Annotated in this window: 110 protein-coding genes, 1 tRNA gene and 1 other RNA gene (1 of these 112 only partly in view); 46 read left to right on the top strand and 66 right to left on the bottom strand. The window is 53.3% G+C overall.

What is annotated here, in order from left to right:
- The 18 genes from BMY09_RS04315 to BMY09_RS04235 all read right to left on the bottom strand — a co-directional run.
- A protein-coding gene (locus BMY09_RS04315) for a Mor transcription activator family protein (protein ID WP_091354494.1) crosses the window boundary here: on the bottom strand, positions 1-253 show its 5' portion. Its footprint begins 170 nt before the window's first position; the window shows 253 of its 423 coding nt (coding positions 1-253); it begins with the start codon at positions 251-253; the stop codon falls past the left edge of the window.
- The gene (locus BMY09_RS04310; protein ID WP_091354491.1) at positions 246-677 is read right to left on the bottom strand and encodes a gp16 family protein; all 432 of its coding nucleotides are present in this window, start codon (positions 675-677) and stop codon (positions 246-248) included. Before BMY09_RS04310 ends, BMY09_RS04315 begins: the two co-directional genes overlap by 8 nt.
- 2 nt (positions 678-679) lie before the next feature.
- Positions 680-1,129, bottom strand: a complete 450-nt coding sequence (locus BMY09_RS04305) for a hypothetical protein (RefSeq protein ID WP_091354489.1) — start codon at positions 1,127-1,129, stop codon at positions 680-682.
- Positions 1,120-1,467, bottom strand: a complete 348-nt coding sequence (locus BMY09_RS04300) for a hypothetical protein (RefSeq protein ID WP_139203132.1) — start codon at positions 1,465-1,467, stop codon at positions 1,120-1,122. Before BMY09_RS04300 ends, BMY09_RS04305 begins: the two co-directional genes overlap by 10 nt.
- A gap of 175 nt (positions 1,468-1,642) precedes the next feature.
- On the bottom strand, positions 1,643-2,212 hold the full coding sequence (locus BMY09_RS22325) for a hypothetical protein (RefSeq protein ID WP_091354484.1): 570 nt from the start codon (positions 2,210-2,212) through the stop codon (positions 1,643-1,645).
- A gap of 160 nt (positions 2,213-2,372) precedes the next feature.
- Positions 2,373-2,645 (bottom strand): HU family DNA-binding protein, encoded by a 273-nt coding sequence (locus tag BMY09_RS04290; RefSeq protein ID WP_091354482.1) that lies wholly within the window; start codon positions 2,643-2,645, stop codon positions 2,373-2,375.
- A gap of 16 nt (positions 2,646-2,661) precedes the next feature.
- Positions 2,662-2,734: hammerhead ribozyme type II (locus BMY09_RS04285), an RNA gene on the bottom strand.
- Positions 2,735-2,956: 222 nt separating this feature from the next.
- The gene (locus BMY09_RS04280) at positions 2,957-3,196 is read right to left on the bottom strand and encodes an HU family DNA-binding protein (RefSeq protein ID WP_091354480.1); all 240 of its coding nucleotides are present in this window, start codon (positions 3,194-3,196) and stop codon (positions 2,957-2,959) included.
- Positions 3,197-3,205: 9 nt separating this feature from the next.
- Positions 3,206-3,358 (bottom strand): hypothetical protein, encoded by a 153-nt coding sequence (locus BMY09_RS22110; protein WP_175483439.1) that lies wholly within the window; start codon positions 3,356-3,358, stop codon positions 3,206-3,208.
- A gap of 9 nt (positions 3,359-3,367) precedes the next feature.
- Positions 3,368-3,994, bottom strand: a complete 627-nt coding sequence (locus tag BMY09_RS04275; protein WP_091354478.1) for a DUF3164 family protein — start codon at positions 3,992-3,994, stop codon at positions 3,368-3,370.
- On the bottom strand, positions 3,991-4,257 hold the full coding sequence (locus BMY09_RS04270; RefSeq protein ID WP_091354475.1) for a hypothetical protein: 267 nt from the start codon (positions 4,255-4,257) through the stop codon (positions 3,991-3,993). Before BMY09_RS04270 ends, BMY09_RS04275 begins: the two co-directional genes overlap by 4 nt.
- On the bottom strand, positions 4,254-4,526 hold the full coding sequence (locus tag BMY09_RS04265; protein WP_091354472.1) for a hypothetical protein: 273 nt from the start codon (positions 4,524-4,526) through the stop codon (positions 4,254-4,256). The genes BMY09_RS04270 and BMY09_RS04265 overlap by 4 nt, the downstream gene beginning before the upstream one ends.
- Complete coding sequence (locus BMY09_RS04260; protein WP_091354469.1) at positions 4,519-4,878, bottom strand: hypothetical protein; 360 nt, start codon at positions 4,876-4,878, stop codon at positions 4,519-4,521. The genes BMY09_RS04265 and BMY09_RS04260 overlap by 8 nt, the downstream gene beginning before the upstream one ends.
- Positions 4,875-5,504 carry a hypothetical protein gene (locus BMY09_RS04255; RefSeq protein ID WP_091354466.1) on the bottom strand — a complete coding sequence of 210 codons (630 nt, stop codon included), beginning with the start codon at positions 5,502-5,504 and terminating at the stop codon, positions 4,875-4,877. The genes BMY09_RS04260 and BMY09_RS04255 overlap by 4 nt, the downstream gene beginning before the upstream one ends.
- Before the next feature lie 15 nt (positions 5,505-5,519).
- Positions 5,520-6,257, bottom strand: coding sequence for an AAA family ATPase (locus BMY09_RS04250; protein ID WP_091354463.1), 738 nt, complete (start codon positions 6,255-6,257; stop codon positions 5,520-5,522).
- A 41-nt stretch (positions 6,258-6,298) separates the two neighbouring features.
- On the bottom strand, positions 6,299-8,371 hold the full coding sequence (locus tag BMY09_RS04245; protein ID WP_091354459.1) for a Mu transposase C-terminal domain-containing protein: 2,073 nt from the start codon (positions 8,369-8,371) through the stop codon (positions 6,299-6,301).
- 9 nt (positions 8,372-8,380) lie between these two features.
- Complete coding sequence (locus BMY09_RS04240) at positions 8,381-8,845, bottom strand: hypothetical protein (RefSeq protein ID WP_091354456.1); 465 nt, start codon at positions 8,843-8,845, stop codon at positions 8,381-8,383.
- Positions 8,846-8,961: 116 nt separating this feature from the next.
- On the bottom strand, positions 8,962-9,246 hold the full coding sequence (locus tag BMY09_RS04235; RefSeq protein WP_091354452.1) for a helix-turn-helix domain-containing protein: 285 nt from the start codon (positions 9,244-9,246) through the stop codon (positions 8,962-8,964).
- 234 nt (positions 9,247-9,480) lie between these two features.
- Here BMY09_RS04235 and BMY09_RS04230 point away from each other — a divergent pair, with 234 nt between their 5' ends.
- Positions 9,481-10,380, top strand: a complete 900-nt coding sequence (locus BMY09_RS04230) for an XRE family transcriptional regulator (RefSeq protein ID WP_245756498.1) — start codon at positions 9,481-9,483, stop codon at positions 10,378-10,380.
- A 947-nt stretch (positions 10,381-11,327) separates the two neighbouring features.
- Here BMY09_RS04230 and BMY09_RS04220 read toward each other — a convergent pair.
- The gene (locus BMY09_RS04220) at positions 11,328-12,320 is read right to left on the bottom strand and encodes a GlxA family transcriptional regulator (RefSeq protein WP_091354445.1); all 993 of its coding nucleotides are present in this window, start codon (positions 12,318-12,320) and stop codon (positions 11,328-11,330) included.
- A 109-nt stretch (positions 12,321-12,429) separates the two neighbouring features.
- Here BMY09_RS04220 and BMY09_RS04215 point away from each other — a divergent pair, with 109 nt between their 5' ends.
- Complete coding sequence (locus tag BMY09_RS04215) at positions 12,430-13,014, top strand: peroxidase-related enzyme (protein WP_091354441.1); 585 nt, start codon at positions 12,430-12,432, stop codon at positions 13,012-13,014.
- A gap of 445 nt (positions 13,015-13,459) precedes the next feature.
- On the opposite strand, the gene BMY09_RS04210 is transcribed toward BMY09_RS04215, so the two are convergent.
- Positions 13,460-14,290: a phytanoyl-CoA dioxygenase family protein gene (locus tag BMY09_RS04210; RefSeq protein WP_091354438.1), complete on the bottom strand. Its 831-nt coding sequence runs from the start codon at positions 14,288-14,290 to the stop codon at positions 13,460-13,462.
- 83 nt (positions 14,291-14,373) lie between these two features.
- Here BMY09_RS04210 and BMY09_RS04205 point away from each other — a divergent pair, with 83 nt between their 5' ends.
- Complete coding sequence (locus BMY09_RS04205; protein WP_091354436.1) at positions 14,374-15,285, top strand: LysR family transcriptional regulator; 912 nt, start codon at positions 14,374-14,376, stop codon at positions 15,283-15,285.
- Positions 15,286-15,362: 77 nt separating this feature from the next.
- Here the strand turns inward: BMY09_RS04205 and BMY09_RS04200 are convergent, their stop codons facing one another.
- The 7 genes from BMY09_RS04200 to BMY09_RS04170 all read right to left on the bottom strand — a co-directional run bounded on the left by BMY09_RS04200 (position 15,363) and on the right by BMY09_RS04170 (position 22,754).
- Complete coding sequence (locus BMY09_RS04200; protein ID WP_091354434.1) at positions 15,363-17,252, bottom strand: putative bifunctional diguanylate cyclase/phosphodiesterase; 1,890 nt, start codon at positions 17,250-17,252, stop codon at positions 15,363-15,365.
- Positions 17,253-17,516: 264 nt separating this feature from the next.
- Positions 17,517-19,355, bottom strand: coding sequence for an SLC13 family permease (locus BMY09_RS04195; protein WP_175483438.1), 1,839 nt, complete (start codon positions 19,353-19,355; stop codon positions 17,517-17,519).
- A 137-nt stretch (positions 19,356-19,492) separates the two neighbouring features.
- Complete coding sequence (locus BMY09_RS04190; RefSeq protein WP_217647392.1) at positions 19,493-20,155, bottom strand: hypothetical protein; 663 nt, start codon at positions 20,153-20,155, stop codon at positions 19,493-19,495.
- A gap of 17 nt (positions 20,156-20,172) precedes the next feature.
- The gene (locus tag BMY09_RS04185; protein WP_091354429.1) at positions 20,173-20,733 is read right to left on the bottom strand and encodes a cyclin-dependent kinase inhibitor 3 family protein; all 561 of its coding nucleotides are present in this window, start codon (positions 20,731-20,733) and stop codon (positions 20,173-20,175) included.
- A gap of 319 nt (positions 20,734-21,052) precedes the next feature.
- Complete coding sequence (locus tag BMY09_RS04180) at positions 21,053-21,631, bottom strand: dimethylsulfonioproprionate lyase family protein (RefSeq protein ID WP_091354427.1); 579 nt, start codon at positions 21,629-21,631, stop codon at positions 21,053-21,055.
- Between the two features lie 16 nt (positions 21,632-21,647).
- Entirely contained in the window at positions 21,648-21,857 is a 210-nt protein-coding gene (locus BMY09_RS04175; RefSeq protein WP_091354424.1) for a hypothetical protein, read from the bottom strand.
- Positions 21,858-21,971: 114 nt separating this feature from the next.
- The gene (locus BMY09_RS04170; protein ID WP_245756497.1) at positions 21,972-22,754 is read right to left on the bottom strand and encodes an AraC family transcriptional regulator; all 783 of its coding nucleotides are present in this window, start codon (positions 22,752-22,754) and stop codon (positions 21,972-21,974) included.
- A 117-nt stretch (positions 22,755-22,871) separates the two neighbouring features.
- Between BMY09_RS04170 and BMY09_RS04165 the strand changes: the two genes are divergently transcribed.
- The 3 genes from BMY09_RS04165 (at position 22,872) to BMY09_RS04155 (ending at position 27,571) form a co-directional block, all read left to right on the top strand.
- The gene (locus tag BMY09_RS04165) at positions 22,872-24,065 is read left to right on the top strand and encodes a YbfB/YjiJ family MFS transporter (protein ID WP_091354417.1); all 1,194 of its coding nucleotides are present in this window, start codon (positions 22,872-22,874) and stop codon (positions 24,063-24,065) included.
- Between the two features lie 114 nt (positions 24,066-24,179).
- Complete coding sequence (locus BMY09_RS04160) at positions 24,180-25,844, top strand: formate--tetrahydrofolate ligase (protein WP_091354414.1); 1,665 nt, start codon at positions 24,180-24,182, stop codon at positions 25,842-25,844.
- 119 nt (positions 25,845-25,963) lie between these two features.
- Positions 25,964-27,571: an NAD(P)/FAD-dependent oxidoreductase gene (locus BMY09_RS04155; protein WP_091354412.1), complete on the top strand. Its 1,608-nt coding sequence runs from the start codon at positions 25,964-25,966 to the stop codon at positions 27,569-27,571.
- A 19-nt stretch (positions 27,572-27,590) separates the two neighbouring features.
- Here BMY09_RS04155 and BMY09_RS04150 read toward each other — a convergent pair whose 3' ends face one another.
- The 5 genes from BMY09_RS04150 to BMY09_RS04130 all read right to left on the bottom strand — a co-directional run bounded on the left by BMY09_RS04150 (position 27,591) and on the right by BMY09_RS04130 (position 34,269).
- A complete protein-coding gene (locus BMY09_RS04150; RefSeq protein ID WP_091354410.1) occupies positions 27,591-28,808 on the bottom strand; it encodes an efflux RND transporter periplasmic adaptor subunit in 1,218 nt (405 codons plus the stop codon).
- 7 nt (positions 28,809-28,815) lie between these two features.
- Positions 28,816-31,197, bottom strand: coding sequence for an ABC transporter permease (locus BMY09_RS04145; RefSeq protein WP_175483437.1), 2,382 nt, complete (start codon positions 31,195-31,197; stop codon positions 28,816-28,818).
- Between the two features lie 10 nt (positions 31,198-31,207).
- Positions 31,208-31,927, bottom strand: coding sequence for an ABC transporter ATP-binding protein (locus BMY09_RS04140; protein WP_245756496.1), 720 nt, complete (start codon positions 31,925-31,927; stop codon positions 31,208-31,210).
- Positions 31,928-32,081: 154 nt separating this feature from the next.
- Positions 32,082-33,185, bottom strand: a complete 1,104-nt coding sequence (locus BMY09_RS04135) for a 2Fe-2S iron-sulfur cluster-binding protein (protein ID WP_245756495.1) — start codon at positions 33,183-33,185, stop codon at positions 32,082-32,084.
- A 58-nt stretch (positions 33,186-33,243) separates the two neighbouring features.
- Positions 33,244-34,269 carry a diiron oxygenase gene (locus BMY09_RS04130; protein WP_091354406.1) on the bottom strand — a complete coding sequence of 342 codons (1,026 nt, stop codon included), beginning with the start codon at positions 34,267-34,269 and terminating at the stop codon, positions 33,244-33,246.
- Between the two features lie 492 nt (positions 34,270-34,761).
- Here BMY09_RS04130 and BMY09_RS04125 point away from each other — a divergent pair, with 492 nt between their 5' ends.
- The 6 genes from BMY09_RS04125 to cydX all read left to right on the top strand — a co-directional run bounded on the left by BMY09_RS04125 (position 34,762) and on the right by cydX (position 42,677).
- A complete protein-coding gene (locus tag BMY09_RS04125) occupies positions 34,762-36,729 on the top strand; it encodes a TonB-dependent receptor plug domain-containing protein (RefSeq protein WP_091354404.1) in 1,968 nt (655 codons plus the stop codon).
- Positions 36,726-37,307, top strand: a complete 582-nt coding sequence (locus tag BMY09_RS04120; protein WP_091354401.1) for a YfiR family protein — start codon at positions 36,726-36,728, stop codon at positions 37,305-37,307. The genes BMY09_RS04125 and BMY09_RS04120 overlap by 4 nt, the downstream gene beginning before the upstream one ends.
- A 5-nt stretch (positions 37,308-37,312) precedes the next feature.
- Positions 37,313-39,391: a putative bifunctional diguanylate cyclase/phosphodiesterase gene (locus BMY09_RS04115; protein ID WP_091354400.1), complete on the top strand. Its 2,079-nt coding sequence runs from the start codon at positions 37,313-37,315 to the stop codon at positions 39,389-39,391.
- Positions 39,392-39,843: 452 nt separating this feature from the next.
- Positions 39,844-41,412 carry a cytochrome ubiquinol oxidase subunit I gene (locus BMY09_RS04110; protein WP_091354397.1) on the top strand — a complete coding sequence of 523 codons (1,569 nt, stop codon included), beginning with the start codon at positions 39,844-39,846 and terminating at the stop codon, positions 41,410-41,412.
- Positions 41,405-42,541, top strand: a complete 1,137-nt coding sequence (cydB, locus tag BMY09_RS04105; protein ID WP_091354396.1) for a cytochrome d ubiquinol oxidase subunit II — start codon at positions 41,405-41,407, stop codon at positions 42,539-42,541. Before BMY09_RS04110 ends, cydB begins: the two co-directional genes overlap by 8 nt.
- Before the next feature lie 37 nt (positions 42,542-42,578).
- Entirely contained in the window at positions 42,579-42,677 is a 99-nt protein-coding gene (gene cydX / locus BMY09_RS04100; RefSeq protein WP_091354393.1) for a cytochrome bd-I oxidase subunit CydX, read from the top strand.
- Positions 42,678-42,710: 33 nt separating this feature from the next.
- On the opposite strand, the gene BMY09_RS04095 is transcribed toward cydX, so the two are convergent.
- Complete coding sequence (locus tag BMY09_RS04095; RefSeq protein WP_091354390.1) at positions 42,711-44,027, bottom strand: sigma-54 interaction domain-containing protein; 1,317 nt, start codon at positions 44,025-44,027, stop codon at positions 42,711-42,713.
- 97 nt (positions 44,028-44,124) lie between these two features.
- Here BMY09_RS04095 and cydD point away from each other — a divergent pair, with 97 nt between their 5' ends.
- Together cydD and BMY09_RS04085 are read left to right on the top strand one after the other, a co-directional pair.
- The gene (gene cydD / locus BMY09_RS04090; RefSeq protein WP_175483436.1) at positions 44,125-45,861 is read left to right on the top strand and encodes a thiol reductant ABC exporter subunit CydD; all 1,737 of its coding nucleotides are present in this window, start codon (positions 44,125-44,127) and stop codon (positions 45,859-45,861) included.
- A complete protein-coding gene (locus tag BMY09_RS04085; RefSeq protein ID WP_091354386.1) occupies positions 45,854-47,473 on the top strand; it encodes an amino acid ABC transporter ATP-binding/permease protein in 1,620 nt (539 codons plus the stop codon). The genes cydD and BMY09_RS04085 overlap by 8 nt, the downstream gene beginning before the upstream one ends.
- Here BMY09_RS04085 and BMY09_RS04080 read toward each other — a convergent pair.
- Positions 47,470-49,146, bottom strand: a complete 1,677-nt coding sequence (locus BMY09_RS04080; RefSeq protein ID WP_091354384.1) for a sigma 54-interacting transcriptional regulator — start codon at positions 49,144-49,146, stop codon at positions 47,470-47,472. The genes BMY09_RS04085 and BMY09_RS04080 overlap by 4 nt on opposite strands.
- A 322-nt stretch (positions 49,147-49,468) precedes the next feature.
- Here BMY09_RS04080 and BMY09_RS04075 point away from each other — a divergent pair, with 322 nt between their 5' ends.
- Positions 49,469-50,533: an aromatic ring-hydroxylating oxygenase subunit alpha gene (locus tag BMY09_RS04075; RefSeq protein ID WP_091354381.1), complete on the top strand. Its 1,065-nt coding sequence runs from the start codon at positions 49,469-49,471 to the stop codon at positions 50,531-50,533.
- Between the two features lie 128 nt (positions 50,534-50,661).
- Complete coding sequence (locus tag BMY09_RS04070; RefSeq protein ID WP_091354379.1) at positions 50,662-51,639, top strand: PDR/VanB family oxidoreductase; 978 nt, start codon at positions 50,662-50,664, stop codon at positions 51,637-51,639.
- Positions 51,640-51,722: 83 nt separating this feature from the next.
- Here BMY09_RS04070 and fusA read toward each other — a convergent pair whose 3' ends face one another.
- The 6 genes from fusA to BMY09_RS04040 all read right to left on the bottom strand — a co-directional run bounded on the left by fusA (position 51,723) and on the right by BMY09_RS04040 (position 56,495).
- On the bottom strand, positions 51,723-53,807 hold the full coding sequence (fusA, locus tag BMY09_RS04065; RefSeq protein ID WP_091354376.1) for an elongation factor G: 2,085 nt from the start codon (positions 53,805-53,807) through the stop codon (positions 51,723-51,725).
- A gap of 155 nt (positions 53,808-53,962) precedes the next feature.
- Positions 53,963-54,526 carry a phosphoribosyltransferase gene (locus tag BMY09_RS04060; RefSeq protein ID WP_091354374.1) on the bottom strand — a complete coding sequence of 188 codons (564 nt, stop codon included), beginning with the start codon at positions 54,524-54,526 and terminating at the stop codon, positions 53,963-53,965.
- 252 nt (positions 54,527-54,778) lie between these two features.
- The gene (locus BMY09_RS04055) at positions 54,779-55,213 is read right to left on the bottom strand and encodes a c-type cytochrome (RefSeq protein ID WP_091354371.1); all 435 of its coding nucleotides are present in this window, start codon (positions 55,211-55,213) and stop codon (positions 54,779-54,781) included.
- Entirely contained in the window at positions 55,200-55,679 is a 480-nt protein-coding gene (locus BMY09_RS04050) for a DUF411 domain-containing protein (RefSeq protein ID WP_091354368.1), read from the bottom strand. The genes BMY09_RS04055 and BMY09_RS04050 overlap by 14 nt, the downstream gene beginning before the upstream one ends.
- 6 nt (positions 55,680-55,685) lie before the next feature.
- On the bottom strand, positions 55,686-56,099 hold the full coding sequence (gene cueR / locus BMY09_RS04045) for a Cu(I)-responsive transcriptional regulator (RefSeq protein WP_091354365.1): 414 nt from the start codon (positions 56,097-56,099) through the stop codon (positions 55,686-55,688).
- A 48-nt stretch (positions 56,100-56,147) separates the two neighbouring features.
- Positions 56,148-56,495: a hypothetical protein gene (locus BMY09_RS04040; protein ID WP_091354363.1), complete on the bottom strand. Its 348-nt coding sequence runs from the start codon at positions 56,493-56,495 to the stop codon at positions 56,148-56,150.
- 155 nt (positions 56,496-56,650) lie between these two features.
- Here BMY09_RS04040 and BMY09_RS04035 point away from each other — a divergent pair, with 155 nt between their 5' ends.
- Together BMY09_RS04035 and BMY09_RS04030 are read left to right on the top strand one after the other, a co-directional pair.
- Positions 56,651-58,873: a heavy metal translocating P-type ATPase gene (locus BMY09_RS04035; protein WP_091354360.1), complete on the top strand. Its 2,223-nt coding sequence runs from the start codon at positions 56,651-56,653 to the stop codon at positions 58,871-58,873.
- Between the two features lie 71 nt (positions 58,874-58,944).
- Entirely contained in the window at positions 58,945-59,229 is a 285-nt protein-coding gene (locus BMY09_RS04030; RefSeq protein ID WP_091354359.1) for a hypothetical protein, read from the top strand.
- Here the strand turns inward: BMY09_RS04030 and nhaB are convergent.
- Positions 59,180-60,688 carry a sodium/proton antiporter NhaB gene (nhaB, locus tag BMY09_RS04025; protein ID WP_091354356.1) on the bottom strand — a complete coding sequence of 503 codons (1,509 nt, stop codon included), beginning with the start codon at positions 60,686-60,688 and terminating at the stop codon, positions 59,180-59,182. The genes BMY09_RS04030 and nhaB overlap by 50 nt on opposite strands.
- A 259-nt stretch (positions 60,689-60,947) precedes the next feature.
- On the opposite strand from nhaB, the gene BMY09_RS04020 reads away from it, so the two are divergent.
- From BMY09_RS04020 to BMY09_RS04000, 5 genes are all read left to right on the top strand, one after another.
- Complete coding sequence (locus tag BMY09_RS04020; RefSeq protein ID WP_091354353.1) at positions 60,948-61,679, top strand: glutathione peroxidase; 732 nt, start codon at positions 60,948-60,950, stop codon at positions 61,677-61,679.
- 125 nt (positions 61,680-61,804) lie between these two features.
- Positions 61,805-63,082: an imelysin family protein gene (locus BMY09_RS04015; RefSeq protein ID WP_091354351.1), complete on the top strand. Its 1,278-nt coding sequence runs from the start codon at positions 61,805-61,807 to the stop codon at positions 63,080-63,082.
- Positions 63,083-63,085: 3 nt separating this feature from the next.
- Positions 63,086-64,543, top strand: a complete 1,458-nt coding sequence (locus BMY09_RS04010) for a di-heme oxidoreductase family protein (RefSeq protein WP_091354348.1) — start codon at positions 63,086-63,088, stop codon at positions 64,541-64,543.
- On the top strand, positions 64,540-65,631 hold the full coding sequence (locus BMY09_RS04005) for an imelysin family protein (protein WP_091354347.1): 1,092 nt from the start codon (positions 64,540-64,542) through the stop codon (positions 65,629-65,631). The genes BMY09_RS04010 and BMY09_RS04005 overlap by 4 nt, the downstream gene beginning before the upstream one ends.
- Entirely contained in the window at positions 65,621-66,733 is a 1,113-nt protein-coding gene (locus BMY09_RS04000; protein ID WP_091354344.1) for a DUF1513 domain-containing protein, read from the top strand. The genes BMY09_RS04005 and BMY09_RS04000 overlap by 11 nt, the downstream gene beginning before the upstream one ends.
- A gap of 36 nt (positions 66,734-66,769) precedes the next feature.
- On the opposite strand, the gene gcvA is transcribed toward BMY09_RS04000, so the two are convergent.
- Positions 66,770-67,690, bottom strand: a complete 921-nt coding sequence (gcvA, locus tag BMY09_RS03995) for a transcriptional regulator GcvA (RefSeq protein WP_261833016.1) — start codon at positions 67,688-67,690, stop codon at positions 66,770-66,772.
- Between the two features lie 216 nt (positions 67,691-67,906).
- On the opposite strand from gcvA, the gene BMY09_RS03990 reads away from it, so the two are divergent.
- On the top strand, positions 67,907-68,104 hold the full coding sequence (locus BMY09_RS03990; RefSeq protein WP_091354343.1) for an RSP_7527 family protein: 198 nt from the start codon (positions 67,907-67,909) through the stop codon (positions 68,102-68,104).
- Between the two features lie 259 nt (positions 68,105-68,363).
- Here the strand turns inward: BMY09_RS03990 and BMY09_RS03985 are convergent.
- Together BMY09_RS03985 and znuA are read right to left on the bottom strand one after the other, a co-directional pair.
- A tRNA-Leu gene (locus BMY09_RS03985) sits at positions 68,364-68,450 on the bottom strand.
- 230 nt (positions 68,451-68,680) lie between these two features.
- A complete protein-coding gene (gene znuA / locus BMY09_RS03980) occupies positions 68,681-69,547 on the bottom strand; it encodes a zinc ABC transporter substrate-binding protein ZnuA (RefSeq protein ID WP_175483435.1) in 867 nt (288 codons plus the stop codon).
- 126 nt (positions 69,548-69,673) lie between these two features.
- On the opposite strand from znuA, the gene BMY09_RS03975 reads away from it, so the two are divergent.
- Genes BMY09_RS03975 through znuB form a run of 3 tightly spaced genes read left to right on the top strand, consistent with a single transcriptional unit; the run spans position 69,674 to position 71,744 of the window.
- Positions 69,674-70,168, top strand: a complete 495-nt coding sequence (locus BMY09_RS03975; RefSeq protein ID WP_091354338.1) for a Fur family transcriptional regulator — start codon at positions 69,674-69,676, stop codon at positions 70,166-70,168.
- On the top strand, positions 70,165-70,953 hold the full coding sequence (znuC, locus tag BMY09_RS03970; RefSeq protein ID WP_091354336.1) for a zinc ABC transporter ATP-binding protein ZnuC: 789 nt from the start codon (positions 70,165-70,167) through the stop codon (positions 70,951-70,953). The genes BMY09_RS03975 and znuC overlap by 4 nt, the downstream gene beginning before the upstream one ends.
- The gene (gene znuB, locus BMY09_RS03965) at positions 70,953-71,744 is read left to right on the top strand and encodes a zinc ABC transporter permease subunit ZnuB (protein ID WP_091354333.1); all 792 of its coding nucleotides are present in this window, start codon (positions 70,953-70,955) and stop codon (positions 71,742-71,744) included. The genes znuC and znuB overlap by 1 nt, the downstream gene beginning before the upstream one ends.
- Before the next feature lies 1 nt (position 71,745).
- Here znuB and BMY09_RS03960 read toward each other — a convergent pair whose 3' ends face one another.
- Positions 71,746-72,618, bottom strand: coding sequence for a DMT family transporter (locus tag BMY09_RS03960; protein WP_091354330.1), 873 nt, complete (start codon positions 72,616-72,618; stop codon positions 71,746-71,748).
- Positions 72,619-72,817: 199 nt separating this feature from the next.
- Here BMY09_RS03960 and BMY09_RS03955 point away from each other — a divergent pair, with 199 nt between their 5' ends.
- A complete protein-coding gene (locus tag BMY09_RS03955; RefSeq protein ID WP_091354327.1) occupies positions 72,818-73,912 on the top strand; it encodes a PQQ-dependent sugar dehydrogenase in 1,095 nt (364 codons plus the stop codon).
- Between the two features lie 17 nt (positions 73,913-73,929).
- Here the strand turns inward: BMY09_RS03955 and BMY09_RS03950 are convergent, their stop codons facing one another.
- From BMY09_RS03950 to prlC, 3 genes are all read right to left on the bottom strand, one after another.
- Entirely contained in the window at positions 73,930-74,517 is a 588-nt protein-coding gene (locus BMY09_RS03950; protein WP_091354325.1) for a DNA-3-methyladenine glycosylase I, read from the bottom strand.
- Positions 74,518-74,541: 24 nt separating this feature from the next.
- Positions 74,542-74,799 (bottom strand): YheV family putative zinc ribbon protein, encoded by a 258-nt coding sequence (locus BMY09_RS03945; protein WP_091354323.1) that lies wholly within the window; start codon positions 74,797-74,799, stop codon positions 74,542-74,544.
- Positions 74,800-74,888: 89 nt separating this feature from the next.
- Positions 74,889-76,922 (bottom strand): oligopeptidase A, encoded by a 2,034-nt coding sequence (gene prlC / locus BMY09_RS03940; RefSeq protein ID WP_091354321.1) that lies wholly within the window; start codon positions 76,920-76,922, stop codon positions 74,889-74,891.
- Between the two features lie 126 nt (positions 76,923-77,048).
- On the opposite strand from prlC, the gene BMY09_RS03935 reads away from it, so the two are divergent.
- Complete coding sequence (locus BMY09_RS03935) at positions 77,049-77,591, top strand: gamma carbonic anhydrase family protein (protein ID WP_091354319.1); 543 nt, start codon at positions 77,049-77,051, stop codon at positions 77,589-77,591.
- Between the two features lie 248 nt (positions 77,592-77,839).
- Here BMY09_RS03935 and BMY09_RS03930 read toward each other — a convergent pair whose 3' ends face one another.
- The 9 genes from BMY09_RS03930 to BMY09_RS03890 all read right to left on the bottom strand — a co-directional run bounded on the left by BMY09_RS03930 (position 77,840) and on the right by BMY09_RS03890 (position 87,401).
- On the bottom strand, positions 77,840-78,274 hold the full coding sequence (locus tag BMY09_RS03930; RefSeq protein WP_139203130.1) for a hypothetical protein: 435 nt from the start codon (positions 78,272-78,274) through the stop codon (positions 77,840-77,842).
- Between the two features lie 149 nt (positions 78,275-78,423).
- Positions 78,424-79,437, bottom strand: coding sequence for a hypothetical protein (locus BMY09_RS03925; protein ID WP_091354315.1), 1,014 nt, complete (start codon positions 79,435-79,437; stop codon positions 78,424-78,426).
- Between the two features lie 297 nt (positions 79,438-79,734).
- Positions 79,735-82,110, bottom strand: coding sequence for a Lon protease family protein (locus BMY09_RS03920; RefSeq protein ID WP_091354312.1), 2,376 nt, complete (start codon positions 82,108-82,110; stop codon positions 79,735-79,737).
- Positions 82,111-82,194: 84 nt separating this feature from the next.
- Positions 82,195-83,031, bottom strand: a complete 837-nt coding sequence (aroE, locus tag BMY09_RS03915) for a shikimate dehydrogenase (protein ID WP_091354309.1) — start codon at positions 83,029-83,031, stop codon at positions 82,195-82,197.
- A 1-nt stretch (position 83,032) separates the two neighbouring features.
- Positions 83,033-83,947 (bottom strand): oxygen-dependent coproporphyrinogen oxidase, encoded by a 915-nt coding sequence (gene hemF, locus BMY09_RS03910; protein ID WP_091354307.1) that lies wholly within the window; start codon positions 83,945-83,947, stop codon positions 83,033-83,035.
- 53 nt (positions 83,948-84,000) lie between these two features.
- Positions 84,001-84,558, bottom strand: coding sequence for an L-threonylcarbamoyladenylate synthase type 1 TsaC (gene tsaC, locus BMY09_RS03905; RefSeq protein WP_091354305.1), 558 nt, complete (start codon positions 84,556-84,558; stop codon positions 84,001-84,003).
- A 5-nt stretch (positions 84,559-84,563) separates the two neighbouring features.
- Entirely contained in the window at positions 84,564-85,076 is a 513-nt protein-coding gene (gene purE / locus BMY09_RS03900; protein WP_091354302.1) for a 5-(carboxyamino)imidazole ribonucleotide mutase, read from the bottom strand.
- 127 nt (positions 85,077-85,203) lie between these two features.
- Positions 85,204-86,319 (bottom strand): DNA-processing protein DprA, encoded by a 1,116-nt coding sequence (gene dprA / locus BMY09_RS03895; RefSeq protein WP_091354299.1) that lies wholly within the window; start codon positions 86,317-86,319, stop codon positions 85,204-85,206.
- A 38-nt stretch (positions 86,320-86,357) separates the two neighbouring features.
- A complete protein-coding gene (locus BMY09_RS03890) occupies positions 86,358-87,401 on the bottom strand; it encodes a LysM peptidoglycan-binding domain-containing protein (protein ID WP_091354296.1) in 1,044 nt (347 codons plus the stop codon).
- A 141-nt stretch (positions 87,402-87,542) separates the two neighbouring features.
- On the opposite strand from BMY09_RS03890, the gene def reads away from it, so the two are divergent.
- The 5 genes from def to BMY09_RS03865 are packed head-to-tail and all read left to right on the top strand — an operon-like array spanning position 87,543 to position 93,191.
- Entirely contained in the window at positions 87,543-88,049 is a 507-nt protein-coding gene (gene def, locus BMY09_RS03885) for a peptide deformylase (RefSeq protein WP_091354294.1), read from the top strand.
- Between the two features lie 3 nt (positions 88,050-88,052).
- Positions 88,053-89,018 (top strand): methionyl-tRNA formyltransferase, encoded by a 966-nt coding sequence (gene fmt, locus BMY09_RS03880; protein WP_091354291.1) that lies wholly within the window; start codon positions 88,053-88,055, stop codon positions 89,016-89,018.
- Entirely contained in the window at positions 89,015-90,313 is a 1,299-nt protein-coding gene (rsmB, locus tag BMY09_RS03875) for a 16S rRNA (cytosine(967)-C(5))-methyltransferase RsmB (RefSeq protein ID WP_091354290.1), read from the top strand. The genes fmt and rsmB overlap by 4 nt, the downstream gene beginning before the upstream one ends.
- A 39-nt stretch (positions 90,314-90,352) precedes the next feature.
- Positions 90,353-91,729, top strand: coding sequence for a Trk system potassium transporter TrkA (trkA, locus tag BMY09_RS03870; RefSeq protein ID WP_091354287.1), 1,377 nt, complete (start codon positions 90,353-90,355; stop codon positions 91,727-91,729).
- Between the two features lie 13 nt (positions 91,730-91,742).
- Positions 91,743-93,191 (top strand): TrkH family potassium uptake protein, encoded by a 1,449-nt coding sequence (locus BMY09_RS03865; RefSeq protein WP_091354284.1) that lies wholly within the window; start codon positions 91,743-91,745, stop codon positions 93,189-93,191.
- 68 nt (positions 93,192-93,259) lie between these two features.
- On the opposite strand, the gene BMY09_RS03860 is transcribed toward BMY09_RS03865, so the two are convergent.
- A complete protein-coding gene (locus BMY09_RS03860; RefSeq protein WP_091354282.1) occupies positions 93,260-94,144 on the bottom strand; it encodes a lysophospholipid acyltransferase family protein in 885 nt (294 codons plus the stop codon).
- 101 nt (positions 94,145-94,245) lie between these two features.
- On the opposite strand from BMY09_RS03860, the gene BMY09_RS03855 reads away from it, so the two are divergent.
- From BMY09_RS03855 to BMY09_RS03835, 5 genes are all read left to right on the top strand, one after another.
- The gene (locus BMY09_RS03855; RefSeq protein WP_091354279.1) at positions 94,246-94,692 is read left to right on the top strand and encodes a YtoQ family protein; all 447 of its coding nucleotides are present in this window, start codon (positions 94,246-94,248) and stop codon (positions 94,690-94,692) included.
- Positions 94,693-94,799: 107 nt separating this feature from the next.
- Positions 94,800-95,774 carry a glycine--tRNA ligase subunit alpha gene (gene glyQ, locus BMY09_RS03850; protein WP_091354277.1) on the top strand — a complete coding sequence of 325 codons (975 nt, stop codon included), beginning with the start codon at positions 94,800-94,802 and terminating at the stop codon, positions 95,772-95,774.
- On the top strand, positions 95,774-97,876 hold the full coding sequence (glyS, locus tag BMY09_RS03845; RefSeq protein ID WP_217647390.1) for a glycine--tRNA ligase subunit beta: 2,103 nt from the start codon (positions 95,774-95,776) through the stop codon (positions 97,874-97,876). Before glyQ ends, glyS begins: the two co-directional genes overlap by 1 nt.
- Positions 97,877-97,975: 99 nt before the next feature.
- A complete protein-coding gene (gene gmhB / locus BMY09_RS03840) occupies positions 97,976-98,533 on the top strand; it encodes a D-glycero-beta-D-manno-heptose 1,7-bisphosphate 7-phosphatase (protein ID WP_217647389.1) in 558 nt (185 codons plus the stop codon).
- Positions 98,534-98,562: 29 nt separating this feature from the next.
- On the top strand, positions 98,563-98,841 hold the full coding sequence (locus BMY09_RS03835; RefSeq protein ID WP_091354275.1) for a hypothetical protein: 279 nt from the start codon (positions 98,563-98,565) through the stop codon (positions 98,839-98,841).
- An 80-nt stretch (positions 98,842-98,921) separates the two neighbouring features.
- Here the strand turns inward: BMY09_RS03835 and BMY09_RS03830 are convergent, their stop codons facing one another.
- Complete coding sequence (locus BMY09_RS03830; RefSeq protein WP_091354273.1) at positions 98,922-99,734, bottom strand: helix-turn-helix domain-containing protein; 813 nt, start codon at positions 99,732-99,734, stop codon at positions 98,922-98,924.
- A 220-nt stretch (positions 99,735-99,954) separates the two neighbouring features.
- On the opposite strand from BMY09_RS03830, the gene BMY09_RS03825 reads away from it, so the two are divergent.
- The 4 genes from BMY09_RS03825 to BMY09_RS03810 all read left to right on the top strand — a co-directional run bounded on the left by BMY09_RS03825 (position 99,955) and on the right by BMY09_RS03810 (position 105,063).
- On the top strand, positions 99,955-101,427 hold the full coding sequence (locus BMY09_RS03825) for an alanine/glycine:cation symporter family protein (RefSeq protein WP_091354271.1): 1,473 nt from the start codon (positions 99,955-99,957) through the stop codon (positions 101,425-101,427).
- A 94-nt stretch (positions 101,428-101,521) separates the two neighbouring features.
- Entirely contained in the window at positions 101,522-102,937 is a 1,416-nt protein-coding gene (locus tag BMY09_RS03820) for an aspartate ammonia-lyase (RefSeq protein WP_091354269.1), read from the top strand.
- Positions 102,937-103,977 (top strand): asparaginase, encoded by a 1,041-nt coding sequence (gene ansA, locus BMY09_RS03815; RefSeq protein ID WP_091354267.1) that lies wholly within the window; start codon positions 102,937-102,939, stop codon positions 103,975-103,977. The genes BMY09_RS03820 and ansA overlap by 1 nt, the downstream gene beginning before the upstream one ends.
- 114 nt (positions 103,978-104,091) lie before the next feature.
- Positions 104,092-105,063 carry a zinc transporter ZntB gene (locus tag BMY09_RS03810; protein ID WP_091354264.1) on the top strand — a complete coding sequence of 324 codons (972 nt, stop codon included), beginning with the start codon at positions 104,092-104,094 and terminating at the stop codon, positions 105,061-105,063.
- 47 nt (positions 105,064-105,110) lie between these two features.
- Here BMY09_RS03810 and BMY09_RS03805 read toward each other — a convergent pair whose 3' ends face one another.
- Positions 105,111-106,211: a response regulator gene (locus BMY09_RS03805; RefSeq protein ID WP_139203129.1), complete on the bottom strand. Its 1,101-nt coding sequence runs from the start codon at positions 106,209-106,211 to the stop codon at positions 105,111-105,113.
- A gap of 350 nt (positions 106,212-106,561) precedes the next feature.
- Between BMY09_RS03805 and BMY09_RS03800 the strand changes: the two genes are divergently transcribed.
- Complete coding sequence (locus BMY09_RS03800) at positions 106,562-106,969, top strand: DUF3135 domain-containing protein (protein WP_091354260.1); 408 nt, start codon at positions 106,562-106,564, stop codon at positions 106,967-106,969.
- 4 nt (positions 106,970-106,973) lie between these two features.
- Here BMY09_RS03800 and BMY09_RS03795 read toward each other — a convergent pair whose 3' ends face one another.
- From BMY09_RS03795 to BMY09_RS03770, 6 genes are all read right to left on the bottom strand, one after another.
- Positions 106,974-108,131 (bottom strand): DUF3095 family protein, encoded by a 1,158-nt coding sequence (locus tag BMY09_RS03795; protein WP_091354257.1) that lies wholly within the window; start codon positions 108,129-108,131, stop codon positions 106,974-106,976.
- Between the two features lie 119 nt (positions 108,132-108,250).
- On the bottom strand, positions 108,251-109,549 hold the full coding sequence (ilvA, locus tag BMY09_RS03790) for a threonine ammonia-lyase IlvA (protein WP_091354254.1): 1,299 nt from the start codon (positions 109,547-109,549) through the stop codon (positions 108,251-108,253).
- A 414-nt stretch (positions 109,550-109,963) separates the two neighbouring features.
- Positions 109,964-111,043, bottom strand: a complete 1,080-nt coding sequence (modC, locus tag BMY09_RS03785) for a molybdenum ABC transporter ATP-binding protein (RefSeq protein ID WP_091354251.1) — start codon at positions 111,041-111,043, stop codon at positions 109,964-109,966.
- Positions 111,043-111,717, bottom strand: coding sequence for a molybdate ABC transporter permease subunit (gene modB, locus BMY09_RS03780; protein WP_091354249.1), 675 nt, complete (start codon positions 111,715-111,717; stop codon positions 111,043-111,045). Before modB ends, modC begins: the two co-directional genes overlap by 1 nt.
- A 20-nt stretch (positions 111,718-111,737) precedes the next feature.
- Entirely contained in the window at positions 111,738-112,493 is a 756-nt protein-coding gene (gene modA / locus BMY09_RS03775; protein ID WP_245756494.1) for a molybdate ABC transporter substrate-binding protein, read from the bottom strand.
- A gap of 25 nt (positions 112,494-112,518) precedes the next feature.
- Entirely contained in the window at positions 112,519-113,313 is a 795-nt protein-coding gene (locus BMY09_RS03770) for a TOBE domain-containing protein (protein ID WP_091354244.1), read from the bottom strand.
- A 550-nt stretch (positions 113,314-113,863) separates the two neighbouring features.
- On the opposite strand from BMY09_RS03770, the gene BMY09_RS03765 reads away from it, so the two are divergent.
- Together BMY09_RS03765 and BMY09_RS03760 are read left to right on the top strand one after the other, a co-directional pair.
- Entirely contained in the window at positions 113,864-114,430 is a 567-nt protein-coding gene (locus BMY09_RS03765) for an acetate uptake transporter (protein WP_091354241.1), read from the top strand.
- Between the two features lie 12 nt (positions 114,431-114,442).
- On the top strand, positions 114,443-115,006 hold the full coding sequence (locus BMY09_RS03760) for a cache domain-containing protein (RefSeq protein ID WP_091354240.1): 564 nt from the start codon (positions 114,443-114,445) through the stop codon (positions 115,004-115,006).
- Positions 115,007-115,343 lie beyond the last annotated feature (337 nt).

The following is a 115,343-nucleotide window of genomic DNA, read 5'->3' as shown; positions in this document are numbered from 1 at the left end:
CATCCAGCTTAGGCAGATAGAAATAGCGGCCACCGCAATATACTGACTGTTCGGCGAGGAGAGTATGGCTGATTTTCTGAGCCTCTGAACCACTATAGCCCAGGCGCTTTAACGATGCGCTGTAGATATCGACAAGTGCAGACAGATCGCGCGGCCACTTCTTTTGCACCTCTTCAGGGATAGCATCCAGATGATCTAATAAATCTTTAGAGAATGAGTCGTCACCCAGGAGGTCTTTCTGCTCTTCACTCATCGCCTGATTCTCTCTGTTTTGCGGCCTGACGCCTGACGTTGATCTCCAGCGCTGCAACCAGCTTGTGCAACTGGTCGGGCGCTAACCATTCAACCTTTTCAACCTTAAACATATGGCGGGCCATGCTGTGGGCGTAGTTCCAGTGCAGGCCGTTATCCGCCAGCAGCGCCTCGACTTTGCTCATCAGTGGGCGACGGCCCGCACCTGGGTTGGGCCGCTGCCCGAATGTTTGCGTTTTATTCTGAAAACCGCATTTTTTCAGATGGCTGATAACACGCCTCAACTCACTGATGGTCATCTTTGCGCAGCTGTTTTTACCAGTCAGGGAAAACAACATCTGCCGATAGGTATCGTCATCCAGACCCAGCTGCTTTTTAGCGATGTGGATCTGGGCCATTGCTGCTTTTCGTGGGTCTTTTGACATGTTCACCAGTCTGTATCCTTTATATCCATGATTGCGCTGCTAACCACCGCCCTGGCACTCCGGCGATTTGTTGTTGCAAGCCCAGCAGGCAGCGCCGGTATATCCGCGCCCTGGCCACTTTCCAGCACCCGTCTCAGGTAGTTGTGATTTGATAACGGCTTAAAATGGCCCAGCTGCTGTTTGGCCCGCATTGATTCCACCGTATGCACCAGCGCGGCCGTCAGGACGTTAGGCTCAGCCAGCTCTAACGCTTCATTTGCCAGGCGCAGGGCACGATCATTGGCGAGATCCCGGCTGGGGGAACGAAACAGCCCGATGTAAGTGACCAGGGCGGTGCCTGTGTTTTTCTCAAGCCGTGCCAGCAAAGCCAGCAGATCGCGCCCCGCTTCATCCTGAACCAGCGATTCAAGACTGAGGCGGCTATGGCAGATGGGGCAGCGGGTTAGTTGCATGTTGCTGACTCGCTCTGAAAACCAACACTCTCTAAACTGAGCCCTTCAACTTTCTTGTACTGTCGAACGAGTGTTGCAGCTGTCGAAAATACAGGCTCATACCATTCCATATGCTCTTCAAGCTTTGGAAACAACCTTTTAGCGTTGCGTTTACCGAGGCTTTTGATTATTTCCGCTCTTTTCTTTGGGCTATACAGTGACTTGGTTCGCTTGTGCCAAAGTACCTCTGTGAGAGGGTCATAGTGGTCACTCGTTTTCCAGCCCCAACCGATGCTTAACGTGCGATCAAAGTAAACGATCAACTCAAATCGACCTTCTTTAACCAGCTCTCGACGCACCAGAATCTTCTTGCCCTGGTAAGAAAAAACCACCTGGCTAAATTAGTTTTTCAGCTCGGTTTGTATGGCCTGCCATTGTTCTTTTGTGATGCTCATATCAATCTCGCTTGCTTATTCACAATCAGAAACAGCCCACGGGCCGCTTTTGATTATGGCCGCCGTAGCGGCCAGTACTTCAGATCGCCTGCCCAGCGTTGCCGCTGACGATATGCTGCTGAAGCGTCAGAATGGCAGACAATGTTGCTGGCAGTTCTTCGACAGATGGTTCCAGCGTAAAGCCGCTCCAACTAACATTCAGACCATCACGACTGAGGCCGATGCGAACACCCTCCGGTAGCTCTTTCATCATCTCTGCAACCGGATCTGCGGTGCGTTCTTGCGTCATCTCTAACGCTTTTGACTGTGGGGCGAGGACGGGGATATCGCTTTCATGAAAAGACATTCTGGCCACAGGTATTTTGGCGGGTTTGCTTTCAACTTCTGAACCATGCACGGGTGCAGCAGGTGTCTGGGGCGTTGATAGCCAGTTATGCTCTCTGGCTTCTTTCAGCCAGGCTTTAATCACTGCATACTGACTGTTAGATTGCAGTTTTACCGCACCTTTAATCTCTAACTGTTCCAGAACATTTTTCAGCTGTGTTTTTGAATCCAGCGCCGGGCAACGTGGCAGCATCGGGGTCAAACCGCAGGGGCCAATCGCATCGAGCGCTAAAACAACCTGCCGTTGTACTGTTGTTAGTTCCATAATGATCTCCGTTAATTTAGGATTTTTTCCTATTCCGCTTTTCTGGTTGCAGCGTTAGGCTGCAGTGGATAGATAAAATAAAGCCGTACCGGCGGTGGCTGACTATGGATGGTCAACACCAATGCCAAGCCCCCTTTGCGATGCAGAGGGGGCTTTTTATTTAGTTCAGGGCATCTTTCAACGACTTCAGCGCTTTAAACTTCGCAACTTTTGCAGCAGGTATTTCGATTGCTGCACCCGTTTGCGGGTTGCGACCGGTGCGCGCTGCGCGCTCACCTGTTGTCAGCTTTCCCAGGGCTGGCAGGGTGACTTCACCACCCGCCTTCAGCTGTTGAGTGGTAATGTCTCCCAGAGCGTTCAGCATTTTTTCAGCCTGTGCTTTAGTGCTATCGGATGCGTTTGCAATGGCGTTGATCAGTTCTGCTTTGTTCATTGAGTTTCCCCTTAGTTGTTAGCTGCTCATCAGTACCCAGCCGCTACGCTGAGTAGACGCCCGAAAGGGCGATAACAGGGACGTCTGCTGCTTTCGTGTTTTTGACGTCTTCGATTAGCTCTGGATATCGACACTCTTTTTGCATCTGCTTAAGCAAGCTGGCTTTCTCCTCCTTAAACGATGTTGAACACACCTCCCAACCAAAACGGGCTTTTAATGAATCAGCGCCAAAGTGTTTCACCTCCCAGGCTTCAACATTGGCGGCTTCAATTTCGCCACGCTGGGGAGCATTACTGTCATAACCGAAAACCTTAGCCATTGATTGCCTCCCGCATTTTCTTAGCCTGACGAAACCTAACCCCCTTTGTGCCATCGTCTTTCAGTGCAACTTCAAACAGCCCAAACCCGTCAATAGCGACTGTATGGCCCTGCGCCAGGTGCTGCAGAATGACGCTGCCCACGGCTTCTATCGCACTTTTCGCCTGCACCGGTGAAAGCCGCGCGCAAAATGCCACGTGGCTGGCCATTTGCTCTGCTGTAACAATGCTCATAACCACCTCCTAGTATTCAGACCCCATCTCATCTTCGATTTCCGTCGCGACACGTTCACCTTCTTCTTCAAAGAAAAGACGGATGTCATCAGGCGACTTGCCTTCGTCCTTTAGTATCTGGCCAATCTCATCAAGCACTATTTGTGTAGAAAGCAGATCCATCACATCCTCCTATAACGCCGCGATATCGAGTGATATCGGTTGATATTGCTCTGACTCTCCGACCCGCTCATACAGTCGCACATAGGTTTTTGAACCCGCGATCTGAATGCTGTCTGCGATCGCGGCCATCGCCTTGCTCCACTCGCTGTCATCGATCTTGATACGGCGAAGCCCTAACACTCGGCCGGTGCTGATGTTGCCCTCTTTGTCGACCTGGAACGCGTGATCGACCAGCACTTTGATCTTGTTATCAGAGCCTTCGGCCCAACGGTGAATGCAGCCATCTATCAATTCTTTAGCTACTTGCAGACGCTCATCGAAGACGATGTATTCACTGATCGCCCGTTGAATCTTGTACTTGCCGTCATAGCTGAGCAGGCTGATGTTGCCTTTTTTACCGCCCATTTTTACGCTGTAACGTTCGGCACTGAGGTCAACGAACGCGCTGATATCGCCCAGAGTGTTTAGCTTGAAGGTAGCCATTGCCTGCTGCAGCTCACGCGCTTTGATGACAATCTCCTGGACCAGGTCGTTGCGGGTGAGATCGATCTCGTCGATCAACTCGATTGGCACCAGACGACCGGCCTGATCTTGCAGATAGCCTTCGGGGATATGTTGTTGCACTGCGTGGTTCATGCGACCTCTCCTTTTTTCATAAAATTGGGGTTTTCCCAGTTCAGCAGCTCACGCCAGTCGCCCTGGTGGAGCTCAACAGCCTCTTTCAGAATGACACTGGTGGTTGTGCCGTTGTCATAACGTTCAGGGTTGATGTTGATGTACTCCTCTTCGATCACCAGCGCGTCTTTATGGTCGGTGGTGTCAGACTTGCCCGGCTTACCCCAAAACGTTAATTGCTGCCGCTCATATGTGGCTGGCAGATTGATAATCAGATAGTTCATGCATATTCCTCCCAGCGGATCTGGCAGTCGGCTACAAACGCAACGCGTTCGGTGCGGCGACGGCCCCCATCGCTGTAATAACGTGTAATGGCGCTTTCGAGCTGTTCGCAAGCACGGCCGGTGCGCACTTTTATTTGCGGTGACGTGGCTTCGATATTGATAGAGCAGACTGTCAGCCCCAGCGCTGCCAGCGTATTGACCGCCAAGTTCACCTTGGCCAGCCGTTCTTTGATAAAAGCGTTTTGCAAATCAACCTGAACATTAGTCATGGCTGTTCTCCCGACTCTCTGGATTACGTGAGCAGCTACGGCAGGCACGATAGAGTGCAATACGCTGCGGGTTGCTACTGATAAACGGCATTTCGCGTTGTTTTTGGCATTCTGCGCTTTCGATCATGCCCAGCACTGGGCATTCGACGGTGGCGCAGTAGGCCATGATTTTCTGCTCCATCCGGGCAATATTGGCCGGATATTTGTTTGCTAGCAGCGTGCTGACAGAAGCCCGATCGATGCCGATGCGGGACGCTGCGGCTTTCTTGCTGCCGGTTTCTTTCACCAGCATGACCAGCACCTGGATAAACTCCGGTGGCTGTTGGCCCCAGCCAGACAGATCTATATTCATTGCAACTCCTCCGGATCTTCCGCGAACATCACCTTATTGAGATTCGGGTCGTACAGGGTTTTAACCCGCTGAACCTGTGGCGCTCGTGGGCCGGTGTTCATGCTTGGCTTAAGACGAATTAGCTCTAGCCGATGCGGCGTACTGGCCCGCACCACCTGCAGATAACCGGCTTTTTTCAGCAGCGACAGGTAGGTTTTCACGTAAGCCAACTTCACATCTAAGCCGCTGGCTGCTACATGGTTTTCAATCTGTCTGGCATCCAGCACATCGAGAATGCGCAGCGTTCGCCACATGGCCTCTGATACCAGGCCCTGTTTTACCGGCTCGCCTTTGCGGGTAAGCCGTGGGGCTTCCAGGCCATCATCCTTTGTCAGCCGATACACCGCTTTTTTCAGATGGCCACGCGTCACTACCTCGACATAACCTCCGGCCTGCAAACACTGAAGATAGGTTTTAACGGTTTCGATCTCGGCATTGGCATGCTGTGCAACCGGCAGAATCTGAAACGCTTCACGCCGAATGCGCAGTTGTTCCCAGATGCGTTGGCGGGCACATTTACCGCCGATCATTTCTAGCTGAGCGGGTTTGCGATGGCCCTGACGTTCAATTTTTGCGCTTGCTGTCATGATGTTCTCCTTAACTTACAAGCGACGCTTTGGGGCTTCACCGGTGTAAAGCGCAGCTTTGCCCCAGACATCACGGGTGACTGACTCCCAGCCGCTGGTCAGCGCGGTGTCTTGTATCATTTCGAGATTGACAACAACCCGGCGAACGCTGCCCCCGGACAACTCGACCAGGTGCGTGAGCATGTCGTCTGCTATGTCCACTTCACCGGCGTATAACGGTACAAGCTTGCGAGCATCGGCGAGGGTGACAGGCTGCGCAGGCACCCAGCTCAAAACTCGGCCGTGAAAGCGTTCCCACTTTTTCAGTTTGTTGGGCAACTCCTCTTCGCCGATCATCAGGATGGGCGACTGGCTGGCCTCGTATAGATCACGAATCAGCTCTACTGCATTCTTTTCAACCAGGTGATCCATCTCATCCACAATCAGCGGTCGGCCGCTCATAGCCAGTTCCTGCGCGGCCTGGTCGAGCATCTGCGGGATCGTTGAGGCTGGACGCATTCCCATCTCTGCCAGAATGGCGGTGAGGGTGTGCCTTTTAGTCCAGACGCTTTTCGCTTGCACGTAGTAAGCCCGGCGGCGGTTTGCCACATAGGTTGCTGCCACTGACTTACCAAAGCCGGATGGCCCGTAGAGGCACACCATGCCCGGCAGGCTACTGGTTCGTTCCATGGCTTTTTCCAGCGCAACATCGCACAGTCCGATGTTGGCAATATCGGCGATTCCGCCGTTGACGTATGCATTCATGCTTGTCATGCTTTTGTTGCTCCTTTTGCTAGTTCGAATGGGCACCGGGATCAGAGGGTGCGAGCCTCTGGTCCCATCTCTTCTTCACGCCGTGCCCAGGCGGTAAACTCTTTGCTGCTGCTATATTTCTTAAACCAGAACTGATGTGCATCCGGTACCGGGCGACCATTTTTGTATGTTTGATACAGTGCAATGCGTTCGTGTGTTGTCATCTCTGCCGGTGAGCGATCCGCTGCTGATACGGTGACGGGTTCCCGCTCTTCGAGTACAGGCTGCATCCGATTGCTGAGCAGATCCGGGGTGATAGCGCCGATGCCGGGTATATACATCGGTTCGTCTTGCTCCAGTGCCGGGCGTCCGCGCAGCTCTGCTTCAACTTCATTAAGCTTCACTTCTAAGCGGCGTTTACGGCCCATGGCTCGCTGCTCCCGGGCGTTATCGATAACACTTTTCGGCATGTAATCGACTTTGTTGGCGTTCCACTCGGCTTTGCAGATGAGCGTCCCGGTTTCGGGTTCATACACCCAAATTGCATCAGGATCATTAATGTCGTAAGCGATATGCACTTGTTCGCCGTGCCACTCAGTCAGTGAGTGGCTGAAGTAGATATTGTTGATAAACTTAATCTCGCAGCGGTTAACGGTGCGCGTTGTACGGGGGCGGAAGATCTGAGCCGCTTCATCACCGGTCAGAAGCATGGGTGACCAGCCGTTATCCTGGTGTTGCTGCCAAAGCTCATCCGGGGTTATGTGGCGACGCTTGCCGCTTGCATCCGTAATCTTTGGCAGACTGCTGTGAGGGCGGGCGTTGTACCAGTTGATGCGCTCATTAACGAGTTCCATAAATGCGCTCCAGCCCATCAGGTGCATTGCTCCGCCGTGTTTTACAGCGGCACGGCTTAGCTTAAATTGGCCCTGCTTGGCTTCCTGATCCATATCTTTACCGATGAATCCCTGTTCCCCTTTGGCAGCATCAACCCATAAGGTTTGGTGAACACGTTCAATCACCCCACGAGCCTGGGAGCTATACGGCAACGAGTGGGTCATTGTGCTGCCGAGCCTGGCCATTACGCCGGTGGCTTTGTCTTTCATCAGGGCGTTGGCATAGCCGCCCCCGTTGTCGACGTAAATCAGTGCCGGTACCGCCTGGGTGCAGGAACTAATCAGGGCATCTAACACAGCGATACTGCTTTCTGCCAGGTCAACTGAAACACCCACCACCCGGCGAGTGGCTATGTCGATAAAGGTGGTGATCTCCGGACGGAAAGGGCGACCATGCCATGGATGCTGCACTTCTCCGTCATGGGTGTGGCCATCGGCGCTGTAGATATCAGCCGGTAGCAGCTGGCTAAAATCACGCCTAACAAAGGGCAGGATGTTTTTCAGCTCACGGGCACCCATCCGGCCTTTCTGCTTCGATACGTTGCCCATTTTCTTAATAAAACGGCGAACTGCATGGATGCTGGGGGGCGTGCCTTCATAATTAGCTGAAAACTGACGATAAGCATGCTCTACGCTGGGTTTTTCAGGGCGCGACCAGCACATCAGGAAGGCGTTGGCCCAGACCGGTGCTTTTAATTCCCGCTTAGATTTTGGGGCAAGGTTTTTAACATCGGTAGCAAACCAGCGCTTAATACTCCGAGGGCTGGGGTATTGCTCAACAGAGCGGCCGCGAGGATCTTTCGCCAGACGCAAAGCCGCATCTAACACAGGATTTATACTCTCTAACTGCCCGGTGCTGGCTTGTGTCAATAAAGTCGTGATAGCGGCTTCTTTGGTGACACCACTCTCACACATGGCGCTAATGGCGTTGATGACTGTGCCCCGTGCATCAGCAGTGCTGCGCTGACGGTGCGTCAGACTGGTTTCTGTCTGCAGGGTCGAGGCCGGTTTAGTAATGACCGTTTTAGATTCATGCAGACGCGGCATCATGACTGCAATCTGCTGCGCTTCTAACGCGTTACGGGCTTCATGAGGCAGGTTGCTGATGTGGTATTCATAGCCGCCACCTTTTCCCATGCGCTGCTGCGCTTCCCAACCTTCACGCTCGGCACGGCGAACGATAGTCGAATGAACAACGTTTAACGCTGATGCTATCTCCTTAGCTGTAAACCATTGCTTCATAATCTTTCCCTATAGCAGCTCAGGCTGCTGATATTTCTCAACATTGCCACGCTGATGCGCCAGGTCTTCGATAAGCACCGCGATAGCATCTATAACGTCTTGCTGCTCGCTCCGGTCTTCGTAGAAATCAAGCAACATAGCTATAACCTTGTTGCTATATGACCCAAGCTCATTCAGTTGACGATGTTCTGCCTTACGGCCTGTTGGCATCTCAACAACGAGCTTATTGGCGCTGCAGGCGAGATACTGAGAAACAAAATCAATTCCACAGGCCATTTCAAACGCTCTGATTTTAATAGCGGGCATCCGACCGGTTCCAAGCCATTTATAGAGCGTGTTGTAACTTGATTCGCACATCAGCTCGGCGATCTGGTCAACGCTTCTGTTATGCTTTTCACGCGCATGATCGACACACAATTCCAGAGCATGTGTAATGCTTCGCGCTCTTAACCGTTTCCAATCTTTACGGGCCATTTGTACTCCCTCGACTAACTCGCCATCCAAACAAAAATACTTTCTGTGTATATCCCTGGCGCTTTTCTGTAACTAAGATGAAAGCGAATCAGGAAAAGCGGATAGGCTTCGCTATATCAGGCTACTTGTTGCTGCGTTGACACCGTGGTGGTGCTAAACTTTGAAACGCCCTTATTCACATAACGCGAAGGCCAGATTGCTTCAGGCTTAGTTCCAAGAAACTCAGCAATGATCTTCTCGACTTTCGGGTAAGGGGCTTTGAAAACGTTGTATAACGTAGTTGGATTTTCATAGCCGTGATGACGGCCAAGCTCTGCCAGGCTTACGCCTTTTTTGCGGATCTCGGCCAGAACATCCTGGCGATGCCAATCCTGATTTGAGTGGGCTTTTTGCTTGCTCATTTTTTTACGCCTTTATTAACCAGTTTTATTTAGCTGTGTGGCTCACTGCTATAAGTAAAACATAACACGCATAAACGTGCATTAGCAATACGTTTTTACGTGCAAAAGTATGTTATTCCGTTCTTTCTGATTGGTTTTTGTGTAACTAATTGATTTTTAAGTGCTATTCAATGTAACGTTTTAACGTCCCATTGTTTGGCTTAATGCAAAAGTTAGCTAGATATAAGGTTTGCAATGAGTACAGGTGAACGATTACAGGTCGCTCGGAACTATTTAAGCTTGTCTCAGGAGGCGATGGCAGAAGCTATAGGCTCGAAAAAACGTGGCTACCAGGATAACGAACGTGATCGCTCAGTTCCTGGAGGAAAGGTTATAGAAGGCTTTGTTAAGCTGGGCATCAATGCCAATTGGCTTTTGACCGGAGAGGGCCCAATGCTTACAGCCGACCTTTCTCCGGAAGAAAAGCCGAGAGAGTGCGCGGTTAGATCATTTGCTGGTGATTACGGTGTAGATGCTGAAAGAGATGTGTACGCGAAGCAAGGCATGCAAAGCATTGAAGATGCCATGCCTATTGTTGATGGCGCATTATCTGAAGCGGGGTTAGGTGTTGATAAACACTGGAGACGGATGATCGCAAGCTGGGTGGCGCAGTACGGTTTTGAAGGGCAGCATATCAAGGACTTGGCGTCACTCATCAGCTCACAGGCAGAACTGGCCAATGAGTTCGCGTTAATCCCTGGCTATAACGTAGAAGTTTCCGCCGGTAGTGGTGCGTTCCCTAACAGCGAACAGCCATCACGCCGTCTGGCGTTTCGCCATAAATGGCTGCGATATAAGGGGTTAAGCGAAAAAGACCTGGTACTGGTTTTCTCGCGTGGTGATAGCATGGAGCCAACCATCAGCGATAACAACACGCTGATGATAGATACCAGCCAACGAGAGCTAAGCGATGGTGCCATCTATGTTATTCGTGTGAACTCGCACCTGGTCGTTAAACGCGTTCAGACACTGCTGAACCGAGATATCATGCTGATAAGCGATAACACCGCCTATCACCCGGAAACGCTGAAGCCCGAGCAACTGAATGACCTGGAAGTGATAGGTAAGGTTGTCTGGATAGGAAAGGACGTTTAATAGCGAAGGATCGCTATTAGCGCCTGTTTTGTCCGCAGTGACAAAAACCTCGCTCAAAAGTGGATTGCTCGAATTCAAAAACCGCAAAACGCAAAATTTCTAACACACTCAATTCTCCCGCGAAGTTTCCCTCAATCCCACGAACCACGGGCATCCCATTAATTCCCATCCATTCCCGCTATATCCCGCTTATATATGCCAATAAGATCACTAGATCACAGATTATTCGTCGCTTCGCTCCTCCCCTTCGGGCCATCGTCAAAGAGCGACGATGTTGTAATGGCCTTCGGCCATCGCTCCGCCTCCGGGCACCACTTCAGGTGTCATTAAAGCCTCGCTACGTAGTGAGGCTTTTTTGTATCTGCAACACCGCAGGGCGGAACACGAACCGGTTCGATTATTCGTCGCTTCGCTCCTCCCCCTTCGGGCCATCGTCAAAGAGCGACGATGTTGAATGCGCAAGCGCATTGATCCGCCTCCGGGCACCACTTATTTTTGATAGAGCCTCGCTCATCTTGCAGGAAGAGAGTTGGGGCTTTTTTATGTCTGGAAGAATGTTCGGGCGTCCTCGAACCTGGTTCGATTATTTGCGTTTTCTGCTTACACCGAGGGCCATCGTCAAAGAACAGCGATGTTGTCATGGCCTTCGGCCATCGCTCCGCCTCCAGGCACCACTTATTTTTGATAGAGCCTCGCTCATCTTGTAGGAAGAAAGTTGGGGCTTTTCGCTTTCTGGAGTGGGGTAAATTTTCATTCCAAGTCATTCATAACTAAATCGGCCCCTTCTTTTTCAAGCAAGTAAAACGAAGTTTACGCCTGACAACGAGCTAGCCGCAAAGCGGCGGTCTGGCCACTGTCCTTACCTCGGTGTTCTCTGTGGTGAGTATTCTCTTGATGCTTTGATTTACCACAGAGGACACAGAGAACACAGAGAACACAGAGATGGTTTATCCCGCTTCTTGTTGATGTTGCTGGCGGTAGTGGCTGGGGGAGAGCCCCAATTCCTTATTAAATAACCGGCGTAATGAACTTTGGCTACTATAACCGACCCTCTCCACGATCTGTTCGATGCTGAGGCTGGTTGTTTCCAATAGCAACTTAGTCTGTTCCAATCTAATGCGCTGATGATAGTCAGACAGGTTCATACCGTTGGCTTTTTTAAACCGGCGTGACAGGGTTCTCAAACTGACCGAATGCATCTTTGCCAACGCTTCCATATTCAGTTTCTGAGAAATGTCTCTTTGTAATTGACTCTCAACCGCCAGAACCAGACTATCCTGATGGTCTGTTTGCTCCTGTATAAACAGATAGGGTGATGCATAGCTTTGAGATGCGTCGATTAACATAGTCTTCGCGGCACTCTGGGCTAGCTGCCTTCCCACTTGCTGCTCGACAATCGTTAGCATAACGCTCAGGTTTGCGGTCATTGAGCCGGTGCAGTATGTACCTTCATTTTTCACAAGTAGCTGATCAGCTCGATGTTTAACTCCGGAATAACGACTACGAAAAAGTCCGCCAAGCCACCAGGCGGTCGTTGCTTCTTTGCCTTCCAACCCCCCGGTTTCAGCCAATAGAAAAACCCCACTGCAATTGGCGGCGATCACTGTTTGCTGCTGCACTCTGCGTTGCAACCAGTGTCTCTCTTTGTCGAGCGATTTGAGGTTTTTAAGTAGCGATTTTGCATCCAAGTGATGAATACCTGGCACCACAATTAAGTCCGCCGGAGGCGCGTTTTCCAGGGAAGAATCCACCATCAAACGCATGCCATTTGAACAGGTCACAGGCTCTCCGGTAAGCGACACCAGCCGACAATTGTACAGATCGCTGTCTTCACCGCGCTGTTGCTTCCATATCGTATTGGTAACATTAAACACATCAAAGGGAGAACACAGACCGGAGGCCTGGCATCCATCAAATGCTAATCCAAGTATTTGGTACATATTGTCCTGATTCGCGCGCTAATTGACAGTTTTATGTCTCATTCTTGTCGATAGTGCCGGGTAGACTAACCTACCAGTTATTTGAAATAAAGCCTGAAGGTGATCAAAAATGAGCCAATTCCCAATAAGCCGCTATCCTGTCCCCGATCTGGACGCTTTACCCGCAGATATTCTTTCTCGTATCTTAGCAGTGCAGGAGAAGGCACGTTTTATTCCCAATGTATTTTTAACCCTCGCCCATCGCCCAGAAGAATTCAGAGCGTTCTTTGCCTATCACGATGCCATTATGGAGCGTGAAGGAAGCACTCTTAGCCCGACTGAAAAAGAGATGATAGTCGTTGCCACCAGCGCTGCGAATGGCTGTCAATACTGCGTTGTGGCACATGGGGCTCTGCTCCGCGTTTTTTCTAAAAAACCCCAGCTAGCCGATCAGATAGCGGTAAACTATCTCCATGCCCCTATCAGCGAAAAGCAAAAAGCTATGCTGGCATTTGCTCTTAAGCTGTCACGGACTCCGGAATTAGTCGCACAATCTGATTATGACCAGCTCAAGAGCCACGGCTATGATGATGAGGATATTCTGGACATGGCAGGCATTACAGCGTTCTTCGGGTTATCAAACAGGATGGCTATCGTTACTAACATGCAGGCCAACAGTGAATTCTACACGATGGCACGAGAGTCAAAATCCTGATCTGCCTTATTAAAAACAAGCACATGGATGTGTTAAAAGAATCTTCCGGGGCAGGCCAACCTTACGCTTACAGCTGTTTGATATAAGCCTCCTGTGAAGCCCGATTAACTGGTCTGCCTAACTCTGTATCTGCATTTTTACGTTTGTTTCTGCTGAATAAAGAAGGAAAAAGGGCACTGGTTTATTTTCTATCGCTTAAGAATATTCATAACTAAATCGGCCCCTTCTCTTTCGAGCAAGTAAAACGAAGTTTTACATCTGGCAACGAGCTAGCCGAGAAGCGGTGGTCTGGCCACTTTCCCTATCTCTGTGCCCTCGGTGTTCTTAGTATGCCCCCTGGGTACTGTGATGAGTTTTCTCTTGAAGCTTTGATCTACCACAGAGATCACGGATAAGGGTTGTCAGCACGTTACCAGTACTTATTCTCAGCTCTGGTTTCTCTCATCTAAGCCCTATAAAACGCCGGAAAAATCGCATTATCGTCTGGATGGTTACCGGGGCTAACCCGCACCTCATCAGGGTTTACGCTGGGGTCGGTGCCGGGTCTGGGGTCCCAGATGGCGTCGTCGCCCAGCCAGCGGGTTGAGAACGCCATCCGGTCCTGGGTGGTTGACTGGTTGCCGGGGGAACCATGCAGCGTCCAGGCGGAGAACAGCAGGGCATCACCGGGTTGCAGATCGAAACCGATGATATCGAAGTTTTTGCGGTCGGCTTCAATATCGGGGCAGGGGATGCCCTCACCGGTGCCGGTCCAGCTATTGGCTTTTTCGCCTGAGGCACCAAAGGCTTCTGGCAGGTAGAAAACATCATCACGATGAGAGCCCCGGACAAACTCCAGGCCACTGCCCGCCACTGTTACCGGGGTCAGTGCCAGCCATATGGAGGCGATCTGTTTACCCCTGAATGGCCAGTAGGGCACGTCCTGATGCCAGGGGGTTGGCGTGGTGGTTTCCGCTTTCTTGATTAGCAGATGGTCAAAATAGAAACGCACGGTCTGGCTCTGCATCGCCTGGGCGGCCAGGCGGGCACAGCCGGACTCTTTTGCGTACTGATACACCAGATCATTGGAACGCCACAGGTAGCGGTCGGTGAACATACGACCTTTCTCTGTGCCAGGATTTCCGTCGTTGCAGAGCTTGCCCGGGTGATCAAGCTGGTACTGGCCAAACGCTGTCAGTTTTTCAACCCACTCAGGGTCAACCGCGTTGCGCAGACAAACAACGCCGTCCTGCTGATACTGGCGGATCTCATCTGCTGTCAAATCTCTCTGGGCCATGCCGGTTTCCTCTTATATTTATTGTTGACCCGACTATAGCGCCATCAATATTATTGATTAAGTCGATAATTTTGATAACTGTTATGGAAAAATTTGATTACAGTACGCTGAGTTTCAAAAGCCTCAGGACACTCAAGCTAATCTATGAGCAGGGTTCCCTGACGGCAGCAGCGATTGAACTGGGACAGAATCAACCTGCCGTCAGTTATACCCTGGAGCAGATGCGTGAAGCACTGCACGACCCTCTGTTTGTGCGTTCAGGCCGGGGCGTTTCACCAACCCGTCGCTGCCACCAGATCATGCCGGAGATTGAGAACCTGCTTCGGGGGATGTCAGAACTACTCCAGCCAGAGGAGTTTGAGCCCGCCAATGCCGATCTGGATGTCACGCTCTCCTGCAACCAGTATGAACTGCAGGTGATCGTTCCGGAACTGGTACAAAGAATAAGCAGGCTAGCGCCCAATATCCGCATGATATTTATCCAGTCACACCTCAGTGGCCATCAACAGCTGCAGCGCGGTCAGTGTGATCTGCTGCTGTCACCCGTGCTGCAGGATTATGAAGCACTCTATCAACGCGCGCTGTTTCAGGATCGCTATGTGTGCCTGATGTCTGCAGAACATCCGTTAGCCCGACGGCAGATCAGCCTCGAAGAGTATATCCAGGCCCGACATTTAGAGGTTCGTTACGAAGGTGGCTGGAAGCCTCTCTACCTGAATACCCCGGAACTTCAGGGGGTGAATCTGAATGTCGGACTGCGTCTGCCCAGTGTCTCCAGCTTTATTCCGACCATTGCCAATACCGGTCTGATCATGACGTTGCCTGAACGTTTAGCACGACTGATTGGTGGGCCGATGCAGATTAAAGATCCCCCTTTCAGTTGCCGCTTCGAGCTGAACCTTTACTGGAACAAGATCACCCACCACTCGAAGGCTCATCAGTGGATACGAGAGCAGATTATCAATACCTGTACCAGGCTGGATACCACAGAATAAGCAGAAAGGGATAGGGATAGACGACAGGGCTGTTTGTTCAACGACTGGAACAGATGCCTGACCGCTCTAAGAGCGGGCTATTTTATAACGGGGTCCGGGTTACTCATCAGACTAAGCATCTCCGGCCACGGCAGCGGCCGGGATAGAAAATACCCCTGTACCCAGTCACAGCCTATCTGTTGCAGATAATCCAGTTGCTCTTGTGTTTCCACCCCTTCAGCAACCACCCGCAACTCATATAGCTCGGCCAGTTCCTCAATAATCCTGACCATTTTATGCCGCGCAACATTAGCTGAAAACAGATCATTCACAAATGACCGGTCAATTTTAAGACAGTCCGCAGGGTAGTTTATTAACTGCCTGAAAGCGGTAAAGCCGGTACCAAAATCATCCAGTGCCAGTGAGATACCCAGCGCTCTGAGCTCATTGAGTATCGTCCGGCTCTTATTGTCGTCTACAACAAAGGCGGTTTCAGTAATTTCAAACTCAACAGAAGAGGGAGTCACGCCATAGGTATTGAAGAGCGCTTTCACCTGCGCCGGGAACAGTTCATTATGCAGCTCTACGCCGGAGATATTGATGCAGAGTTTGCCACTGAAACCAGTTGCGGACTGAAGCTCTACCAGCCGTTCCAGGGCATTACTGATCACCCATAGATCGATCTCTTTGATCAGACTGGTTTTCTCCGCAATCTGGATAAAACGATCCGGGCCAATACCATCGGATTGCAGGTTTTCTGCCCGCAACAACACTTCAAGCCCGACGATCTCAAGCGTCTGGCAATCATACATCGGCATAAAGACCAGGGAGAAGAAGTTGTGCTTCAACGCGACTCTCAAAGCACTCTCAATCCGGTCCTGATCGCGCAACTCCCCGGCCAGTGCATCAGAATAATATTCAAAGCGGTTCCGGCCGTTGCCTTTGGCCTGATACATCGCCAGATCTGCACGATGGATCAGTTCTGAGGCGGTTTCGGCATGTTGCGGATAGAGGGCGATGCCGATACTGGCATACACCGAATGACTAATCCCCTGCACGGGCAGTCCCTCTTCAAATAGCTGCAGAATACGCTCAGCCACCTCCCGGGTTCGGTTGATGAGGTGCGGGCCATTTACCACGACCACAAACTCATCTCCCGCCATCCGTCCCAGTTCAAGCTGAAAAGATGGATTCAGTTCCTCCGCCAGTTGTCTGAGCCGGGCACTAAAGGTGCCTAAGAGTTGATCACCCATATCATGGCCATAGTTATCATTGACCTTTTTAAAATTATCCAGGTCGATATAAAGCAGGCCGACATGCCGATCGGGCGCTTTGCTGCTATGTAGTAATGATTCAAGCCGATCCTTTATATTCCAGCGGTTTGGCAGGCCCGTCAGGGTGTCAAAAAAGGCCATTTTGTGCATATCCGCATCATGCATCGCAATCAGCATCGCTTGTGCACGCTCCTCTGAATGCAACGTTGCCAGACAGATCAGATAGAGCGCGGCCAGGGTAAACTCAATACGTATCGCTTCGGTCGACGAATAACTTGCCAGTAAAAGTCCCGAAAAGGGGGTTAGCAGAAGCACACCGCAGATAATCAGAAAACAGCCGTACAGCAACACCGCCGTTCTGAAGCGGTTGATGAAGATGTTGATCGCCAGCAGCGGATAGACCCAGAAGATTCCGGTATTTTCCCGTCCACCGGTTATCAGCAAGGTCAGCGACAACACCACGCAAAGACTGTTGATTGCGATAATTCCAAAGCGGATATTGTCATGCCGATGCAGCTGATACAGGGCAACATAACCCAGGCTCATACACCCCAGCAGGATAGTCCCCAGCAGATACATATGATCAATAATCGTCAACGAACCAAACACCAGCAGGAAAGAGGTGCCTATCACCAGCAGTAGTTTGCATAACAGAATATATCGACTATTCCGGACAGACCGGAGTTCATCGCTGCTTTTGGTGCTATGTATCATCAGGCTCCGTATCTCTTCTATTGATTCTGAATGAGTGCGTTGACTCCGTTTTTGGTAAGCTCATCCCAGACAATGACGACTCTCTGCTGACGCAATACAGAAAGCGGGCAACTATATCGGAAGCTTATACAAAAAACAGTCATCGTTTACACCAGACTCACCCATTATGGGGAACCATAAAGAACCCGGGCGAAGCACAACAGGGCATTACCCGGCAGGAGATCAAAACCAGTTTTAGCGGCCGGCTCCGATATCAAGACAGCGTCACCCAACCGGATAAAACACCGGAATCAGGAAGCTCAGCGATAACCACATGATGATGGTGAGCGGGATACCGACCTTCAAAAAGTCATTAAAGCTGTATCCCCCAACGGTCATCACCAGCAGATTAGTCTTATAAGCCATCGGTGTGGCATAGCTCATATTAGCCCCAAACAACACAGCCAGCACAAAAGGCTCGACCGGCATGCCAAGCTGATTGGCTATGCCTATCGCTATCGGTGTGCCGATCACGGCGGCAGCATTGTTTGAGACGATATTGGTCATTATCGCCATCAACAACATCAGGCCGCTTAACTGCATGGTCACCGACAGATCCGCCGTCAGATAGACAAAGCCTGCGGCCATCGCATCGGCGGCCCCGGTTTCAAGCATCGCAAAACCCAGCGCTAATGATGCGGCAACAATCAGGATAATCTGGGCATTAACGGCTTCAGCCATATCTTTCCAGCCGAGGCAGTTTGTCAGTGCCAGTAGCAATACGCCGCAGACGGCACTGATGGCGATAGGGAGAAGTCCCAGCGCTGAAATAGCCACCACAGCGATCATAATCATCAACGCCAGGGGGGCTTTTTCAGAGTGGGGAATATGAGATGTAGCGTCGAGTACTAATATCTTGCCTTGCTGTTTAAGCTCTGCGATGGTTTCGCTGGCGCCTTGCACCAGCAGTACGTCCCCCAGCTGTAGCTGTGTATTGTCTATATCCGCAACGGCCTGACGGCTCTGTGGACCGACACGATGCAACGCCAGAACAACCAGTTGATATCTGTCAGCAAAACGCGTTTTTGAAACCGACGTGTTGAGTAGCGGTGACCCCTGGGCAATGATAATTTCAGCTAACTGTTGCCCCTCTGCCTGCAAAGGGTGATCCTCGTCTATTTTTGTCTCACTGCCATACAGGTCGGCATCTAACAGCTGTTCATAGGCTTTCAGGTTTTCAGGCGTGTCACTGACTAACAACTGATCCCCCGGTTTCAAAGTCAGTTGCCGGGAAGCAACGGTCAGCGCATCGCTGCCCGCCCTTCTGACATATTTAATGCTAACCCGCTTATCGGTCTGTTCAATCACCTCTTCGACCGTTTTACCATCGGAAAAGCCATCCTCATTGATATGCAGTGCAGCAGAAAAAATTCGTGGCGACGCATCCCCCAGCTCGGACGCCCTCTCAGGTAAAATTCTGGGTGCCACCAGCCATAAATAGATAATTGCCAACAGGCTGCTGAGCGCCACCGGCCCGATAAACTCAAACATGGAGAAGGGGGCCATCCCCATACTGACGGCCACCGACACCACCAGCAGATTAGTCGATGTGCCGATGGTGGTTCCCATGCCGCCGATCAGGGTGGCGAAGCCCATCGGCATCAGAATACCTGAAGCCGATGTTTTGGTCTGCAACGAGACACTGATAAGGATGGGCAACAGTAAGATAACAATGGGGACATTATTCACAAAGGCACTCAGTGCCGCACCCACAATCAGCGTCAGCAAAAAGGACAGCTTCGGCGACACCTGCCATAAACGGGTAAGCGCCCTGCCAACTGGCTCAAGTGCGCCAGTCCGGGCCAGTGCGTGGCCAATGATCATCAGCGCAGTCACCGCAATCAGTGCTTCATGGCCAAACCCGGAAAAAAAGTCGACCGCATGAATGGTTTTACCATCAGCGGTATAGGGAAAGAGCTGAAAACCGGTTGCCAGCGCGGCCAGGACAAATAAACTGGAGGATTCCAGCGGTAACCAGTCCCGCGTGAACAGAAACAGAGCCAGAGCTGTGAGCAATAAAACAGCAATGGCATGCGTATTCAATACTATTTCGGCGGGCATCATTATCTGCACTACTCAGTCGGTGAAGGCGTCTGAACCAGTTTAGCAAAGCTAGCCTGATAAAAGACTACGCATGACAATAAAGATTGCGGATCAAAGGGTTATCAGGAGCATATCAGCATTAAGAGCCCCCAACACGGTTAACTCAACCTTCCCATCATATCGGCTTTGCGTGCCACCATTTTCTCAGCCAGTTTATGGCTACCACCACTGTTGATAATCACCTGACGTATCTGTTCGTTGGGGATCAGGGCGACGACCCTGATCGCCTGTTTTACCTCGTCCTCTGTCATATCGGCGAAGAGTTTAAGGGCATGGGGATTGCCTCTGTCCCGTCGTAATACAGTGAGTTCTTCCACCTGAAGACCAAAGGCTTTGCCTTTAGGGTCTCCATGGGCGCGAAAGGCCAGTGCGCCGCCAACGTCCAGAGTGAGAACTTTGCCATTTTTCACCCCCTGATTATCACCATCGAAACCCGCAGCATCCCAGTTTGCGGTCCAGGCATGTACCCCGAACCATTGCTGAGCCTGTTTACGTTCGCTCTCGCTAAAGTGGGCGATATGCTTTTTATCAAGGGCTAACCATTCGGTGACGATCTGACAGGGATCGACACTGTTGTGATAGGTCAGGGTTGGCGCTCCGGCCAGTTGATAGAGTCTTGCGGCGATCAATTCATTGCGGGCATGCATCGGGGATTCAAGCGATTTCACATAGTAGCGCTGGCCGTTGTGATCCTGAAAGATTCCGGCAGGGTTGCTGCCGATCTGACCGGCGACCCGCTGCATTTTCTGAGTATCAATCACACTGCACCCGGCATGCATCACAGCTCATCGGAAATAGCCTGAGTTTGCCGCACAAGAGTCAGTTGCGAGGGTGTTTCTATGGCACCTTTTCGCGCCCGGCGCACCGTTTTAATCGCCACTTTAGGGTTCATACCCAACTCAACCAGCAACCGGGCAGCGATCATCCCTGCCCTGCCAAGCCCGCCCTTACAGTGCACCAGAATATCTTCGCCATGACGCAGCCTGTTGCGGATATCCCGCCCCTGAGTGACCCACTGCTGCTCAAACATCTCATTGGGAACCGAGTAATCCTCTATCGGCAGATGTAGCCAGCCGATCCCTCTGCGCTGGGTGGCGACCCCAAGATCAGGGACTTTCAGTTGTCTGAGCTCAAAGGCTTCCACCAGAGAGATAACCAGCTTTGCCCCCCAGTCAGCGATCACGTCAAGATCGGTATCCAGATCCCTGGCCCAGGCACCAGTAATCGCAAAAGGGTCATGTTTACCCGGACAGAAGGTGATGCCGATGCGGCCAAAAGAGTCAGCCGCACGAACCTCGGCTATCTGCAGGGGATGGGACTCACTGGTTCTTGTTACCATTGTCTCTCCAGTAGTTTACTCGGCACCTGATAGAGCACCGGTTCAGACTTGTGCGACAAATTGTCAGAAAAGTAACGTTGTTTACCTTCCAGTATCGTTATGTTTTCCACCGCACATCTGCCTTTAATACACAACTCAGATCTCTTCCAGACACCGTCACATATAGGCTCAGGAGCATTCAGGGCCAGCCTGTTGAAGCAGCAGCCCTGTTAATGACGGGAAGGATAGGAGAGGATCTGCAAGAAGTGTGCAAGCTTTGTTCTTTGGGAGGCAGAGTTAATGAGCAGCACAAATGGACATCAACGATGGGGCAGGCGCTTTACATTTGCAGGCACCAGAGGGCAAATAACGGCGTCTCCACAGACCTCATCGAATGAACAATATCCGCGGGATTATAGACAAGGCCGCCATGGCCCGGCGACCACCAGGGGTTATCATTTTGTCGCCAGAGACCTTCGCTCAGAACAATATAGAGCTCTTCAGGTGGATGCTGGTGATCCGGATAGGTTATCCCGGGTCGCATCAGGGTAACGCCAACCACCAGATCATCCCGCCGTTCCAGCCCCCGGGGGCCGATAATCTCAGCGTTTGCATGACCGATCATAAAGTCAGGCATATCGGGGGCCGGCCTTTTGTACCATGCCAGATAGTCTGCGATATTGAAGAAAGACCCGACCAGCGGATGCACTTCTGCGGGCAGAGATTGATAGCTGCTTTTCACCTGCAACAGGATGTCACTCAAAGGGTTGGCCTGCACCATTCGCGGGGATAGCTCGCCTTGCCGTTCAAGGCGCTGACTCATCGCTGTTACCATGCTGCGGGCCTCTGACGATAATCCATCAGCGTCGTTTAGTGTTCTGAGCAACTGCACCCGGAAATCATCATATCGAATATCCATAAAGTACCTTTAAAACTTACTTATCGCCTGATGCTTGCAGCTTTTTGATATAGGCCTCCATAGACGCCAGATTAAGCTGATCAACCTGGCTCTGAATCTGAAACTTAACGTTCGCCTTTGCCTCTGCGGAATAGAGGCGATAGAGGACAACGTTAACCCCCAGAGATAACACAAACAGCAGAGCAATAACGATCATCGCATCCAGATGTAACTCAAACTTTTTCAACGCTCAATTCCTCTGTGGAGAATGCTTAAACCCAATGGTTAAACAGTAACACAGGGCTTATTACCGATATATTTGTTCAGCAATTTTTTACTCCGTTTGCTACATCGGCAGGCGCTATCTCTGCTTTCGATACTGCGCCGGACTGACGCCAAACTGCTCCCGAAACATATAGATAAAGGGCGAAGGTGAGCTATAACCAAGCTCCAGGGCGATTGCAGTGATACTCTGACCGGTATTAAGCAATTCTATCGCCTGCATCAGGCGTAGCTGCAAGCGCCACTGTTTCAGGGACATGCCGGTTTCCCGGCGAAAACGGCGATCCAGTGTTCGTAATGAAACCGCCAGCCCGGCGGCCAGTTGTTCCGATGTTTCACTACTGTCAGACTGCTCATAGAGCCGGTTACACAGGCTAATCAGATCTTCGCTGACCGGCCAGGGCAGATATCGGTCATTCCGTTCAAGACGCTCCAGGGTCCGCAACAGCAGCTGAACCAGATTATTTTCATAGCCTTGTATCGGATATTCCACCTCAAACCCTGCTGCGGTAAGTATCAGTTCACGGAACAGCGGTGTCACCTGCAACACAACAGCCGTTTCTGACGTCAGGCCCTGATAACCCGCGTCAAGATAGAGACTTTTCAACTCAGCGCCATACTCGGTGTAAACACGGTGCTGGCAGCCACGGGGGAGCCAGATCGCCTGCTCCGGGGGAATAAAATAGCGCTCGCCAATCAGGTCCACCACCAGCACCCCGGATACCGCATAGAGCAGTTGGTGCCAGTCATGCCTGTGCGGCGGAAAAAAGTGTCCGGCAGGCATCGTCTCCTGACGCACGTACAGCTCCCGGGGCAGGGATTGCATGGTTAAAAGACTCAGTTCGTGTGAAACATCCAACATTATCTTCCAGCTGTCCTATTTTATACATATTTTGTCATTTTATAGAAAGATAACAGAAACGGTATTCGCTAACCTGTTTTCTACTCACTTTACGACCTGACCACCTGAGAACTACCGATGTCCGATATCAGTAAATTTCGCATGTTACTCACCTGTGTTTTAGGTGTAGTTGCCACTATAGGCATCGCCCGTTTTGCCTATACCCCGATGATTCCGGAGATGGCCCGGGGGGTCGGTCTGAGCGAATCGGTGGCGGGCTATCTGGCGGCGGCCAACTATGCCGGTTATCTCAGCGGGGCTCTGCTGATCTCATTTATCCACAGCCTGGCACTGAAAGCCCGGCTGTATAAAATCGGCCTGCTCAGCGCAGTGCTGACCAGCATGGCGATGGCCCTGACAACGTCCGAACCGGTCTGGTATCTGCTGCGCTATCTGTCAGGTCTTAGCAGCTCAGCCGGGATGTTGCTGGGAGGCGGCTTACTGATGCACTGGTTGATGAAGCGCAATCACAAAGCAGAACTGGGTATCTTCTTTTCCGGGCTGGGTATCGGCATCGTGATCACGGCTATTCTCGCGGTTATCATTAAAGATATATTCACCTGGGAGCAACAGTGGCTGATCTATGGCGCCGTCACCCTGTTACTGATTCTGCCTGTCTGGCTGTGGTTACCGGACTTCAGTGCTGAGCAATCACTGCCTAAACACCATACCCGGCAGATCCCGATGCCCTCCTCTTTTATGCCGGTTCTGCAACTGGCCTATTTCTGTGCCGGTGCCGGTTATGTGATCTCAGCCACGTTTCTCATCACCATTGCTGAAAGTATTGATGCCCTGGCAGGACAGGGCTGGATGATCTGGCTGGTTGCCGGGTTAAGTTGCGCCCCGGCCAGCGCATTATGGGATAAAGTGATCAATATTACTGGCCAGTGGCAGGCCCTGTTTGCCGCTTACCTGCTCAATGCCCTGAGCATTCTCATTCTGTTACTCAGCCATCAACTGATTGCAGTGATCATCAGCGCCCTGATCTATGGCGCCAGTTTTATCGGCATCGTCGGTATGATGCTATCGATGGTCGGACGTCTGTTCCCGGATAATCCATCCAGGCCGATGAGCCGACTCACCTTCAGTTACGGTATTGCCCAGGTCATCGCCCCGGCGATTGTCGGTTTGATGGCCGAGTATTATGGCAATTTCAATAACGGCCTGATACTGACACTGATCATCATGCTCATCGGCTGCACCGCCCTGTTACTCGCGCAGCGAATAGAGCAGCGGGCGGAGCAATCAGCAGCGTTGCGTAACACTGTTTAGTTAAACCAACGTCGTTAGTTGTACTCGATGACTCATTTAAGTGACCGAATAATTTGACGCCAGCCGGTTTTATTCCCATGTTTAATCAAGTGGATGATAATCAAGGAGTCTGTTATGGCCACCGATGTCGAGATCGCGCTGCAGTTCACCCCCCGCCCCATCAGCGAGATCGCTGAGAAACTGGGGATTGAAGATCATTATCTGAACCATTATGGCCGGGATATCGCCAAGGTCGACCTGCGGGCACTCAGCCACAACGACCGCCAGCCCGGCAAACTGATTCTGGTGTCTGCCACCACCCCAACGCCCTCTGGAGAGGGTAAAACCACCACGACCATAGGCCTTGGACAAGCATTCTCACAGCTGAATGAATCGGTATGTCTGGCCCTGCGGGAACCCTCTCTGGGGCCTTGTCTGGGGATGAAAGGCGGTGCCACCGGTGGCGGTTATAGCCAGATCATGCCCGCCGACCGGATCAATCTGCACTTTACCGGTGATTTTCACGCCATCACCAGTGCCAACAACCTGGTTTCAGCCGCCATCGATAACCATATCTATCATGGCAATAAACTGAGTATCGATCCCCGGCAGATTGTCTGGCGGCGGGTGATGGATATGAACGACCGTAGCCTGCGTAAAATCGTTCTCGGTCTCGGGGGTAAGCTGCAGGGCATTCCCCGCGAAGGCGGCTTTGATATAACCGCTGCTTCCGAGGTGATGGCGATGCTCTGTCTGGCCGAAGATGCCGAAGACCTGCAACAGCGCCTGGATCGCACCCTGATCGGCTTTACCTACGATGGCGAACCGGTGTATGCCAGACAACTTGAGATCACCGGGGCGATGATGGCATTGCTGCGGGATGCTCTGCAACCGAATCTGGTACAAAGTTTTGAAGGCACCCCGGCCTTTGTGCACGGCGGCCCCTTTGCCAACATTGCCCACGGCTGCAACAGTGTTATCGCCACCCGGATGGCGATGCAATATGCCGACTGGGCGATTACAGAGGCGGGATTTGGTTTCGATCTGGGGGCGGAAAAGTTCTTCGACATTAAGTGCAGAATCGCCAATTTAGATCCGGATGCTGTGGTACTGGTGACAACGGTACGGGCGCTGAAGATGCATGGCGGTAAACAGAAAAACGCGCTGGAAAGCGAAGATCTCAGCGCCGTGAAGCTGGGCCTCGGTAATCTGGATAAGCATATTGAAAGTGTCGTGCTGTTTAACAAGCAACCGGTGGTGGCGCTCAACCGTTTTGCCACCGACACCGATGCCGAAGTCGCGATTATTCGTGATCGTTGTAACGAACTCGGGGTGGCATTCGCTGAAACCACCCATCATACCGATGGCGGCAAGGGCGCACTTGAGCTGGCCCAGGCGGTTATGGGGTCCGTGACACAGAACCAGCCGTTTAAACCCCTCTACGATCTGGATCTGACCGTGCTGGAGAAGGTGCGGGCGGTGTGTAAGCAGATGTATGGTGCCGATGATGTCGCCTTTACTAAAGAGGCAGCAAAAGATCTGCAACTGGTGGAACAGCTGCGCCTGACACACCTCCCCGTGTGTATCGCCAAAGCGCCCAGCTCGCTGTCAGATGACCCGCTGTTACATGGCCGGCCCAGAGACTTTGAAGTCACCGTGCGGGCGATTCAGATTAACTCCGGTGCCGGGTTTCTGGTGATTCTGACCGGTGACATTCTGCGCATGCCGGGGCTACCGAAACAACCGGCCGCCAATAAGATGCGCTTACTTAAAAGTGGCGTGATTGAGGGACTGGAATAACGCAGCACACCGGACTAATCATTTCAGCAACACACGCTGAAATACAGTAATATGCCTGCTTTACTATAACCAGGTAACAACAGAGCCTGTTTCCGTCTCGCCTATTCCGGATTCTTCAGATGATACGTGTTTCTAATATTAAACTGCCGCTTGATCATAACGAGCAGGCGCTCACCGATGCCATTTTAACGACACTTGGCATCACCGCTGAGCAGTTAACAGCGGTTGAGATACGCCGGCGCGGCTATGATGCCCGCAAAAAGAACACTATCTTCCTGATCTACACCCTCGATGTCGACACCACCGATAACGATGCGCTACTGGAAAAACATGCGGGTAATCAGTCGATTCGTCCGACCCCGGATATGGCGTACAAGTTTGTTGCTCAGGCTCCGGCCGATCTGCAGGAACGCCCGCTGGTAATCGGCTTTGGCCCCTGCGGTATCCTCGCCGGTCTGGTACTGGCGCAGATGGGGTATAAGCCGCTGATCATCGAACGGGGTAAAGAGGTGCGTCAGCGCACTAAAGATACCTTTGGCTTCTGGCGGCAGAAAAAGCTCAACACCGAATCCAATGTTCAGTTTGGTGAGGGCGGCGCCGGGACCTTCTCCGACGGTAAGCTCTCCACGCAGATCAAAGACCCTAACCATTACGGCCGTAAAGTGCTGACCGAGTTTGTCGAAGCCGGTGCGCCGGAAGAGATCATGTATGTCAGCAAGCCCCATATCGGCACCTTCCGACTGGTGTCGATGGTGGAAAAGATGCGCGCTAAGATTATCGAACTGGGTGGCGAGATCCGTTTCAGCGCCCGGGTTGACGACCTGCTGATCGAAGCCGGCCAGGTCACCGGTATTACTCTGGCCAGCGGCGAAACGATCCGCTCAAAACATATCGCCCTGGCGATCGGTCACAGCGCCCGGGATACCTTCCAGATGCTCTATGACAAAGGGGTTTATATGGAAGCTAAACCGTTCTCGGTGGGCTTTCGGATTGAACACGAACAATCCCTGATCGATAACGCCCGTTTTGGTAAAAATGCCGGTCATCCGATTCTCGGCGCCGCTGATTATAAGCTGGTGCACCACTGTAAAAGTGGCCGCTCCGTATATAGTTTCTGTATGTGTCCGGGAGGTACCGTGGTGGCCGCCTCTTCCGAAGAGGGCCGGGTAGTGACCAACGGCATGAGCCAGTACTCCCGTCAGGAGCGCAACGCCAACAGCGCCATCGTCGTCGGTATTGATCCCTCAGACTATCCCGGCCACCCGTTAGCCGGGGTGGATTTTCAGCGCCAGCTGGAGAGCAACGCCTACCTGATGGGGGGTGAAAACTACGATGCGCCGGCACAGAAAGTCGGCGATTTCCTGAAAGGCTCAGCCTCAGAGGAACTTGGCAGTGTGCACCCTTCATTCAAGCCGGGTATTAAGTTAACCGACCTGTCCAAAGCCCTGCCGGACTTCTGTATCGAAGCGATTCGTGAAGCGATCCCCGAGTTTAATAAGAAGATCAAAGGCTTTGCTAAGGATGATGCGCTACTGACCGGTGTCGAAACCCGCACCTCCTCGCCGGTTTCAATCAAGCGCGGCTATGATATGCAGAGCATCAACACCCGCGGACTCTATCCTGCAGGGGAAGGCGCCGGTTACGCTGGCGGGATTATGTCCGCGGCGATCGATGGTATCAAAATAGCGGAAGCGATCGCCATGAGCATCAATGAGCAACACAGCTAAGTCATAGGCCAACAATGAATCAGAGCCGGGGCTTAACCCGGCCGCCGTCCCTCAGCTCTGCTGGCGGATAGAGCACCACCTGATCGCCCGCTGCCAGCCCCCCAGACAGTTCAGCACTGATGCCATTGTTATGCCCAACCTCAATGGTCTGCAGCAGCGCTTTACCGGATTCAACCCGATACACCGCCCATTGACTGCCACTGCGAATCAACGCACTGGAAGGCACGATCAGTGCATCCGCATCTTCCCAGACGACGATCCGCGCCTCCACTCTGAAACCATGCCCGAGACTGGCCCGCTGGGATTTGTCACTGATAAAACGGATGGTGGTTTTCACCCGCTGCTCTTCGACTCCCAGGGCGGAGTATTTGGTAAAGCCCCAGGGTTCCACTTTCTCGACGCGTCCCTCGAGTGCCTGTGGTCCGCCCCAGTTTTCGATCATTACCCGGTAGCCGGGTTTGACCCTGACGGCATCGCTGGAGAGCAGTTCAACCTCCACCTCCAGCTCCTCATTGATATCGCCGATTTCGAGAATCGCCTGACCTGCTGGCAGCGTGGTTTCGCTCTCCTGCAAGACCCGCAAAATACTACCGGAATGGGGTGCGACGATATTGATTACCCCGGACTGCGCATCGCGGTTATCTCTCTGTCCCGGCACAAAGGTGATCAGTTGTGCGCGGGCACTGGCCAGATCCGCCTGACGCATTGAGATGGAAGCCTTCGCCATATCCAGCTGAGCACTGGCCGAACGCCACATCTGTTTAGCATTATCCAGCGCAGCGTTACTGACCGCGCCCCGCTGCTGCAACTCGGTGATCCGCTTCAGTTCAGTATCGGCCAGCTCAGTATCGGCCAGCGCTTTATTCAGTTCAGCCTGCGCCAGTCGCACAGCGGCTTCGGCAGAGACCACCGCAGCACGGGCCTGCTCCCGACTGCGACTATCCAGCGCCACCGGGTTAGCGGGCAGCATACGGGCAATAACGGTTTTATCCTGGATGACCCGGTCGCCCGGCTCCACCTCGATACGCAGCAACCGACCGGTCACAGGCGTCGAAACCACATAGGCATCACGCACCCGGGTTTTGCCTTCATCGTCAATGGTTTCCAGCATGGCCCCGCGCTGTACTGTGCCGATATCCACCAGCAACGGCCGGGGCATAAACGCCCACACCAATAGCAACAGCACCACCACAACGCTTCCCAGCAACACCCAGTGACCCGACCGCTTTGCCCCCATAAACCCGTTACTCCCTTACTTTTAATGCCGAAACCAGATCGATCCGGTCGATATCCCGCTTCACCAGCCAGCCAGACAGCAGGGCCGCAATGATCACCGCCAGCGCCGCGATGCCATAGCTCTGGGGCACAAAGACCGCAGAAACCCGGTAGAGATCGGTACTGAAGCCCTCGGATATGGCAAACACCAGAAAATAGCCCAGCAGCCCACCAAGCGGCAGCGCCAGCAGGGTAATAATACCCAGCTCCGCCAGCAGAACAAACGCTGCTTCCCTCCGGGTAAAGCCGATCACCCGGAGACTGGCCAGATCCCGTGCCCGTTCGGCAAAGGCGATGCGGGCACTGTTATAGACTATCCCAAAAGTGATCACAGCGGCTATCGCCGCCATCAGATAGCGCACCGCGCCAGCACTACTATCGATCAGCCGCTGAAACGCCTCGCGGGCATCCTGTTTCAGGCTGACCCCGGCAATCCCCGGCAACGCCTTAATGCGACGGTAGATGGCATCCTGCCTGGCGCTGTCGATACGCAGATAAGCACCGGAGACCCGGCGGGGCTCAGCCAGCACCCGGTTGAGGCTATCCAGCGCCATATAGGCGGGTGAACCGATCAGCGTATCCGCCACTCCGGTCACCGGTATCTGCAACTGAGGCTGACGCCCCTCCCGTACATCAATATCGAGAACATCGCCCGTTTTTACTCTGAGGATATCCGCCAGGGCGCTGCCCAGCACCACGCCCCGGGTTCGCATCGGAATCGCCTGCTGGCGGTTATCCAGGGCGCGATTAAGTCGGGCGTTAACCGGCAGCCCGGTGATCGCACCACGATAGCTGTGCTGGCCATTGCTAAACTTCACCGCCACGGTGCGCTGCGCCTCGACTTCGATAACCCCGTCAATACTCTGCAACTCAAACACGACGTTGTCAGATAACGGTTCAATAAAGCTCACCGACAGATCACTGCGGTCGATCAGATTAAAGCTAAGCGCCAGGGTCTGATCAAACGCGCTCATCACATTCAGCATCGCCACCGCCAGAGACATCCCTGCAGCGATACCGATAACGCCGCCTGCGGCCCTCCCGGGTTGACGCAGCAGCCGCCGGGCAACCATCCGGCCGGGCTGATCCAGCCAGCGTTTCATAAAGGCGGCCAGCGCCAGCGAACGGCTGTAATCAGCCGGTGTGGGTGGTTGCATCGCCACCGCAGGGCTGAGCCGAAACACCGACCTGAGCACCAGCATCCCTCCGGCGGCTGCCGCCAGAATACTCACCAGAATACCGATCACAAAGGTCATTGGATCGACCTGAAACAGCAGAAATGGAAATTTGTAATAGTGCTGATACACCTGTGCCAGACTACGCCCCGACATCACCCCCAGAAAACAGCCCAGCAGTGCGCCGCTGACGGCGATCACAATAACAAACTTAAGGTAGTGCAGGGAGATCTCAATATCCCGGTAGCCGAAGGCTTTCAGCAGACCGATCTGGCTGCGCTCTGCGCGGATCATCCGGGAGATAACGATATTGAGAAGAAAGGCCGCCACCGCCAGAAATATCGGTGGCACGGTACGACTGGACACCCTCAGACCGCTGATCTCCTCCTCGATAAAACGGTTAGAGACATGATCCGCCAGGCCATACGCCCCCCGCCCGCCGTAAGGCTGCAGTAGCACATCGACCCGATCGAGAATCGCTGGCAGAGAGCTGTTTTTCGTGGTTCCCAGCAGCAACTGATTAAAGGCCCCCTGCATATCGTAAACCGCTGCCAGGGCTGACTGACTCATCCAGATCACCGCAAAGCGGGCATCATCCGGGACAAATTCACCGGGCGCAGCGGAATAGAGAAACTCAGGGGCCTGTGCCAGACCGACAATACGGAAGGTGCGGCGGGCTCCGTGCATGGTGGCCGACAGCGGGTCTCCGGGGCTCAGGCTATGGGCTTTAGCGAAATCCTGTAGCAGGATAATTTCATCTTTATGGCTGGGGTCCGGACGCCGTCCGGCGGTGAGATAGATATCATTCAGCCGCGCGTCGCCCTGATCCGGCAGCGATACCGCCTGAGCACTCAGCGGTAACCGCTGACCGGGCAGGTTGATCAGTGCACTACCGGTTACCCGGCCCACCGCCACCGAAACGCCCTCAATCTCAGCAACCCGGGATAACAATGATTGCGGCGCCCTCTGTAGCGGCGCAAACACCTGCGCCAGGCGGTGCCGTTCATAATAGGCGGTGCGGGTATCCTCCAGTGAGCGGACCAGGCCGTTCATCATCACCAGCATCAATACCCCCAGCGCAATCACCAGGGCTATCGCGACAGCCTGACCTTTCATCCGCCATAAATCCCGCAGCAGTTTACGATCAAGCGGCGACAGGTCTGCCAATCCAGCCATCAGGCAACCCTCACCAGACCAGGTCCTGCGCCAGCGACTTTTCACTGTTCATCACCACCTCTCTGATCTGGCCATCAGCAAAGTGAATCACCCGGTCCGCCATACCTGCAATCGTCGCCGCATGGGTGATAATCACCACCGTCGCGCCCAGACGCTGGTTTATCTGCTGCAGCACCTCCATCACCTGTCGGCCACTGGTACTGTCCAGCGCACCGGTGGGCTCATCACAGAACAATACCCGGGGTTGTTTCGCCACCGCCCGGGCGATGGCGACCCGCTGCTGTTCGCCGCCGGACAACTGGGCCGGAAAATGATCGGCCCGCTCACTCAGCCCAACCAGCGCCAGCGCCTGTTCCGCGGTCAGCGGGTTATCGGCGATCTCGGTCACCAGCTCAACATTTTCCCGCGCTGTCAGACTGGGCATCAGATTATAAAACTGAAATACAAAGCCGATATGATCCCGGCGATAGAGAGTCAGAGCGCCATCATCCATCTGCCTGAGGTTCTGCCCGAAGAAGTACACCTCGCCGTCGGTCGGCTGATCCAGTCCCCCCAGAATATTCAGGAGTGTTGATTTACCGCTGCCGGAAGCGCCAAGCAACACCACCAGTTCCCCCTGGGGAATCTGCAGATCAACTCCCCTTAAGGCATGCACGGCAACTGAGCCTTCACCGTACACCCTGGTCAGGCCGGTAGTGGCAAATGCGATTTCGCTGTTGTTTCTATCCATCGTTGCAACATCTGCGTTAATAACCATTAACTATAAGAGTACAAAGGGAATAGCGGTTATGCACTGAAAAGCGATGATCTCAGACATTTTTCTGACGGATACAAAAAAGCCGGACCGCTGCGAGCAGGTCCGGCGTTGAAATCCGGTGTGCGCGTCAGACTAACCGGTCTGACGCAGGGGTTTCAGGCTGAGCCTGATCAAAGAAGCCTTCGGTGTGGATATTATCACCCTGCGCTCCGCAGGCGGTTACCGCTGCGATGCAGTTATCCACAAACTCGGGACTGCCGGCGATATAGATCGCATGTTTCGACAGATCGGGATAGAGATCAGCGATGATATCCGGGATACGACCACTCTGAACGCCCTCTTTCACCTCCCGCGTGAGGGTGGGGATGAACTTAAAGCGGCGATGACGGGCATTCCACAACGACATCAGGCCACGGCAGTAGATCTCCGCTTCGGTTCGCGCCGAAAACATCAGATGTACCGGTTGCTTAAAACCACGACGCAGGGCGGCATCGGCCAGACTCAGAATCGGCGCCAGGCCGGTTCCTGCAGCCAGACAGAGCACCGGACCATCGGTTCCCGGATCACCGATAAAGGTGCCGTAAGGCCCTGAAATATTTACCATTGAGCCCGGATGAATATCATCATGAACCCAGTTACTGGTTTTACCCTCAGGCACGCGGGTAATCTGTAAAACGATTTCACCATCCGGTCTGGGGGCATTGGCAATCGAATAGGAGCGCGGCGTCACACTTCGGGCGGTATCGGTCAGGCTGACATACTGACCCGGCCAGAAGCGCAGTGGATCGCCTACCGGACGCAGCCGGATCTCGGCGATCCGATCGGTCCTTTCGATGCGGTCCACCACCACGCAACGCACATTCTCCCGCGGTGGAAAAAGTTTTGGCATCGCATCATCGGTACCCCAGTCAATCTCCAGAGTATCACTGAGCGGTTTACACATGCACATCAGACCGTAGCCCTCGGCTCGTTCCGCCTGTGACAGCGCCATATCCATCACCATTCCCTGATCGAACTCTCCTTCGAGCACCTTAACCTTACACTCGCCACAGGCGCCTGCACGGCAGTTATTCGGCAGGGCGTAGCCGGCATTTTCGAGGGATTCCAATACCGTTTCACCGGGCTTCGCCTCTACCTCTTTACCCGATGGGGATAAACGAATCGACGTCATACTCACCTCCGGATCGGGGATATCCCAATCCTGTAACAGCAACATTAAATGGTCAGTCATGCAGATAACCGCCGCTCAACAGAGCGGCGGTTGGTGAAGACTATAAGCGGAAGAGGAATCAGAAGATCGGAATAATATCCGCAGAATCCAGGTCCGCCTGAGTCACCTCTTCACCGGTAATATCCACTTCAGGAATTGCCGGGAACGGCGTGTCATACTTATCCAGAACCGTTTTCAGGTTAAGCATGGCGGTACGCCAGTTATCCTTCTTCGCCTCGTAAGAGGGCACACCAAAGCCCGCTTCACGGGCGATCGCTTCCGCTTCCCGCTGATTGGCGATAAAGTCCTCCGGCAGATCCCAGAACTCAGCAGGCGGTTCAAACAACACCGCAGACAGGAACAGGTAGCCCGCACGAATCTGTTTGGTGATAACGCTCTTCTCTTCTGCAGACAGTTTTGGATAGTCACGTTCCATCAGTGACAAACAGATCGCCATATGGCGTCCTTCATCACGGCCAATGTTTTTAAACGCTTCCTGGAACACCATCTCTTCACAGCTTTCAGACATCTGTTTAAAGATAGTGGCTGCCGCAATCTCCCCCATCAGGAAGGAGCTGAACAGAACCGCCAGACTGTATTTAGGCACCGCTTTTTTATATCCGCCCCAGTAACGGCCGCCGTTATAGTACAACCAGGCAGCATTGCGCTTCAGACGGCGACCCAGATCGGTTTTTGGTTCATATTCCAGCGGGCTGTTAGCTTCCAGCAACTTCGTAATCGCCATACCACACATCTGCTCGTGATTCTGTTCATCACGGGTAACCGAGAAAAAGCAGCGACGAATGGCATCTTCTTCATGATCTTCATAGGTTTTGATAAACGCTTCAGCAAAAACAGGGGGTGCCGAGGCATCAAATACCGATAGCAGCGTCCACCAATAGGCGATCGCTTCACGCTCCTCCCAGGAGTAGCTGGAGACATCGAAAGTATCCCAGGGCAGATCCTTTGGATTCCACGCTTCGCGCAGCGATGCATCCCAGATCTCCTCAGCCTTTGAGGTCTTGGTTTCCCAGCTCAGTGGATAGATATTTGGCTGGGGAGTTTCGGGTGGAAATTCCATGGTATTGGCAATTTTATCGTGCATAGCAAAAACCTCAGAGATGGTTGTTTTTGTTTTAAGAACGACGCAACAATACCACTTATGATACATAAATAAATACATGATATTTTATTATGTATCTCTTTTTAAAATACACCCAGCCCAACAAAATCATTTAAATAGTTGAAATATATAGATATACAACCACTTAAACCAATAAAAACCCTTCCTAAATAGTGATACTTGAATTATACATTTATTTAATTTTATTGACTCATATCAATACTTTTTAATCCTCCTATCCCCCTCCCGTACAATAGCAAAGCGATCAGATACGCCTAATTAGCCATTGAAATATGGTTTCAAAAATAATATTGGTATGGGGATTAGTAGCGATACGCTTCCCCACTGAACGGTTTTCTGTATCATGGTGAGCGCGTATCACGGCCAGAGAAAGGGAGCTCCACTAAAGCCCGCTACGCTAAAATAATAATATTGCCACCGATCGAAAGCTGGCTCCCTGTTCCGGAAAAGTGCATGTCGAAAAACAGTGTTATCCCACTGCTTATTTATTCAGTCTTCTTTACCTCCGCATACGCGCGTGCTGACCAACAGGGCTTCAGTGACCTGTCCCTGAAAGAGCTGGTGGCGATGGACGTGTTTACCGCAGCGTCGCTTGTGCCTACACAGGTGAATAAAGCCCCAGGCACGGTCTACACCTTCAACCGCGATGATTTTAAGCGCTATGGCGTGAGACGACTGGAGGATCTGTTACAGTTTGTGCCAGGCCTGCAGCTTAATCAGTACCGCAAACGGCATCGCGCCATATGGGCCCGGGGCGTTCTGGACCGCTATAACGACAAAATGATACTGATGGTTGACGGGGTACGGGTGCGCCAGCTCTATTACAACCACTTCAGCCTCGGAGATAACCTGCCGCTGGAATATCTTGAAACTGTTGAAGTCATTCTCGGCCCGGCATCCAGTCTCTACGGCGCCAACGCCTTTGCGGGCATCATATCGGTGACCACCCGCAACTTCAGCGACACCGAACAACTGGAGATGGGCCTTGAAGCGGGCAGCAACCAGCGAGCCAAAGGCACCGCCCTCTACAACAGCGGCAAGCTTCAGTTGTTTGCCAGCCACCTTGATCAGGACGCCCCCTTCCGTTCTGAGCGGAAGAGTTTTATCGGCGGAGAGTCATTACAGCCGCGGGATGAGGACTACAGCAATATCCATATTAAAGCGCAGCCGCTGCCACGACTGACACTGCAACTGGATTACAATCGCAGTGAAACCCCTTTTCTCTTCATCCCTTCCACTCAGGATGCCTATATCGACAGCGATTTTCTCAATCTGTCGGCGCACTATGAGACAGGCTCTATCGAAGAGGGACAGCTGGAAACCACGTTCTATTATCAGAAAGATAATACCCGGGAATATGAGCTGGAGCAGACCACTCAGTCGCCAGGCTATGAGGAATACCAGAACGGCATTATGGCAGGCGCCTCGTTAACCCTGCTAAAACAGTTTCAGCTGCACACTCTGGCAGGCGGTATCAGCTGGAACTATGAGCAAGCGCAACGGAGTGACTATCGCCGTAGTTACCACTTTTCCAGCGGTTTTCTGAGCCCGCCTGAAACCGGAAACCTGCTCTCCGAACCCGGTATAACCAACAATGACTATGTGGCATTTGCTCAGGACATCTGGCAGATTCACCCGGATCTGAGCCTTACCATTGGTGGACGGTTTGACTACTTTGAACAGTTTGGCGGTTACTTTAATCATCGCGAAGCACTGGTATACACACCCGACACTCAGCAAACCTGGAAACTGCAACATGGCACCGCCATTCGCACCCCGGGATTCAGGGAGTATCTGAAAGTGCTTGAGGGCACCAGTTTTCAGCCTCCTCAGGTTGATGCCGAGCGGATAACGATGTCTGAGCTGGGGTATCTTTACCAGTGGGATGAGGCCAGCATGAATATCAATCTGTTCAACAGTCAGATTGATGATTTTATTCAGGAAACGCCTACCCCCGATGATGCTGATGAGTATTTCACCAATAGCAACACGGTCTATCGAATGCGCGGTGCTGAGCTGTTATTAACCCTGCGGCCAATGCGAAAACTGAACACCCGGGTGGGGATCAGTTATCTTGAAACCGAATCCGATGGCGAATCACTGCCCTACCTGGCAGCCTGGACCGGTAGCCTGCAAACCGATTACCAGATCAGTAATGACCATCTGCTGGGAGCCAGCCTGATCTATAGCAGTCGCCGAACCGATACCAACAGCTTTGATGATGGCGCTGATTCATTTGCCACCGTCAACCTGTTTGGCTCAGGAAAACTGACTCAGGCGCTGAATTATTCATTTGGTATCGATAACCTGTTTGATAAGCGGGTGATGGACCCTGCCGCAGACTTCGGCAAGCAGTACAACAATGAGCGCAGTGAGAGGGAGCTCTGGTTGCGGCTAGAATGGAATCATGATCTGTTATGATTAACGCCGTAATCCTGACATTATCCAGCGTCTCTCAGCGTCTGCCGGTGTTACTGTTGCTGCTCGCCTGCCTCTCGCCACTCCACCTCCAGGCGGAGCCCCATGACAGCAAGCTGCGGCAGGTTAAAACCGCTATTCTGTTCAATATCGCCAAATTTGTCCGCTGGCCAGACAATGCTATCGCGAATAACCCGGATCACATGACCATCTGCTATTACCGTGAAAACTCGCTGAGACCAGCCGTGCAAACCATCACAGGGAAAACCGTACAACAGAGAACAGTCAATGATAAACTGATAGACTCATTATCCGAAGCTGACCACTGTGCCATGCTATTTATCCCATTCAGCCAGATCAGGCGCTTCGCTGAAGATCAGGCTCACCATGGCCCCTTGCCGGTTCTGACCGTGGCGGATCTGACAGAAAGCGACTCCAGCGTGACATCAGACTCCCGGGCAGCTATCAACCTGATCCGGCAGGGCACGCGCATAGGGCTGGATATCTACCTTCCCGAAGTTAACCGCAGCGGACTGACCATCAGTTCTGAACTGCTCAAACTGGCCCGGATCAGGAGGTGAAACAGATGTCCATCTTTAAACGCCTCCCGCTACAGCGCAAGCTGATGTCGATGTTACTCCTGATCAGCAGCACCGTACTGACACTGGCCACCGCAGGCTTCGCCCTGCATGACTGGTATGACTCCAGACTTCAGGCGACCGAGAACCTGCGCTCCCAAGCGGATATCATCAGTACCAACTCCATTGCCGCACTTACCTTTGGTGATGCGGAATCAGCCAGAGTCACCCTTGAATCACTGGATAATGTTCAGGATATTGTCCTGGCTGTGCTCTATGACGCAGACAAGAAGCTGTTTGCAAAATACGCCCCCGGAAACTTTCCAGTCCCCACCCTGCCAACGAGCAGCGAAGGGGAGATTGATGGCGCCCTCTATGTTTTACGTCCGGTAATGATGGATCATGACGCCATAGGCTACACCCTGTTGCTCTCCGATCTCGGCAGTCTGACCACCCGTCAGGCAGATCAGATAGGGATCGCCTTTATCGTCTTTCTGCTGTCACTGATCGTGGCACTGTTACTCTCAAGCGTTGCTCAGCTAATCATCACCCGGCCGATCACCGAGCTGGCCATGACGGTCCGCAAAATCACCCGCACCCGCAACTATCAGTTGCGGGTGCGCAATCGCTCTGAAGATGAGATAGGCAGTCTGGCAACCGACTTTAACCTGATGATCGAACAGATCCAGGCGCGCGACAATCAACTGGAACAGGCGCGACAACTACTGGAAGAAAAAGTTAAAGACCGCACCGCTGAGTTACTGTTACTGACCCAACAGCTGGAGCATCAGGCGTTTCACGATAGCCTGACCGGTCTGCCCAACCGGGCAACCTTCGATAACAATCTGAACACCGCCATCCATTATGCACAACGGAGCAACGAACAGCTGGCGGTCATGTTCCTCGACCTCGACCGGTTTAAGGATATCAATGACACCCTGGGACATGAGATGGGTGACCGGCTGTTGGTGGAACTGTCAGCGCGCCTGCAACACTGTCTGAGAAGCAGTGATACGCTGGCACGGCTTGGCGGCGACGAGTTTGCGGTACTGACCAACAACACCTCACAGAACCGAGCGGCTGACATCGCCACCAAACTGATCAGAACTATCCAGACACCGGTTGATATTGATGGCTTCAATCTGCAGGTAACCACCAGTCTCGGGATCAGCATCTACCCTGCCGACGGAGATGATGCAACAACCATTGTCAAACACGCTGATACGGCGATGTATTACTCTAAAGCGGCCGGCAGAAACCAGTTCAGCTTTTTTGCCAAAGAGATGAATATCCGCTCCGAACGCCGCATTCATCTGGCACAGAAACTCAGACAGGCAATCGAAGAGCAACGCTTCGAAGTCTATTATCAGCCTAAATGGTGCATCCGGCGTAACGTCATTGTTGGTCTGGAAGCGCTGATTCGCTGGTTTGATGCCGATGAAGGAGCCATCCCTCCCGATGAATTTATCCCCCTCGCCGAGGATCAGGGGCTGATTGGCCTGGTTGATCAGTGGGTTATTAAAAAAGCCTGTGCGGATATTCTCCAGGTACGTCAGCAGTTTGGTGAACATATCCAGCTCTCAGTCAACTTCTCTCCGGCGCACTTTATTCGCCGGGATCTGTATAAGCGGATCGCTGAAATTCTCACCGAAACCGGTTTTCCAGGGGAGTCCCTGGAGCTGGAGATCACCGAAACTTTTATGGCCACGGAGAATGAACAACTACTTGAACAACTCAATCAGATCCGCAGTCTGGGGGTAGAGATCTCCATTGATGATTTTGGCATCGCCTATTCCTCTCTCAGCCGGCTAAAACGGTTGCCACTGAATACCCTGAAAATAGACCGCTCATTTATCCGTGATATCGGCAGTGATCGCGATGATGAGGTGATCGTGAAAACCATTATCGATATGGCCCACAACCTCAACCTGAAAGTTGTTGCCGAGGGGGTTGAAACCAGGGAGCAGCTGGCTTTTGTGCGACACCATAACTGCGATCAGGTACAGGGGTTCCTGTTTAGCCCGCCAGTACCACTGGAGCAACTGATCTGTTTAATGGAGCAGCAGGAATCTCTCGTTCAGGCCTGATCTCTACGGCACTAAACTATCACAGATACGCCCCCCTCTTTTCAGTCTCCGACCACAAATGTCACGAACCTTGACATAAGCGCAGCGGCGTAGAAAGATCAAGTCGTTCGGGCTATCACGGCTATCAGCCGCTTCCCAAAAGGCGCCTTTGCAAGCGATGCCGGCGACCGCTGAATGCCATTATTGTCCAGAACCATGGCGCGACACTATGTCACATCACAATCTGACAAAGTTTGCGTCATAATTGACAAATTCCTATAAGAACGCCTCTTTATATAATCCGTTATATAAACATAAGATATTGAAAATAAAAGAGTAATAAAGTTTTAACAGATCTGGTACAGCATATGCCTAAAGAAATGCATTACTCATTTGGATCATCCTGACTCTGTGCCCTCCGCACTCTTTTTCGTTTCGGCCTGGCAGCCGGACCAACCTAAGGTATTGTAACTATGGTTTCTGAAACTGTTGTCGAACTATCGCGGTGGCAATTTGCCCTGACCGCGATGTACCACTTCCTGTTTGTGCCATTAACACTCGGGCTTACATTTATGCTGGCTATTATGGAGTCAGTTTACGTGATGACCGGTAAACAGGTATATAAAGATATGACCCGCTTCTGGGGCAAGTTGTTCGGTATCAACTTTGCACTGGGAGTCACCACCGGACTCACCATGGAGTTTCAGTTCGGTACTAACTGGGCGTACTACTCTCACTATGTCGGCGATATTTTCGGCGCTCCACTGGCGATTGAAGGGCTGATGGCGTTCTTCCTCGAATCTACCTTTATCGGCCTGTTTTTCTTCGGCTGGGACCGGCTCTCCAAAGTTCAACATCTGGCCGTCACCTGGCTGGTCGCTGTCGGATCGAACTTCTCCGCCCTGTGGATACTGATCGCTAATGGCTGGATGCAGAACCCGGTGGGTGCTTACTTTAACTTTGAAACGATGCGCATGGAGATGGACAGCTTTGCCGATGTCATCTTCAACCCTGTGGCTCAGGTTAAGTTTGTCCACACCGTTTCCGCTGGCTATGTCACCGGCGCCATGTTTGTGCTCTCCATCAGCGCTTTCTATCTGCTGCGCAACCGGGATGTCGGCTTTGCCCGTCGTTCTTTTGCCATCGCATCCGCTTTTGGCCTGGCATCGATCCTTTCGGTTATTTTACTGGGTGATGAAAGTGGTTATGAAATTGGCGAGGTACAGAAGGTCAAGCTGGCAGCCATAGAAGCGGAATGGGATACCCATCCGGCTCCGGCCCCCTTCACCCTGGTAGGCCTGCCCGATCAGCAACAACAGACCACCGATTATGCCGTGCGCATTCCCTGGTTGCTGGGGCTGATCGCCACCCGTTCGGTGGATGAGGAGATCACCGGCATTAAGGATCACGTCACTGCCAACGAGACGCGCATCCGCACCGGTATGCAGGCCTATAGTCTGCTGGAAAAATTGCGCAACGGCGAGGATACGCCCGCCAACCGCGAAGCATTCGGTGCTGTCAGCAAAGATCTGGGCTATGGATTACTGCTGAAACGCTTTACCCCGAATGTCACCGATGCCACTGAAGCACAGATCAAAGCGGCCGCTCTGGATACCATCCCCAGAGTTGCCCCGATGTTCTGGACCTTCCGGATTATGGTGGCAACCGGCGTGATCATGTTATTCACCTTTGCTGCTGCGTTCTATTACACTGCCCGCCGGCGTGAATACACGACCCGCTGGTTGCTGAAACTGGCTGTACTCTGCCTGCCCCTGCCGTGGATTGCAGTGGAAACCGGCTGGTTTATTGCAGAGTTCGGCCGTCAACCCTGGGCGATTGGTGAGATTTTGCCCACCTATGTTGCCACCTCAACCCTGAGCGCAACCGATCTGTGGATGAGTATTGCCGGTTTTGCCGCGCTATACACTACCTTCCTCTGTATCGAAATATTCCTGATGGTCAAATATGTACGTAAGGGCCCCAGTGCCCTGGAGACCGGTCGCTATCACTATGAATCACTAGGAGAAACTCAGCATGTTTGATTATGAAACTCTGCGCCTGATCTGGTGGTTATTGATAGGCGTACTACTGATCGGATTTGCCATCACCGATGGCTTTGATCTGGGCGTCGCAATGCTCCTTCCCCTGCTGGGAAAAACCGATACTGAACGTCGGGTGATGATTAATACTATCGGTCCACACTGGGATGGTAATCAGGTCTGGCTGATCACCGCAGGAGGCGCTATTTTCGCCGCCTGGCCGCTGGTCTATGCCACCGCGTTCTCAGGCTTCTACTGGGCGATGCTGCTGGTTCTTTTTGCGCTGTTTTTCCGCCCCCTTGGCTTTGAATACCGCAGTAAAATGCCGGGGAGCCGCTGGCGAAATAACTGGGATATCGGCCTGAGTCTGGGCTCATTTGTCCCCGCGCTGGTGTTTGGTGTGGCATTCGGCAACCTGTTCCTCGGCGTGCCGTTCAGCTTTGATGAACTGACCCGCTCAACCTATACCGGGTCGTTCTGGGCACTGCTGAACCCCTTCGCTATTGTTTGCGGCCTGGTGAGTGTGCTGATGCTGGTACTGCATGGTGCGGTCTGGTTACAGATGCGGGCGGGCGGTGCAATTCAGCAGCGCAGTCGCAGCACCGCCGGAGTGGCCGGTCTGCTGCTCAGCGTACTTCTGGTGGTCGCTGGTCTGTGGCTTTATACCAGCATTCCCGGCTATAGCATCAGCAGCGCCGTTATTGCCGATGCCAGCTCTAACCCACTGAGCAAAACCGTGGTTCAGAGTGCGGACTGGTTTGGTAATTTCGCCCACTATCCTCTGCTCTGGTTGCTGCCATTAGCCGCTGTCCTGCTGCCCCTGCTAACCAGCCTGCTCGCCTGGAGCGGCCGTTATGCACTGGCGTTCTTAACCAGCAGCCTGGGGATCAGCTGCATCATCCTGCTGGCAGGGGTGACACTGTTCCCGTTTGTGATGCCATCGTCCACCGACATGGCCAGCAGCCTGACGCTCTGGGATGCCACCTCCAGCAAACTGACACTGGAAATTATGCTCTGGGTTGCGGTGTTTTTCGTGCCGATTATCCTGCTGTACACCATCTGGTGTTACGTCAAAATGTGGCGCCGCATCGAGCCGGCCTTTATCGAGCAGAACAGTGTGTCTAACTATTAATCGCTTAAGTCTCTAGACCTTAAGCAAGGAGAGTAATATGTGGTATTTCGCCTGGATACTCGGCGTTCTTCTGGCCTGCAGCTTCGGCATTATCAATGCCATGTGGCTGGAGAACCAGATGGAAGACACGGAATAAAACGGTAATATGACGACAAGCTGGTGTCCTGAATCAAGGCTCCAGCTTGCGGTACAGGGTGCGCAGACTGCAGCCGGCAATCTCCGCAACCTGGCCTTTATCGACACAGCGTTGTAGCAGCACCTCAAGGTAACGCTGCTCAACCTGATCCAGACTCAGCCTCTGCTCCGCCATCTGCACCAGACCATCCGTCTTTTGGCCGGACAGTTCAGCCACCGGGATCAGATTCAGACTTCGCTTAATAACATCCGTGCCGATCAGATCATCATGACGCAACACAACTGCCCGCTCAAGTATATTTTTCAACTCCCGGATATTGCCTTTAAAGGGCTGTTGAGCCAGCAATTGCAGTGCTTCATCGGTCAGTTTCAGCGGAGCTTTATCCTCAATGCGCAGCAGAATACTCTCCACCAGCAGGGGCAGATCCTGACGCCGCTCCGCCAGCGATGGCAGACGGATCGGGAAGGTACTGATACGGTGATAAAGATCATCCCTGAACTCGCCCCGCTCAACCATCGCCGGGAGATCCTTATGGGTCGCGCAGACCAGCCGGAAATCCGCCGCAATCGACTTACTGTCACCCACCGGACGAAAGGTCTTGGTTTCTATCAAGCGCAGCAGTTTTACCTGCAGATGCAACGGCACATCTCCTACTTCATCGAGAAACAGAGTGCCGCCATGGGCCGACTGAACCAGCCCGGTACGGGAGCTGATCGCACCGGTAAACGCGCCTTTGATATGACCAAACAGCTCGCTTTCGAACAGACTATCGGTAAGACCAGAACACTCTACCGTCACGAAGGGCTTACTGGCCCGGGGACTGGTGGAGTGAAGCGCCTGAGCCGCCAGCTCTTTACCCGCCCCGGAAGGCCCCATCAGCAATACATTGGTATCCGTTTTACCAACCCTCTGAATCAGATCCACCAGCTCATTAAACGCCCGGCTGCGGCCAATCATCTTGTTGGCAATCGGCACGGCACTGACTTCACGAATCGGTTTCATCACCTCGATAAAGTAGGCCCGCTCCTCATCATCAGTAATCGGAATGGTATCGATACCCACATGCTCTTTGCCCTGTGGCGTATTATGAATATGCAGCACACTAGCCCGGTGACCGCTGTCACGGGCTTCCTGCATGGGGCAGGTTTCCCCTTCCTGGTCGCAGGGTTGCTGATAACCATGGGAGAGAAAAAAGCATTTCGCCGAGCTGCGCCCGTTCAGCCCACCAAAACGGAAATCGTAACTATTATTGGTGGCAACAACGTTATACTCAGCATCTATCAACACTGCAGGGTTATTATAGCTATCGAGAACATTGCGCATGGTTCTCAACCAGCTTATTTTAGTCATCAGTCAGACTCTGTTTCGTCAGTTATGGCTCAATTGTGCCAATAATGGCAAGCGGCATGACACATTACCAGCTCCTTACCAACAGAGGCCGTCATTGATGAGCCAGATCAATATTTCCACACTGCAACACTGTGCCAACGGCCAGCAACTGCTGCGTCAGGCGGGACAAATAAGTCGTCGTGAGAATCTCTGGCTCACCCTGACAGGGGCGCTACAGACCGCTACCACCATCGCGATTACCGGTCTGATCGCCCTGCTGATCAACAGTGCCGTTTATACCGGGGCATTAACCACGCCGCTTCTCTGGCAACACAGCGGGAGCTGGTTGCTGCTGGCGGCCCTGCTGACAGTGCGGGCCCTGCTGCCGCTATGGCAGACCCGCCTGGCGGACCGAGCCAGCATCCGGGTACGAAACCGCCTGCGGGCCATCGTGCTGGAGCATTGCGCCACCCTGCAGCTCAGTCTGGAGAAGCCATTCAGCCACGCTGAGCTGAGCAATCTGCTGAGCGGCGAGATCGATAGCACCCGCGACTACTTTGCGGAGTTTCTGCCGCAGCAGCGACTGGCCATGCTGGCCCCCCTGATGATCATCATCGCCTGCCTCTGGAGCGGCTGGCTGGTGCCCCTGATACTGGCACTGACAGCCCCGCTGGTGCCACTGTTTATGATCATCGTCGGACACAAGGCAGCCGCCGCCAGTCAACGCAACCTGACCGAACTGACACGGCTGGGCAATCTGCTGTCAGACCGGATTAAAGGGATCTCTGCGCTGCAACTGGCGGATAGCTGCGACGCCGAACAACAGCATCTGTTCCGCCAGTCAGAGCAGTTCCGTCACTCCACCATGCAGGTTCTACGACTGGCGTTCCTGTCCGGCACGCTGCTGGAGTTTTTCAGTGCGATCAGTATCGCCATGGTAGCGGTATATCTGGGTTTGCTCTATCTGGACAAGTATCAGATCGGTATGTGGCAGGAACAGCTCAGCCTGTCTCACGGTGTCTTCCTGCTCATGCTGGCACCAGAGTTCTACCTGCCGCTACGCCGCCTGGGCGCGCTCTATCACGCCCGGGCCGATGCCGGCAGTGTTGCCACCCATCTGCTCAAACTGATACAGCTACCGCCGCCCTGCGCTGCCACCAATGACGAGCAGTCTCAGCCAGACAGCGCGCCGGTCAGGCAGATTTCACTACAACAGCTGCAGACCGGCTATGGCAGTACAACGATCGCCCCTCCCCATAACTTTACCCTGTTGCCGGGTCAGAGGGTTTTGCTACAAGGCCCTTCGGGAGCCGGCAAAAGCACCCTGCTGGACACTCTTGCCGGGCTACAGCCCGCCCTCAGCGGAGCGCTGCTCCTCAATGGAGTCAGTATCGCTGTTTATAATAATCGCCACTGGCAGCAACGCATCGGCTATATGACTCAGCAACCAGAGCTGCTGTTTGACACGGTGCGCAACAACCTCTGTCTGGGCCGCGAATTCACCGATACAGAGCTTTTCACTGCACTGAAACAGGCCAGCGCCGACACTCTGGTAGAGGAGTTACCCGGACAGTTGGATTATCGCATCAGCGACTCCGGCGGGTTTCTTTCCGGTGGCCAGGCCCAGCGGATCGCTCTGGCACGGGTGTTTCTGCATCAGCCCGCCCTGCTGCTGCTTGACGAACCCACCGCCAACCTCGATCAACAGACCGCCCAGCAGTTTATGGCCAGTCTTAAACGGTTCTGTGCTACGGGCGGTATCGTCCTGCTCAGCAGCCATCGGGATAGCGCCGATCAGTTTGATCAGGTTATCACTCTGCAACCCCTTAAGTCAGCGGAGACCTCCCATGCCTGAACTGCTAAAACGCTATTTTCAACTACTCTGGCAGCAGCGGGGAATGGCGACTCTGGGACTGCTTCTGGCCACGATCACCGCGCTGGCCGGTATCGCACTGCTGGCGGTGTCGGGCTGGTTTATCAGCGCGACCGCACTGGCCGGTCTGTCACTGGCGGCGGCCCACGGGTTTAACTATTTTGCCCCCGGCGCGGTTGTCAGAGGACTGTCCATCGCCCGCACCTTCGGACGCTACGGCGAACGGCTGGCAACCCATGAAGCCACCTTCCGGGTCATCTCACACCTGCGCAGCGAGATGTTCGCAACCCTGGCAAAACATAACTGGCAGGAGCAACCGCTGAACAGCCATGAGGCCAGCAGCCGGCTGCTGGATGATATCCGCCATGCCGAGTCACTGTACCTCTCAGCGCTGGTGCCAGGGCTGGTGATGCTGCTCAGCGCCCTGCTTTATCTGGTCACGGTCATGCTGTTCCTGCCTGAGCTGGGCTTGTGGTTATTGCTACCATTACTGATCTCGGTAGCCGTGTTACCGACGCTCTATCTGCGCCAGGTATTACAACCCCAGAACACCCTGCATCAGCAGCGCAGCCAGCAATGGAGTGATGCCCATTCACTGTTCAGCAATCTGCGCACCCTGATCCTGTTTGACCGGTTAACACCGCAAAGCGACAAGCTGTGCCAGAGTGCCGCCATTGCAGATCAGACCGAACAGCAGGCCAGTAATGCCCGTCAACGGGTCCAGGCGCTGAATCAACTGGTGCAGGCGTCGATGATACTGCTGGTGTTATGGCAGGGAATTGAGGGGTTCGCCAGCGGGCGACTGGAAGGCACCCTGCTGTTGATGCTGCTACTGCTGACACTGGGGCTGCAGGAGGTATTAACCACCGGCAGCAGCGCTCTGGCGGGCTTTGCGCTGGGGTATAGGGCACTTGAGCGAATCGGTCAGTTGAGTCCGGCACACCCACAACCCGATCAGCGGCAATTCATCGAGCCCGGGAATCCGGCGATCCGCATCGACATTGATCATCTCAGCTACCGTTATCCCAACCGTCAGCAAGCGACCATCGATCATTTCAACGCCCGGCTTCAGGGGCCCCACTGGTACTGGCTAACCAACCCCAGCGGTCGGGGTAAAACCACTCTGATGCAACTGTTAGCGGGTCAGTTGCAGCCGCAACAGGGACTGATCACCTGCTCCGGCGTGGGGATCAAACAGATCGGCATGATGCCGCAACAGATCAGTTTGTTGCAGGGCAGTCTGCGTTTTAATCTCTGTCTGCATCAGCAATATAGCGATACAGAGCTATGGCAGGTGCTGAAAACCGTAGAGCTGGATCAGTGGGCCAGTCAACTACCCGGGCAACTGGACAGCTGGTTGGGTAAAGGCTCGCATCTGCCGTCAGGCGGCGAGATGAAACGACTGGGACTGGCGCGGCTGCTGCTGCAAGACCGCAAAGTGCTGCTGCTGGATGAACCCACTGCGGGCATAGATCCGGACAGAAGCACCCGGATTCTGCAACGACTGCGACAACAATGGCATAACCGTATTGTCATCATCAGTAGTCATGAGGTCAACCTGATCGGAACTAACGATACCGAACTCAGGCTTTAACGATATTTTTTCATGCGGTATTCAAACTGCCCGCGCTTAAGATTGAGCAAGCGCGCGGCAGCAGAGACATTACCCTCGCTGCGCTGTAACGCCTGCTCCAGCATCATATTCTCCACATCCTCAAACGACACCGCGTGATTCAGAATAGACTCAACCGCGCTATAGGTATCGCCCGGCACTGCATCACTGGTTTCATCCTGCCTGTCTGCCATCTCCTGTTGTGCCTCAAGGATCTCTTCACTGGTAAACAGATGCTCCAGATCCAGACTGCCGCCGTCATCCGCCAGAATCACGGCACGCTCACAGATATTTACCAGTTCGCGGATATTGCCCGGCCAGCTGTAACGCATCAGAGCATCCACCGCGGTTTTGGTAATACCGTTGATGGTTTTACCATTAGCAGCGGAAAACTTGTGAATAAACAGATTAAGTAGCAGGGGAATGTCATCCCGGCGCTTACGCAGTGGCGGAATCTCAATGGGAAAAACATTCAGCCGATAAAACAGATCTTCCCTGAAACGCCCCTGCTTCACTTCCTCTTTCAGGTTCACATTGGCGGCAGCCACTAAACGAATATCGATCGACCGGACATCAACACCCCCCACCCGCTCAATCTCCCGTTCCTGTAGCACCCGCAGTAGCTTGCCCTGAGCATGAAACGGCAGACTGCTGACCTCATCGAGAAACAGAGTGCCACCATCGGCCCGCTCAAACTTGCCCGGGCGGGAGGCCGTTGCCCCGGTAAAGGCGCCCTTCTCTACACCAAACAGTTCTGCTTCCACCAGTTCGGAGGGGATTGCCGCACAGTTGATAGAGATAAAGGGTTTATCCGCCCGCTGACTGATGGAGTGCAGCGCCTGGGAAAAACGCTCCTTACCGACGCCGCTCTCGCCGGTAAACAACACCGTTGAATCGGTTGCGGCGACTTTTTTCAGCAGGGTTGCCGCCCGGTTAAAGGCGGGGGATGTGCCTACCAGATCGGGCAGATCGACTGGCGACCCTTTCACCCCATCGCTGCCCAGTTGGTCGAGATCGATACGCCCGGACTTGGGGGTGGAGATAAACTCCTCGATCTTCATAAAGCTGAGATGCTGGTAGAGGTCGTCACCCTCCTCTAAGGGCATCGCCACGACCCGGCAGTGCTCATGCCCCATCGCCCGGCACTCAACCTCGCGCCATAACACCGGACGTCCCATTACCGCGGTGGTAAAGCCGCAGGCGTAACCGGTCATCATCCAGCAGGCCGGCGAACCACTGACGCCACACTGATCCAGATGGGCTTCTGCTTCCCAGGAGTTCTCCCACAGGTAGTCGCCCCAGAACTCTCCGGTCTTGTCATCATACTGCATCCGCTCAATCGCCAGGTTATACACAAACCCCTCTTTTTCACGCAGCAGCGGGGCGATGGAGAGCAGATCGTCGATGCAGTCGATACCTGTTTCTTTCAGGTGACGACAGTCTTCAACCCCCTGTTGATAACCCAGGCGGGAAAACATTTCACGGGCCTTATCGCTGCCCATCTTATCGATGATCTCACGCCGCAATACCGCCAGAGAGAAACCATGCAATAGCAGCATGCGCTGATCAAGCAGCCTGATTTCACCATTTTCAACGTCACTCTGAATAGCGCTATGGAGGATGGAATAATCCGGCTTTTGAGTAATCTCTTTCATATTTATTATTCTTGTTATTGGCTGTGTTTTTTCATCCGGATGCAGTTCTTTTCGTCACCAGCTAATCCATTGATGTCCGGAATATCATTATAGAATACAGCCTCACGCAAGTTCTTCAAATAAAGAAATGCAGACATCCCATTTCAACATATAAAGAAACCAACAGGATTACTCCACTCTTCATCGGCCTGGGGCAGGTTAACATTATGAAAAAATACTCTTTAAAATCAAAAGACTAGTTAAACCAATACTGACTGGCACAGAAGCTGCTAAATCCTGAAGGTAAAGTACGATTTATCGTTTTGCTAATAAGGATAATAAAATGAACAATTTACAGTCTGCTGATAAGCATACATTTCTGCGCAACGCCTGGTATGTTGCGGCCCTTTCATCCGAAGTCGAAGAGCAAGCCTATTTCACCCGTAAAATCCTCGACGAGTCGATTCTGATCTATCGCAGCAAAAGCGGCAAACCGATTGCGCTGCACGATCGCTGCCCACACCGTTTTGCCCCCCTCAGCCTGGGCTCGCGCAATGGCGATAACGTCACCTGCCTGTACCACGGGCTGCAGTTTGACAGCGAGGGCGAGTGCGTTAAAAACCCCCATGGCAACGGCAAAATTCCAAAAGCCTGCAAAGTACAGCGCTACATCACCGAGGAGCGCGATGGCTTTATCTGGATCTGGATGGGTGATGCGGAAAAAGCCGACAAAGATCTGATTCTCGACTGTTCCAAGCTGTCTGAGAACCCAGCAAGCTCGGTGGGCCACATGTATATGTATAATCAGTGCAATTATGAGCTGCTGACCGACAATATTATGGATCTCAGCCATATCGATCATCTGCACGGGCCGTTCATCAATACCGGTGGCAAACTGAGCCCGCTGATTCCGGAAATCACTGAAAACCGCGAGGGTAAACCCCTGCATGTGCGCTGGGACTGGGAGGCCGACCCGGTGATCCCGCTGATCGCACCCCATATGCAGCGCCCGGACGATAAAGCCGATATGTTTCTGGCCGTCAGCTGGACCGAACCTTCCAATCTGACCCTGACCCTGGGTACCGTGCAGGACAGTGATGATTACCTCAACGATGGCATTATGCTATTCGACTTCCATATCATGACGCCGGAAACCGCAACCACTACCCACTACTTCTTCGCGTCCACCCGCAACTACAAGATGGATGATGCTGAATACAACGAGGCGAAAATGGCCGGTATGCGCGAAGCATTCACCACCGAGGACAAACCGGTTATCGAAGCCCAGCAGCAGGAGATGGGCACCCATGATCTCTGGTCGCTGAACCCGGTATTACTGTCTTGCGATGCTGGCGCAGTCCGCGCAAGGCGCCGGCTCAGCCAGCTGATCGAAGCGGAAAACATCTGATCTCAGCTCCGCGTAAACAGGCGTGCAGCCGCGCTGCTGTTACGTCTGTTTACAGCACGCCTGAAGACTCAAAATAATAACAAGCGCCACGCCGGTATGGCGTGACGCTCTATCACTATGAGGCGATTATGAATAACGATCTGATCAGTGTTCGTATCACCGAAAAACGCTATGTTGCTCATAATATTGTACATATCGTGCTGCAGCCTGCTGACAATCAGACACTGCCCCGGTTTACACCCGGTTCGCATATTGATCTGCACATTAACGCTGGCACTGGTAAGCCGTTGATCCGCCAGTATTCTCTGTTGAACGCCCCTGACAGCCATCAGTGCTATGAGATTGCCGTCCTGCTTGAAGCACATGGCCGGGGCGGTTCAAAAGCGGTTCACCAGCAGCTTAACGAAGGCGATCTGATACAGATCAGCCCTCCCAGAAACCTGTTCCCGCTGCTCCCTGATGAAGATGAAACACTGCTGTTTGCCGGTGGCATCGGTATCACCCCGATTTTGTCGATGGCCCACGCACTGCAACAGCGTCAGGCTAAATTTTCACTGCACTATTTTGCGAAAAGCATTGAGCATGCGGCATTTGCCCACAGTCTTATGGAGGGGCCATTCAGCCATAACGTAAACCTCTGTTTCGATGATGGTTCGGCCGACAGTTTTGATCCGCAATCGGTCCTGAAAGAGGCAGCCAAAGGCAGGCATCTCTATATTTGCGGCCCCCAGGGCTTTATCAACTTTATCACCGACAGCGCCAGAGCCTACGGCTGGGATAACGACAATATCCACTTTGAGCTGTTTTCTCAGGATCTGAGTGCGGCGAATGATGACAATGCGGGTTTTCAGATCAGGATTGCCAGCAGTGGTCAGCTGATCGACATCGGTGCTGATCAGACAGTGCTGGAAGCGTTGGAAGAACAGGGCTTCGAGATACCCTGTTCCTGCGAACAGGGTGTCTGTGGCACCTGCCTGCTCCCGGTCATAGAGGGCACTCCGGATCACCGGGATATGTATCTGAGCGACGCGGAAAAGCAGTTGAACAATCAGTTCACCCCCTGCTGCTCCCGGGCACTGTCTGATTGTCTGGTACTGGATCTGTAACTGCCAATATTCGCTTTTGCCCTGCAGCCAGACACAAAAAAGCCCGCGAATGCGGGCTTTTTTAATCAGCGGTAAAGCAACAATTACTTGTTAGCTTTACGCTCTTTCTCTTCAGCGATAACTTTCTCAGATACGTTAGCCGGACATGGCGCGTAGTGAGCGAACTCCATAGAGAACTGACCACGACCAGAGGTCATAGTACGCAGATGTCCGATATAACCGAACATCTCAGACAGAGGCACGTCAGCTTTAACACGAACGCCTGAACCCGCAGCTTCCTGACCAGAGATCATGCCACGACGACGGTTAAGGTCACCGATAACATCACCTACGTGATCTTCAGGAGTGAACACGTCAACCTTCATGATAGGCTCCAGCAGCTGTGGACCCGCTTTAGGCATGGACTGACGGAACGCACCTTTAGCAGCAATCTCAAAGGCAATCGCAGAGGAGTCAACCGCGTGGTAACCACCGTCAAACAGCTCAATCTCAACGTCCAGCACAGGGAAGCCAGCCAGAGGACCAGTCTCCATCATGCTCTTGAAGCCCTTCTCGATAGCCGGGAAGAATTCCTTAGGTACGTTACCACCCACAACCGTAGAGGAGAAGGTGAACCCACTGTTCTGCTCGCCCGGCTTGATGCGGTAGTCGATCTTACCGTACTGACCTGAACCACCAGACTGTTTCTTGTGGGTGTAGCTGTCTTCGATTGGCTGAGTGATTGTCTCGCGGTAAGCAACCTGAGGCTGACCAACAACCAGTTCAACACCGTAAGTACGCTTGAGGATGTCAACTTTGATATCCAGGTGCAGCTCGCCCATACCTTTCAGGATGGTTTCGCCAGAGTCTTCATCGGTTTCAACGATGAAGGTTGGATCTTCTGCAACCATCTTACCGATAGCGATACCCATCTTCTCAGCACCACCTTTATCTTTAGGTGTTACTGCAATGGAGATTACCGGCTCAGGGAATACCATCGCTTCAAGGGTACATTCGTGCTTAGGATCACACAGGGTGTGACCAGTCTGTACGTTCTTCATACCCACGATAGCGATGATGTCGCCCGCCTGCGCAGAATCAAGTTCTTTACGCTGGTCAGCTTCCATCTCACACATACGACCGATACGTTCAGTTTTGCCGGTGAACGAGTTCAGGATGGTGTCGCCTTTCTTCAGCTTACCGGAGTAGATCCGAATAAAGGTCAGGGCGCCGAAACGGTCATCCATGATTTTGAATGCCAGGGCGCGGAAAGGCTCATCAACGGAAACAGTTGCCACTTCACCGGTTGGCTCACCCAGCTCATCGGTCAGATCCTGAGGGATAACATCGGTTGGGCTTGGCAGGTAATCAACAACCGCATCCAGCACCAGCTGAATACCTTTGTTTTTGAATGCTGAACCACAGTAAGTTGGGAAGAATGCCAGTTCGCGGGTACCGGTACGGATACAACGCTTGATATCTTCCATAGCAGGCTCTTCGCCGTCCATGTAAGCCATCATCAGATCGTCATCCATCTCAACAGCGGTTTCGATCAGTTGCTCACGGTACATCTCAACATCTTCTACCATGTCGGCAGGGATATCCTGGATGCTGTAGTTCTCAGGCAGACCTGAGTCATCCCACACGTAAGCCTGGCGAGTCAGCAGATCAACAACACCAACGAAGTCTTCTTCGCGGCCAATTGGAAGAACCATAACCAATGGCTTAGCAGCCAGTACATTTTCAACCTGGTTAACTACACGGTTAAAGTCAGCACCCATACGGTCAAGCTTGTTTACGAAGATGATACGGGAAACGCCCGACTCATCGGCATAACGCCAGTTAGTTTCTGATTGTGGCTCAACACCACCAGACCCACAGAATACGCCGATGCCGCCATCCAGAACTTTCAGAGAACGATATACTTCAACGGTGAAGTCAACGTGTCCGGGAGTATCGATGATGTTGAAACGGTGATCTTTCCAGAAAGTGGTGATCGCCGCTGACTGGATAGTAATACCCCGCTCAGCTTCCTGCTCCATGAAGTCGGTAGTGGACTCACCATCGTGAACCTCACCTGTCTTATGGATTTTACCTGTCAGCTTCAGGATACGTTCGGTCGTGGTAGTTTTACCCGCGTCTACGTGGGCGAAAATACCGATATTACGGTAGTGTGATAAGTCAGACATTTCTTCACTCGAATGTTAGGGGCGTAAAATGCGCGGCATTATACCGCATTCATTGGCATTTGTAGATATTTTAAGCAAAGAAAAATCTTTGCTCTGATATCTCCGCACAGGGTTCATTTTATGGGAACAGGATACGCTGATATCGCATCAGTGTGTCAGATTCCGTATTCCTCAAAAATCTGTTTCAGACCCGGCTTATTGGCCAGCATCTCTTCCCGGTCCAACCCCTTGAGTTCGTGGGGGAAAACCAGCCAGTTATCCGACTTATGCAGGAAATAATCCGGCTCAAGATCGGTTCTGTTGTTCACGGGTTTGAACCAGGGTGTAGCAATCCGGATATCATGCGGCGTATTCAGCCGCGCTTTATCTTTCAGTGTATCGATCACCGCTTTGATACTCAGCCCGGTGTCGAACACATCATCGACAATCAGCAGGGAATCGGAGTGGTTGACGTTACGGACCAGATAATCCAGCCCATGCACCCGCACCTCTTTATCCCGGGTACCGATACCGGTATAGGACGAAGTACGGATAGCGATATGGTCGGTCTGAACACCAAGGTTATCCAGCAGTTCCTGCACCGCGATGCCCACCGGTGTGCCTCCCCGCCAGACACCGACGATAAAGTCTGGGCGAAAACCACTATTAAACACTTCCAGAGCCAGCCTGAATGAATCTTCAAGCAGTTCCTGCGCGTTCAGATATACTTTTTCCGTCATCGATCCTCTCCACCCACCGGTCGCTATTCATGCCGGCTTTTCGGCAAGGTTCGCTACTGTACGTATTCTGATCAGGTCACGCAACTATCGTCGCCGCTTTTATGCTAAATGCCCTGAAGATTGAGAAAAACGCTCTATGAAGGTAGCCCAGATCTGTTTTTTTGCCATATATCCAGACGACTCTTCACCGCTTCAGCGAAAATAAAAAAGCGCCTTCCGGGAAAGGCGCTTTAGCTGATGGCTTTACGGCAATTACTTCAGACCACCCCGGTCCAGCCAGGCCTGATAGATCGGTGCCGGCCAGCGGTTCTGGAAATAACTGATCACCGCCTCGGTCTCCGCATCCGATAGCGTATCAGCAAACCCCGGCATCGAACCACCCAGGGGAACACCCCCCTGTTGCACCGAGCGCTTCAATCCGGTTAGCGGATGATGCCAGGCATGAGCGGTACCATTCAGAGGCGGCGGCGGATATTTACCATCAGCCCCGGTTTTATTCCAGTTGGGGGTGCCCTGTGCCGCCACGCCGTGGCACTTGGCGCAGTTATCAATAAATAACTGCTTACCGTTATCCACCTGAGTCTGGGTATACCAGCGCCCGGCTACTTTGGGCTCCGACTCACAGCCACTCAGTAAAACGGCGCCCAGCAACACTATCAACACCGCAGGCAATTCAATAATCCGCATAATGACTGAAACTACCCACCCGGTTCTGACTATCCATCGAATAGACCGTAAAGACGTCTTTGCGGGCTCCCACACCGTCCATTCCCGGACCGCCAGAGGGCATTCCAGGGACCGCCAGCAACTTAATATCATTGTTGGTTGCCAGCAGGCGCTTGATATCCTGAGCAGGAACATGCCCCTCTATCACTTTGCCATTCACTTCTGCGGTGTGACAGGAAGCGGCTTTGGCAGGTACACCCAGTCGCTGTTTATGGGGGGTGACATCATTCACCACCACATCTTTAACACTGAAGTGGTGATCTTTCAGATGGCTTATCCAGCCTTTGCAACAACCACAGGACGCACTGCGGTACACAGTGATCTCATATTGCTGATCGGTTTTGCCTTCCAGCCACACCGAATCGCCGGCATAGCCATTCAGTGACAGCCCAAACAGGCCTGCCAGTAGCAGTATCATTTTTTTCATTGGGTATTACTCCGGACTCTCGTTATCGACAGTCACGCCATTTAACTGATCAAGGATCGGGCATTCAGCGCCATCGTCACCACGGCATTCACGGGCGGCACTTTCCAGTATTGCCCTCATCTGCTGCAACGACTCAATCTGCTGATCGATCCGCTGTATCTGCAATTCTGCTTTCTGTTTGACACTGGCACTGGTACGGGAGGGGTCCTGAGATAACTGCAGTAACTCCCGGCTCTCATCGAGCGAGAATCCCAGATCCCGGGCCCGTTTAATAAAACGCAGGCTTTCCAGTTGCTGTTCACTGTAGATCCGGTAACCATTCGCAGAGCGTGCAGCCGGGGGAATAACACCTTGCTGCTCATAAAAGCGAATCGTTTTACTGGTCAGTCCAGTGGCGGCTGCGGCCTGAGAAATATTCATAATCAACTCCGGCAATCTTTAACAAACAGCGATTATTCCATGAGCGTATCAAACAGACTGGCGCATTGGCCGGGGAGGGTGGTAGAGCGGAGGAGGGATAGCGGAAAGGTAACCGCTGAGTGACCAGCCAGGCTGGATTTGGGAGGATGAAATAGATTGAAACCCGGTCGGCATCATAAACAGTGCTGCCAGCTGCAAACAGCAGTCGGGCAACTCTGCATCGCAACAGTCGGCACTGTTCAGCACAGCGCCGGTCATCTCAACGCTGTGCATATCACAGTTATCACCATGACAGCCCATCTGAGAATGTGACGCAACAACGGGCACTCCAGCGGAGATCGCTGGATTAACAGCCATCACACTCAGCAGCAGGATTAACAGGGCGCGATACCACATCAGAACAACCAGACTCTCAACTCAATTCAACGTTACTCGCTACAGATTCGCCTGTTGGCAAAAAAAAAGCAACTTTCTTGTCCACCAGCAGTTGACCTTACAGCGACTGGAAGCTCTAACCTGTAAATAGAAAGAACCGTTATGCGAGATGAGTCATGACTACCACACTGTTATTAGAAAACGTGACCTGCGCCGGTTGCGTGAAAAAGATTGAAAAGGGGATTAACGCCCTGCCGGATGTCGATCAGGCGGCGGTAGATTTCCCCCAGCGACGACTCAATGTCGAAGGCCCCATCAGCAGCGACAACCTGATCGCTGCCCTGTCAGAGATCGGTTACCGTGGCCGCCTGGCCAGCAATGAAGCGGAAGACCGGGCACGCCAGAAAGCTCAGCAGGCCGCCCAGTACAAACAACATATTCGCAACACCCTGCTGGCACTGGGTGTCGGTATTCCACTGATGGTTGCCGGGATACTGATGGATGAGATGAGCGTTCGAACCCCACAGGATCAGGTTATCTGGGGCATCACAGGCCTGCTGACTCTGGGCATTCTGCTGTTCCCGGGGCGGCACTTTTTCAGCGGTGCCTGGAGCGCACTGAAAAATGGCTCAGCGACCATGGACAGTCTGATCGCCCTGGGCACCGGGGCCGCATGGCTTTATTCCACCGCGGTAGTACTGTTTCCGCAGATGTTACCGGAAGGCTCCCGCCACCTCTATTATGAAGCCAGTGCCATGATTATCGGTCTGGTGAACTTCGGCCTGGCGATGGAGATCCGGGCCCGGGGTAAAACCTCCGAAGCGGTCGAGCGACTGCTCAACCTGCAACCTAAAACAGCGCGGGTGATTCGCAATGAGAAGGAGGTGGAACTGCCGCTGGAACTGGTGCAAAGCGGTGATCTTCTGCGCATTCGCCCCGGCGAACAGATACCCGTTGATGCCATTGTCGAGGAGGGCAGCAGTCTGATCGATGAGTCGATGCTCAGCGGCGAGCCACTACCGGTGAGCAAAGCGGTCGGCGACAGTGTCAGCGCAGGCACCCTGAACAAATCCGGTACGCTGAAGGTGACAGCCGAAAAAGTTGGCAGCGAAACCGCCCTCAGCCGGATCATCGAGATGGTGAAGCAGGCCCAGGCCAGCAAACCGGAAATCTCCCGGTTGGCCGATACGGTCGCGGGTATTTTTGTACCGGTAGTTATCCTCTGCAGCCTAGTGACCGCGCTGATCTGGTATCTGCTGGGCCCTGAGCCTCAGCTGGCGTATATGCTGGTCACCGCCATGACGGTGCTGATTATCGCCTGTCCCTGCGCGCTGGGCCTGGCAACACCGATGTCCGTGATGGTGGGGGTGGGTAAAGCAGCAGAATACGGTATTCTGATCCGCAACGGCCAGGCGCTGCAGAGCGCCTCGCAGCTGGATACTCTGGTACTGGATAAAACCGGCACCATTACCGAAGGCTCACCCCAGGTAACCGACCTGTCCGGCTCCCATCCGCAACTGCTGCAGCTAGCGGCATCACTGGAAGCGGTTTCAGAACACCCGCTGGCAGAAGCCATTGTCCATCATGCTCAGGAGCAAAACATCAGCCTCAGCCCGGTGGCAAACTTTCAGGCTCATAGCGGACGGGGGGCCTCAGGACAGGTTGAGGGCATCGCCGTCACGCTGGGGAACAGCGCCTGGATGACGGAGCAGAATATCGATTTTTCCGCCTTCAAAAACCAGGCGCAGACGCTGGCAGAGCAGGCGAAAACCCCGGTGTATATTGCCATTGATGGCGAGGTAGCCGGATTAATCGCCATTGCTGACCCGATCCGCAAGGACTCTATCGCGGCCATCAGCCGCCTGAAACAGATGGGCATAAGCGTCGTGATGATCACCGGAGATAACCCACATACCGCCGCGGCAGTGGCCCGGCAGGTGGCTGTGGATAACTTTATTGCCGGGGTGATGCCCGAAGATAAAGCAAAACAGATTGAGAAACTGCAACAGGAGGGAGGTCACGTTGCGATGTGCGGTGATGGTATCAACGATGCACCGGCGCTGGCCCGGGCCGATGTGGGTTTCGCTATTGGCAACGGCACCGATGTGGCGATTGAAAGCGCCGATATGGTCCTGATCCGCAACAGCCTGCACTCGGTCGCCGATGCGATTGAACTATCACGGGCGACCCTGAGCAATATCCGTCAAAACCTGTTTGGTGCCTTTATCTACAACACGCTGGGGATTCCGGTCGCCGCGGGTATTCTGTTCCCCTTTACCGGCCTGTTACTCAGCCCGGTGATTGCCGGTGCTGCGATGGCGTTCTCGTCGGTCACCGTGGTCAGTAATGCTAACCGGCTGCGCCTGTTTAAGCCCTCATCGGCTAAAGACTCGGGATGATCTGATCGTTTTTCAGGCTTATTTCAGCTTGCTGCTCAATACTGGGGCTATCAACGTCGGAGGATAGCCCCATGTGCAGCTCACCCAAAGCCAGCCATACCAGCCATCGCAGTGGCACCAGACAGAGACCGACCCAGCTGAGTGGCCGGCAACAGGCCGATTTTGCCGCTAAAGCCAATGCCGCCTGGGAACTCAGGGAGCAGCGCCGTCTGCAGCGCAACGCACATACCACCGCCCCAGCTCAGCCGCCAATAACCGCCGCGACAGGACAACTGTCCGGTCTGCAGCGCTTGTGGCTGATGCTGTTCAGATCAGATAGCGCACCGCCAGCAGACCGGCCCCACTCAGCACAATAGTGTAGGGCAGCGCCATGATCACCATGCGCATATAAGACAAACGGATCAATGGGGCAATGGCTGAGGTCAGCAGAAACAGAAACGCCGCCTGACCATTAGGGGTAGCGACACTGGGCAGGTTGGTACCGGTATTGATAGCGATCGCCAGGGTATCAAAATGCTCCCGGCTGATGCGTCCGGCCTCAAAGGCGCTGGCCACCTCGTTGATATACACCGTGGCAACAAACACATTATCACTGATGGCCGATAACAGTCCGTTAGCGATAAAGAACATCACCGGCTGGCTGCGAAGATCCTGCGCCAGCACCGCCTCAATCACCGGCGTAAACAGGTGCTGATCATGAATCACCGAGACGATGGTAAAAAACACTACCAGCAGCGCGGTAAACGGCAATGCTTCTTCAAATGCCCGGCCAATGCGATGCTCCTCAGTGACACCGTTGAGACTGGTCAGCAGAATAATCACCGTGAGACCGATAACCCCGACCTCCGCCAGGTGAAAGGCCAGCGCCAGAATCAGAAACAGCGCGACCGCAAACTGAATATACAGCTCGGATTTTTCCTTAAATCCCCAACTGGCCTGCTCCCGCTCATCGAACTCCCTGAGTATTTCAAATACCGGCTCCGGAATCCGCGCGCCATATCCAAACCAGCCGGTTTTCTCCAGCACCACCGTAGTTAACAGGCCACAGACCAGAACCGGCATCGAGACCGGGGCAACATTGATGAAGAATTCAATAAAGTGCCAGCCCATCTTTTCACCGATCAGCAGGTTCTGTGGTTCGCCGACCAGGGTGCTCACCCCACCCAGCGCAGTTCCTACCGCGCCATGCATCAGCAGACTGCGCAGAAAAGCACGGAACTCATCCAGCTCCATGCGATGGTCCTCATGCAGGTTATCATCGTTCGAATGATCGTGATCCATATCCGGATGGCTACCAGACACCACCCGGTGATAGATCGCATAAAACCCGACCGCCGAGCTGATCAGCACCGCGGTCACCGTCAATGCATCCAGAAACGCCGACAGCACCGCCCCCATCAGCGTAAACAGCAGCGACAGTGCGGTCTTATTGCGTACATTCAGCAACAGCTTGGTGAAGACAAACAGCAGCATCCCTTTCATGAAGTAGATCCCGGCCACCATGAACATCAGCAGTAGAATCACCGGCAGATTAGCGGCAATCTCATCATACACATGGCTGGGCTCTGACAGATGGATAATCACCGCTTCCATCGCCAGCAGCCCGCCCGGTTGCAGCGGATAACACTTCAGCGCCATCGCCAGGGTAAAGATAAATTCAAAAATCAGCAGCCAGCCGCTGACGACCGGGCCTAACAACAGATCAATCAGAGGGTTAGCTATCAGAAAAGCCAGTATTAACTGCTTATACCAATTGGGGGAATGCCCCAGAAAGTTGCTGTAAACAGCCTGCATAAAAGGACGGAAGTTGCTCATTAACCTATTCCGGAAAGGTGGATATCACAGCTTGCGCTAAACAAGGCTCACTTTAATTTATGCACCGATCTTAAACCAGCATCCCGGTCAATCACTATGACCAGAAACAGTAGTATGCTCAGATGAGTGAAAAACAGGTGATAAACGCTTTAATTAGCGAATAGCTATCGATACATTAAAATTAATTAATTTTATTAACTTTATGTATTTTGACATTATCTCTCTATCGAATCACTACTACTTTTCAGGAATACACGGAATGCTTACTAACAGAGAAGGTCAGAAAGTCCCTCAGGTCACGTTTCACACTCAGCAAAATAATCAGTGGGTGGATGTCACCACCAACGAACTGTTCGCAGGTAAAAAAGTGGTTGTTTTTGCTCTGCCGGGAGCGTTTACACCCACCTGCTCAACGACCCATCTGCCCCGTTATAACGAGCTGGCACCGGTTTTTGCGAAGGAGGGCGTTGACAGCATCATCTGCATCTCGGTTAACGATACCTTTGTCATGAACGCCTGGCAGGGCGATCAGGCGGCTGAAAATATTACCTTTATCCCGGACGGCAACGGTGAATTCTCGGCGGGTATGGAGATGCTGGTCGATAAAGATGATATCGGCTTTGGCAAACGCAGCTGGCGCTACTCTATGCTGGTGGTGGATGGCGTCATCGAAAAGCAGTTTATCGAGCCGGACCTGCCGGGTGACCCGTTCCAGGTCTCCGATGCTGATACCATGCTGAACTACATCAACCCAACCGCTGAACAGCCCAAACGGGTCAGCATACTGACCAAACCCGGCTGCCCACACTGTATCCGGGCGAAGAAACTGTTGCAGGAGCGGGGCTTCAGCTACGAAGAAGTAGAGCTGGGCAGCCACGGGCTGAGCTACAGTTCTCTGGCGGCGATCAGTGGCCAGGGCACAACGCCGCAGGTGTTTATCGATGGTCAGCGCATCGGTGGCGCAGACGACCTGGAACGATACTTCGCTTAACACAGCAACGGGAGCCGGCCAGAACCGGCTCCCGCTTTAAGTGGCCAAGCACCAGCACAAACCTTATTGCGAATCATTCTTGTTTGTATTACCATCTCCTGAATTCTATTTTCAGGAGCCTCTCTATGCGCGTCAAATCAATTGTTTCTGCAGCCGTTCTGGCCGCCACCTTTAGTTGCTCCACAACGTTCGCCGCGGCGCCGACAACCTCAGAGGTCATTACCACCTATGCCGATATCGCCCTGGCGACCTATGAAGATGCCCTCACCGGAGCGAGAGATCTGCAGGCCAGTATCGATGCGCTGCTGCAACATCCCGATGCCAGCACTCTCGAGCAGGCCCGCGCTGCCTGGAAAGCCGCCCGGGTTCCCTACCAGCAATCCGAAGCCTACCGTTTTGGCAACCCAATTGTTGATGACTGGGAGGGGCGGGTTAATTCATGGCCACTGGATGAGGGCCTGATCGACTATGTTGACAGCACCCATTACGGCGACGCGTCAGACGAGAATACCCAGTACCGTGCCAATGTGATTGCCAACACAACCCTGCGGGTCGGTGGCACACAGATCGATGCCACTGACATCACTCCCGAGCTACTGGCAAACACACTGCATGAGATCGATGGCATAGAGGCCAATGTCGCCACCGGATACCATGCGATAGAGTTTCTTCTGTGGGGCCAGGATCTGAATGGTACCGCGCCGGGCGCAGGCAACCGTCCGGCATCCGATTACAGTCTGGAAAACTGCACCGGCGGACACTGTGATCGGCGCCGGGACTACCTGCAGGCGGCGACTCAGCTGTTGATTGCCGATCTGCAGGAGATGGTGGATAACTGGAAAGACCAGGGGGCTGCCCGGCAACAACTGCTGAAGAAGGATGATAACGCCGCTATTGCCACCATCCTCACCGGCATGGGCAGCCTGGCCTATGGCGAGCTGGCAGGCGAGCGGACCAAGCTGGGGCTGATGCTGCATGACCCGGAAGAGGAGCATGACTGCTTCTCCGATAACACCCACTGGTCCCATTATTACGATGCCAAAGGGATCCGTAATGTGTATCAGGGCAGCTATACCCGGATCGACGGTTCAACGGTTGAAGGCCCCGGTTTATCTGCCTATGTTGCCGCTCAGGCAGCCGCCGCCGATGAAAGTATGCAAGCTAAGCTACAGGCCACCGAAGCGGCCGCTCAGGCGATGGTGGATCGCGCCGTTCAGGGCGAGACCTTCGATGTATTGATCGGCGTGGGCAACACCACTGGAAACCAACTGGTACAAAATTTTGTTGATGCCCTCACCGAAGAGACCCGCGCCATTGAAGAGATCATCGGTCAGCTGAAGCTGGACCAGGTTCAGCTGGAAGGCTCCGATAGTCTGGATAACCCGGCACAGGTTCTGGAGTAACAGATGAACCGCAGAGACTTTTCACTGCCCGTCTTAGTGGCGGCAGTCCTCATGACGACAGCGGCATCCGCTGCACAGGACTATAGCCAGCCGCAGCCGGGAGAAGCGCTCCCCGGTGGCAGCACCACGCACCATAAGCAGCGCAATACCAATGCATTCTCCCAAAGCTCGGCCAATATGAGCTTCGAGAACGAACTGAACTTTAAGCTGGGTAACGGCATCTTCAAGAAGATATGGGTGCCAGCCCCCTCTTCGACCACTGCCAGCGATGGTCTCGGACCACTGTATAATGCCCGGGCCTGTCAGCGCTGCCACCTGAAAGATGGCCGGGGCCACCCTCCGGAAGCCAACTGGCCTGAGGATAACGCCGTATCGATGTTCCTGCGCCTGAGTATTCCACCCCAGAACGATGCTCAGCGGCAACTGCTTGAGAGCGGCCAGGTGGGCGTCATTCCTGAACCCACTTACGGTGGTCAGCTGCAGGATCTGGCGATTAACGGACTGGCCGGAGAAGGGCGGATGGTGATCAATTATCGCGAAACCACCGTCACCCTGGCCGATGGTTTCCAGGTACAGCTGCGCAAGCCAGACTACAGTATTACCGAACTCAGCTACGGTCCACTGCACCCCCAGACGCTACTCTCTCCCCGTATCGCCCCGCCGATGATCGGGCTGGGCCTGCTGGAAGCCTTACCCGCAACCGCTATCGAAGCACTGTCGGACCCGGAGGACCGTAACAATGATGGCATCTCCGGGCGCCCTAACCGGGTCTGGAACAGCTTTACCCAACAGCAGGAGCTGGGCCGGTTTGGCTGGAAAGCAGGTAATCCGACCCTGATCCAGCAGGCAGTGGGCGCGTTCAATGGCGACATGGGGATCTCAACCCCCTTTGCACCCTCAGCGTCCGGCGATTGTACCGCACAGCAGCTGGACTGCCTGAAACAGCCCAATGGTAATACCCCACAACAGGATAATGCTGAAGCCTCTGAAGAGATGGTGAAACTGGTCGAGTTTTACAGTCGCAATCTGGCGCCTCCCGCCCGACCCGATACTGCCAGACCGCAGGTATTAAAAGGCAAAGCGGTATTTCACCAGAGTGGCTGTGCCGCCTGTCACCAGCCCAGTTTCACGACTGCTAACCGCGCCGATATGCCGGAACAATCAGCGCAGTTGATCTGGCCCTACAGCGATCTGCTGCTGCACGATATGGGCGAGGGGCTGGCGGATAACCGGCCCGAGTTCCTGGCCAGCGGCAGTGAGTGGCGAACTCCGCCACTGTGGGGAATAGGACTGACCCAGACCGTCAACGGACACACCTACTTCCTCCACGACGGCAGGGCACGGAACCTGCTCGAAGCGATTGTGTGGCATGGCGGCGAAGCACAGGCTTCCCGGGACCACGTCATCAATCTGCCAACCGCTGAGCGGGCCGCCTTACTCACATTTCTGGAGTCACTATGAAGTCAGCACCTACCCCTCTGTGGCCGCTGCTGCTGGGTATATCCCTGCTGTTCACGGCGGTCGGCATCGCCCATGCAGCGCCGTCGCAGCAGCAATGGAAAACCCTTAATCAGAGCCTGGTAGAGGAGCACATACTCCCCCGCTACCAGGCATTACAGGACAGCAGTACGCAGCTGTCAGCCAGCACTGCAGCCCTGTGCCAGCAGCCAGATCAGGACGGGCTTGCCCAGGTACAAGAGGATTTCCAGCAGACCATGGATGCCTGGCAGGCGATACAGCATATCCAGTTTGGCCCGATTGAAACTCTGATGCGCAACTTCAGCATGCAGTTCTGGCCTGACCGGAAAAACCTCATCGGTAAACAGCTCAGCCTGTTGTTGCAACAACAGGATCCGCAAACCCTGTCGATCGATTATCTCTACAAAGCCAGTATCGGGGTCAAAGGATTGCCGGCACTGGAGCGTCTGTTGTTCAGCAGCACCCTGGCGGACTTTGAAGACCATAGCTACCGGTGCCAGCTAACGCAGACTATCGCGGCTTATATTGCCGAAAACAGCCGCGCCACGCTGACCGAATGGCGCGATGACTATCGTCATTCAATAGCCACAGCGGGTAGTGAAGAGAGCTATTATGAAAGCCACCAGGAGGCCGCAGTGGATATGATGAAGTCACTGATTGAGCCCCTTGAAGTGATCCGTGACCAGAAAATTCTCCGCCCATTGAACGGCGCTGAACAGGTTCGGCCCCATCGCCTGGAATCCTGGCGCAGCCAGCGTTCCCTGCGCAATATACAGCTCAATATAGCCAGTCTCAGTGAGCTCTATTCCGGCACCAGCCACAGTGTCGACACGCTGTTAAGAGAGCAGGGCAGAGCGGCTCAGGCAGATAATATCAGCACGCGGTTCACCACGCTTGAGCAGCAACTCAGGGCGGTGCAGGCCCCTCTCGTCACCAGCCTGAATCAACCCGATACGGTCAACCAGCTGCTACAACTCGGCGACACACTGCAACAGCTTGACCGTGAGCTCAGTGCTGAAATGATAACACTGGATATCCAACTGGGGTTTAACAGCCGTGATGGAGATTAACCGCCGCCGCTTCTGTCAGTTACTGGCTAGCGCAGTATTACTGCCGCGACTGGCTCGGGCTGAAGCGGCCACGGCAAACGCAACACCAATGTTTGCAGCCGCAGCCAAAGGCAGAGACGGACACTACCACCTGTACCTGATCGGTCAGCAGGGAGAGCTGATGCTGGATCATATACTACCGGCGCGGGCACACCATACCGAGGTACACCCGCAGTTGCCGCTACTGGCCTGCATCGCTCGACGTCCCGGCACTTTTATCGATATTGTCGATTACCAGCAGCAACGACTGGTTAAGCGCATTATGGCGGGTCGTGGACGACACTTTTTTGGTCATGGCATCTTCTCGGATGACGGACGCTGGCTGATCACCACCGAAAATGAGATCAACAGTGGGCAGGGCAGAGTGGTTATCCGGGCCATGGCGCAAGATTACGCTGTCATTGCGGACTACCCCAGCTATGGGATCGGGCCCCATGAACTGGTTCAGCAACCCGGCAGCGCAGTGCTCACCGTGGCCAATGGCGGTATCCTTACCCACCCGGACCACGGCAGGGAGAAGCTTAATCTGGATAGCATGCAGCCCTCCCTGGTACGTCTGGATCTGCACAGCGGTAACCACCTGGAACAGCAGCAACTGCCTGCTGCACAGCACCAGTTAAGCATCCGCCATATCGATACCAACCACCAGGGCACCACCGTTATCGCGTTGCAGTATCAGGGCGCTCCCGGACACAATCTGCCACTGGTGGGGATTCACCGGCCCGGCGAAGCGATTCAACTGCTGCGCGCTCCGGCTCCGGTTAATCTGGCGATGAAAGACTACTGCGGTAGTGCCCGCTGCGATCACAGCGGCCGCTTCGCTGCGGTATCCGCTCCCCGCGGTGATCTGATCACATTCTGGGACCTGCAGGAAAACCAGTTTATCTCGTCTATCAAAAGTCGCGACGGTTGCGGCCTGGCAGCAACAGACAGCCCTGCCGAGTTTATTATCAGCGCTGGCACTGGCCGCTGTGTTCGCTACAATCTCGAGCACGGCACCACAGAGAGACTACCGCTGGGATTTAAAGCCGCCTGGGATAACCATCTGACAGCGCTGCTTTAACGGCAGCGCCGACGGTGCACCCAGGCCGTTTTCAGATCAGCCAGACACCGGCTCTTCCTGCTCAGGCAGCCCCATCACCTGCAACAACCACTCACGAAAAATTCGCATGCCATAGGTCAGTTGACGATCTTTCGGATAAACCAGATAAAACGCCTTCCCCGTCAGCAACTCCGCTTCCACCGGAACCACCAGTTGCCCATACTGCAACTCCCGACTGATCAGTGACTTGTCCGACAGGGCGATACCCAATCCTTCCAGCGCAGCCCCCAGGGCCAGCTGAGTACTGGAAAATGACAGTCCCTTTTCCTCACCGGTCATTGAGATTCCGGCCTTTTGCAGTAAACGCTGCCACTCATTACGCCGGCTGGTGACATGAATCAGCGTCTGCTTTCTCAGGTCCGCCAGTGTTTCTATATGATGCTCTTCCAGCTTACGCGGACTACACACCGGCACCACCACCGAACGGTGCACCAGCCGTACCTCGATATCATCATCGTCCGGCGGGTCGCCAAAATAGACCGCCATATCCAGATCGGAGTGATCGAAGTCGATGCGGTTCACCGACCCGGTACTCAGTCGCAGCTCCACATCGGGATACAGTGCCTGAAAATCTTTGATCCTTGGCATTAACCAGCGGCTCAGGAAGGCGGGCGGGGCCTCAAAGGTTAACGAGCTGGTATTGGGCGCAGAGATCAGACGACGGGTGGCCGCATCCAGTTCATCCAGGGCGTGCCCCACCGCAACCAGATATTTTTCCCCGGCCACGGTGATCTGCACCTGTCTTTTTTCACGATGAAAAAGTTTAAGCCCCAGATACTCTTCAAGGGATTTAATCTGATGACTCACCGCAGACGGCGTGACATACAGTTCCTCTGCCGCTTTGTTAAAGCTGCCCAGTCGGGCAGCCGATTCAAAACTGCGCAGAGCGTTCAAAGGGGGTAAGCGTCTGATACACACCTCAATAAGTGAATTTATTTCACACTTAAGCTGAAAATCTGTCGTTTGTTTTATAATCAGTGCGACCTTAGTATAACCATCAACGAAACAATGATCCAACCGCAACACACTGTAGATAATAGCTTAATCTGAAAAGCCCCGGAAAAGCTCCTTAAATCCAGTCCGGTTGATTCATTTAACGATATAACAGTTTAATGAATTATTTTGGTGCATAGCATGAACACAGATGAGAATGGTATTAAGGTTGACGAGTTTGGTATGGTTGATACCGCTTACTATGTAAGACAGGGTCAACTGGCACGTAACGAATATATCGCCCAGCAACTGAGCGCGCTGGGCCACTGGCTGAAGAACCTGACCAAGAAACGCCAGCCAAAAAGTTTTAACAGCACTCGTTCATTCGGGACCGTATAGGTCTAAACGAGACTCCTTGGGCCACTTTTTAGTGGCCTTTTTTTTGCCCAGATTTTTCTCTTGCGGGCGACCCCAGCTCTGCAGCACCCGCCTGTCACGCTTCAATGCCATTTAGTGTGATATAGAGTCGATACAGAAAACACCAGCAAGCGATACAGCAAAACAGTATGAGAAACGTAAGCAGAGGCTGTTTTCTGGTTGTCAGAGAATGAGAAATTCAGAAAAGAGAAAAGAGACATAAAACCGGAGAGAATAAAGTTGGTGCAGATGGGGAGACTCGAACTCCCACGCCCGTGAAGGCACTAGCACCTGAAGCTAGCGTGTCTACCAATTCCACCACATCTGCGTATCAACTTTTTACGTTTAGGAGCGTCCCCCTGCTATGAAAATAGCGTTCTCTTTCGAAGCTCAACCGCCGTTAGCGATTGGTGCAGATGGGGAGACTCGAACTCCCACGCCCGTGAAGGCACTAGCACCTGAAGCTAGCGTGTCTACGTGTGTGCGTTCCGAAAGAGGAGCGCATTATAAAGACGACCTTTTCATTTGTGAAGTGTCCGCCACTACTTTTTTTTGTTTTTATTCACCAGAGAGACAATTAGTGAAACTATCTGCCAGTGATTGCAGATAATTGCTGTACCCGTCAGGGCCCGCATCGATAGCAACCGCAAGGGGATCAAGCCGTCCAACCCGGATATCCAGGCCACGAATCAGACTAGCCACAACCGGCGCTTTGAACTGTGGCTCAACAAATACACAGCGAGCCTGGTTAGTTTCCAGCGCTGTGCGTATTTCGCTCAGTCGCCGGGCACCGGGTTTCCGGCCAGGATCAACGGTGAAATAGCCCAGCTGATTCAACTGATAATGCGTAACGAAGCTGCCAAAAGCATCGTGAAACACATAGAAGCCGGTATCACCCACCGCTTTCAACTGTTGCTGCAACTGTTGATCGGTCACTGCAAGCCGGGCAGCGAAGTCGTTATAGGCCTGTTCATAAAGCGCAGCATTCTCCGGATAGCGCTCCACCAGCCGATCTTTAATCAGATCAGCAGCCGCCAGCGCCCGCTCAGGCGCCATCCAGAAATGGGGATCGCTGCCGCCATGGTCATGTTCATGGTGAGCGTCCGCTTCAGTGTCAGCGGTTTGCGCTTCTTCATGATGGTGCGCCTCTCCCCCTTCGAGCAGCGCCAGGGCTGGGTGCTCCAGCTGACTCACCGTCTTCGTCAGAAACAGCTCAAGCCCCGGCCCGCCCCAGATAAACAGATCCGCATCGTGAATCTGCGCAATCGAAGAGGGTTTAAGGGAGTAATGATGGGGCGAACTGCCCGGCGGCAGCAGCACACCAATCTGCGCCAGATCACCAAGCATATCCTGTGCAATCAGTTGAATCGGCTTGATACTGGCCAGTACCCGGACCTGCCCGGCGTAAACGGTTTGCAGGCTCATGGCGCAGAAACTGAGTAAAAAAAGAACAAATGTTGCGGGTATTCTGGAAAACATCGAAGGAAGCCACTGTTAATTGAATTGCCGTAAAGTTATAATATAACAATTAATATATCAACCGGTTTTATTATGGCTCCTGAATCCGTCAGCAATATCGCCCATCAGCCCGATCATGACCACAGCCGCTGCATTAAAACGGCCTTGCAGCAAGCACAAACCCTGTGCCAGGCCAACGGCCAGCGGCTCACCAAAATCCGCGAGCTGGTGCTTAAACTTATCTGGCAAAGTCATAAACCGCTGGGTGCGTATGATCTGCTGCCCGCCATTGCCAAAGCAGGATTTAACTCGGCGCCGCCAACGGTTTACCGCGCTCTGGACTTCCTGCAGGAGCAGGGGTTGGTACACCGGCTGGCCACCCTGAATGCCTTTATCGGTTGCAGCCACCCGGATCATAACCACTCGGGCTATTTCCTCATCTGTCAGAGTTGTGGCACTACCGCTGAACTGGAGTCCAGCGAGCTGCACAACAGCATACAAAACGTCGCCAGCGATGCCGGATTCTCGGTGGATCAGGAAAGTATCGAAATTCTGGGGCGCTGCCCCAACTGTCAGGAGCAGCTATGAACCCGGCAAACCTGGTCGAGATATCCGGTCTGAGCATCAGCTTCGGTAACAACACCGTTATCGACAATATATCCATGGCCCTGAAGCAGGGTGAAATCACCACCCTGATCGGTCCCAACGGGGCTGGCAAAACCACCCTGGTGAAAGCGGTTCTGGGGCTTCTGACACCCAATGAAGGGGTTATTAAACGCTCAGCCACACTGCGTATCGGTTATATGCCGCAAAAGCTGCACATCGATACCACCTTTCCCCTGACAGTGGAACGGTTTCTGAAAACTGCAGCCTTTGCCAGTACAGCAGACCGGCACCAGGCGCTCCAGTCGGTGCGCGCCGAAAACCTGCTGAAGCAATCGGTCCACAGCTTATCAGGCGGGGAGATGCAGCGGGTTCTGCTGGCACGCGCCCTGCTGCGAAAACCTGAACTGCTGGTACTGGATGAACCGGCTCAGGGGGTAGATATCAATGGTCAGACCGAGCTGTATAAACTGATCGCCAGTATCCGGGATAAATACAACTGCGCGGTACTGATGATCTCTCACGATCTGCATCTGGTGATGGCCGCCACCGATCAGGTGATCTGTCTGAATCATCATATCTGTTGCTCCGGCCATCCCGAGCAGGTCAGTACAGACCCATCCTATATTGAACTGTTTGGCATACCCGGCGCAGAAAATCTGGCGCTGTATAGCCATCACCACAACCACCGCCATGATAATCATGGCGATATCCTGCCACTGCCTGACACACAGGAAAGCGACCACACCGCTTGCGGAGGACACCACTGATGCCTGAATTTCTGCTACTGGCCCTGCTGGGTGGTATTGGCGTAGCACTGGTGGCCGGTCCACTGGGCTCCTTTGTCGTCTGGCGGAGGATGGCATATTTTGGTGACACCCTGGCCCATTCAGCATTGCTGGGGATAGCCGTCGGCGTGCTTTTCGATATCAATTTCAACCTGGCGGTGGTGAGCTGCTGCGTCATCCTCGCGCTGATCCTGGTCAGCCTGCAGCGACAGCGTCTGGTGGCCACCGATACCCTGCTCGGTATTATGGCCCACAGCAGCCTGTCGCTGGGGCTGGTAGCCGTTGCCCTGCTGGATGACGTCAGGGTCGACCTGATGGAGTACCTGTTTGGCGACCTGCTGGCGATCACGCCCATCGATCTGTTATGGATCTATGGCGGCGGCGGTATCGTCATGCTGCTGATCTGGCGGCTGTGGAATCCACTGCTGGCGGTTACCATCAATGAGGAACTGGCGCAGGTAGAGGGCGTACCCGTAGCCCGGATACGACTGGCACTGATGCTGCTGATTGGCGTGGTTATCGCTATCGCCATGAAAGTGGTCGGTATTCTGCTGATCACTTCGTTGCTGATCATCCCCGCCGCCAGCGCCCGCCGGCTGGCAAACTCACCCGAGCAAATGGCAGTAAGCGCCAGTCTGCTGGGAGTGGTCGCAGTGCTTCTCGGACTGTTTGCATCGATGCAGTTTGATACCCCCGCAGGTCCCTCGGTGGTGGTTGCGGCGCTGCTTCAGTTCCTGCTGTTGTACAGTCTGCCGTTACGCAGGGTCGCCTGATTCAACGTTTCCAGAGCACATTCACCAGTGCACCGGAGACAATCAGTCCACCACCGATGAGGGTCCAGAGGGAGGGCAGTTCGCTGAAGACAAACCAGCCCAGCAGTATCGAAAAAACCACCTGGATATAGGAAAAAGCGGTCGCTTTACTGGCCGCCTCATGCTGCATCGCCTTGGTTAACCCCACCTGACCGACTTGCGTAAAGACCCCCACCAGAATCAGCAACATCAGGGCATAACCATCCGGAGCCACCAGTTCACCACCCGATAACAGAATAGCGGCGGGCAGCGCGATCAGCGGGAAATAGAGAATGATCACCGAACTGTCTTCGGTCTGACTCAGCCGTCTGACAATCACATAGGCAACTGCACTGCCAAACGCCCCCAACAACGCCATCATAATGCTAAACAGCGGCAAATCGATTTCGGCAGCAAAGAAAATATCCGGTTTCACCATCACCACCAGACCGGTAATACTCAGCACGATACAGACCATGGTGGAAAACTGAACCCGCTCACCCAGCAACAAAAAGGCCAGCAGTGCGGTAAAGACCGGATGCATATACTGCAGAATGGTCGCCTCAGCCAGCGGCAGAGTGGTGACGGAGTAGTAGACACAGACCAGCGCAGCCGCGCCAACAATACCCCGGGCACTGAGCAGCAATTTATTGTGTCCCCAGACCGGAATCCGTTTACGCCTGACATCAGCATAACTGATGATCAGGGACACCAGCGCCCGGGCGATGACAATCTCCATCAATGGAATACCATACTGACTGACCGTTTTAACGGTGGCCCCCATCAGCGCAAAGCCCATCGATGAGAGCAGCATATAGCGTAATCCCAGCGGGATGTTCTGTATCCGTTGCAGCATAATATTTATCGTAATCAGCGTATTCGTTGTAATAGGCGACTTGTCGTAATGAAAGACATCTTCGTAATAAAGAGATTAGGTCGCCAGAGATAGTGTCAGGCAGGTGCAGACCAGCAGATCATCAGCTATGTTTGACAGAGTTTAACCGATTCCGGTTACGCTGGCATGAATATCAACACAATACCGACCGAAGCCTGTTATGAAACGGATAAGCCTGATACTCGCAGCACTACTGAGCCTGCCACACATCTCCCTGGCGGAGCCCTCTCTGGCATCGCTGAGACTCCCGAAGGGCTACCACATAACCATCGCCGCTGAAGCAACGAACGCACGGCAGATGGCGTTGGGAGAGCCGGGCACCCTGTTTGTCGGCAGCCGCCGGGAGGGCAGGGTATACCGCCTCAAGGATGAAAACCGCGATGGCATCTATGAACAACGGGATCTGCTGTTACAAGGGCTGAATATGCCCAGTGGCATCGCCTGGCGTGACGGCGATCTCTATATCGCGGCAGTGGACCGTATTCTCAAAGTTGCCAGCGCCGATAGTGTCAGAACGCAAGCTGTCCAGGTTCAGCTGATCACTGACCAGTTGCCCAATATCTCTCACCACGGCTGGAAATACCTTAAATTCGGTCCCGACGGCGATCTCTACTTTAATCTCGGTGCCCCCTGCAATATCTGCCTGAGTATAGATCCCCGCTTTGCCTCAATCATGAAACTCAATCTGCAAACGGGTCAGCAATCAGTGATCGCACAGGGTGTACGCAACTCGGTTGGTTTCAGCTGGCATCCGCTGACCGGTGAACTCTGGTTTACCGATAATGGCCGGGATAATCTGGGGGATGATCGTCCCGATGATGAACTTAACCGGCTGACACAGCCCGGCCAACACTTTGGCTATCCCTTTGTACATGCCGGGAATGTTGCCGACCCGGAACTTTATCAGGGTCAGCCATTCAGCGACTTCCAGCCACCCATGCTCAAGCTGGGAGCGCATGTTGCCCCGCTGGGACTGACGTTCTATACCGGACAACAGTTTCCAGACAGCAATAACAGCTCCCTGTTTATCGCCGAGCACGGCTCCTGGAATCGCTCCAGCAAAGTGGGCTATCGGGTGATACGGGTGGACACCTCAACGACGCCCGTCACTTATAAGGTCTTCATTGAGGGATGGCTTCAGGGGGAGAGCGCCTGGGGCAGGCCGGTAGATATTGTCACCGACCGGGACGGCAGCCTGCTGATCTCCGATGACCGGGCAGGGCTGATCTATCGGGTCACTTATCGGGCTGGTTAACAGAGTAGCAACCGGGATTAAAGCGCGAAGAACTCGCCCAGCTCGCGGCAGGGCTGATAACGGATGCAGTCCACTTCATGATCATTCACCATGCCGGTGGCCTGCATAAAGGCATAACAGATAGTCGGGCCAACAAAGGTCATTCCCGCTTTTTTCAGCGCTTTACTCATCGCCTGTGACTCAACCGTTTCAGCCGGAACCTCACGGAGACTTTGCCAGCAATTCTGTATCGGCTTACCCTCAACAAACTGCCAGATATAGTTGGCAAAACTGCCATGCTGCGCCGCCAGATCAAGGAAGATATTGGCAGCTTTGACGGAGGCATTCACTTTCAGGCGGTTACGGACAATGCCGGGATCCTGCAGCATCTGCTCAATTTTTTCAGGGGTAAAAGCGGCGACCGTCGCCGGATCAAAGCCCTCATACAGTCGGCTGTAGCCGTCACGCTTTTGCAGTATCGTGCGCCAGCTCAGGCCCGCCTGGGCACCTTCCAGAATCAGATATTCAAACAGTTGCTGATCATTGGTCTGGGGCACACCCCAGACCTCATCATGATACTGTTGTTCCAGCTCAGTAGCCGCTGCCCAGGCACAGCGATGACACATAGAGATTCCTCAGGTGAGGCCGGGTTAATGTTTTGTCGAGCCGGGATTAGCCACAAAGTTCAGTGGTTGCGCCGGTTCAAGTTCCACTTTGCCACCCCGGTTAACCCGGGTATCCAGCTCGCCTTCCGGCTGATCAGAGCCGTCCAGCGCCATCGAATCACTGAAATCGCAGCGCACACATTCGCGGTACTCCCGACTCTCATCCCGGTACATTTTCAGGGTATCCATCTCGCCACAGCGGGGGCACACTGCACCAGCGATAAACCGTTTAACAATTGTCATAACTTTTTCAACCGTTGACGTTAAAAACAGGCAAAGAGACCAGAGCCTCGGTGCCTGCAGAATTATACCCCAGAAATGCGCCTGTTGGCCTAGGCAGTAATACCGGAATGACGCAGCAACGCTTCGACGCTGGGCTCACGCCCCCGGAAGGCAACAAACAACTCCATCGGCTCTTTGGAACCGCCCATCTCGAGAATATTCTCGCGGAAGGAGCGGCCGGTGTCGGTATTGAATACACCCTCCTCTTCAAAGCGTGAGAAGGCATCGGCAGAGAGCACCTCGGCCCACTTATAGCTGTAATACCCAGCCGCATAGCCGCCGGCAAAGATATGACTGAAGCTGTGCTGAAAGCGATTAAACGCCGGCGGCGTAATCACCGCAACCTCACTGCGAATCCGGTCCAGCACCGCCTGAACATGGGTCACGCCGGGTTTATATTCCCGGTGCAGCTGAAAATCGAACAACGACAGTTCCAGTTGGCGCACCATCATCATGCCGGACTGGAAGTTTTTCGCCGCCTGCATCTTTTCCAGCAGTTCCAGAGGCAGGGTTTCACCCGTTTCATAGTGACCCGAGATCAGCGCCAGCGCTTCCGCTTCATAACACCAGTTTTCCAGGAACTGGCTGGGCAGTTCCACGGCATCCCAGGCAACCCCATTAATACCGCTGACATCCGCATACTCGATCCGGGTCAGCATATGGTGCAATCCGTGACCAAACTCGTGGAACAGTGTCGTCACTTCGTTATGGGTCAGCAGCGCCGGTTTATCACCCACCGGGGGGTTAAAGTTACACACCAGGTAAGCCACTGGCAGCTGCAACACGCCGTTATCGATACGCCGCACCCGACAGTCATCCATCCAGGCGCCACCGCGTTTTTTCGCCCGGGCATAGGGGTCGAGGAAGAAGCGGGCGATCAGTTCACCATCACGACTGACATTGAACAGCCGGGCATCTTTATGCCAGCGGTCAAACTCAGTCACCTCTTCAATCTCGATGGCAAACAGCTTGCCGGTGATTCTGAACATCCCATCAAGCACCTTCGCCATCGGGAAATAGGGGCGCAGTTCCTCCTGAGAGATCGCATAACGGGCCTGTTTCAGCTTCTCGCTGTAGTAAGCGATATCCCATGACTCAAGCTGCGGCTCACTGAACTCTTCCAGTGCGAAGTCCTGTAGCTCCTGATACTCCTTTTCCGCCTGCGGACGGCTCATGCCAGCCAGATCGTTGAGGAAGCTCACCACCTGTTCCGGGGTTTCTGCCATCTTGGTCGCCAGACTGTAGGCGGCATAGTTCTCAAAGCCCAGCAACTGTGCCAGTTCAGCCCGCAACGTCAGGATCTCAGTCATGATCGCGCTGTTGTCCCACTGACCGGCGTGCGGTCCCTGATCGGAGGCCCGGGTAGCAAAGGCTTCATACAGCTCACGACGCAACTCACGGTTGTCCGCATAGGTGATCACCGCAAAATAGGAGGGGAAGTCCAGCGTCACCAGCCAGCCCTCTTCACCTTTCGCTTGCGCCAGCTGCTTAGCCGCCGCCAGCGCGCTCTGAGGCAATCCGGCCAGCTCCGCTTCATCGGTGATCAGCTTGCTCCAGCCATCGGTGGCATCCATCACATTTTCAGAAAACTTCGTGGTCAGCTCTGACAGCTTCTGCTGCAGTTCGCCATAGCGTTTCTTATCTGCATCAGCCAGGGCGATACCCGACAGGCGGAAATCCCGCAGGGTATTATCGATCACCTTGCGTTGCGCCTCGTCCAGATCGTTGTAGGCCTCGCTGCTGGCAAGTTTCTCATAGGCCTCAAACAACCCCTGATGCTGCCCCATCTCGGTCCAGAACTGCGACAGTTTCGGCAGACAGGCATTGTAGGCGTCACGCATCTCATCGCTGTTGACCACCGAGTTCATATGGGACACCGGCGACCAGGCCTTCGCCAGACGGTCGTGGCTCTGCTCCAGTGGCACCACCAGATTGTTCCAGTCAGGCGTCTCGTTGCCATTCAGCACCCGCTCAACCACAGCGCGACACTCCGCCAGCAACTGGTCGATGGCGGGCTCGACCTGTTCAGGTTTAATTTCAGAAAAGGGGGGCAGCAGATGGTCTTGCAGCAATGGATTAGACATGAAAACTCCTGAACCGGGATATAAATAACAATACTATTTACTAAATGGGGTAACCCCGTACTGTTTTCAATCGCATGGCAGAGTTTATTATAGACTCTTCAACAAAGTATCAGACCAGGAAACGATATGACCATCCGCAGCTATCAGGGCATCACACCAAAACTGGGCAACGCAACCTTTATCGACCCCACCGCCGTGGTCATCGGCGATGTGGAACTGGGCGATGATGTCTCAGTGTGGCCATTAACCGTGATCCGCGGCGATATGCACCATATCCGCATCGGCAACCGCACCAGCGTTCAGGATGGCTCGGTATTGCATATCACCCATGCAGGCCCCTTCAACCCCGACGGCTTCCCGCTGACCATCGGCGATGACGTCACTATCGGCCACCAGGCGATGCTGCATGGCTGCACCCTCGGCAGCCGTATACTCGTCGGTATGGGTGCCATGGTGATGGATGGCGCGGTGGTAGAAGACGATGTGATCATCGGCGCCGGCAGCCTGGTGCCCCCGGGAAAAGTTTTGAAAAGCGGCCACCTCTACGTCGGCCGCCCGGTCAAAGAGGTGAGGGCGCTAACGGAGAAAGAGATGGATTTCTTTACCTATACGGCGGGGAATTATGTGAAGCTCAAGGATAAGCATATGGCCGAAGGGTACGGCGAATAGCTAGATCGCCGCTTCGCAAAGGGAAGTGGCTAGATCGCCGCTTCGCGGCTAGCTAGTGGCTAGACGGAAACTTCGTTTCCTTGTTAGAAAAAGGAAAAGCCGTGGCTCGTTGCTCGACGTAAAACTTCGTTTTACTTGCTCGAAAAAGCAAGAGCGAGGTGGCGGCTTTAGTGCTGCTGAGATTCATGGCATAAGAGCCACCATCACTTCCAGAAATCGGATTGAGCACTCAGGGTCGAGTAATTACTTTATTTTCGGGCCACTTCAGTGAGATAAAAACTATCTACTGTGTACACGACCTCTGTGGAATCTTTAATACCATATTTTGGTTTAGTCTCTTTTATTAACTTATCTATAGCGGACTCAATCGTCTTCTTTAAATCACTGAGACCTGCTGGCTCTATTGACGGAATATCAAGAATATTCTGAATAACTATGCCTTGCCACTCCACACTTAGCCTTGAAATCAATGAGTGGTATTCATCGGACTCATAGGGCGCTTTTTCGTATGGCTCTCTGATAAATTGGACTGATACCGCTAAGTTAAAAAGGCCTTGCTCGTTGAGCATGATCGGGGCAACTACTCCACCGTTACTACTGAAGCTTTCGTAGCTACTAAACCCAGCAAAGCTATAGCTTGAAGTAAATAAAATAGTAGCTAGTAGTATTACCCTATAATTCATAACAATATACCTCAATGTGAAGTCATCACGCCTGTAGCACTTAGCTGAAAAAACCATAGATTGTTTTAAGTCAAGCGTTTACTTTTTCAGGCAAAGAAAAACCAGAGATATCTGTTTCCTTTCCCACCACCCCATTATTTAACATCTAATTATTTCTTTATTATTTCAACCTTTTCAACAGTGAGTTTTTTATACCACTTATCATCCTTTGCATACATCATGGCATTAACGTCATCGAATTGATTGAATAACAGAAAATTTTCCTTAATCAACTCCTCTGTATAAAAATCACCCCTAGAAAGATCTCTTTTCAATATTGGCGAATATAAGTCGTTAATTCTATTTGATAGAATTAACTGGTTACAAATTCCATACCTGTCATACCCGGCACAAAGTTTACTTATATTAACATCAGGAACAAAGCTATATTCAACAATTATATGAGCATCAGATGTTATTATATGGGCTTTACTCGTTGATTTCCCTGTAAAGAAGTAGCTGAATCTCTGAAAGTATGGAATTTTAAAAGCCAAAGGACCTTCGCTTACGAACTGAAGCTGACTATCACCTGTACTGCCAGAAATAACCACATAGTCATCTTTTACATATGTAATTGAATCCATTAAAAATGGTATTGTTAATAAAGATATCAAAAACAACTTTCTTCTTTCAGATATATATTTACCAAGCTTAGACTTATTTTGGCAAAGCAGAGATACGTCTATTTTATCACCCTTGTTATGGAACACTGATAACACCAGGTCAGACAGAGAAACGAGGACGATTAGCTTTTCAACAGGCAAATATTTATAAATACCAATATACACATATGAAAACGGAATAAACTCAATTGAAAAAATAAGCAATATGGCCGCCGTTAGAACAACAACAATCCATCCAATAAAATCAAGATAACGTACCATATAATAGTATAGATAAAAATCTCTATATCTAAAAACGTTAGCGGCTCTGGCAACTAGAACAACCCCAAGTAAGGCAATGAAAACCAGCTTAAATAGATGAAAAAAATCAAGAACCCCATCAATAGAAGTGCCCTTTATCGCATAATAAAAACTACCTAGTATATAAAGTGATAGTGATACTAAAAGCGAAAGATATAGACCCCACGCACTCGCTATATGAAAATATCGTTCTTTTCTCACAAACTCCTCCTTGAGTAAAATTTTATTGGTAAATCATTCCAGTAATCGAATAAAACACTCTGACCCTATTGATTTAATAAAAGTAGCTAGATCACCGCTCGATAGCGAAGGGGATAAAAAACCAGCCCTTTAATTACTTTTACTTATATCAAAGCGTTAAATCAACTTACCCGCAGCTCTTTCTTTGCTTTTCCGAGCCACGAGCTACGTCTTTTCTAGCCCCTAGCTAGCAAGCGCGCAGCGCGTTCCAGCTAGCCGCGTAGCGGCGGTCTAAAGCTAAGGCTAACCGCTTCGCGGTTAAGCCTTAGCTTTGGCGATCTCCCGCAGCCGCTTCACCACCGCCGCATTCACCGACCTTTGGGTAAAGGTGCCATCTTCCTTCAGCTGGCCCGCTTTGCGGCCCATCAGCAGTTCCAGACACTGGTCGACGGTGGCGACGGCGTAGATACTGAACTGTCCCTCAGCCACGGCATCCACTACTTCACGTTTCAGCATCAGGTTACGGATATTGGCTTTGGGGATGATCACCCCCTGGGTGCCGGTGAGGCCGCGGGTTTGACAGAGGTTGAAGAAGCCTTCGATCTTTTCGTTGACCCCGCCAATCGCCTGCACTTCGCCATACTGGTTGATGGAACCGGTGATGGCGTACTGCTGTTTAATCGGGATATCGGTCAGTGCCGAGATCAGGGTGCACACTTCCGCCATTGAGGCGCTGTCGCCGTCGACATAGCCGTAGGATTGCTCCAGCGCAATGCTGGCGGACAGGGTGAGAGGGAAGTCTTTGGCGTATTTATGCCCCAGATAACCGGACAGGATCAGCACCCCTTTGGAGTGAATCGGCTGCCCCAGGGTGACTTCGCGCTCAATATCGACAATACCCCGGTTGCCGGGATGTACGGTGACGGTAATGCGCGCCGGGAAACCAAAAGAGACATCACCTACACCCAGCACGGTCAGGCCATTGGTGCGGCCGGAGGCTTCGCCGTCGGTATCGATCAGGACGGTTTCATTGAGAATACTGTCGAGGATCTTGGAGGAGATGCGGCTGGTGCGACGCTCTTTGGCCTGTAACGCCATCTCCACATGCTGATCGTTGATGATCTCGTCACGGTTGCGAATCCGTTTGTAGTCCGCTTCGCAGAGCAGGTCGACCAGCTCGCCGACATGGGCCGATAGCAGTTCCTGATCCTCAGTCAGGCGTGAGCTGTGCTCCACCAGCCGGGCTACGGCCTGACGGTTCAGCGGCGCCAGGCCCTCTTCATCGGCCAGGGTTTTCATCAGCCGGGCATAGCTACGGATGGTGGCAGGTTCCCGTTTTACATCCTCATCAAAATCCACCACTACCCGGAACATCTTCTCAAAATCGTGATCCAGTTCCTGTAGCAGATAGTAGGTTTCACGGGTACCGATCAGCACCACTTTGACATTCAGCGGGATCGATTGTGGCGCCAGGGTGATGGTGCCCATGCCGGTCATCTCTGACATCGGGTTTTCGATGCGGATCTCATGGGATTTCAGCGCGCGTTTCAGGGCACCGTAGACAAAGGGTTGCTCCAGCAGTTTCTCTGATTCCAGCACCAGATAACCACCATTCGCCCGGTGTAGCGCACCGGAGCGGATCAGTTGAAAGTTGGTGCTCAGGGCCCCCATCTCCGAGTTGTATTCGATGCGGCCAAACAGGTTGTCATAGGTGGGGTGGGTTTCAAACACCACCGGAGCGCCCTTGGTTTTCTGGTTATCCACCAGCATATTGACGCCAAAGGTGTTCTCCATATATTGCCGGCGGGCCAGATCGGTGCGCGCTTCGTTGGGCTTATCGTCTTCAATAATATCGAGGGCGTTTTTAACCAGGTTGGACTCCAGCTGACCGAGATAATCGGGCACGCCGGAAAAGTTATGGTATTTCTCCCGCAGTGGCTGAATCAGGGGAGCCACCGCATTGCGGGCGGTTTCCCGGTCCAGCACTTTCATCTTATCGCCTGCTTCCCGGCGCCACTTGGGCATGCTGGCCAGCTCTTCATTGAGGTATTCTTCCAGCTTGGCAATATTACGGGTGAACTCGTCGCGAATCTCTTCTGGCAGCTGGGAAAAAGCCGCCTCATCCATCCCCTGGCCTTCCGCCACCGGGGTAAAGCCGATGCTGCCTGCATCGCGGTAGACGGCGATGCTGTGCTCCCGCGCCAGACTATCCACTTTCTCAATCGCCTGATCGTAAAGGCGGTTAAAATCCCGTTCCACCTTACTCTTCTTGCGCTGATAGGCCGGGCTTTCAAACGCGGCCGGCAGTTCCGTGAGAATCCCCTCTATCAGATGTTTGATATCCCGCTTGAACACCCAGCCTTTGCCCGACGGCAACTGAATCACAATAGGGCTGCGGGTCTCTTCCAGATTGTTCAGATAACACCAGTCGCTGGTCTTCTTCAGCTCTTTTTTGGCTTTTGAACGGATGCTCTCGATGGCGAACGAGAAACGTCCGGTGTGGGGGTTGCCCATAACGAACATGTTGTAGCCAGGGCGCTTCATACCGATACCGAACTCCATCGCTTCGACGGCGCGTTCCTGGCCAAAGAAACCGGCATAGGGCTCTAGTGTTTCGGTGGTTTTGAAAGGCAGCAACTCGGTGTTGCAGTGACGGTAAAGCTGATCGGGGGAGAGCTGGGTCTCTTTTTCCATAACGGATCATTCCTGCGACTGGAGTTGACCCCTCCTGTTATAACCCGAGTCGAAACTCCACGCAAGGAACGATTTTAGTGCTGCTTACTGAGCCAGTAACTGATGCCTAAGCTCTTGAATTAGTTCGGATGTATCGGGGCGGATTCCGCGCCAGATAGCAAATGACTCAGCGGCCTGTTCAACCAGCATGCCCAGGCCATCAAGGGTTTTCTCTGCACCATGGGCGGCAGCCCAGCGGTTGAACGGAGTCACTTCTGCCGCATACATCATATCGTAGCACCAGGCCCCAGGGCGCAGCAGATCGTCGGGGAGGGGAGGGACTTCACCCTGCAGACTGGCGGCGGTGCCATTGATCACCAGATCAAATTGCTGACCGTTTAACTGGTCGTAACTACAGGCTTCGATAGCCCCATGATCAGCAAACAACTGTGCCAGCTGTTCGGCTTTAGCAACGGTGCGGTTAGCGATGACCAGCCGGGCAGGGTGCAACGCCAGAATCGGTTCCAGCACGCCGCGCACGGCACCACCGGCGCCGAGAATCAGCAGATCTTTGCCAGCGATCTCACCGTCATTGTTGCGGGTGATATCGGCGACCAGCCCAAGACCATCGGTATTATCGCCACACAACTGACCGGTCTGATTACGGTAGAGGGTGTTAACCGCCCCGGCCATCCTGGCCCGGTCGGAGTGACACTCCGCTTTCTGCCATGCCTCAACCTTGAACGGCACGGTGATGTTCAGGCCTTTACCCTCTCCCTCAACGGCGAGAAAGTTATCCACAGCCTCATTAAAACCATCCTCCGGCACCAGTACTGAGGTGTACTCAAGGTCCTGCCGCGTCTGCTGGGCAAACGCGGTATGGATCAGCGGTGATTTGGAGTGCTTGATCGGGTTACCAAACACGGCGTAACGATCGGTCATCTCAGCCCTCCAGCCAGTTCTGAGGTTTCAGGAAGTGCTCATACAGCTCCGCCTCTTCTGAACCGGCTTCCGGTTTCCAGTCATAGCCCCAGCGAACTTCCGGTGGCAGCGACATCAGAATCGACTCGGTACGCCCTCCAGACTGCAGACCAAACAACGTGCCCCGGTCAAACACCAGGTTGAACTCGACATACCGCCCCCGGCGGTGCAGCTGGAAATCACGCTGACGCTCACCATAGGGGGTATTTTTACGTTTCTCGACGATGGGGCAATACGCAGGGGCATAGGCGTCGCCAATCGAGCGCATCAGTGCAAAGCAGGTATCAAAGTCCGGCTCATTGAGATCGTCGAAAAACAAACCACCAATACCCCGGGGTTCATCCCGGTGTTTAAGGTAGAAATAGTCATCGCACCAGGCTTTGTAGCGGGAATAAACATCGGCACCAAACGGATCACAAGCCTCTTTCGCCGCCTGATGCCAGGCGCGGCAGTCCTCTTTATCGCCGTAATAGGGGGTCAGATCGAAACCACCGCCAAACCACCAGACCGGCTCTTCACCCTCTTTTTCTGCGATAAAGAAACGAACGTTGGCATGGGAGGTCGGCACATAGGGGTTGTGCGGGTGGATAACCAGCGACACCCCCATCGCCTGAAAGGTGCGACCCGCCAGTTCCGGACGATGTGCCGTGGCCGAGCCCGGCAGCTTATCGCCGAACACATGGGAAAAGTTGACCCCGCCTTTTTCGATCACTGCGCCTTCCGCCAGCACCCGGGTACGACCTCCGCCACCGGCCTCCCGCTGCCAGCTATCCTCGACAAAAGTTGCCAGCCCATCGACCTGCTCCAGTTGAGCACAGACACTGTCCTGCAGGCCCAGCAGATATTCTTTTACCGCATTAATGTCCGGTGCTGACATTCTCTTACCTCTGTGGTTGAAGCGCTGTTAGTTTCTACCAACCGCGGCTCTGTTTAACTTCGTACCGGCGTATCACTGTCCAGTCGATAAATTGTCGTTGGCCGGCTCAGAGCACCAAGCTCACCGGGCACGATAGCATCCACTTTATCCTTGAAGTGAATATTCACTTTCAATTTATCCCTTGCAGCATCTTTATCTGAGTAATTTGCCGAGGTAGATACAATCATCGACCCAAACTCATCACAAAGATTCTTCACCTGATAGTGATCACTTACTCTCACGGCGACTGAAGCGTGATTTCCTTTAATCCAGTAGGGTATAAGATTATCAGGATCAGGTAAAATCCATGTGACGGGACCTGGCCATGAAGCCTCGACGCGCTGCCGGTCTTTTAGCGCAAGATTGTCCAGTAGTGGTTTCACCTGTTGCACTGAAGATGCCACCAGAATCAACCCTTTATGAACCGGACGACGCTTGATGGCCAACAGACGGTATACCGCTGTTTCATTGAAGGGGTCGCAGCCGAGCCCCCAAACAGCTTCGGTAGGGTAGGCGATAACACCACCATGGTGCATCGCCCTGGCTGCCTGACGAATATGCCACCAGCCCATAGCGATCAGATTTCGCCGTTGGCCAGTCGTTCCTGCAGCGCTTTATCTTTCGCAACAACCGCATCGGTATTCGCCTGACGCTCAGCCTTGATCCGCTCCGCCAGCTCTGCATCCTGCACAGCAACGATCTGGCACGCCAGGTAAGCAGCATTTTTAGCGCCCGCTTTACCGATGGCAACGGTCGCTACCGGAATGCCACCTGGCATCTGTACGGTAGAGAGCAGGGCGTCCAGGCCGTCCAGAGAGGACTCAATCGGTACACCAATCACCGGCTTAGTGGTGTTGGCTGCAACCGCACCCGCCAGGTGAGCCGCCATACCCGCTGCACAGATGAATGCTACTGCGCCACGCTGATCAGCATCTTTAACATACTCATGTGTCTGTACCGGTGTACGGTGCGCAGAACTTACTTTCATCTCAAACGGAACTTCGAGAGAACGAAGAACGTCAACGGCAGCCTTCATAATCGGCAGGTCAGAGTCGGAACCCATCAGAATAGCAACAAATGGTTTAGTCATGATTTCCTTCAAAAGTCGTGAAGTTATTCGGGAAAACGTGGCAAATTACTCTAAAACTGTACAACATTCAACCACGCAAAATAGCGGGTTTTTTACGTCCCGGAACACTAAACAGATCAATCTTTTTTCAGATCAGTCGCTGATAACCATCCGGGGTGTTTTCAATATAGCCCGACAGCTCCATCGCCACCAGCTGCGGCAACAATTCTGCGGCATCCAGCCCTGTTATGCCGATCAGTTGCTCCAGCGTCACCAGCTCATAACCGATCTGTTCCAGCAGCCGGGCTTCGACGTCCGTCAGCTTAATGGACTCCGGCATGGTGCGCTTTTCATCGTGGCAATAACTGCCCAGCAGACTGGCTAAGGGCTCGATTATCTGCGCACTGGTTTCGATCAGCATCGCCCCTTCACGAATCAGATCGTGACATCCATGGCTCTGAGGGTTGTTCAGTGCTCCGGGCAGGGCGAACACCTCCCGCCCCTGCTCCAGCGCCAGACGCGCAGTAATTAACGAACCACTGCGCCGGGCCGCTTCAACCACCAGCACCCCGGCACTCAGGCCACTGATAATCCGGTTACGGCGGGGAAAGTTATGGGGTAGCGGCGCCATTCTTAGCGGGTATTCTGACACCAGCGCGCCGCCCTGCAAGACAATATCATCAGCCAGACGCTGATGCTGACGGGGATAGATATTCAACAACCCGGACCCCAGCACTGCCACAGTGGGCTTTGACAGCGCAACAGCAGCCATATGCGCCGCGCCATCAACACCCCTGGCAAGCCCACTGGTAATGGTAATTCCGGCCCGTGTCAGGTCGCTGGCGAAGGACCGGCTCAGCGACACACCAGTGCGGCTGGCTGAACGGCTACCGACAATAGCCAGCTGAGGCAGATGCAACAGCTCGGGATCGCCACTGATATACAACAACAGGGGAGGGTCTGATATCTGCTTTAATAAAGATGGATATAGATCCGAGGTGAATGATATCAGGTGATTCGAAGGCGATTGCAGCCAGTGCTGAACCGTTTCAAGATAGTCGCTGTCAGGCCACTGGCCTGCCTGAAAAGCATGGATATGACGAATTGTCTGAGCAGGCAGACTGAGCGCCTCACGCTGTGAAGCATTCAGTTCCAGCAGGGCAACAGGCTCAAAGCCTTTCTGCGCTGCCAGCCTGAGCAGAACACCCGGCCCCATTCCGGGCAGTTCTGACAGTGCTATCCATTCCCTGAAATAGTTTTCCATGGACACTCCTTGTCCATCTTCATGTTTAACAGCCGGTGTTACTCGGGCGTATGAACCTCATCACCGATAGCAACAACATCGGTAGCTTTCAGGATCAGCGCATAACTGACCTTTTCATACGCCTTGAAGATCATCATCAGGCCCGACTTTTCAGACGGCAGAGTGATCAGCTCTTTAGTCACCGGATCTTTGAGCATTTCACCGGCGCGGTAAATTGTCAGCACATGGCCCGGTTTTAACCCTTCACGTGCACCCTGATTGATGGAAACAACATCATACTGTCCAGCCTGACGCACGCCGCGCAGTACTGAGAGAATTCGACCGTTGATCACGCTGTCTGGGGCACTGGGATAGAAGACAGACTGAATAGCTTCTTTAGGGCTGGGGTATACACGGTCCAGGGCAGACACCTCTTCCCGGGTTTTACGCAGGTCCAGAGTGATAATATCCCCTTTCTTGCTATCCACTACCGCATCGCCAATTTTAAACAGCTCGTAGCCCAGATGTTCCTGGGTGACCGGATCGATATACTCTTTGGCAGGACGATAGATATTCTGCCGCGAATAATCTCCCACCAGCGTGCCCCGCGCATAAACCCGGTCACCGGCACCGGCAACAATCCGGTTTGCGGTGCCGCCCACGATATAGGGGGAGGCGGTCAGTTCATCACTGTCCATAACAATGTTGTCCGCCAGGAAGCTGATAATATCTTTCAGAGGAATCGCCGGGATCGCATCCTTCAGCGAGGTCACTTTCGCTTTCGGGCTCAGACGCAGAATACCGTCATTCAGCACCAGACGTGGCTGACCATCAACCCACTTCAGAGTCAGTACATCACCCGGGTAGATCAGATGGGGGTTATCAATCTGCTGGTTGTATCCCCACAACTGAGGCCACTTCCATGGCGATTGCAGGAACATCCCGGAGATATCCCACAGCGTATCACCTTTAACCACTACATACGTTTTCGGATGGTTTTCTTTCAACGCCAGGGTATCTTTGCGAACATCGGCCTGCGCCGGCATTACTAATGCAATACATACCGCCAAAGCGCCCAGAAAACCTGTTACCAGTTGTTTCATCTTCTAATCCTTGTCTCAGACCGCCATGTTTTTGAGAGTCTATAACAGTATCGGCAATACATTGTGTATCTATATCAGTATAATGGGAAGATTATTGATTCTAGCGCTCATTTTTTTCAACCTTTTCTTTCTCAAGCAGCCATGTCATTACTTCCAATACTTGAATTTCCAGATCCACGCCTGCGCACAATTGCTGAGCCGGTTACCGAATTTAACGATGAGCTGCGCCAGCTGGTCAAAGACATGTTTGAAACCATGTATGACGCTCCCGGCATCGGCCTGGCCGCAACGCAGATCAATGTGCACCAGCGTATCATCACTATCGATACCTCTGAAGAGAAAAATAGCCCTCTGGTGGTTATTAATCCCCAGATTGAGGTTCTTGCTGATGAAACAGAGCGGATGCAGGAGGGCTGCCTCTCCGTTCCAGGGTTCTATGAAGACGTTGAGCGGCCCAACAAAATCCGCCTCACCGCTCAGAATGAGTTCGGCGAAGAGTACACTCTGGAAGCAGATGATCTGCTGGCCGTCTGTATTCAACACGAAATCGATCACCTGGAAGGCAAGCTGTTTGTCGATTACCTGTCACCACTGAAACGTAATCGCATCCGCAGCAAACTGGACAAACTGCACAAACAAAAGGCCTGAAGCATGTCAGACACCGCCAGACAACTGCGCATACTGTTTGCCGGAACGCCGGACTTTGCCGCCGCCAGCCTTGCCGCACTACTGGACGCTGGCCATCAGGTGATCGGTGTTTATACCCAGCCTGACAGGCCTGCAGGCCGCGGCCGTAAACTGACACCAAGCCCGGTAAAAACAGTCGCTCTGGAACACGACCTGCCGGTCTATCAGCCACTGAACTTCAGGCAGCAAGAGGATCGCCAGCAACTGGCCGCGCTGGATGCTGATCTGATGGTGGTGGTGGCCTATGGCTTACTGCTGCCCCAGGCGGTGCTTGATGCGCCCCGGCTGGGCTGCATCAACGTCCATGCCTCACTGCTGCCGCGCTGGCGCGGTGCTGCACCAATCCATCGCGCACTGCTGGCAGGTGACAGCGAAACCGGTGTCACCATTATGCAGATGGATGCCGGGCTGGACACCGGTGATATGCTGCTGAAGAAGCGCTGCCCGATCACTCCCACGGATACCAGCGGTGAGCTGCATGACCGCCTGGCCGCCATCGGTGCAGCAGCACTGTTGGAAAGTCTGCCCGCCATTGCCGACCAGTCAATCCCACGGGAAGTTCAGGATGATAACCTGGCCTGCTATGCCCACAAGCTGGAAAAGGCGGAAGGGGAGATCGACTGGAGCAAACCCGCCACTGAGATCGCCCGACAGATCCGCGGACTGTCGCCCTGGCCGGTTGCCTTTACCCTGCTCAACGGCGAAACCCTCAGGGTCTGGTACGCCGAACCCAGCGATCAGCAGCACGCTACAAAACCCGGCACCGTGATCGGCACCGATAAAAAAGCGATTATTGTCGCCTGTGGCAGCGGTGCGGTCAGACTGCTTAAAATACAACTTCCCGGCAGCAAAGCGATGGACAGCAGCGCAGTGCTGAACTCCAAACGGGAACTGTTTAGTGACGGTACGGAGCTGGGCCACCCCAAATGAATATCCGCGCCATTGCAGCACGCGCTCTGGGCCCGGTTATCGGGCGCAAAGAGTCACTCAACACGGCACTTCCCCGGGCCCTGCAGCAGTGCCAGGAAAGCGACCAGGCGCTGTTACAGCAGATCTGTTATGGCACCATGCGCTTTCTGCCGCGGCTATCCTGCCTCGCAAATCAGCTTCTGAAAAAACCGTTCAAACCCCAGGATCAGGATCTTTACGCCCTGGTGTTGCTGGGATTTTACCAACTGCTGGAGATGCGCGTTCCCGCCCATGCCGCGATCAGCGAAACCGTTGAAGCCGCCAGCCAGCTGAATAAAGAGTGGGCCAAAGGGCTGCTCAACGCCCTGTTGCGCAATCTGCAAAGAGAGCAGGGATCACTGTTTGAACAACTGAGCGAACAGCCCGAGTTTCACTACAACCACCCACAGTGGATGATCGCCAAACTGCAACACAACTGGCCGGACCACTGGCAGGCGGTACTCGAACAGAATAGCCAGCAGCCGCCGATGACGCTGCGGGTCAACCAGCAGAAAACCTCACGGGATAACTACCTTCAGCAGCTCCGGGATGCCGGTATCGCCGCCTCAGCGACCCCCTATTCAACAACAGCGATCCAGCTGGACTCACCGGTGGACGTCAACCTGCTCCCTGGGTTTGCCTACGGTTTTGCCAGCGTTCAGGACGAAGCAGCACAGCTAAGCGCCGGACTAATGGATCTGCAACCCGGCCAGCGGGTACTGGACGCCTGTGCTGCGCCGGGCGGCAAGCTATGCCATATTCTGGAACACCAACCCGATCTCAGCCATGTCACCGCCATAGAGCTGGAGCCAAACCGGGCAGATCGAATTGAGGAAAACCTCAGCCGCCTGAACCTCTCAGCGGAAGTAATCATTGCCGATGCCGCTACCCGTACCTGGTGGGATGGCGCAGAGTATGACCGCATTCTGGTAGACGCCCCCTGTTCTGCAGCGGGCGTGATACGGCGCAACCCGGACATCAAACATCTGCGGCAAAATGAAGATATTAAGCCACTTGCCGAGCTGCAGCTGGCTATATTAGATAACTGCTGGCAGATGCTGAAACCCGGCGGCCGGCTGGTCTATGCTACCTGCTCCGTGTTCCCTCAGGAGAATGAGCGGGTCATTGAACGGTTTCTCAAGACACAAACAGATGCATGCCACCTCCCAATCGAGGCGAACTGGGGCATTGAGCGACCCTATGGCCGCCAGCTATTTCCTCAGCCGCAGGGACACGATGGCTTTTATTATGCGGTATTGCTAAAGGATCAGAACTGAAGCAGACTGTTCTGCCAGCTGACCGGAGAGTTATTAGATATGAAAATCATTATTCTTGGCGCGGGGCAGGTGGGCGGCACGCTGGCAGAAAACCTGGCCAGTGAAGCCAACGATATCACCATTGTCGATACCAATATTGGCCGCCTGAGAGAGTTACAGGATCGCCTCGATATCCGCACAGTGGAAGGTAAGGCATCCCATCCATCGATTCTTGAACAGGCCGGCGCCCGTGATGCGGACATGCTGATCGCCGTCACCAACAGTGACGAAGTCAATATGATCGCCTGTCAGATCGCTCAGAGCCTGTATAACACGCCAACCAAGATCGCCCGGGTGCGCGAGCACGACTATCTGCTGAAAGACAAAGCGATCTTTACCGATAAATCGATCCCTATCGACGTACTGATCAGCCCGGAAGAGCTGGTAACCAAGCATATCCGCCGCCTGATCGAGCACCCCGGAGCGCTGCAGGTGCTTGATTTTGCCGACGGCATTGCCCAGCTGGTTGCCGTTAAAGCCTACTACGGCGGCCCCCTGGTAGGCCGGGAGATATCTTACCTGCGCTCACACATGCCCGCTGTTGATACCCGGGTAGCGGCCATTTTCCGTAAAGACCGGCCAATCATCCCCAAAGGGGATACCGTCATTGAAGCGGACGATGAGGTTTTCTTCATTGCCGCAAAGAAAGATATCCGCGCCGTTATGAGCGAGCTGCGCCGACTGGACCGTCCCTATAAGCGGGTTATCATCGCCGGCGGCGGCAATATCGGCGCCCGACTGGCACAGAATATCGAGAGCAAGTATCAGGTTAAAATCATTGAGCGGGATATCCGCCGCTGCAACAACCTGGCAAAAAATCTGGATAACACCATCGTCCTGCAGGGCAGTGCATCGGATAAAGAACTACTGCTCGAAGAGAACATTGAAGACACCGATGTTTTCTGCGCCCTCACCAATGATGATGAAGCCAACATTATGGCTTCGATGCTGGCTAAGCGGCTGGGAGCCCGCACCGTGATGACACTGATCAACAACCCCGCGTATGTTGATCTGGTGCAGGGCGGGGTGATCGACATCGCCATTTCACCACAGCAAACCACCATCGGCAGCCTGCTGACCCACGTTCGCCGCGGCGACGTAGCTGCGGTTCACTCCCTGCGTCGCGGCGCAGCCGAGGCTATTGAAGCGGTCGCTCATGGTGATAAGCGCACCTCCAAAGTGGTCGGCAAAACAATCGAAGAGATCGATCTGCCTGCCGGCACAACCATTGGCGCCATTGTCCGCAAGGATGAGGTGCTGATTGCGCACGACGATATCGTTGTGGAAAATGACGACCATGTCATCCTGTTCCTGGTCGATAAACGGAAAATCAGTGAAGTGGAGCGTCTGTTCCAGGTAGGCCTGGGCTTCTTCTGATCGGAGAGTATTAATGCATTACAAGGTAATACTCCGGATTCTCGGCCTGCTGCTGATGATTTTCAGCATCACCATGCTGCCGCCACTGGCAATCTCATATGGCTACCATGACGGCACCCATATGGCCTTTATTTCGGGTTTCACCATCACACTGCTGACCGGATTTATTATCTGGTCGCCGGTTTACCGGGTCAGAGAAGATCTCAGAACCCGGGATGGCTTTCTGATCACCGTGCTATTCTGGGTCGTGCTGGGGCTGTTCGGGGCGATCCCCTTTATGCTATCCAAAGACCCGGGACTATCCTTCGTTGATGCGGTTTTTGAATCCCTGTCGGGGCTGACGACTACCGGCGCCACGGTTATGACCGGTATCGACGTTCTGCCAGAGTCGATTCTGTTCTACCGCCAGCAGCTGCAGTGGCTTGGTGGTATGGGAATCATCGTACTGGCGGTGGCGATTCTGCCAATGCTCGGTATCGGCGGCATGCAGCTTTACCGCGCAGAAACCCCCGGACCGGTAAAAGACAGCAAACTCACCCCCCGTATAACTGAGACCGCTAAGGCGTTGTGGTATATCTATCTGTCTCTTACGATTGCCTGTGCTCTGGGTTACTGGATTGCGGGTATGACGCCGTTCGATGCCATCGGCCACAGCTTCTCCACGGTCGCTATCGGCGGTTTTTCCACCCACGATGCCAGCATCGGTTACTTTGACAGCCCGCTGATCGAAGGGGTCTGCACCTTTTTTATGGTAATCTCCGCCATCAATTTCGGTCTGCACTTTTTTGCCTGGCGTCAGCGAACATTCAGTCACTATTTCCAGGACCCTGAGTTCAAATTTTATCTGATAATTCTCTTCAGTATCATCAGCCTGTCAGCAGTAGTACTGACGCTGACAGAAACCTATGCGCCTGTCGAATCAATCCGCAAGGCTATTTTTGAAGTTGTCTCAATCGCCACGACCACCGGCTTCGCCACAGCAGACTTTGCCCAATGGCCGGTAATGCTGCCATTCCTGCTCTTTGTGGCGGCGTTTGCCGGCGGCTGCGCGGGGTCAACCGGTGGCGGCATGAAGGTGATTCGTGTCCTGCTGATCCTGAAACAGGGCCATCGTGAGATAAAACGCCTGATCCACCCCAATGCAGTCATCCCGGTTAAGCTGGGCAGAGAACCGATCTCAGACCGGATTCTGGAAGCGGTCTGGGGCTTTTTCTCTGTCTATCTGATCGTCTTTATTCTGATGCTGATCATTCTGCTGGGCACCGGTCTTGATCAGGTAACAGCCTGGTCAGCAGTGGGCGCGACACTCAACAACCTGGGTCCGGGTCTTGGCGAGGTAGAAACCCATTATGGCGACCTGAACAGTACCGCCAAATGGGTACTGACCTTTGCCATGTTGCTGGGTCGCCTTGAAGTATTCACCTTGCTGGTGCTCTTTACGCCCTCGTTCTGGAAACGCTAAAAAAGAAAAAAGGGCGCAAGCCCTTTTTCTTTCTACAGGCGCCAGATGCATCAGCGCGACCCGCCTGATCAATACATCCGCCCGCCATCCGGCCGATGCTGAAAGCGCTTATACTCCCACTGATACTGCTCCGGCATCTGCCGCACACAATATTCAACTTCGGCATTCATCGCCGTGGCCGAGCACTGCAGATCCTTCTCATTGATCTGCTCAGGCGCTTTATGAAAAAAGATCTCAAAGCCTTGCGCATCCGGCAACCGCCGGGCATAAGCCGAGACCACCACTGCGCCCGTTTGCGCTGCCAGCTGCGGCAACAGCTTCATGGTATAAGCTGGCTGACCAAAGAAGGGGACAAAGATACCACTGCCGCTATCGGCCTCCTGATCTGGCAGAATCCCCAACACTTCACCAGCCCTCAGCGCCTTCATCGCCATGCGCACACCTTTAACATTTGCCGGGGCAAGCTGAGCACCGAGCCGGGCTCGTTTCTTACGAATAAGGCGGTCCATCAACTCAATCTTAGGTGGACGGTACATCGATGTCAGCTTATACCGGGTGCTCAGATAGAGCCCCAACACCTCCCAGTTGCCAAGATGGGGGCCGATCACAATCACACCCCGCCCCTGACTCAGGGCATCCGCCATGATCTCCTCGCCATGAACGTTGCGCACCTTAGCCATCACCCGTTCCGACCGCCACAGCCAGCTCATACCCAGCTCACCGGCCATCTTGCCAGTTTCGATCAGGCTTGCTTTTGCCAGTCCATTCTTCTGATCAGCAGTCAGCTCAGGAAAGCAGAGATCGATATTCATCTGGGTGACATTGTAGCTTTTACCTTTTTTCTTATATGCCCGCGCACCCAACCCTGCGCCGAACCTCTGTGCCAGCCTGAGGGGCAACAACGCAAGCAACCATAAAACCGACACGGACAACCAGCCTTTCAAATGTTTCACGTGGAACCTTTCATATAGCAAAATTAGAATAACAGCCAAAGGCAGTGTAACGATTATATAATGCAGCCTCCTGATATAACCAACATAACGAAGAGGCCGAGATGAAATACACCGTATACCTGTCGGGTGAGATCCATTCAGACTGGCGGGAAAAGATCAAAAACGCCACTCAAGAACACAACCTGCCCATCGAGATCCTGACACCCAACACCGACCATGATAGCAGCGACGAGTGTGGAGCAGGCATCCTGGGAGCAGAGGAGAAGCCGTTCTGGAAAGACCATAAAGCTGCCAAGCTGAATAGCATAAGACATATGACGGCACTCAACAGAGCAGATATCGTTATCGTCCGCTTTGGCGAAAAATACAAACAGTGGAACGCTGCCTTTGATGCAGGCATCGCGACAGCACTGGGAAAGTCGCTGATAGTAGAGCACGCAAAAGAACTCACCCATCCCCTGAAAGAGGTCGACGCTGCCGCAATGGCGGTAGCAGAAAACACTGAACAGGTGATCGAGATCCTCAGGTACCTGTGCCAGGACTACTAAATAGCGCTAAAAGGAACTGAAAAACCAGCCATATCCTTCAACCAGGCACTCTAACTGCCTGGAATTCGTGTATAATTTCGCTCTATTTTTGTACAAACAGATTCGAAATGGTGATCTCAGTGACAGATAAAGCGAGACCGGATGCCAGCACTTTTCAAGGGCTGATCCTGGCACTGCAAGAGTATTGGTCAGAGCAGGGCTGTGTAATAGTGCAACCACTGGATATGGAAGTGGGCGCAGGCACCTTCCATCCAGCAACATTCCTGCGTTCAATCGGTCCCGAAAACTGGAACTCCGCATACGTGCAACCCAGCCGCCGGCCAACCGATGGCCGCTATGGCGAGAACCCCAACCGCCTGCAACACTACTACCAGTTCCAGGTTGTGATGAAACCCTCTCCCGATAACTTCCAGGAGCTCTATCTGGGCTCACTTGAACGCATGGGACTGGATCTCAATGTCCACGATGTACGTTTTGTAGAGGACAACTGGGAATCACCCACCCTGGGCGCATGGGGTCTTGGCTGGGAGGTATGGCTGAATGGCATGGAGGTCACCCAGTTCACTTACTTCCAACAGGCGGGGGGCATTGAGTGCTATCCAGTCACCGGAGAGATCACTTACGGCCTCGAACGTATCGCCATGTACCTGCAGGACGTTGAGAGCGTTTACGACCTGATCTGGACCTACAACCCAGACGGCAGCCCGGTAACCTACGGCGACGTGTTCCACCAGAATGAAGTGGAGCAGTCCACCTACAACTTTGAGCACGCCGACGTCCCTCAGCTGTTCCGCAACTTCGACCATCACGAAGCGGAATGCAATAAGCTTCTGGCGCTGGAGACACCTCTGCCACTGCCCGCCTATGAGCAGGTATTGAAAGCATCCCACACCTTCAACCTGCTGGATGCCCGCCACGCGATCTCTGTTACTGAGCGTCAGAGATTCATTCTGCGCGTCCGCACCCTGGCCCGGGAGGTCGCACATGCTTATTTCAACACCCGTAAGGGGCTCGGTTTCCCACTGGCCGAAGAGAGCATCCGCAACGAAGTTTTAGCCGCCTGCGAAGAGGAGAGCAAGTGATGACTGATACCGTGAACCGTCAGGATTTTCTCTTCGAACTCGGCACAGAAGAGCTGCCACCTAAAGCCCTGAGCACTCTGTCCAAGGCACTCGAAAGCGAAGTCATGGCCGGCATCAATGAGCTGTTTGGTAAACAAGCCGCAACACTGCTTGCCGATACCACCGTTAACGCCTATGCCGCACCTCGCCGCCTTGCTCTGCTGATCAACAACCTGGCTGATGAAGTCCCCAGCAGCACATTCATGATGCAGGGACCACCGGCGCGGATCGCATTTGACGAGCAGGGCAACCCCTCCAAAGCGCTGGAAGGGTTCGCTCGTAAGTGCGGCACCACCACAGACCAGCTGCAAGAAATTGACGGCAAGATGAGCTTCAGCCAGTCAGTGCCCGCCAAAGCGATCACTGGCGAGCTGCCAGCTATTATTGAAAACGCACTCAGCAAACTGCCGATTCCTAAGCGGATGCGCTGGGGAGCATCACGCACTGAGTTTGTTCGCCCGGTTAAATGGGTGGTTATGCTGATGGGAGACGAAGTGATTGAGTGCGAAATTCTCGGACTCAAAGCTGGCCGCGACACCCGCGGACATCGCTTCCACTACAACCACGCCATCACCCTGAATCAGGCCAACGAGTACCTGGAAAACCTGGAAAGTGTCGGCTACGTAATTGCCGACTTTGATGAGCGGCGGGAAAAAATTCGCGCCCAGGTTGAAGCGGAAGGGGCGGCCATCAATGGTATCGCTCAGATCGATGATGACCTGCTGGATGAAGTCACCGCACTCAACGAATGGCCCGTTGCCCTGACCGGACGCTTCGACGACCGTTTCCTGGAAGTCCCATCCCAGGCACTGATCTCATCGATGAAAGAGCATCAGAAATATTTCCATGTCACCGACAGTAATGGCCAGCTGGTGCCATTCTTTATCACCATCGCCAATATCGAATCCACCGATCCGGCGCAGGTGATTGCCGGTAACGAAAAGGTTATCCGTCCACGCCTGGCGGATGCCGCGTTCTTCTTTGAAACCGATAAGAAACGCACCCTCGAGTCACGCATCGAAGACCTGAAATCTATCGTCTTCCAGCAAGAGCTGGGAACCCTGCATGATAAAGCCGTGCGCGTCGCCGCACTGGCTAAGCATATCGCTGCCCAACTGGGACAGGATCAGGATAAGGCAGAGCGTGCAGCAATGCTCGCCAAGACCGACCTGATGACCGATATGGTTTACGAGTTTACCGACCTGCAGGGACTGATGGGATATCACTACGCCATCCATGACGGCGAGGACGAAGGGGTCGCCCAGGCGCAGAACGAACAATATATGCCCCGTTTCGCCGGCGATGAACTGCCACAAAGCGAACCCGGTATCGCCGTTGCGCTGGCAGACCGACTGGACACACTGACCGGTCTGTTTGGTATCAATCAGCCACCAACCGGCTCAAAAGACCCATTTGCACTGCGCCGCGCATCGCTGGGTGTACTAAGAATAATCATTGAGCGAGAACTTGATTTAGACCTTATATCACTAATTGCATTTGCTACAGAGCAGCACAGTAACTTGAGAGCTGAAGGGTTTAAAGTTAATCATGAAGTGCATGAATTCATAATGTCCCGCTTGCGCGCTTTGTATCAAGATCAAGGCATTGCAATTGAAGCTTACCTTGCTGTCGAAACCAAACCAGGAGAGATGGAAACCAAACCCTTGGTCTTTGATCGCAAAGTAAAAGCTGTTAGTCATTTCATGACTCTGAACGAAGCCAAATCACTAGCTGCGGCAAACAAACGGGTACTTAATATTCTCACAAAGAATAATTATGACGGACTATCAAAAGCATCAGAAGCACTGCTACAAGAGGATGCGGAAAAAGCACTGGCAACTGCCGTCGCTGAAAAAGAGAACCAGCTGAAACCGCTGATCGCTCAGGGTGACTTCAAAGCCGTGCTTGAACAACTGGCCGAACTGCGCCCGGTAGTCGATAAGTTCTTTGACGAAGTAATGGTAATGGCTGACGATGAGGCCATCCGGAACAACCGGCTGGCACTGCTCAATCAGCTGCGCAACCTGTTCCTGGGCGTGGCAGATATCTCTGCGCTCAGCTAAGATTGCAGCATAACAGGGTTTAAAAAATGCCGGTTATTCACCGGCATTTTTATTGCTGCAGCATCATTAATCGCACATATCTATACAGCGGTAGGCACCATGATGAAACTAGTCATCCTTGATCGGGACGGCGTAATCAACTACGACTCCGACGATTACATCAAAACAGTCGATGAGTGGCAGCCACTCCCTGGCAGCCTTGAAGCGATCGCCCGCCTGACAAAAGCAGGTTTCGACGTCTGCGTTGCCACCAATCAGTCGGGGCTGGCCCGGGGCTATTTCGATATTTCTGAACTCCATGCGATGCACCACAAAATGGTTCAACTCGTTGAAGAGCAGGGCGGGCGGATCGAGAAGATCGAGTTCTGCCCCCACTTACCCGAGGACAATTGTTATTGCCGCAAACCCCAACCCGGCCTCTATCAGCATATTTTAAGCTGCTACCCCGACATCGATCCTGGCAAAGTATTTTCCGTCGGTGACTCTCTTCGCGATCTTGAAGCAGCCGTTGCCGCTGGCTGCCCACCTATACTTGTTAAAACAGGGAAGGGGGAGCGGACATTAGCCAAAGGAGGATTACCCGAGGACACCGTTATTGTCGATGACCTTGATGCGGCTGCCGCGCATATTATCTACCACCAACACCGGGACGACTAAGCAAAGGTTCCACGTGAAACACTCAAAGCATGACCACTAAACCGAACACTCAAACAGCGATGCGTAACCTTATTGCAGATATCAGAGACGCTATTCCATTCGACACACCGATAGAAAAACTGTGCAACGGTCCCTGCACAGGGTGTTCGAAAAAGCTGCTGGATTATCTTGATATGCAATTGGAGGAGAAGGAGGCCGAGATAGGCGCAGGGCATATCCCCAGCTTTGGGGAGCTTAATCGGCTGAAGAAAAGCGCACTGAAAATTCACGCCACGCTGGTTAAGAAAGGGCTGATAGAGCCTGAGTAACAACGCCTGAACTATCCTGATAAGCAGCGCCTGGCTTATCCAGCGTTTGCAGGTTCACAAACAGAGCGACTGCCCAACGGTCAGATATACAGTGCCCGAAAGTGCCAGTCATCACTCCCCATCTCGTTACGGATCATCGCCTTGATCGACGGCTCTATCTCATCAGAATCCTGCGCATATAATCCGCAGAGGGACAACGCTCGCTGCTTATCAACTGACCCTCCCAGATACTCATATACAACCCGGGCACAGCAGGGCATCCGCTCACCACTCCCCGATACGCCAAGTTTAAGTCCACTCAATCGGGAGACCCGGTTCTTAAAGGAAGGAAACAAAATGGTCTGGGTCAGACCATTACCCGTGAGTGATTCATAATCCACCATAAAAATACGGTCGGTCAGAAAACTGGCGATACCGAGATAAACCCCATGAAAGACCTTGTCACCAGGACGCTCACGCAGGCGCTCGGTGCGTTGATAGCAGACCCGATCGTCGCGCCGCTCAATACAGATCAGCGTTCTCAGAATCCGGCCGGGATAGGCCATCGACTGATAGTATTCAAAGTAGTACCCCAGGTATTTGTCCAGGCTGGCCGCTCCACGTTGCAGCCGATCCAGATGTTCTGACTCAGGCGGTTCAGACGCCTCAGCAACCTGAGGGCGGGGACGTACTTTGATCAGACGCTCAAACTGCTCATGAGGCATGAGAATCTCGTGCTCTTCAACACCAAAGAAATCACAAAAGCGCAGCAGCGTATGAGCAGAGGGTTTGTATCGGCCACTGAGGTAACGGTTAAACTGAGGTCGGTTAATATCGAGCCGCCGGCACACTTCCGCTATCGATTTGTAATAGCTGCAGAGCAGCCTGAGATTACTGGCAAAGTCCTGATGCATGCAGATCCTGCTCCACTTAACAACGCCCGGGAGCTTCATTCTAAAGGGGAAGCTGTGCCGGATGCAAAGCAATTGATGGCGCACATTAGCGCACTTAGTGCGCTATCCGGCACCAATGTGCACTAAAGCATCAAATGTTCTGCGCTCCCTGAAGCTGATTAAATATTCGTTTCCACCACAACAATAATAGCGACCCGTTACCGCAAATGGAGACTGTCTTATGTTGGAGTTTCTCAACGACCTGCTCTGGGGAAAAGTCCTGATTGGTGTACTTATCACTCTGGGTCTCTGGTTCACGATTGCATCGCGGTTTGTACAGTTCCGCTTCTTTGGCCAGATGTTCAAAATTCTTAGCGGCAAACAGCTGTTCAGGCACGAACAGCAGGGCCACCTGAGTTCGTTTCAGGCGCTGTTACTTTCCGTTGCCGGACGAGTAGGGGGCGGTAATATAGCCGGTGTTGCCGTTGCTATTACACTGGGAGGACCGGGAGCCATCTTCTGGATGTGGGTCATCGGCCTGATGGGTATGGCGACCAGTTATTTCGAATGTACGCTGGCACAAACCTTCAAAAATGCAGAACCGGATGGCACTTATCGTGGCGGCCCCGCCTACTACATCCGTCGCGGTCTGGGAAAAAAGTGGCAATGGCTGGCGGCGCTCTATTCAGTATTACTGCTGGTCACATTCGGCTTTGGCTTTACCGCGATGCAGTCTTACTCGGTGGCGACCTCCTTTGAGGATGCCTTTGGTATTCCAACCTACTACACCGGCATTGCACTGGCACTGATTGTCGGCCTGATCATCTTTGGCGGTGTAAAGCGTATCGCCAAAGTGTCTGAAGTACTGGTTCCGGTCATGGCGCTGGGCTACCTCGGCATTACGCTGGTCGTACTGGGACTGAACATCGAGCGCATCCCTGACGTTATCGTACTGATTGTCAAAAGCGCGTTTGGCCTGAACCCGGCGATTGGTGGCGGTATCGGCGCGGCCATTCTGATGGGTGTCAAACGGGGCCTGTTCTCCAACGAAGCGGGGCTCGGCAGCGCGCCTAACGTTGCTGCGGTTGCCTATGTCCCACACCCGGCGAATCAGGGCATCGTGCAAGCCTTCTCAGTATTTATCGACACCCTGATTCTGTGCTCCTGCACCGCATTCATCATCCTGCTGAGCGGCATCTATGATCCTGCCACCATTGCCAGCCAGGGCGGCGTTGCACTGACTCAATCCGCACTGGCCGATCACGTCGGCGAATGGGGCCGGATGTTCGTCAGTATTGCGCTGTTGCTGTTCGGTTTCAGCACCATTTTGTACAACTATTACCTGGGCGAAAACAGCCTCAACTTCTTCAGTGAAGAGAACCAGAATCTGTTCAATGCCTTCCGGGTCATGATCATCTGCCTGTGCTGCTGGGGTGCCATTATGGACCTGGGTACAGTCTTTGCTTTTGCCGATATCACCATGGGCTTCCTGGCACTGGCAAACCTGCTGGCACTGGCACTACTGTTTAAGACCGGTCTGCGGGTGATGCGTGACTACGAACAACAACGCAAAGAGGGTATCGAAACGCCGGTATTCGATGCCAGTAAATTCAGCGATCTGAATATTGATCCGGCCGTCTGGGATCAGCAACCTGCGCAACAGGACGCTACCGATCTGTCGGCGGCCAATAACACGGTCAAGGCGACCTCCTGATACACAACAACCGTCGCTAACGGCTGTTAGCGACGGACACTCATAAGCAAATGGTAACGGGCGAGATGCCCAATCACTGATGGAAATCTAACACATGAACACACGTCTCGAGCATGATCTGCTGGGCGATATGGAAATTCCTGCGGATGCCTGGTATGGCATTCAGACACAACGCGCCATTGATAACTTCGCGATTACCGGCGTACCCATCAGCCATTTTCCGCAGCTGGTTGAAGCACTGGCAATGGTAAAAATGGCAGCGGCAAAAGCCAATACGGATCTGGGCAGTCTTGATTCGCTTAAGTCCGAGGCGATTATTGCCGCCTGTGAAGAGATCCGCGATGGTCATCTGCATGATCAGTTTGTGGTCGATCTGATCCAGGGCGGAGCAGGTACCTCAACCAACATGAATGCCAACGAGGTCATTGCCAATCTGGCACTGGAAAAACTGGGGCACCCGAAAGGGCAGTACCAATACCTGCACCCCAACGATGATGTGAACCGCTCTCAGTCGACCAATGACGCCTATCCCTCTGCGGCCTGTCTGGCGATTCAGCTGGCGGCGGATCCACTGATCGAGACCATCAGAAGTCTAATCGTTGCCCTCAGAGCAAAAGGGCAGGAGTTCTCCGATGTGGTCAAGATGGGCCGTACCCAGATGCAGGATGCGGTTCCGATGACACTGGGGCAGGAGTTTGAAGCCTTTGCGGTCACCCTGAGCGAAGATATTGATCGTCTCGGTGACGCCAGTAAGCTGCTGTGCGAGATTAACCTTGGTGGCACCGCTATCGGTACCGGCATCAACACCCATCCCCGCTATGCGGCACTGGCCGTCAGCTATCTGGCTGAGATCTCCGGCAAGCCGATGGTGCCTGCAACCAATCTGGTCGAAGCAACCTCAGATATGGGCGCCTTTGTGCTGTTCTCAGGGGTTTTGCGCCGCTTTGCTATCAAACTGAGCAAGATAGCCAACGACCTTCGACTGCTGTCCAGCGGCCCCCGCACCGGTTTCGGCGAGATCAGACTTCCGCCGATGCAACCCGGATCATCAATCATGCCAGGCAAAGTAAACCCGGTCATTCCAGAGGCCGTTAATCAGACCGCTTATCAGGTTATCGCCAGCGACCTGGCCGTGACCATGGCTGCAGAAGCGGGGCAGTTGCAGCTTAATGCGATGGAACCGCTGATAATCTATAACCTGCTTAACTCGATGAAGATGCTGGGCTCCGCCTGTTCAATGTTTGAAACACGATGCATAAAAGGCATTGAAGCTGACCGTGAGCGTTGTGCTGAACTGGTAGATCGCAGTATCGGCTGTATCACTGCGCTGGTACCTCATATCGGTTATAGCAACGCCTCACGGATCGCTCAGATCGCATTAAACTCCGGGAGCACGGTTCGGGAACTGGTACTGTCAGAAAAGCTGTTAAGCGAAACAGAGCTGGAACAACTGCTCAGCCCAAAATCGATGCTGGCACCGCAATCATATGAACGGGAGACACGTAGCTGATGAAACGACAAATCCTGATTCTATACACCGGCGGCACTATCGGCATGACGTCGTCAGCGCAGGGCTATGTTCCGGATGACGGATTTGAAGCACTGCTGAAGGCTCAACTGGACACACGACCGGCTGATCAGCTTCCTGACTATCAGTTACTAGGGTTTGAGCAACTGATCGATAGCGCCAATCTGACAACCGATGACTGGAGCAAAATCGGCCAGACGCTACTCGATAACTGGAATGAATATGACGGTTTCATCGTTCTGCATGGTACCGATACGATGGCATACACTGCATCGGCATTATCATTCATTCTGCAGGGAATGGATAAGCCCGTTATTGTCACAGGCTCGCAGGTACCGCTGTCTGAATTGCGCAATGATGCCCTGGATAATCTGGTGACCAGTATGATGCTGGCAGGGAACTACAAAATCCCAGAGGTCTGTGTCTACTTTAATGGTCGTCTGTTGCGGGGCAACCGCAGTAAGAAAACCAAAAGTACTGGGTTCGATGCTTTTGATTCACCCAACTTCCCCTGGCTGGGGGAGGTTGGCATTAACATCGGGCTAAGGCAGGAGCTCATACTTCCACCTGAAAAGCCTGAGTTTGAGCTACCGGTATACCAGCCTGATGCGGTTGTCATGGTGCAAACCTATCCAGGTATTCCAGCCAGAATCATTGACAGTCTGATAGATACTGAAGAGGTCAGAGCACTGATTCTGCAGTCCTATGGCGTAGGTAATCCTCCGGACAAAAACCAGGCCCTGATCGCGTCGCTGGAAAAGGCAGCAGGCAGAGGGATAGTGGTCGTGAATCTGTCCCAGTGCTATCAGGGCAGTGTTTATCAGGGCGCCTATGCAACCGGTGCAACTCTGAACCGGCTGGGTGTGGTTCCGGGGGCGGATCTGACACTGGAAGCCAGCTTCGCCAAACTTCACCACCTGATCGGTCTTGGATATGATGCGGAACGTATCAGGCAACTGATCACCACACCGCTGGCGGGAGAGTGCAGCGTCGCTGATCAATACTCGTTTGCCTGCGCTTAAGCCGGCACAGGTTAATACTGATCGCGCGATTCTCTCGCATATGTCACTTTCTCAATGCTATTCTTGAGTCGGCCACAGTGGCCAAATCGATAGTGAACCTGAGAGTCTGATCATATGGGATGTTCTGGATTAATCTATGGCTATGAGCTGGATGGCCAGGGTGGTGGAAAAGCACTAAGCGGCAGTGATATTGAAACAGGATGTCCGGATGCGGAACTGGTCTGGCTTCATTTTGATTACACCGATAGTGAAGCTCGTGACTGGATTACCCATAAGAGTGGTCTGAGCGGCGTCGTTATTGATGCACTCCTGACAGGGGAGAGCCGTCCCCGTGCGACCCAGGTTAATGAAGGCCTTTTGATAGCCCTGCGGGGAGTGAATCTAAGTCCTGATTCTGATCCCGAAGATATGGTCGGTATCCGTATCTGGATCGATGGAAAGCGCATAATCACTACCCGCAGACGTAAAATGTTGTCGGCTAAGGATCTGGTCGACGCAATAGAAGCCGGCACCGGCCCCGACAGTGCCGGGGATTTTCTGGTCATGCTATCGTCAGCACTGATGATCAGAATGTACGACACCGTTAACGCGACAGAAGATATCGTCGATGGTATTGAAGAGGAACTGATCGCGACCAGCCGCTATGAGCTGCGAAATCAGATCTCAGAAGTTCGTCGGACAGTGATATCTCTGCGACGTTATCTTTCTCCTCAGCGGGATGCAATGCTGCAGCTTAACCAGATGCGGGTTTCATGGTTTACTGAAGGACACCGGCAAGAACTGCGGGAGGTAACCGATACGCTGATCCGTTATATTGAAGATCTGGATACCACCCGAGACCGGGCAACCGTTGCTCAGGAGGAGTTGGCTAACAGACTCGCTGAGCAGATGAACAACCGGATGTACCTGCTATCAATTGTCGCCGCGGTCTTCCTTCCTCTGGGCTTTTTTACCGGACTTCTCGGTATCAATGTTGGCGGCGTGCCGGGAACGGATAATCCCTGGGCATTCTGGATAGTCAGCGCATTGATGACAGCAACGGTCGCCGCACAGTTGTGGCTGTTTAAACGAAAACACTGGTTTTAAGCACTGCTGGTTTTAAGAGCATAGAGACCATCATTATTCGCCGCGCATCAGGAGACAGGCGCTGTCATATCAGATAACAGCTTACTGATTTTTTCGCGGAAGGTGTCACGGTCGGCAGGCTTAACAATAAAGTCCCGGGCGCCGGCTTTGAGACAGCGAGTCAGAATCTCCTTATCCCTGTGTGCGGTCAGCAGTATCACCGGGATATCCGTCAGTTGATTGAACTTCTGCATATACGCCAGCACTTTCAGGACATCCAGCCCAGACGTCTCATAATCAAGCAACACCAGATCGGGTCTCTGACAGATCATGGCTGGCAGCGCCTCTTTAGCGCTCTCAAACAGCATCGGATTAAAACCCGTGTCAGTGAGAATCTGTTTAACAGATGCCGAGTACTCAGCATCACCGTTGATCAGGGCAATATTTTTCTGGTTTCCGGATACAGTGGGAATCTGCAACCGGCTCAGCTCGTTATACTCCTCTTTAACTGTTTTGGCCCAGGCTGAAATCTGCTCAAGTTTACGGTCACTCAACTCCCGGGTCTGTTCCGCTATCTTTTGATGATCAAGAATCAGATTCCGGCCTGAGTGCCCGGCAATCAGGTTAGCCAGCTCATTCAGAGCGGCAGAAAAAGCGTCGACAGTATCGGTCTGGCACTCAACCCCTTTATCGACATTATCGATAATAAAACTGTCGAGCGCTTTTTTATGTTCCAGCAGCTCTTCACCAATATAGGTCAATGCCAACTGCTGTTCTGAATGCGCAACGGCGTCAAATGCCTGTTTTACCAGCAATGCTAAACGGTGCATATCGTAAAGCGGCTTAACAATAAAATAGTTATCAACGGTCTGGTTTATACACAGCTCACATGCTTTACCAACATCCTTGCTGATACTCAGCACAATTGAATAATGCGGGTTGCGGTCGAGGCCAAAGTCGGCCACCAGTTGGCTATAACGCTCGATGCCCTCAAGCAGGTTCTGATAGGCAATCAGAATAATTTTGCAGCCTTCCCGGGCTAATGAATCGCCAAAATGGTCGGGCTCCACCACAACCTCATGGCCCTTTGCCTGCAAAAAGTGCGCAACATCATCATGCAAATGTGTTTCATCACTCAGTATGATTACCACAGCTTTTGTCTTCTTCACTGAAGAGCTCTCTATAATAGATAAATAAAAACAATCTCTGCTACGTCTGAAAATACCCCTGACGCATCCCTTCGTTTCACAAGACTGTGCCTTAAAGTTAGCAGCCGAAACCGGGCAATGCCAGATTCAACAGAGCAGGGCAGTACTCCAGCCAGCATTAAGCAATAAGCTCCTCTAATCTTCAAATCATTATCTGCAAAACGATCAATCTGGAAACGGATCAATCTGGAAGCTATGAACCTGAAAAGATGAACTTGAAAAATATGAACTTGAAAAAGAGTACCGCACAGTCACCTTGCATTACTGCCATACTATAGTCAGACGCATTTACAACGAAGTATGGGTAAAGTATGCAGCATCCATATAAGCCACTGGATTTTGATCATCTGAGCGAGCTGGCACAGATCAAACCCCAGGTACTGGAGCGTTATTTACGCTGGCAGATAAACAAACTGATCAGCCGGGCAAAACCTGAAGAGAGAGTCCGCTTACGGCAACTGCAGTTCCGGATCGATGCCATCAGGTACCGCTCTAAAACACCGCTTGCAGCCTGTATCAAAATCTCGCAAATGATGCACGATGAACTTTGGCGCCTGAGGCAGACGTTAAACTACACCACAGAGGTGCCCAACAGCCTTGTGGTAACAGAAGCATCACCGGATCCAACAGCGCGGTCTCGCGGCAAGGTGGTCGTGCTTCCCCCGCGAACAGATGCTGAGTCGCGCGGTGTTGAGAAAAACAATCATAAAGGATTTTAACCCCTCAGGCAGATTGCGTTTCAGAATCACTGAGGGCTTGTTTCAGCTGCTTCGCCGCCAGTGCATAGCCCCCATCAGTTCCATCGACAAAGTGCAGATGGCCACCATCACTCATGCTCTCCACATAGCAGGTCATCTGCGCGGCATCCGACACATGGATACCAAAACATATCCGCCCCAACCGCTGTTCTGATTGCAGATATTCCTCTATAGCCCGATAGCCGGAAGGGGAGCAGTCCAGCACCATGCGCAGAGTGTCATCATATTTTTTAAAGTCACAGTGCAGGGGCACCCGATCAACATAGCTCTGCATCCCCGGTATCCATCTGAAGCCTTTAAGATTGAACAGCGGCACGGTCATCATCAGCTCATAGAGGGTGCGAAAAAATACCCGGTTACAGCGGATATCGGAAGCCTGCAACTGACGCTTAAGGTTATGCAGAAACGAGTGATAGCGAGCGTTATCCATACGTATCGGATTCGCGCTGGCAAAAGAGCCGCCCAGCAGATGCTCTATCCTGGCAATCACCCGGGGGAGCACTGTTGCATCATTCTCATCCCGGGGCTGAATCAATATCGAAAGCGTCACGCCGTTGCCAGAAGGCACGGGCTGCCAGCGACAGGTGAGTCCGCTGAAGATCTCTGTTTTGCTGAACACCGGACGAGGTTCACAGCGAAACTCTGCACTGTTTTTTACCAGTGTCTCAGCCAGAGTCATACCACCGCCTTTAAACATCGCCTGGTTAACAAACTCACCGGAAAGATATTTGGCAATCTGCAGCTCTTTGCCCATCGCCCGCAAAGTTGAAACCGGCACCAGCCCCGCATGAAGCTCCAGAGCAAAGCTCTCTCTGGCGTGATAACTCAGCGACTGCAGCACATTCAGGGTGTTATTACGCATCGCTTCAGTAACCAGAACCGTGGCGCCGTCACCGCCAAAAATAAACGGCAGCCCCGGGTTCACCAGATTCAGCTGGGCAGTAATTGCCGCCGCGCCGATAAAGTTAACATTCCGGTAGTTACCCCGTTCAATCGCTTCGGTGGAGCCACGCACATCGACAACCGATACATACCAGTCATCCGGTACCGGCCGATAAAAACGCCCATCCGCAATCTGTGCTATGTCTGTGAAACCTGTTAACTGCCGATAGAACGCTTCCATCTGCTCTGCCTGTCCAAATCACCGAAAACCGTTTGTTTTATCTTCAATCACTCAGCCACGGCTGACAAGCATCACATATACCACTTTGTTGATGGAGGAGAGCGGTACAGCAGACCCGCTCAAACCATAAAACGGAACAGATCCTGCCGATCATTAAGATATTCAAAGCGGATCTGCTTCTCCCTCATTCGGGCCAGCAGCGGCTGCAGATCCTCTTTGCAGGACAACTCAATACCGATCAGCGCGGGCCCGCGGTCGCAGTTATTCTTTTTCGAATACTCGAAGCGGGAGATATCATCACGAGGGCCCAGTACCTCGGCAAGAAACTCACGCAGGGCTCCGGCGCGCTGAGGAAAGTTAACGATAAAATAGTGCTTCAGCCCCTCAAACAGCATCGCCCGCTCTTTGATCTCTTCAGTCCGTAAAATATCGTTGTTGCCACCACTGACTACGCAGACCACGGTTTTACCGCGAATCTCGTCCTGAACACTGTTCAGTGCCGCAATCGATAATGCTCCGGCGGGCTCAACCACAATCGCCTCCTGATTGTATAACTGCATCATGGTGGAGCAGACCTGTCCCTCAGGCACAGTAATCACCCGTTCAAGATTCTGCCGGCAGATCTCAAAGGTTCGTTCACCCACCCGTTTAACCGCCGCACCATCAACAAAGTTATCGATCTGAGTCAGCGTTTCATTACTGCCCGCCGCTAATGAACCACTCATCGATGCGGCTCCCTCGGGTTCAACACCGATCAGGCGGGTCTGGGGGGAGCTCTCGCGGAAGTAGGATGACACCCCTGAAGCCAGTCCGCCTCCACCGACCGGCATCAGCAACATATCAACCTGAGCATCGACTGCAGCCAGTTGATTGAGAATCTCAACCCCGACAGATGCCTGGCCCTCGATCACTTTAGGGTCATCAAAGGGATGCACAAACGTGGCCTGTTCCGCATGACAGAACAACATCGCCTGTTGAAAGGCATCATCAAAGGTGTCACCGACTAAACGGACATCCACCAGCGCTTTACCATATTTGCGCACCTGCTCAACTTTCTGTCCCGGCGTGGGTGCCGGCATGAAGATCGTCGCCTTTAACCCCAACAGGGCGCAGGCGTAGGCCACCCCCTGAGCATGATTTCCGGCACTGGCACAAACGATTCCCTGTGCCTGCTGTGCCGGCGTCAGGCTAACAATTTTGTTATAGGCCCCGCGAATCTTATAGGAGCGGACCAGCTGTTGATCTTCCCGTTTTAGATAGATCTCGGCACCGTAGCGTTCGCTCAGATTTTCGCTCCGCACCAGCGGGGTACGGGTGACCACCGACTTAAGGCGTTGCGCCGCGGTCAGGATCTCATCAAGGGCAGGGTAGTAATCACAGCTCTCTGTGGTGTTGTCTGTAAAAACAGCGTTGTTCATCAGGGATCTCCAGATCTCAATCATGATTGAATAATCGGTTACCCAGACCCCGGCGGCGGATTTCAGAAATAAAAAAACCCGCCGGTAGGGCGGGTTTTTTTATGTTTTGCTAAGACATGCGCTAACCCACCAGTTCCTCGGAAATGATGGTAATAATGCTGCGGCTGTCAGTTGCGAATCGGTTCATGGCTGCGATGATGCGCTATTTGATCGTTTGCGTCAACAGATAGAACGCTGTTGAATCAACAGTATCGGCAGCTAACAGAATTATGGAGTGAGTACTTACATTCAACAAAGCTACCTTAATTGCTGGGCTAAATCAGCGATAACTTTTCATAAACCCGTCCGTTTGCGGATAGCAGGAGGGGCAGTTCCCGATTTTCAACCGAGGACGATAGGCCCCTGATAAGAGGGTTACTCAACAATGGCTGCCGATTTAATCTGCGCCCAGACGCTGTCCCCCACATTCAGCCCGAGGCTATGCAGTGATCGCTGGGTTAAGCGGCTGAGAATATAGTTTCTGCCAATTTTCAGGCGCACCATGGCGATACCGGGATGGTCACCATCACTGATCTGATCCACCACCGCTGGCAGCACGTTAGCGATACTACTGCTGTGATCCGCCGTCAGTGCCAGGCTGACATCCCGGGCCATCACCTGAAAGCGCACCTTCTGGCCGACATTAAAACTAAGATCGCGAATCCAGAGCTCGCCCCCCTCAAAACTGGCCAGCGCCAGATGCCACTGTGGCTGGAGTTCGGTAATTTGCGCTTCGATAATCGCGCTGCCCGCATCACTGGCCTGTTGTGGTAGCTCCACATGGGAGAAGGTTTCATTAAGTGGGCCAGCAGACTGCAGCTGTCCCTGATTCAGCACCACCAGGTGGTCCGCCAGTCGGGCCACCTCGTTGGGGGCATGGGTCACATAGATCACCGGCATCTCCAGCGCTTCATGCAGCTTTTCCAGAAACGGCAGTATCTCCCGTTTACGGGCCAGATCCAGCGCGGCCAGTGGCTCATCCATCAGCAACAGGCGGGGATTTACCGCCAGCGCCCGGGCGATAGCAACCCGCTGCTTCTCCCCTCCGGAAAGCCGCTCAGGCTTTCGATCCAGCAGATGCGCGATCCCCAGCAGATCAACGATCTCATCCAGCGAGAAACCATCATGCCGGTGCGGCTGACGTTTGAAACCATAATTGAGATTGGCTTGAACACTCAGGTGAGGAAACAGATTGGCTTCCTGAAACACATAGCCGATAGGACGCTGATGGGTTGGCAGAAAATGTTTTTCATCCTGCCACACTTCGCCTTTCACCGTCAGCGAGCCTGCCGCTCTTTCGAGACCCGCAATACAGCGCAGCAGAGTAGATTTACCCGACCCCGAGGGGCCAAACAGCGCGGTCACCCCCTGCGATGGGAGATTCAGATCCACATCCAGCGCAAAGCCGGCATAGTTAAGTTTAAATCGGGCATGAATATCGGCGCACACAGACATCAGCGTGTTCTTCTGTTGGGGTTAAAGGTATAGAGCAACAGCAGGGTGACAAAGGAAAACAGCAGCATCGTAATCGCAAGAGAGTGGGCCTGACCATACTCAAGTGCTTCCACATAATCATAGATCTGTACCGACACCACCCGCGAGACACCGGGAATGTTACCACCCACCATCAACACCACACCAAACTCGCCCACCGTATGGGCAAACCCCAGTACGCTACCGGTGAGAAAGCCCGGCAGGGCCAGCGGCATAGCGACGCTGAAGAAACGGTCTAACGGACTGGCGCGCAGGGTGGCGGCCGCTTCCAGATAGTTTTCCCCGATATTTTCAAACGCCAGCTGAATCGGCTGCACCACAAAGGGCAGGGAGTAAAACACCGAGGCCACCACCAGCCCGGCAAAGGTAAAGGGCAGGGTGCCGATCCCCAGCGCCTGGGTAATCTGACCCACAAAGCCCTGCGGCCCCATCAGCAACAGCAGATAAAAACCTAACACCGAAGGCGGCAGCACAATCGGCAGAGCTACCAGCGCTTCAAAGAAAGATTTCAGGCGACTACGGGTGTGCGCCAGCCACCAGGCGATCGGCGTGCTGATAATCAGCAGCAGCAGAGTCACGATGCTGGCCAGCTTAACTGTCAGTAAGATTGCCGCCCAATTTCCGTCACTGAACATCGCCGGGGCTCCCGAACAGGTTAAAGTTTATAGCCATATGCGCGGATAATCGCCGCAGCAGGCGCTGATTTAAGAAAGTCCAGCAGTGCAATTGCAGCGATATTATCCTTGCCCCGGTTTAGCAGCACCGCATCCTGACGAATCGGAGCATACAGATCAGCAGGCACGACCCAGCCCGACCCGGCACTCAGCTTACCCTCTTTCATCACCTGCGACAGCGCCACAAAACCTATCTGCGCATTACCGGAAAACACATACTGATAGGCCTGAGCGATGTTTTCACCCTGCACCAGCTTGCCAGCCAGACGCTCAAAAAGCCCCAGTTTCTGCAGCGTTTCCACTGCCGCGGCACCATAGGGTGCCAGTTTCGGGTTAGCCAGCGACAAGTGCTTAACGCTGTCTGACCTGAGAATATCCGGGCTGTCGTCTGCCACAAAGCCGGCCTGTGAAGACCACAATATCAGCGATCCCTGAGCATAGGTGAAGCGGCTGCCCGGGACACTCCAGCCCTGTTCCTCAAGCTTTTGGGGCTTGCTGGCATCGGCCGAGAGAAACAGATCAAAAGGAGCACCGTTCTGAATCTGAGCGAAAAACTTACCCGATGACGCAAAGGTGAGCACCACCCTGTGGCCGGTCTGCTGCTCAAACTCTGCGGCGATCTCCTTCATAGGAGCGGTAAAGTTGGCCGCCGTGGCGACCTGAACTGTTTCCGCCCGGGCAACCGCTAAACCAAACAGCAAAGCACAGCCAGTAATCAAACGTAATATCTGTTTCATCATTTAAATCCTTTTACTCAGTCGGTTAGCAGGCTACGGCCAGGATGACGTTGGACGATTTAATCAGCGCGGTCACCTCGCTACCGACTTTCAACCCCATATCGGTCACGCTTTCATTGGTAATAATCGAGGTAAGGGTTTTCCCCCCCGGCAGCTCAACAATCACCTCAGCATTAACCGCCCCCTCATGGCAGCGAACCACCTTGCCGGTAAGTTTATTGCGGGAGCTGGTTTTTAGGTTGTTATTACTGGTCAGAATCACCCAGGATGACTTGATCATGGCGTAAGCTTCATCGCCCACTTTCAGCTCCAGATGTTCGACACTGTCGCAGGTGATGTTAGCAACTATCTCATCACCGCCCCCGATATCCAGCACCACCTCAGCATTAACCCCGCCCTGTTTAATCGCTTTGACTCTGCCTGAAAACTGATTCCGTGCGCTGGTTTTCAAATCGTACTTCCTGATAATTTTGTAGTAGGCCTCAAAGTCTTCCATCACCTGATTAAGCTGATTCAAAACCTGCTGCCGTTCTTTATCGAGACGACGGTACGCCGACACCAGCCGGCGGCCATTGACGGTCAGCACCGCACCACCACCATTGCGTCCACCCACCCGCCGTTCAACCAGCGGGGCCTCAGCCAGGTTGTTAATCGCTTCAACCGCATCCCAGGCGGTTTTGTAACTCATCCCCATCAGACTGGCTGCGGCAGTAATCGAGCCACTGGCATCGATCTGCTCCAACAACTCCAGATGGTCATATTTACGGCCACGATCCATCAATGGCCCCTTGTCCTGCTTCTGCCCTGTCGGCGTCTTCATCCTGATCTCCTCAACCACCACCGTCTGAAAGCCGGTGGGCCTGGCATGATATCGCCCAAAAGCGCTATTAGGTATAACTATATAGCGCTTCTCGCGATAAACACAAACCAAGCCTTATTCCCCCTGTCCTAACGGTGGTCTGTCGCTGCCCCATCTGGCCCGCTAATCGCCAGAGCAACGGTACCGGACAAATCCGGCAGCGGCAGATAACAACCGTTATTAGGTATCACTACATAGCGTACTGCATAAGAAATGCCATTCTTTAACTAACTGAAAATAAAGGATTATCTTATTTTTATTTTGTTAGCTTGCTGACAATTCTGCGAAATATAACAGAAAAAATGTCGTTCACTGTCCTGTTTACAACACGCCCGGATAACCTGTCAGGCTGCTGATACAGCGCTCTGTTTCAGGTTAGCCCGCGCCAAACATGACAGATATCAATGGAATGCAGAATGCTAGCCATAGGTATCATTGCTCTGCCGGGGATAGTCCATAAGATGGTCGCACAATAACCATACAAAATTAATGGATAAAGGAGAGAGAACTGATGGAACAACAGAAGCAGGGAAACCCAGCTGTCGTCGGGCTGGGGGGCTTTGGACTGACAACAATGGTGCTGCAGTTTCACAATGTTGGCTGGATGGGGATCGGTCCGGTGATCTGGCTGGGGCTGATCTTTGGCGGCCTGGCGCAGATGATCGCCGGCTTTCAGGAAAAATCGACCGGCAACAACTTTGGCTATTGCGCCTTTACCGCCTATGGCGCGTTCTGGATCTCACTGGCGCTACTGCTGATCGGTAACCAGTTCAACATCTACGTCTCCAGTAAAACCGATATTGGCTGGTTTCTGGTAGCCTGGACGCTGTTCACCGCCATTCTGTGGATTGGTGCCTTGCGTATTCACGGCGCGATGGCCACCACTTTCACACTGCTGCTGATCGGTTTTATCCTGCTGGATCTGGCTCACTTCGGCTATCCACAACTCACCGTCGTAGCGGGCTATGAACTGATGGCTACGGCACTGGCTGCCTGGTATATGATGGCGCATGTTATTTTTGCTGACGTCTATGGTCGCAGCATTCTGCCGGTCGGCAACCCCTGGATCAAAGCCTGAGAGGAGATCATCATGTATTCTATTCGCAAACAGACCCGACAGGCGCTGCTGGCGCTCACCGTTACCATCACGACCGTTCTCTGCACTGCCGCCGCTGCCGATGAAGGTGCCGCCACCCCTGATGAAGTGGTCACCAAAGTGTGGAGTGCAGCCAAGGTGCTGCAAACCAAGGGGGCCTCGGCCATTCCATCACTGAACAATGCCGATGGACCCTGGGTATGGAAAGACAGCTATGTGTTTGCCTTTGACTGCCGGCTTGACCGGATGGTCGCCCACCCAATGCGCCCGGATCTGGTGGGACGGCCGATCATGCAGGTCACCGACAACAACGGCAAGTTTATCTTTAAGGAGCTGTGCGACGCCGCAAAACATAAAAACGGCGGCTGGGTTGAATATCAGTGGACCCGGCCAGGGGCGGGGCAGACATCGCGTAAATTAAGTTACGCTGTGACCGCTGATCTGGCGTTCTCCACCGGCATTCAGGTGGCGGCCGGAGTCTATGATGAAACATTGTCCGTGGAGCAACTCAACAAGATGACCGAACAGCTGGCCGACCCGGGCAGTTTTGACCATTAAGCCTGTTCCGGCCAGCAAAAAGCCCGCGGAAGCGGGCTTCAGCATCCTACAATGGCTGTATCTGTAGAAGCCCTTTTCAAGGGCAATAAAACAATCGCCGCGAGGGCGCGCCTCCCACACCAGCATCCTACAATGGCTGTATCTGTCGAAGCTCTTTTCAAGAGCGATAAAACAATCGCCGCGAGGGCGCACCTCCCACAACAGCATCCTACAATAACTGCATCTGTAGGAGCCCTTTTTAAGAGCGATAAAACACTCGCCGCGAGGGCGCACCTCCCACCCAACATCCTAGAATGGCTACATCTGTAGGAGCCCTTTTCAAGGGCGATAAAACACT

This window comes from Amphritea atlantica, from assembly GCF_900111095.1.
Classification (GTDB): domain Bacteria; phylum Pseudomonadota; class Gammaproteobacteria; order Pseudomonadales; family Balneatricaceae; genus Amphritea; species Amphritea atlantica.
This window is presented reverse-complemented; position numbering and strand designations above follow the sequence as displayed.

Bases quoted from the DNA above. Each gene is read 5' to 3' on its own strand.
- BMY09_RS04275 (WP_091354478.1), bottom strand. From the start codon at position 3,994: ATGAACCACGCAGTGCAACAACATATCCCCGAAGGCTATCTGCAAGAT.
- BMY09_RS04155 (WP_091354412.1), top strand. From the start codon at position 25,964: ATGATACGTGTTTCTAATATTAAACTGCCGCTTGATCATAACGAGCAG.
- BMY09_RS03975 (WP_091354338.1), top strand. From the start codon at position 69,674: ATGGCTCCTGAATCCGTCAGCAATATCGCCCATCAGCCCGATCATGAC.
- tsaC (WP_091354305.1), bottom strand. From the start codon at position 84,558: ATGGGCTGGTGGCATATTCGTCAGGCAGCCAGGGCGATGCACCATGGT.
- fusA (WP_091354376.1), bottom strand. From the start codon at position 53,807: ATGTCTGACTTATCACACTACCGTAATATCGGTATTTTCGCCCACGTA.
- modB (WP_091354249.1), bottom strand. From the start codon at position 111,717: ATGTTCAGTGACGGAAATTGGGCGGCAATCTTACTGACAGTTAAGCTG.
- znuB (WP_091354333.1), top strand. From the start codon at position 70,953: ATGCCTGAATTTCTGCTACTGGCCCTGCTGGGTGGTATTGGCGTAGCA.
- dprA (WP_091354299.1), bottom strand. From the start codon at position 86,319: ATGGAAAACTATTTCAGGGAATGGATAGCACTGTCAGAACTGCCCGGA.
- BMY09_RS04030 (WP_091354359.1), top strand. From the start codon at position 58,945: ATGTGCAGCTCACCCAAAGCCAGCCATACCAGCCATCGCAGTGGCACC.
- BMY09_RS04150 (WP_091354410.1), bottom strand. From the start codon at position 28,808: ATGGGGGCAAAGCGGTCGGGTCACTGGGTGTTGCTGGGAAGCGTTGTG.
- BMY09_RS03795 (WP_091354257.1), bottom strand. From the start codon at position 108,131: ATGGAAGCGTTCTATCGGCAGTTAACAGGTTTCACAGACATAGCACAG.
- BMY09_RS04185 (WP_091354429.1), bottom strand. From the start codon at position 20,733: ATGGTAACAAGAACCAGTGAGTCCCATCCCCTGCAGATAGCCGAGGTT.
- BMY09_RS03890 (WP_091354296.1), bottom strand. From the start codon at position 87,401: ATGAAACAACTGGTAACAGGTTTTCTGGGCGCTTTGGCGGTATGTATT.
- znuC (WP_091354336.1), top strand. From the start codon at position 70,165: ATGAACCCGGCAAACCTGGTCGAGATATCCGGTCTGAGCATCAGCTTC.
- BMY09_RS04220 (WP_091354445.1), bottom strand. From the start codon at position 12,320: ATGTACCAAATACTTGGATTAGCATTTGATGGATGCCAGGCCTCCGGT.
- BMY09_RS03955 (WP_091354327.1), top strand. From the start codon at position 72,818: ATGAAACGGATAAGCCTGATACTCGCAGCACTACTGAGCCTGCCACAC.
- BMY09_RS04290 (WP_091354482.1), bottom strand. From the start codon at position 2,645: ATGAACAAAGCAGAACTGATCAACGCCATTGCAAACGCATCCGATAGC.
- BMY09_RS03830 (WP_091354273.1), bottom strand. From the start codon at position 99,734: ATGCATCAGGACTTTGCCAGTAATCTCAGGCTGCTCTGCAGCTATTAC.
- BMY09_RS04120 (WP_091354401.1), top strand. From the start codon at position 36,726: ATGATTAACGCCGTAATCCTGACATTATCCAGCGTCTCTCAGCGTCTG.
- BMY09_RS04070 (WP_091354379.1), top strand. From the start codon at position 50,662: ATGAATAACGATCTGATCAGTGTTCGTATCACCGAAAAACGCTATGTT.
- modC (WP_091354251.1), bottom strand. From the start codon at position 111,043: ATGTCTGTGTGCGCCGATATTCATGCCCGATTTAAACTTAACTATGCC.
- BMY09_RS03855 (WP_091354279.1), top strand. From the start codon at position 94,246: ATGAAATACACCGTATACCTGTCGGGTGAGATCCATTCAGACTGGCGG.
- BMY09_RS04180 (WP_091354427.1), bottom strand. From the start codon at position 21,631: ATGGATATTCGATATGATGATTTCCGGGTGCAGTTGCTCAGAACACTA.
- BMY09_RS04050 (WP_091354368.1), bottom strand. From the start codon at position 55,679: ATGAAAAAAATGATACTGCTACTGGCAGGCCTGTTTGGGCTGTCACTG.
- ilvA (WP_091354254.1), bottom strand. From the start codon at position 109,549: ATGAACAACGCTGTTTTTACAGACAACACCACAGAGAGCTGTGATTAC.
- cydD (WP_175483436.1), top strand. From the start codon at position 44,125: ATGAGCCAGATCAATATTTCCACACTGCAACACTGTGCCAACGGCCAG.
- BMY09_RS04195 (WP_175483438.1), bottom strand. From the start codon at position 19,355: ATGATGCCCGCCGAAATAGTATTGAATACGCATGCCATTGCTGTTTTA.
- BMY09_RS03765 (WP_091354241.1), top strand. From the start codon at position 113,864: ATGGAACAACAGAAGCAGGGAAACCCAGCTGTCGTCGGGCTGGGGGGC.
- BMY09_RS04235 (WP_091354452.1), bottom strand. From the start codon at position 9,246: ATGAGCAAGCAAAAAGCCCACTCAAATCAGGATTGGCATCGCCAGGAT.
- BMY09_RS04310 (WP_091354491.1), bottom strand. From the start codon at position 677: ATGTCAAAAGACCCACGAAAAGCAGCAATGGCCCAGATCCACATCGCT.
- BMY09_RS04160 (WP_091354414.1), top strand. From the start codon at position 24,180: ATGGCCACCGATGTCGAGATCGCGCTGCAGTTCACCCCCCGCCCCATC.
- BMY09_RS04250 (WP_091354463.1), bottom strand. From the start codon at position 6,257: ATGACAAGCATGAATGCATACGTCAACGGCGGAATCGCCGATATTGCC.
- BMY09_RS22110 (WP_175483439.1), bottom strand. From the start codon at position 3,358: ATGGATCTGCTTTCTACACAAATAGTGCTTGATGAGATTGGCCAGATA.
- BMY09_RS22325 (WP_091354484.1), bottom strand. From the start codon at position 2,212: ATGGAACTAACAACAGTACAACGGCAGGTTGTTTTAGCGCTCGATGCG.
- ansA (WP_091354267.1), top strand. From the start codon at position 102,937: ATGAAACGACAAATCCTGATTCTATACACCGGCGGCACTATCGGCATG.
- BMY09_RS04005 (WP_091354347.1), top strand. From the start codon at position 64,540: ATGAAGTCAGCACCTACCCCTCTGTGGCCGCTGCTGCTGGGTATATCC.
- BMY09_RS04245 (WP_091354459.1), bottom strand. From the start codon at position 8,371: ATGAAGCAATGGTTTACAGCTAAGGAGATAGCATCAGCGTTAAACGTT.
- znuA (WP_175483435.1), bottom strand. From the start codon at position 69,547: ATGAGCCTGCAAACCGTTTACGCCGGGCAGGTCCGGGTACTGGCCAGT.
- BMY09_RS04060 (WP_091354374.1), bottom strand. From the start codon at position 54,526: ATGACGGAAAAAGTATATCTGAACGCGCAGGAACTGCTTGAAGATTCA.
- aroE (WP_091354309.1), bottom strand. From the start codon at position 83,031: ATGACCGATCGTTACGCCGTGTTTGGTAACCCGATCAAGCACTCCAAA.
- BMY09_RS03770 (WP_091354244.1), bottom strand. From the start codon at position 113,313: ATGAAGACGCCGACAGGGCAGAAGCAGGACAAGGGGCCATTGATGGAT.
- BMY09_RS03820 (WP_091354269.1), top strand. From the start codon at position 101,522: ATGAACACACGTCTCGAGCATGATCTGCTGGGCGATATGGAAATTCCT.
- BMY09_RS04015 (WP_091354351.1), top strand. From the start codon at position 61,805: ATGCGCGTCAAATCAATTGTTTCTGCAGCCGTTCTGGCCGCCACCTTT.
- BMY09_RS03760 (WP_091354240.1), top strand. From the start codon at position 114,443: ATGTATTCTATTCGCAAACAGACCCGACAGGCGCTGCTGGCGCTCACC.
- gmhB (WP_217647389.1), top strand. From the start codon at position 97,976: ATGATGAAACTAGTCATCCTTGATCGGGACGGCGTAATCAACTACGAC.
- BMY09_RS04265 (WP_091354472.1), bottom strand. From the start codon at position 4,526: ATGACTAATGTTCAGGTTGATTTGCAAAACGCTTTTATCAAAGAACGG.
- BMY09_RS04095 (WP_091354390.1), bottom strand. From the start codon at position 44,027: ATGACTAAAATAAGCTGGTTGAGAACCATGCGCAATGTTCTCGATAGC.
- BMY09_RS04115 (WP_091354400.1), top strand. From the start codon at position 37,313: ATGTCCATCTTTAAACGCCTCCCGCTACAGCGCAAGCTGATGTCGATG.
- BMY09_RS03960 (WP_091354330.1), bottom strand. From the start codon at position 72,618: ATGCTGCAACGGATACAGAACATCCCGCTGGGATTACGCTATATGCTG.
- BMY09_RS03930 (WP_139203130.1), bottom strand. From the start codon at position 78,274: ATGAATTATAGGGTAATACTACTAGCTACTATTTTATTTACTTCAAGC.
- BMY09_RS04125 (WP_091354404.1), top strand. From the start codon at position 34,762: ATGTCGAAAAACAGTGTTATCCCACTGCTTATTTATTCAGTCTTCTTT.
- BMY09_RS04130 (WP_091354406.1), bottom strand. From the start codon at position 34,269: ATGCACGATAAAATTGCCAATACCATGGAATTTCCACCCGAAACTCCC.
- BMY09_RS04240 (WP_091354456.1), bottom strand. From the start codon at position 8,845: ATGGCCCGTAAAGATTGGAAACGGTTAAGAGCGCGAAGCATTACACAT.
- BMY09_RS04260 (WP_091354469.1), bottom strand. From the start codon at position 4,878: ATGAATATAGATCTGTCTGGCTGGGGCCAACAGCCACCGGAGTTTATC.
- cydB (WP_091354396.1), top strand. From the start codon at position 41,405: ATGTTTGATTATGAAACTCTGCGCCTGATCTGGTGGTTATTGATAGGC.
- def (WP_091354294.1), top strand. From the start codon at position 87,543: ATGTCATTACTTCCAATACTTGAATTTCCAGATCCACGCCTGCGCACA.
- BMY09_RS04085 (WP_091354386.1), top strand. From the start codon at position 45,854: ATGCCTGAACTGCTAAAACGCTATTTTCAACTACTCTGGCAGCAGCGG.
- BMY09_RS03920 (WP_091354312.1), bottom strand. From the start codon at position 82,110: ATGGAAAAAGAGACCCAGCTCTCCCCCGATCAGCTTTACCGTCACTGC.
- BMY09_RS04140 (WP_245756496.1), bottom strand. From the start codon at position 31,927: ATGGATAGAAACAACAGCGAAATCGCATTTGCCACTACCGGCCTGACC.
- glyS (WP_217647390.1), top strand. From the start codon at position 95,774: ATGACTGATACCGTGAACCGTCAGGATTTTCTCTTCGAACTCGGCACA.
- prlC (WP_091354321.1), bottom strand. From the start codon at position 76,922: ATGTCTAATCCATTGCTGCAAGACCATCTGCTGCCCCCCTTTTCTGAA.
- BMY09_RS04165 (WP_091354417.1), top strand. From the start codon at position 22,872: ATGTCCGATATCAGTAAATTTCGCATGTTACTCACCTGTGTTTTAGGT.
- BMY09_RS04020 (WP_091354353.1), top strand. From the start codon at position 60,948: ATGCTTACTAACAGAGAAGGTCAGAAAGTCCCTCAGGTCACGTTTCAC.
- BMY09_RS04080 (WP_091354384.1), bottom strand. From the start codon at position 49,146: ATGAAAGAGATTACTCAAAAGCCGGATTATTCCATCCTCCATAGCGCT.
- fmt (WP_091354291.1), top strand. From the start codon at position 88,053: ATGTCAGACACCGCCAGACAACTGCGCATACTGTTTGCCGGAACGCCG.
- BMY09_RS04010 (WP_091354348.1), top strand. From the start codon at position 63,086: ATGAACCGCAGAGACTTTTCACTGCCCGTCTTAGTGGCGGCAGTCCTC.
- rsmB (WP_091354290.1), top strand. From the start codon at position 89,015: ATGAATATCCGCGCCATTGCAGCACGCGCTCTGGGCCCGGTTATCGGG.
- BMY09_RS04075 (WP_091354381.1), top strand. From the start codon at position 49,469: ATGAACAATTTACAGTCTGCTGATAAGCATACATTTCTGCGCAACGCC.
- BMY09_RS03800 (WP_091354260.1), top strand. From the start codon at position 106,562: ATGCAGCATCCATATAAGCCACTGGATTTTGATCATCTGAGCGAGCTG.
- BMY09_RS03950 (WP_091354325.1), bottom strand. From the start codon at position 74,517: ATGTGTCATCGCTGTGCCTGGGCAGCGGCTACTGAGCTGGAACAACAG.
- trkA (WP_091354287.1), top strand. From the start codon at position 90,353: ATGAAAATCATTATTCTTGGCGCGGGGCAGGTGGGCGGCACGCTGGCA.
- BMY09_RS03945 (WP_091354323.1), bottom strand. From the start codon at position 74,799: ATGACAATTGTTAAACGGTTTATCGCTGGTGCAGTGTGCCCCCGCTGT.
- BMY09_RS03935 (WP_091354319.1), top strand. From the start codon at position 77,049: ATGACCATCCGCAGCTATCAGGGCATCACACCAAAACTGGGCAACGCA.
- BMY09_RS04205 (WP_091354436.1), top strand. From the start codon at position 14,374: ATGGAAAAATTTGATTACAGTACGCTGAGTTTCAAAAGCCTCAGGACA.
- cueR (WP_091354365.1), bottom strand. From the start codon at position 56,099: ATGAATATTTCTCAGGCCGCAGCCGCCACTGGACTGACCAGTAAAACG.
- BMY09_RS04210 (WP_091354438.1), bottom strand. From the start codon at position 14,290: ATGGCCCAGAGAGATTTGACAGCAGATGAGATCCGCCAGTATCAGCAG.
- BMY09_RS04055 (WP_091354371.1), bottom strand. From the start codon at position 55,213: ATGCGGATTATTGAATTGCCTGCGGTGTTGATAGTGTTGCTGGGCGCC.
- BMY09_RS04215 (WP_091354441.1), top strand. From the start codon at position 12,430: ATGAGCCAATTCCCAATAAGCCGCTATCCTGTCCCCGATCTGGACGCT.
- BMY09_RS03835 (WP_091354275.1), top strand. From the start codon at position 98,563: ATGACCACTAAACCGAACACTCAAACAGCGATGCGTAACCTTATTGCA.
- hemF (WP_091354307.1), bottom strand. From the start codon at position 83,947: ATGTCAGCACCGGACATTAATGCGGTAAAAGAATATCTGCTGGGCCTG.
- BMY09_RS04305 (WP_091354489.1), bottom strand. From the start codon at position 1,129: ATGCAACTAACCCGCTGCCCCATCTGCCATAGCCGCCTCAGTCTTGAA.
- nhaB (WP_091354356.1), bottom strand. From the start codon at position 60,688: ATGAGCAACTTCCGTCCTTTTATGCAGGCTGTTTACAGCAACTTTCTG.
- BMY09_RS04280 (WP_091354480.1), bottom strand. From the start codon at position 3,196: ATGAGCATTGTTACAGCAGAGCAAATGGCCAGCCACGTGGCATTTTGC.
- cydX (WP_091354393.1), top strand. From the start codon at position 42,579: ATGTGGTATTTCGCCTGGATACTCGGCGTTCTTCTGGCCTGCAGCTTC.
- BMY09_RS04110 (WP_091354397.1), top strand. From the start codon at position 39,844: ATGGTTTCTGAAACTGTTGTCGAACTATCGCGGTGGCAATTTGCCCTG.
- BMY09_RS04135 (WP_245756495.1), bottom strand. From the start codon at position 33,185: ATGACTGACCATTTAATGTTGCTGTTACAGGATTGGGATATCCCCGAT.
- BMY09_RS04145 (WP_175483437.1), bottom strand. From the start codon at position 31,197: ATGGCTGGATTGGCAGACCTGTCGCCGCTTGATCGTAAACTGCTGCGG.
- BMY09_RS04000 (WP_091354344.1), top strand. From the start codon at position 65,621: ATGGAGATTAACCGCCGCCGCTTCTGTCAGTTACTGGCTAGCGCAGTA.
- purE (WP_091354302.1), bottom strand. From the start codon at position 85,076: ATGACTAAACCATTTGTTGCTATTCTGATGGGTTCCGACTCTGACCTG.
- BMY09_RS03865 (WP_091354284.1), top strand. From the start codon at position 91,743: ATGCATTACAAGGTAATACTCCGGATTCTCGGCCTGCTGCTGATGATT.
- glyQ (WP_091354277.1), top strand. From the start codon at position 94,800: ATGGTGATCTCAGTGACAGATAAAGCGAGACCGGATGCCAGCACTTTT.
- BMY09_RS04035 (WP_091354360.1), top strand. From the start codon at position 56,651: ATGACTACCACACTGTTATTAGAAAACGTGACCTGCGCCGGTTGCGTG.
- BMY09_RS03825 (WP_091354271.1), top strand. From the start codon at position 99,955: ATGTTGGAGTTTCTCAACGACCTGCTCTGGGGAAAAGTCCTGATTGGT.
- BMY09_RS04170 (WP_245756497.1), bottom strand. From the start codon at position 22,754: ATGTTGGATGTTTCACACGAACTGAGTCTTTTAACCATGCAATCCCTG.
- BMY09_RS03810 (WP_091354264.1), top strand. From the start codon at position 104,092: ATGGGATGTTCTGGATTAATCTATGGCTATGAGCTGGATGGCCAGGGT.
- BMY09_RS04200 (WP_091354434.1), bottom strand. From the start codon at position 17,252: ATGATACATAGCACCAAAAGCAGCGATGAACTCCGGTCTGTCCGGAAT.
- BMY09_RS04255 (WP_091354466.1), bottom strand. From the start codon at position 5,504: ATGACAGCAAGCGCAAAAATTGAACGTCAGGGCCATCGCAAACCCGCT.
- BMY09_RS03990 (WP_091354343.1), top strand. From the start codon at position 67,907: ATGAACACAGATGAGAATGGTATTAAGGTTGACGAGTTTGGTATGGTT.
- modA (WP_245756494.1), bottom strand. From the start codon at position 112,493: ATGAAACAGATATTACGTTTGATTACTGGCTGTGCTTTGCTGTTTGGT.
- BMY09_RS04040 (WP_091354363.1), bottom strand. From the start codon at position 56,495: ATGTGGTATCGCGCCCTGTTAATCCTGCTGCTGAGTGTGATGGCTGTT.
- BMY09_RS04270 (WP_091354475.1), bottom strand. From the start codon at position 4,257: ATGAACTATCTGATTATCAATCTGCCAGCCACATATGAGCGGCAGCAA.
- BMY09_RS04230 (WP_245756498.1), top strand. From the start codon at position 9,481: ATGAGTACAGGTGAACGATTACAGGTCGCTCGGAACTATTTAAGCTTG.